The 113,313-nt window shown below is 69.1% G+C and carries 103 protein-coding genes, 1 tRNA gene, 3 rRNA genes, 3 pseudogenes and 1 riboswitch (2 of these 111 running past the window's edge); of the genes and pseudogenes, 63 read left to right on the plus strand and 47 right to left on the minus strand.

What is annotated here, in order from left to right; translation table 11 throughout:
• From metE to HUN08_RS05885, 6 genes are all read right to left on the minus strand, one after another.
• Window positions 1-1,483, minus strand: the 5' portion of a protein-coding gene (metE, locus tag HUN08_RS05860) for a 5-methyltetrahydropteroyltriglutamate--homocysteine S-methyltransferase (protein ID WP_124248006.1). It extends 839 nt beyond the left edge of the window; 1,483 of the gene's 2,322 nt are visible here — the first part of the coding sequence; the start codon lies at window positions 1,481-1,483; its stop codon lies off the left edge, out of view.
• Between the two features lie 161 nt (window positions 1,484-1,644).
• Window positions 1,645-1,845, minus strand: a riboswitch (cobalamin riboswitch).
• Between the two features lie 170 nt (window positions 1,846-2,015).
• A complete protein-coding gene (locus HUN08_RS05865) occupies window positions 2,016-2,804 on the minus strand; it encodes an ABC transporter permease (protein WP_124248021.1) in 789 nt (262 codons plus the stop codon).
• Complete coding sequence (locus HUN08_RS05870; RefSeq protein ID WP_124248005.1) at window positions 2,804-3,808, minus strand: ATP-binding cassette domain-containing protein; 1,005 nt, start codon at window positions 3,806-3,808, stop codon at window positions 2,804-2,806. The genes HUN08_RS05865 and HUN08_RS05870 overlap by 1 nt, the downstream gene beginning before the upstream one ends.
• A gap of 150 nt (window positions 3,809-3,958) precedes the next feature.
• Window positions 3,959-4,879, minus strand: a complete 921-nt coding sequence (locus HUN08_RS05875) for a hypothetical protein (protein WP_124248004.1) — start codon at window positions 4,877-4,879, stop codon at window positions 3,959-3,961.
• A complete protein-coding gene (locus HUN08_RS05880; RefSeq protein ID WP_301546912.1) occupies window positions 4,869-5,255 on the minus strand; it encodes a PadR family transcriptional regulator in 387 nt (128 codons plus the stop codon). The genes HUN08_RS05875 and HUN08_RS05880 overlap by 11 nt, the downstream gene beginning before the upstream one ends.
• Window positions 5,256-5,285: 30 nt before the next feature.
• The gene (locus tag HUN08_RS05885; RefSeq protein WP_301546913.1) at window positions 5,286-6,653 is read right to left on the minus strand and encodes an acyltransferase; all 1,368 of its coding nucleotides are present in this window, start codon (window positions 6,651-6,653) and stop codon (window positions 5,286-5,288) included.
• A gap of 101 nt (window positions 6,654-6,754) precedes the next feature.
• On the opposite strand from HUN08_RS05885, the gene HUN08_RS05890 reads away from it, so the two are divergent.
• Window positions 6,755-7,759: a type IV toxin-antitoxin system AbiEi family antitoxin domain-containing protein gene (locus HUN08_RS05890; protein WP_124248003.1), complete on the plus strand. Its 1,005-nt coding sequence runs from the start codon at window positions 6,755-6,757 to the stop codon at window positions 7,757-7,759.
• Here HUN08_RS05890 and HUN08_RS05895 read toward each other — a convergent pair.
• The 8 genes from HUN08_RS05895 to HUN08_RS05930 form a co-directional block, all read right to left on the minus strand.
• Window positions 7,699-8,010, minus strand: coding sequence for a hypothetical protein (locus HUN08_RS05895; protein ID WP_124248002.1), 312 nt, complete (start codon window positions 8,008-8,010; stop codon window positions 7,699-7,701). The genes HUN08_RS05890 and HUN08_RS05895 overlap by 61 nt on opposite strands.
• A gap of 34 nt (window positions 8,011-8,044) precedes the next feature.
• Window positions 8,045-9,829 carry an acetyl/propionyl/methylcrotonyl-CoA carboxylase subunit alpha gene (locus HUN08_RS05900; protein WP_124248001.1) on the minus strand — a complete coding sequence of 595 codons (1,785 nt, stop codon included), beginning with the start codon at window positions 9,827-9,829 and terminating at the stop codon, window positions 8,045-8,047.
• A gap of 67 nt (window positions 9,830-9,896) precedes the next feature.
• Window positions 9,897-11,465, minus strand: coding sequence for a condensation protein (locus tag HUN08_RS05905; protein WP_124248000.1), 1,569 nt, complete (start codon window positions 11,463-11,465; stop codon window positions 9,897-9,899).
• Window positions 11,466-11,888: a SufE family protein gene (locus HUN08_RS05910; RefSeq protein ID WP_124247999.1), complete on the minus strand. Its 423-nt coding sequence runs from the start codon at window positions 11,886-11,888 to the stop codon at window positions 11,466-11,468.
• Entirely contained in the window at window positions 11,885-12,784 is a 900-nt protein-coding gene (locus HUN08_RS05915; RefSeq protein WP_124247998.1) for a sulfurtransferase, read from the minus strand. The genes HUN08_RS05910 and HUN08_RS05915 overlap by 4 nt, the downstream gene beginning before the upstream one ends.
• Window positions 12,785-12,821: 37 nt before the next feature.
• Complete coding sequence (locus tag HUN08_RS05920; protein ID WP_124247997.1) at window positions 12,822-13,457, minus strand: nucleoside triphosphate pyrophosphatase; 636 nt, start codon at window positions 13,455-13,457, stop codon at window positions 12,822-12,824.
• A complete protein-coding gene (locus tag HUN08_RS05925) occupies window positions 13,454-13,702 on the minus strand; it encodes an acyl-CoA carboxylase epsilon subunit (RefSeq protein ID WP_124247996.1) in 249 nt (82 codons plus the stop codon). Before HUN08_RS05925 ends, HUN08_RS05920 begins: the two co-directional genes overlap by 4 nt.
• Window positions 13,699-15,321 (minus strand): acyl-CoA carboxylase subunit beta, encoded by a 1,623-nt coding sequence (locus tag HUN08_RS05930; RefSeq protein ID WP_124247995.1) that lies wholly within the window; start codon window positions 15,319-15,321, stop codon window positions 13,699-13,701. The genes HUN08_RS05925 and HUN08_RS05930 overlap by 4 nt, the downstream gene beginning before the upstream one ends.
• A gap of 77 nt (window positions 15,322-15,398) precedes the next feature.
• Here HUN08_RS05930 and HUN08_RS05935 point away from each other — a divergent pair, with 77 nt between their 5' ends.
• Window positions 15,399-16,172, plus strand: coding sequence for a biotin--[acetyl-CoA-carboxylase] ligase (locus HUN08_RS05935; protein ID WP_124247994.1), 774 nt, complete (start codon window positions 15,399-15,401; stop codon window positions 16,170-16,172).
• Window positions 16,173-16,187: 15 nt separating this feature from the next.
• Here the strand turns inward: HUN08_RS05935 and HUN08_RS05940 are convergent, their stop codons facing one another.
• A complete protein-coding gene (locus HUN08_RS05940; RefSeq protein ID WP_124247993.1) occupies window positions 16,188-16,742 on the minus strand; it encodes a DUF6069 family protein in 555 nt (184 codons plus the stop codon).
• A gap of 34 nt (window positions 16,743-16,776) precedes the next feature.
• On the opposite strand from HUN08_RS05940, the gene HUN08_RS05945 reads away from it, so the two are divergent.
• The 3 genes from HUN08_RS05945 to HUN08_RS05955 are packed head-to-tail and all read left to right on the plus strand — an operon-like array spanning window position 16,777 to window position 19,360.
• A complete protein-coding gene (locus tag HUN08_RS05945; protein WP_124247992.1) occupies window positions 16,777-17,310 on the plus strand; it encodes a PH domain-containing protein in 534 nt (177 codons plus the stop codon).
• A 13-nt stretch (window positions 17,311-17,323) separates the two neighbouring features.
• Window positions 17,324-18,001 (plus strand): response regulator transcription factor, encoded by a 678-nt coding sequence (locus HUN08_RS05950; RefSeq protein WP_124247991.1) that lies wholly within the window; start codon window positions 17,324-17,326, stop codon window positions 17,999-18,001.
• 12 nt (window positions 18,002-18,013) lie between these two features.
• On the plus strand, window positions 18,014-19,360 hold the full coding sequence (locus HUN08_RS05955) for a sensor histidine kinase KdpD (protein ID WP_124247990.1): 1,347 nt from the start codon (window positions 18,014-18,016) through the stop codon (window positions 19,358-19,360).
• Here HUN08_RS05955 and HUN08_RS05960 read toward each other — a convergent pair.
• Window positions 19,332-19,892: a GtrA family protein gene (locus tag HUN08_RS05960; RefSeq protein ID WP_301546914.1), complete on the minus strand. Its 561-nt coding sequence runs from the start codon at window positions 19,890-19,892 to the stop codon at window positions 19,332-19,334. The two genes, HUN08_RS05955 and HUN08_RS05960, sit on opposite strands and share 29 nt — an antisense overlap.
• A gap of 57 nt (window positions 19,893-19,949) precedes the next feature.
• Between HUN08_RS05960 and HUN08_RS05965 the strand changes: the two genes are divergently transcribed.
• From HUN08_RS05965 to HUN08_RS05985, 5 genes are read left to right on the plus strand one after another with little or no spacing between them, the layout of a single operon-like run.
• Window positions 19,950-21,167: a 5-(carboxyamino)imidazole ribonucleotide synthase gene (locus HUN08_RS05965; RefSeq protein WP_301546915.1), complete on the plus strand. Its 1,218-nt coding sequence runs from the start codon at window positions 19,950-19,952 to the stop codon at window positions 21,165-21,167.
• Complete coding sequence (gene purE, locus HUN08_RS05970) at window positions 21,160-21,672, plus strand: 5-(carboxyamino)imidazole ribonucleotide mutase (RefSeq protein WP_301546916.1); 513 nt, start codon at window positions 21,160-21,162, stop codon at window positions 21,670-21,672. Before HUN08_RS05965 ends, purE begins: the two co-directional genes overlap by 8 nt.
• 11 nt (window positions 21,673-21,683) lie before the next feature.
• The gene (locus HUN08_RS05975; protein WP_301546917.1) at window positions 21,684-22,604 is read left to right on the plus strand and encodes an SMP-30/gluconolactonase/LRE family protein; all 921 of its coding nucleotides are present in this window, start codon (window positions 21,684-21,686) and stop codon (window positions 22,602-22,604) included.
• Window positions 22,605-22,658: 54 nt separating this feature from the next.
• A complete protein-coding gene (locus tag HUN08_RS05980; RefSeq protein ID WP_301546918.1) occupies window positions 22,659-23,219 on the plus strand; it encodes a TM2 domain-containing protein in 561 nt (186 codons plus the stop codon).
• Between the two features lie 10 nt (window positions 23,220-23,229).
• On the plus strand, window positions 23,230-23,901 hold the full coding sequence (locus HUN08_RS05985; protein ID WP_124247984.1) for a pyridoxal 5'-phosphate synthase: 672 nt from the start codon (window positions 23,230-23,232) through the stop codon (window positions 23,899-23,901).
• Between the two features lie 16 nt (window positions 23,902-23,917).
• On the opposite strand, the gene HUN08_RS05990 is transcribed toward HUN08_RS05985, so the two are convergent.
• The 3 genes from HUN08_RS05990 to HUN08_RS06000 are packed head-to-tail and all read right to left on the minus strand — an operon-like array spanning window position 23,918 to window position 25,874.
• Complete coding sequence (locus HUN08_RS05990) at window positions 23,918-24,625, minus strand: GNAT family N-acetyltransferase (RefSeq protein ID WP_124247983.1); 708 nt, start codon at window positions 24,623-24,625, stop codon at window positions 23,918-23,920.
• Window positions 24,626-24,669: 44 nt separating this feature from the next.
• Window positions 24,670-25,497: a dienelactone hydrolase family protein gene (locus HUN08_RS05995; protein WP_124247982.1), complete on the minus strand. Its 828-nt coding sequence runs from the start codon at window positions 25,495-25,497 to the stop codon at window positions 24,670-24,672.
• A complete protein-coding gene (locus HUN08_RS06000; RefSeq protein ID WP_124247981.1) occupies window positions 25,494-25,874 on the minus strand; it encodes a nitroreductase family deazaflavin-dependent oxidoreductase in 381 nt (126 codons plus the stop codon). The genes HUN08_RS05995 and HUN08_RS06000 overlap by 4 nt, the downstream gene beginning before the upstream one ends.
• Before the next feature lie 97 nt (window positions 25,875-25,971).
• On the opposite strand from HUN08_RS06000, the gene HUN08_RS06005 reads away from it, so the two are divergent.
• Together HUN08_RS06005 and HUN08_RS06010 are read left to right on the plus strand one after the other, a co-directional pair.
• The gene (locus HUN08_RS06005) at window positions 25,972-26,559 is read left to right on the plus strand and encodes a TetR/AcrR family transcriptional regulator (protein ID WP_174900883.1); all 588 of its coding nucleotides are present in this window, start codon (window positions 25,972-25,974) and stop codon (window positions 26,557-26,559) included.
• A 169-nt stretch (window positions 26,560-26,728) separates the two neighbouring features.
• On the plus strand, window positions 26,729-27,892 hold the full coding sequence (locus HUN08_RS06010; protein WP_124247980.1) for an acyl-CoA dehydrogenase: 1,164 nt from the start codon (window positions 26,729-26,731) through the stop codon (window positions 27,890-27,892).
• Between the two features lie 115 nt (window positions 27,893-28,007).
• Here the strand turns inward: HUN08_RS06010 and HUN08_RS06015 are convergent, their stop codons facing one another.
• Window positions 28,008-28,694: a YdcF family protein gene (locus HUN08_RS06015; protein ID WP_124247979.1), complete on the minus strand. Its 687-nt coding sequence runs from the start codon at window positions 28,692-28,694 to the stop codon at window positions 28,008-28,010.
• A gap of 107 nt (window positions 28,695-28,801) precedes the next feature.
• Between HUN08_RS06015 and HUN08_RS06020 the strand changes: the two genes are divergently transcribed.
• The gene (locus HUN08_RS06020; protein ID WP_165353431.1) at window positions 28,802-29,371 is read left to right on the plus strand and encodes a GNAT family N-acetyltransferase; all 570 of its coding nucleotides are present in this window, start codon (window positions 28,802-28,804) and stop codon (window positions 29,369-29,371) included.
• Here HUN08_RS06020 and HUN08_RS06025 read toward each other — a convergent pair.
• Window positions 29,358-30,059 carry a TIGR03089 family protein gene (locus HUN08_RS06025; protein ID WP_124247977.1) on the minus strand — a complete coding sequence of 234 codons (702 nt, stop codon included), beginning with the start codon at window positions 30,057-30,059 and terminating at the stop codon, window positions 29,358-29,360. The genes HUN08_RS06020 and HUN08_RS06025 overlap by 14 nt on opposite strands.
• A 19-nt stretch (window positions 30,060-30,078) precedes the next feature.
• Window positions 30,079-32,016, minus strand: a complete 1,938-nt coding sequence (locus HUN08_RS06030; protein ID WP_301546919.1) for an LCP family protein — start codon at window positions 32,014-32,016, stop codon at window positions 30,079-30,081.
• 142 nt (window positions 32,017-32,158) lie between these two features.
• On the opposite strand from HUN08_RS06030, the gene rfbD reads away from it, so the two are divergent.
• From rfbD to HUN08_RS06045, 3 genes are read left to right on the plus strand one after another with little or no spacing between them, the layout of a single operon-like run.
• Window positions 32,159-33,034: a dTDP-4-dehydrorhamnose reductase gene (gene rfbD / locus HUN08_RS06035; protein WP_301546920.1), complete on the plus strand. Its 876-nt coding sequence runs from the start codon at window positions 32,159-32,161 to the stop codon at window positions 33,032-33,034.
• A 10-nt stretch (window positions 33,035-33,044) separates the two neighbouring features.
• Entirely contained in the window at window positions 33,045-33,938 is an 894-nt protein-coding gene (locus HUN08_RS06040; protein WP_165353430.1) for a glycosyltransferase family 2 protein, read from the plus strand.
• Complete coding sequence (locus tag HUN08_RS06045; protein ID WP_301546921.1) at window positions 33,935-35,011, plus strand: NDP-sugar synthase; 1,077 nt, start codon at window positions 33,935-33,937, stop codon at window positions 35,009-35,011. Before HUN08_RS06040 ends, HUN08_RS06045 begins: the two co-directional genes overlap by 4 nt.
• A 47-nt stretch (window positions 35,012-35,058) precedes the next feature.
• Here HUN08_RS06045 and HUN08_RS06050 read toward each other — a convergent pair whose 3' ends face one another.
• Window positions 35,059-35,667: an O-methyltransferase gene (locus HUN08_RS06050; RefSeq protein ID WP_301546922.1), complete on the minus strand. Its 609-nt coding sequence runs from the start codon at window positions 35,665-35,667 to the stop codon at window positions 35,059-35,061.
• A 177-nt stretch (window positions 35,668-35,844) separates the two neighbouring features.
• Between HUN08_RS06050 and sigE the strand changes: the two genes are divergently transcribed.
• From sigE to tatB, 4 genes and pseudogenes are all read left to right on the plus strand, one after another.
• On the plus strand, window positions 35,845-36,462 hold the full coding sequence (gene sigE, locus HUN08_RS06055) for an RNA polymerase sigma factor SigE (protein ID WP_124247972.1): 618 nt from the start codon (window positions 35,845-35,847) through the stop codon (window positions 36,460-36,462).
• Between the two features lie 197 nt (window positions 36,463-36,659).
• A pseudogene (locus tag HUN08_RS06060) lies at window positions 36,660-36,941 on the plus strand (zf-HC2 domain-containing protein); the annotation flags it as partial.
• Between the two features lie 65 nt (window positions 36,942-37,006).
• Entirely contained in the window at window positions 37,007-38,494 is a 1,488-nt protein-coding gene (locus tag HUN08_RS06065) for a S1C family serine protease (protein WP_124247970.1), read from the plus strand.
• 10 nt (window positions 38,495-38,504) lie between these two features.
• Window positions 38,505-38,921: a Sec-independent protein translocase protein TatB gene (tatB, locus tag HUN08_RS06070; protein ID WP_124247969.1), complete on the plus strand. Its 417-nt coding sequence runs from the start codon at window positions 38,505-38,507 to the stop codon at window positions 38,919-38,921.
• A 15-nt stretch (window positions 38,922-38,936) separates the two neighbouring features.
• Here the strand turns inward: tatB and HUN08_RS06075 are convergent, their stop codons facing one another.
• The 4 genes from HUN08_RS06075 to HUN08_RS06090 all read right to left on the minus strand — a co-directional run bounded on the left by HUN08_RS06075 (window position 38,937) and on the right by HUN08_RS06090 (window position 43,221).
• Window positions 38,937-40,079 carry an Mrp/NBP35 family ATP-binding protein gene (locus HUN08_RS06075; protein ID WP_124247968.1) on the minus strand — a complete coding sequence of 381 codons (1,143 nt, stop codon included), beginning with the start codon at window positions 40,077-40,079 and terminating at the stop codon, window positions 38,937-38,939.
• Window positions 40,080-40,123: 44 nt separating this feature from the next.
• The gene (locus HUN08_RS06080; RefSeq protein WP_124247967.1) at window positions 40,124-41,278 is read right to left on the minus strand and encodes a lytic transglycosylase domain-containing protein; all 1,155 of its coding nucleotides are present in this window, start codon (window positions 41,276-41,278) and stop codon (window positions 40,124-40,126) included.
• Between the two features lie 120 nt (window positions 41,279-41,398).
• Window positions 41,399-41,920, minus strand: coding sequence for a DUF1003 domain-containing protein (locus HUN08_RS06085; RefSeq protein ID WP_124247966.1), 522 nt, complete (start codon window positions 41,918-41,920; stop codon window positions 41,399-41,401).
• A complete protein-coding gene (locus HUN08_RS06090) occupies window positions 41,917-43,221 on the minus strand; it encodes a CBS domain-containing protein (protein WP_124247965.1) in 1,305 nt (434 codons plus the stop codon). Before HUN08_RS06090 ends, HUN08_RS06085 begins: the two co-directional genes overlap by 4 nt.
• Before the next feature lie 59 nt (window positions 43,222-43,280).
• Here HUN08_RS06090 and HUN08_RS06095 point away from each other — a divergent pair, with 59 nt between their 5' ends.
• The 6 genes from HUN08_RS06095 to HUN08_RS06120 are packed head-to-tail and all read left to right on the plus strand — an operon-like array spanning window position 43,281 to window position 48,676.
• Window positions 43,281-43,766, plus strand: coding sequence for a general stress protein (locus HUN08_RS06095; protein ID WP_124247964.1), 486 nt, complete (start codon window positions 43,281-43,283; stop codon window positions 43,764-43,766).
• 27 nt (window positions 43,767-43,793) lie between these two features.
• On the plus strand, window positions 43,794-45,257 hold the full coding sequence (locus HUN08_RS06100) for an extracellular solute-binding protein (RefSeq protein WP_124247963.1): 1,464 nt from the start codon (window positions 43,794-43,796) through the stop codon (window positions 45,255-45,257).
• Entirely contained in the window at window positions 45,254-46,135 is an 882-nt protein-coding gene (locus HUN08_RS06105; protein ID WP_174900884.1) for a carbohydrate ABC transporter permease, read from the plus strand. Before HUN08_RS06100 ends, HUN08_RS06105 begins: the two co-directional genes overlap by 4 nt.
• Before the next feature lie 4 nt (window positions 46,136-46,139).
• Window positions 46,140-46,955 carry a carbohydrate ABC transporter permease gene (locus HUN08_RS06110; RefSeq protein ID WP_124247962.1) on the plus strand — a complete coding sequence of 272 codons (816 nt, stop codon included), beginning with the start codon at window positions 46,140-46,142 and terminating at the stop codon, window positions 46,953-46,955.
• A gap of 3 nt (window positions 46,956-46,958) precedes the next feature.
• On the plus strand, window positions 46,959-48,071 hold the full coding sequence (locus HUN08_RS06115; protein ID WP_124247961.1) for an ABC transporter ATP-binding protein: 1,113 nt from the start codon (window positions 46,959-46,961) through the stop codon (window positions 48,069-48,071).
• Window positions 48,068-48,676 (plus strand): suppressor of fused domain protein, encoded by a 609-nt coding sequence (locus tag HUN08_RS06120; protein ID WP_124247960.1) that lies wholly within the window; start codon window positions 48,068-48,070, stop codon window positions 48,674-48,676. The genes HUN08_RS06115 and HUN08_RS06120 overlap by 4 nt, the downstream gene beginning before the upstream one ends.
• Before the next feature lie 31 nt (window positions 48,677-48,707).
• Here HUN08_RS06120 and HUN08_RS06125 read toward each other — a convergent pair whose 3' ends face one another.
• The 4 genes from HUN08_RS06125 to HUN08_RS06140 are packed head-to-tail and all read right to left on the minus strand — an operon-like array spanning window position 48,708 to window position 51,159.
• Complete coding sequence (locus HUN08_RS06125) at window positions 48,708-49,406, minus strand: cation transporter (protein ID WP_124247959.1); 699 nt, start codon at window positions 49,404-49,406, stop codon at window positions 48,708-48,710.
• Window positions 49,403-49,765, minus strand: coding sequence for a helix-turn-helix transcriptional regulator (locus tag HUN08_RS06130; RefSeq protein WP_124247958.1), 363 nt, complete (start codon window positions 49,763-49,765; stop codon window positions 49,403-49,405). Before HUN08_RS06130 ends, HUN08_RS06125 begins: the two co-directional genes overlap by 4 nt.
• Window positions 49,766-49,825: 60 nt before the next feature.
• On the minus strand, window positions 49,826-50,170 hold the full coding sequence (locus tag HUN08_RS06135) for a gamma-glutamylcyclotransferase family protein (protein WP_124247957.1): 345 nt from the start codon (window positions 50,168-50,170) through the stop codon (window positions 49,826-49,828).
• Window positions 50,161-51,159, minus strand: coding sequence for a magnesium and cobalt transport protein CorA (locus HUN08_RS06140; RefSeq protein ID WP_367649938.1), 999 nt, complete (start codon window positions 51,157-51,159; stop codon window positions 50,161-50,163). Before HUN08_RS06140 ends, HUN08_RS06135 begins: the two co-directional genes overlap by 10 nt.
• A 35-nt stretch (window positions 51,160-51,194) precedes the next feature.
• Here HUN08_RS06140 and HUN08_RS06145 point away from each other — a divergent pair, with 35 nt between their 5' ends.
• Entirely contained in the window at window positions 51,195-51,764 is a 570-nt protein-coding gene (locus tag HUN08_RS06145) for a hypothetical protein (RefSeq protein ID WP_124247955.1), read from the plus strand.
• A 13-nt stretch (window positions 51,765-51,777) separates the two neighbouring features.
• On the opposite strand, the gene HUN08_RS06150 is transcribed toward HUN08_RS06145, so the two are convergent.
• Window positions 51,778-52,614: an SDR family oxidoreductase gene (locus tag HUN08_RS06150; RefSeq protein ID WP_124247954.1), complete on the minus strand. Its 837-nt coding sequence runs from the start codon at window positions 52,612-52,614 to the stop codon at window positions 51,778-51,780.
• Between the two features lie 78 nt (window positions 52,615-52,692).
• On the opposite strand from HUN08_RS06150, the gene HUN08_RS06155 reads away from it, so the two are divergent.
• Window positions 52,693-53,331 (plus strand): TetR/AcrR family transcriptional regulator, encoded by a 639-nt coding sequence (locus HUN08_RS06155; RefSeq protein WP_301546923.1) that lies wholly within the window; start codon window positions 52,693-52,695, stop codon window positions 53,329-53,331.
• On the opposite strand, the pseudogene HUN08_RS06160 reads toward HUN08_RS06155, so the two are convergent.
• From HUN08_RS06160 to HUN08_RS06175, 5 genes and pseudogenes are all read right to left on the minus strand, one after another.
• Window positions 53,328-57,076: pseudogene (locus HUN08_RS06160) on the minus strand (multifunctional oxoglutarate decarboxylase/oxoglutarate dehydrogenase thiamine pyrophosphate-binding subunit/dihydrolipoyllysine-residue succinyltransferase subunit). The gene HUN08_RS06155 and the pseudogene HUN08_RS06160 overlap by 4 nt on opposite strands.
• Window positions 57,077-57,257: 181 nt before the next feature.
• Window positions 57,258-58,898, minus strand: coding sequence for an ABC transporter ATP-binding protein (locus HUN08_RS18515; RefSeq protein ID WP_367649939.1), 1,641 nt, complete (start codon window positions 58,896-58,898; stop codon window positions 57,258-57,260).
• A 665-nt stretch (window positions 58,899-59,563) separates the two neighbouring features.
• A pseudogene (locus HUN08_RS18520) lies at window positions 59,564-61,042 on the minus strand (ABC transporter ATP-binding protein); the annotation flags it as partial.
• Entirely contained in the window at window positions 61,039-61,842 is an 804-nt protein-coding gene (locus HUN08_RS06170) for a hypothetical protein (RefSeq protein ID WP_174900885.1), read from the minus strand. The pseudogene HUN08_RS18520 and the gene HUN08_RS06170, both read right to left, overlap by 4 nt.
• Window positions 61,835-62,881: a glutathione S-transferase family protein gene (locus HUN08_RS06175; protein WP_124247951.1), complete on the minus strand. Its 1,047-nt coding sequence runs from the start codon at window positions 62,879-62,881 to the stop codon at window positions 61,835-61,837. Before HUN08_RS06175 ends, HUN08_RS06170 begins: the two co-directional genes overlap by 8 nt.
• 242 nt (window positions 62,882-63,123) lie before the next feature.
• Here HUN08_RS06175 and HUN08_RS06180 point away from each other — a divergent pair, with 242 nt between their 5' ends.
• The 5 genes from HUN08_RS06180 to HUN08_RS06200 all read left to right on the plus strand — a co-directional run bounded on the left by HUN08_RS06180 (window position 63,124) and on the right by HUN08_RS06200 (window position 69,380).
• Window positions 63,124-63,762: a PadR family transcriptional regulator gene (locus tag HUN08_RS06180; protein ID WP_124247950.1), complete on the plus strand. Its 639-nt coding sequence runs from the start codon at window positions 63,124-63,126 to the stop codon at window positions 63,760-63,762.
• Between the two features lie 73 nt (window positions 63,763-63,835).
• Window positions 63,836-65,278 (plus strand): MFS transporter, encoded by a 1,443-nt coding sequence (locus HUN08_RS06185; protein WP_301546970.1) that lies wholly within the window; start codon window positions 63,836-63,838, stop codon window positions 65,276-65,278.
• A gap of 93 nt (window positions 65,279-65,371) precedes the next feature.
• A complete protein-coding gene (locus HUN08_RS06190) occupies window positions 65,372-66,625 on the plus strand; it encodes a metallophosphoesterase (protein WP_124247948.1) in 1,254 nt (417 codons plus the stop codon).
• Window positions 66,622-69,234: an ATP-binding protein gene (locus tag HUN08_RS06195; RefSeq protein ID WP_165353429.1), complete on the plus strand. Its 2,613-nt coding sequence runs from the start codon at window positions 66,622-66,624 to the stop codon at window positions 69,232-69,234. The genes HUN08_RS06190 and HUN08_RS06195 overlap by 4 nt, the downstream gene beginning before the upstream one ends.
• A 73-nt stretch (window positions 69,235-69,307) precedes the next feature.
• Window positions 69,308-69,380, plus strand: a tRNA-Arg gene (locus tag HUN08_RS06200).
• 97 nt (window positions 69,381-69,477) lie between these two features.
• On the opposite strand, the gene HUN08_RS06205 is transcribed toward HUN08_RS06200, so the two are convergent.
• Window positions 69,478-69,939 (minus strand): SMI1/KNR4 family protein, encoded by a 462-nt coding sequence (locus HUN08_RS06205; RefSeq protein ID WP_124247946.1) that lies wholly within the window; start codon window positions 69,937-69,939, stop codon window positions 69,478-69,480.
• Between the two features lie 225 nt (window positions 69,940-70,164).
• Between HUN08_RS06205 and HUN08_RS06210 the strand changes: the two genes are divergently transcribed.
• On the plus strand, window positions 70,165-71,352 hold the full coding sequence (locus HUN08_RS06210; protein WP_124247945.1) for an MFS transporter: 1,188 nt from the start codon (window positions 70,165-70,167) through the stop codon (window positions 71,350-71,352).
• A gap of 219 nt (window positions 71,353-71,571) precedes the next feature.
• Here the strand turns inward: HUN08_RS06210 and HUN08_RS06215 are convergent, their stop codons facing one another.
• From HUN08_RS06215 to HUN08_RS06225, 3 genes are all read right to left on the minus strand, one after another.
• The gene (locus HUN08_RS06215) at window positions 71,572-72,399 is read right to left on the minus strand and encodes an alpha/beta fold hydrolase (RefSeq protein WP_124248013.1); all 828 of its coding nucleotides are present in this window, start codon (window positions 72,397-72,399) and stop codon (window positions 71,572-71,574) included.
• A 10-nt stretch (window positions 72,400-72,409) separates the two neighbouring features.
• Complete coding sequence (locus HUN08_RS06220) at window positions 72,410-74,110, minus strand: alpha/beta hydrolase (protein ID WP_124247944.1); 1,701 nt, start codon at window positions 74,108-74,110, stop codon at window positions 72,410-72,412.
• Window positions 74,111-74,292: 182 nt separating this feature from the next.
• Window positions 74,293-75,144: a DUF305 domain-containing protein gene (locus tag HUN08_RS06225; RefSeq protein WP_124247943.1), complete on the minus strand. Its 852-nt coding sequence runs from the start codon at window positions 75,142-75,144 to the stop codon at window positions 74,293-74,295.
• A gap of 45 nt (window positions 75,145-75,189) precedes the next feature.
• Between HUN08_RS06225 and argS the strand changes: the two genes are divergently transcribed.
• From argS to rho, 6 genes are all read left to right on the plus strand, one after another.
• On the plus strand, window positions 75,190-76,842 hold the full coding sequence (gene argS, locus HUN08_RS06230) for an arginine--tRNA ligase (protein ID WP_124247942.1): 1,653 nt from the start codon (window positions 75,190-75,192) through the stop codon (window positions 76,840-76,842).
• Between the two features lie 2 nt (window positions 76,843-76,844).
• On the plus strand, window positions 76,845-78,200 hold the full coding sequence (gene lysA, locus HUN08_RS06235; RefSeq protein ID WP_124247941.1) for a diaminopimelate decarboxylase: 1,356 nt from the start codon (window positions 76,845-76,847) through the stop codon (window positions 78,198-78,200).
• Entirely contained in the window at window positions 78,197-79,528 is a 1,332-nt protein-coding gene (locus HUN08_RS06240; RefSeq protein WP_124247940.1) for a homoserine dehydrogenase, read from the plus strand. Before lysA ends, HUN08_RS06240 begins: the two co-directional genes overlap by 4 nt.
• Entirely contained in the window at window positions 79,521-80,603 is a 1,083-nt protein-coding gene (gene thrC / locus HUN08_RS06245; RefSeq protein WP_124247939.1) for a threonine synthase, read from the plus strand. Before HUN08_RS06240 ends, thrC begins: the two co-directional genes overlap by 8 nt.
• A 16-nt stretch (window positions 80,604-80,619) precedes the next feature.
• Window positions 80,620-81,579, plus strand: a complete 960-nt coding sequence (gene thrB, locus HUN08_RS06250) for a homoserine kinase (protein WP_124247938.1) — start codon at window positions 80,620-80,622, stop codon at window positions 81,577-81,579.
• 335 nt (window positions 81,580-81,914) lie between these two features.
• Window positions 81,915-83,675 (plus strand): transcription termination factor Rho, encoded by a 1,761-nt coding sequence (gene rho, locus HUN08_RS06255; protein ID WP_124248012.1) that lies wholly within the window; start codon window positions 81,915-81,917, stop codon window positions 83,673-83,675.
• Window positions 83,676-83,707: 32 nt separating this feature from the next.
• Here rho and HUN08_RS06260 read toward each other — a convergent pair whose 3' ends face one another.
• The gene (locus HUN08_RS06260) at window positions 83,708-84,682 is read right to left on the minus strand and encodes a ChuX/HutX family heme-like substrate-binding protein (protein WP_165353428.1); all 975 of its coding nucleotides are present in this window, start codon (window positions 84,680-84,682) and stop codon (window positions 83,708-83,710) included.
• 411 nt (window positions 84,683-85,093) lie between these two features.
• Window positions 85,094-86,839 carry a sulfite reductase flavoprotein subunit alpha gene (locus HUN08_RS06265; RefSeq protein WP_124248011.1) on the minus strand — a complete coding sequence of 582 codons (1,746 nt, stop codon included), beginning with the start codon at window positions 86,837-86,839 and terminating at the stop codon, window positions 85,094-85,096.
• A gap of 261 nt (window positions 86,840-87,100) precedes the next feature.
• On the opposite strand from HUN08_RS06265, the gene rpmE reads away from it, so the two are divergent.
• From rpmE to HUN08_RS06345, 16 genes are all read left to right on the plus strand, one after another.
• A complete protein-coding gene (gene rpmE / locus HUN08_RS06270; RefSeq protein ID WP_124247936.1) occupies window positions 87,101-87,331 on the plus strand; it encodes a 50S ribosomal protein L31 in 231 nt (76 codons plus the stop codon).
• 103 nt (window positions 87,332-87,434) lie between these two features.
• Window positions 87,435-88,511: a peptide chain release factor 1 gene (prfA, locus tag HUN08_RS06275; protein ID WP_124247935.1), complete on the plus strand. Its 1,077-nt coding sequence runs from the start codon at window positions 87,435-87,437 to the stop codon at window positions 88,509-88,511.
• Between the two features lie 16 nt (window positions 88,512-88,527).
• A complete protein-coding gene (locus HUN08_RS06280; protein WP_124247934.1) occupies window positions 88,528-89,445 on the plus strand; it encodes a HemK/PrmC family methyltransferase in 918 nt (305 codons plus the stop codon).
• A 4-nt stretch (window positions 89,446-89,449) separates the two neighbouring features.
• Window positions 89,450-90,109: an L-threonylcarbamoyladenylate synthase gene (locus tag HUN08_RS06285; protein ID WP_124247933.1), complete on the plus strand. Its 660-nt coding sequence runs from the start codon at window positions 89,450-89,452 to the stop codon at window positions 90,107-90,109.
• Window positions 90,106-91,296: a serine hydroxymethyltransferase gene (glyA, locus tag HUN08_RS06290; protein ID WP_124247932.1), complete on the plus strand. Its 1,191-nt coding sequence runs from the start codon at window positions 90,106-90,108 to the stop codon at window positions 91,294-91,296. Before HUN08_RS06285 ends, glyA begins: the two co-directional genes overlap by 4 nt.
• A 68-nt stretch (window positions 91,297-91,364) precedes the next feature.
• On the plus strand, window positions 91,365-92,474 hold the full coding sequence (locus HUN08_RS06295; RefSeq protein WP_301546971.1) for a glycosyltransferase family 4 protein: 1,110 nt from the start codon (window positions 91,365-91,367) through the stop codon (window positions 92,472-92,474).
• Window positions 92,475-92,504: 30 nt separating this feature from the next.
• On the plus strand, window positions 92,505-92,951 hold the full coding sequence (locus HUN08_RS06300; RefSeq protein WP_124247931.1) for a hypothetical protein: 447 nt from the start codon (window positions 92,505-92,507) through the stop codon (window positions 92,949-92,951).
• A gap of 281 nt (window positions 92,952-93,232) precedes the next feature.
• Entirely contained in the window at window positions 93,233-94,033 is an 801-nt protein-coding gene (gene atpB, locus HUN08_RS06305; protein WP_301546972.1) for a F0F1 ATP synthase subunit A, read from the plus strand.
• A 77-nt stretch (window positions 94,034-94,110) separates the two neighbouring features.
• Window positions 94,111-94,374 carry an ATP synthase F0 subunit C gene (locus HUN08_RS06310; protein WP_124247930.1) on the plus strand — a complete coding sequence of 88 codons (264 nt, stop codon included), beginning with the start codon at window positions 94,111-94,113 and terminating at the stop codon, window positions 94,372-94,374.
• A gap of 13 nt (window positions 94,375-94,387) precedes the next feature.
• Window positions 94,388-94,936: a F0F1 ATP synthase subunit B gene (locus HUN08_RS06315; protein WP_124247929.1), complete on the plus strand. Its 549-nt coding sequence runs from the start codon at window positions 94,388-94,390 to the stop codon at window positions 94,934-94,936.
• Between the two features lie 34 nt (window positions 94,937-94,970).
• Window positions 94,971-95,780, plus strand: a complete 810-nt coding sequence (locus tag HUN08_RS06320) for a F0F1 ATP synthase subunit delta (RefSeq protein ID WP_124247928.1) — start codon at window positions 94,971-94,973, stop codon at window positions 95,778-95,780.
• Between the two features lie 62 nt (window positions 95,781-95,842).
• Window positions 95,843-97,480: a F0F1 ATP synthase subunit alpha gene (gene atpA / locus HUN08_RS06325; protein WP_124247927.1), complete on the plus strand. Its 1,638-nt coding sequence runs from the start codon at window positions 95,843-95,845 to the stop codon at window positions 97,478-97,480.
• Between the two features lie 3 nt (window positions 97,481-97,483).
• Window positions 97,484-98,434 (plus strand): F0F1 ATP synthase subunit gamma, encoded by a 951-nt coding sequence (locus tag HUN08_RS06330; RefSeq protein WP_124247926.1) that lies wholly within the window; start codon window positions 97,484-97,486, stop codon window positions 98,432-98,434.
• A gap of 32 nt (window positions 98,435-98,466) precedes the next feature.
• Window positions 98,467-99,912: a F0F1 ATP synthase subunit beta gene (gene atpD / locus HUN08_RS06335; RefSeq protein ID WP_124247925.1), complete on the plus strand. Its 1,446-nt coding sequence runs from the start codon at window positions 98,467-98,469 to the stop codon at window positions 99,910-99,912.
• A 9-nt stretch (window positions 99,913-99,921) separates the two neighbouring features.
• Window positions 99,922-100,302: a F0F1 ATP synthase subunit epsilon gene (locus tag HUN08_RS06340; protein WP_124247924.1), complete on the plus strand. Its 381-nt coding sequence runs from the start codon at window positions 99,922-99,924 to the stop codon at window positions 100,300-100,302.
• A gap of 80 nt (window positions 100,303-100,382) precedes the next feature.
• Entirely contained in the window at window positions 100,383-100,820 is a 438-nt protein-coding gene (locus HUN08_RS06345; protein ID WP_124247923.1) for a DUF2550 domain-containing protein, read from the plus strand.
• A 6-nt stretch (window positions 100,821-100,826) separates the two neighbouring features.
• Here HUN08_RS06345 and HUN08_RS06350 read toward each other — a convergent pair whose 3' ends face one another.
• The gene (locus HUN08_RS06350; protein WP_124247922.1) at window positions 100,827-101,459 is read right to left on the minus strand and encodes a cob(I)yrinic acid a,c-diamide adenosyltransferase; all 633 of its coding nucleotides are present in this window, start codon (window positions 101,457-101,459) and stop codon (window positions 100,827-100,829) included.
• A gap of 29 nt (window positions 101,460-101,488) precedes the next feature.
• Between HUN08_RS06350 and murA the strand changes: the two genes are divergently transcribed.
• From murA to rrf, 4 genes are all read left to right on the plus strand, one after another.
• A complete protein-coding gene (gene murA, locus HUN08_RS06355) occupies window positions 101,489-102,745 on the plus strand; it encodes a UDP-N-acetylglucosamine 1-carboxyvinyltransferase (RefSeq protein ID WP_124247921.1) in 1,257 nt (418 codons plus the stop codon).
• 533 nt (window positions 102,746-103,278) lie between these two features.
• A 16S ribosomal RNA gene (locus HUN08_RS06360) occupies window positions 103,279-104,799 on the plus strand.
• A gap of 482 nt (window positions 104,800-105,281) precedes the next feature.
• Window positions 105,282-108,412, plus strand: a 23S ribosomal RNA gene (locus tag HUN08_RS06365).
• 120 nt (window positions 108,413-108,532) lie between these two features.
• A 5S ribosomal RNA gene (gene rrf / locus HUN08_RS06370) occupies window positions 108,533-108,649 on the plus strand.
• Together the 16S, 23S and 5S rRNA genes form the textbook arrangement of a ribosomal RNA operon.
• An 89-nt stretch (window positions 108,650-108,738) precedes the next feature.
• On the opposite strand, the gene HUN08_RS06375 is transcribed toward rrf, so the two are convergent.
• Window positions 108,739-109,593: a universal stress protein gene (locus HUN08_RS06375; protein WP_124248347.1), complete on the minus strand. Its 855-nt coding sequence runs from the start codon at window positions 109,591-109,593 to the stop codon at window positions 108,739-108,741.
• Window positions 109,594-109,611: 18 nt separating this feature from the next.
• Between HUN08_RS06375 and nucS the strand changes: the two genes are divergently transcribed.
• Window positions 109,612-110,295: an endonuclease NucS gene (gene nucS, locus HUN08_RS06380; protein ID WP_124248348.1), complete on the plus strand. Its 684-nt coding sequence runs from the start codon at window positions 109,612-109,614 to the stop codon at window positions 110,293-110,295.
• Between the two features lie 57 nt (window positions 110,296-110,352).
• On the opposite strand, the gene HUN08_RS06385 is transcribed toward nucS, so the two are convergent.
• Entirely contained in the window at window positions 110,353-111,483 is a 1,131-nt protein-coding gene (locus tag HUN08_RS06385; protein WP_124248349.1) for a hypothetical protein, read from the minus strand.
• Between the two features lie 9 nt (window positions 111,484-111,492).
• The gene (mce, locus tag HUN08_RS06390; protein WP_124248350.1) at window positions 111,493-111,951 is read right to left on the minus strand and encodes a methylmalonyl-CoA epimerase; all 459 of its coding nucleotides are present in this window, start codon (window positions 111,949-111,951) and stop codon (window positions 111,493-111,495) included.
• Between the two features lie 73 nt (window positions 111,952-112,024).
• Between mce and HUN08_RS06395 the strand changes: the two genes are divergently transcribed.
• Complete coding sequence (locus tag HUN08_RS06395) at window positions 112,025-113,230, plus strand: acetyl-CoA C-acetyltransferase (protein ID WP_124248351.1); 1,206 nt, start codon at window positions 112,025-112,027, stop codon at window positions 113,228-113,230.
• 27 nt (window positions 113,231-113,257) lie between these two features.
• Window positions 113,258-113,313, plus strand: partial view of a DUF3817 domain-containing protein gene (locus HUN08_RS06400; protein WP_124248352.1) — the start only. It continues 334 nt past the right edge of the window; 56 of the gene's 390 nt are visible here — the first part of the coding sequence; its start codon is at window positions 113,258-113,260; the stop codon falls past the right edge of the window.

Below are 113,313 nucleotides of genomic sequence, written 5' to 3' on the forward strand. Positions count from 1 at the left end.
CCAGACCCAACTGCTCCTGCAGCTCGATCACGCCGTCGATCTCGGCCTTCATGCGACGGGTGTACTCCGCGTCGTCGATCTCGCCGGTGCGCAGGGCGGCACGGGCCTTGCGGATCTCACCGGTCTGCGGGTACGAACCGATCGTCGTCGTCGGCAGCAGCGGCAGGTTCAGCCGCTCCTGCTGGGCGGCCAGCCGGGCCGAGCTCTCGCCACGGGCGAGTTCGTCCTCGGTGACTGCGGTCAGGCGGTCCCGGACGGCGGCGACCTTCACCCGGGGATCGGTGGCGCGGATGGCCAATGCGGCCGCGCTCGCTTCGAAGCGGTCGGCGACGGCGTCGCGGCCGCGGTTCAACGCGGTCGCGAGTGTCGCGACCTCGACGAACTTCTCCGCGGCGAAGGCGAGCCAGCCGCGCAGGTTGTCGTCGAGCTCGGTCTCCGGCTCCAGCGAATACGGCACGTGCAACGTCGAGCACGACGTCGAGACGGCCACCGCGCGCGCCGAGCCCAGCAGCGTGCCGAGGGTGGCCAGCGCCGCGTCGAGGTCGGTGCGCCAGATGTTGCGGCCGTTGACGACGCCGGCGACCAGCAGCTTCGACGACAGTGCGGGCACCGCTGCGACGGTGTCGGCGCTGCCGTACACCAGGTCGACGCCGATGGCCTCGACGTCGGTGTGCGCGAGTGCGGACAGCACCTGTGCGCCCGGATCGCCGAAGTAGGTGTTCACGAAGATCGCGGGACGGTTCGAGACGCCGGAGAGACGCTGGTAGACCGATCCGGCGACCTCGGCGGCGGTCGCCACGCCGTCGGCGTTGTCGACGATGTCGGTGCACAGCACCGGCTCGTCGATCTGCACCCACTTGACGCCCGCTGCGGCAAGTTCGCCCAGCAGCTGTTCGTAGACCTCGACGACCTCGTCGATGCGGTCGAACGGCGCGGTCTCGTCAGTCGACTTCGCCAGACCAAGGAAGGTGATCGGACCGATGACGACCGGACGCGCGTCGACGCCCAGGTTGGCGGCCTCGGACCATTCGGCGAGCACCTTCGACGCGTCGAGGCGGTAGGTCGTCTGCGCCGACAGCTCCGGGACCAGGTAGTGGTAGTTCGTGTCGAACCACTTGGTCATCTCCAGCGGCGTCAGCTCGGCGGTGCCGCGCGCGGCCGCGAAATAGCGGTTCAGATCGTCGTCGACCGACGCGAAGCGCGGCGCGAGGGCGCCCAGCATGATCGCGGTGTCGAGCATCTGGTCGTAGTAGGAGAAGGTGTTGACCGGGATCGAGTCGAATCCGGCGTCGCGCAGCGAACGGGCGGTGTCGCCGCGCAGCGAGGCGGCGACCGCTTCGAGCGACGCGCGGTCGGTGTTGCCCTTCCAATAGCCTTCGATGGCCCGCTTCAGCTCACGGTTCGGGCCGATGCGGGCGGTGCCGCCGACGGTGGCGGTGAAATCGGGTGCCCGGTTGGTGGTGGGGGTGGTGTCCGAGGACATGTCTCGTGCTGCTCCTGATGTGGTTCCAACGGTTCACCACCCGCAGGGCGCAAAAGGGCGACGGCGCGGCGGCGGCGCCCACAGAATTCAGGAGCCGGTACTTCCGCGCGTTTCGTCGACCCGTGCGCCCAGATCCTCGAGGCGATGAGCCACCCGGGCACGGCGTGCCCGGGACAATTGGCAGGTCTTCGGACTCATCGGCGCGCGGCGCGTAGCGCCACACCTAGTGACTGTCGCTTCCCAGGCCGGGGCCCAGTGCGTTGACAGTGGTCGTTCCGATATACCGCTGCGGGGTCAGTTCCGGATTCCCACCGGATTCCCTCTCGTCGCCGGGCGGACACGCCGATTCAGGCGCGTGCGAAGGGCGACTCGGCAGACGACTCGCGGGCCAGGGGCTCCTCATACCCGCGGGTCGTCGGGACCAATTGCACCCCCATCTTATCCTGCACCGATCGATGCGACGGTCGGCACGTCGTCGAGCCAAGGCAAAGCCGCGGTCGTGGGCGCATACCCGTCCACGACCGCGGCCCCGTCACACCGAGCGCCGGTACACGCGGAAGGCGAGTGTCGCCAGGCAGGCCATAACCACCGACAGCCCGGCCAGCAGCCCGAGATGGCTCCAGATCGAAGCCCAGTCCGGTGTTGCCTGCACGGCCTCCCGACCTGAGCGCACCGCCCATTCGAACGGATTGAACCGGGCGATGTCGGACACCCAGCGCGGGGCTAGACGGGTATCCATGATTGCCGAACTCAAGAACATCAGCGGGAACGCGAGAATCTGCGAGATGCCGATCAGTGCCGTCTGCTCCCGAGTGAGCAGTGCAACGGCATCGGAGAACGCGCCGAACACGAAGGTCAACAGGACTGCGGCGAGTACCAGCACGGTGAGGCCGACGATGCCTCCGGCAAAGCGCGCTCCGGCCAACCAGGCGACGCCGACCACCACCAACGTCTGCACGACCGTGAGGACCGCCTGATAGAGCAGGGTGGCGACGATCAGTGCCCCGCGACTGGTGGGCGAAGTCAGGAAGCGGTCCATCACGCCGCGGCTCATGTCGTCGATATACGAGGTGCCGGTCCAGGCGCTGCCGAAGAGCGCCATCATCATCACGATGCCGGGCGTCAGGAACACCAGGTAGTCGTCGCCGCCGCTGAATCCTGGGATGTCCACGACGGATTTGAACAACTGTCCGAAGAGCAACAGCCAGATGATCGGCTGGACCAGATTCATCACGAGATAGACGGGCATCCGGACGAAGGCGCGCAGTTGTCGCTCGGCGAGCAGCAGGGTGTGGCTGATCGCGGTTGACGGCCCGGTCATCACAGCGCTCCTTCGGCGGCGGCGAAGCTCCGGCCGGTGTGCCACAGATAGACGTCGTCAAGGCTCGGGCGGGCCACGGTCGCCGACGCGACGGGGATGCCGGTCTCGTCGAAGGCGGTGAGTACCCGTGGCAGAGCCCGGGCGCCCGCATCGGCGCGGCCACGCAGCACCAGGCCCTCACGGGTGACTCCAGTGATCCCGTCGAGATCGGCCATGACGGCGAGGGCTCTGGAGATTCCGGCGGGCTCGACTTGCGCGTCCAGCTCCACGGTTACCGAATCGCCGTGCAGGCCGCTCTTGAGTGATTCGGGCGTGCCCTCGGCGACGACGCGGCCGTGGTCGATGATTGCCAGCCGTGAGGCCAGACGATCTGCCTCCTCCAGGTAGTGGGTCGTCAACAGCACCGTCATCTGTTCGATGTGCGCCATCGCTTCCAACTCGGCCCACATTTCGGCCCGCGCCTCGGGATCGAGTCCGGTCGTCGGCTCGTCGAGAAACAACACCTGGGGACGGTGCACGAGTCCGATCGCGACGTCGAGCTTGCGGGCCATCCCGCCGGAATATCCTTTCACCAGGCGATCGGCGGCGTCGGCGAGCGAGAACCGCTGCAGCAGTTCGTTTGCACGATCTCTGGCGTCGGTCCTGCCCATTCCCTGTAGACGAGCGGCGAGTACGAGGTTCTCGCGTCCGGTCGCCATCGGATCGGCGACCGCCTTCTGTGCGACCAGGCCGATGGCGCGTCGCACCCGCTCGGGATGGCGACCCACGTCGATCCCGGCTACTTCGGCGTGGCCCGAGTCGGCTTGGGACAGCGTCGCGAGGATCTTCACCGTGGTGGACTTGCCCGCGCCGTTGGGGCCGAGCAGACCGAAGATCGTTCCTGCCTGCACGCGCAGGCTCAGTCCGTCGAGCGCGGTCAGTCGTGGTGCGCCGCGGGCGCCGGGATAGGTCTTGCTCAGGTCGTCGGCTCGGATGCCGAGGCGATCGGGGGCGATGGTGACCATCGTGGTACTCCTTCGGTTGAGGAGCATCCCGGTGGAGCTGCACGATACGATCGGTGTGGGCCTTGATCGCTGCTCACGCAGCCCCGCTTGCGGGAGACTCAGGGTTGTCGGCGGTCCGGGTGTTGGCGCATCCGGGCCGCCGCTTACTACTCAGGGCACGGGCCCCGACGACCCGTCGCCGCCCGGAAAGTTCATCCGGGCCAGCAATAGGAAGAATGTGGCGACGGTTGCGACGATGGCCAGCCATGACCAGCGGAAGCCGACTCCGAGGCTCAGTGCGACGAAGGCCGCGATCCCGACGGTCACCAGGGTCATCGTGTAGATGCCGAACCGGGCTGCGGCGGCGGGGTCCTGGGTGAACCGATCGGTGCCGGCGACGTCACGGCTCGCCTCGAGGACCCACGCCTTGCTGCGGTTGGTCTGGGTGAGGCCGCACCACGCCAGGCCGGCGACTCCGGCGATCAGCAACACGCCGGCGACGATTGCGAGGGCGAGGACGTCGCGGTGGAACGCGTAGGTTGCGGCGAGTGCGCATCCAGCCGCAGCCAAGCCGCTGGCGACACCCCACGCGATCGCGCGATCGCGCGGCGCGGGGTAGTGGATCGTCGTCTCCTGGCGCAACGCGTCGGCGGTGGCCGCGGCGACGACGGCTCCGAGCATCACGGCGGCGGCGATCATCGGCCACAGCGCGGTCCCGGTCACCCGCATGGCGCCCAGCACCAGGACCACGAGGGCCACGCCCCCGGCAATGCAGAGCAGAGCCGTCCGGAGGATGTACCGCTGATCCGGTCGAACCCGTTGACGTGCCCAGGTCGACGCGGCGCGCGACCCCGGGTTATCTGCTCCGCGATCGTCGGCGACGACCGTGTCGATCAGCGCCGGGATGTCGCCGAGTTCGTCGAAGGCCATCTGCGCGGCAGCCGATGCCTCGGCGCCCCCGGACTCCAGTTCGGCGCTGCGAGCGATCAGACTGGCCCGCAACTCCTCCTTGAGGTCCTGCAGGTCGGGGGTCATCGCAGTATCGGCAAAGGCGCGGTCCAACAACACGTGGATGGTCGGCTCAATGGTCATCGTCGCTCCTAGGGGAGGGGAGGTCGAGAAGGGTGTTGATGATGCGCTCGGTGACCTGCCAGGCTGTGACGTTGCGCTGGTAGACCGCACGGCCGGCATCGGTGATCCGGTAGTACTTGCGACGCCCGCCCTGGCTCTCTTCACCCCAGTAGGCCTCGACCAGGCCGTCGCGCACGAGGCGGCGGAAGGTCGCGTACAACGTGGCCTCTTTGATCTCGGCGGCACCGCCGGCGGCGTCGCGAATCGTCTTGTGGATTTCGAAGCCGTAGCGATCGGTGGTGCGCAGGACGCCGAGCACGATCGTGTCGGTGTGCCCGCGCAGCAGATCGGCGGCGAACGCGTCGCCGCCGATCTCGGGTGTCCGATTGCCGCTCACCCATATTACTGTATCAGATCTAGTAATAGATCAGGAACAGTGCGCCGAACCCAGAACCCGGGCGACGACGAGCGCGCCGACGAAGCCGAGCAACGCGCACCAGCCGGCCGGGGTGCCCAGGCTCATCTTGGCCATCACCAGGATCGAGATGCCGGCCAGGCAGACCAGGACGCCCATCGCCGTCGACCGGGCACCCGTGGCGCGCACGCCCTCGTCCCACCACGGCAGCCGACGGTGCTCGGCGGGCAGCAGCAGCACGAACAGCAGTGACATCACACCGGCGAACAGCCCGGCGCGCACGGCCATCAGCAGCCAGAAGTCGTGCTGCCCGTAGGGCGAGTAGGCGTCGAGGCCGACGACGTGCAGCGCGAGGATGGTCGCGACGATGGCCGGGATATGCCACAGGTACAGCGTCATCGCGCCGCCGTTGCCGATCGCGGTCCACCGCCACACCCGCGGGCGCTGAGCCCACCGTCGGATGGACCCGGCGGCCGCGACGAAGAGCAGGCTCATCCACACGCAGTGCAAGCCGAGGACCAGTGTGGGCGGGGTGACGTTGGAGAGCTTCTCGTCACCGGTGACCACGAGGGACACCTCGTACGGGCCGACGACGACGAGGAGGGCGTTCACCGCGAGGGCGGCGGCGGCAATGCCCAGCGCCCATGTCGTGGTGATGGCGCGACGCGCGTAGCCGACGCCGATCACCGCCGGGATCAGCCACACGGCAAGGAAGTTCGGCAGGCCGTAGGCGATGACGCCGTAGTGGATGCGCGCGGCGTCGCACACCGCGGCAACCGTCAGCAGGGCGACGACGAGACCGGCGTAGGCACCGGGACGCGTCAGACGCGTCACGGCCGGCACGCAGGCGAGGATCACGAGGTACACGCCGATGAACCACAGCAGGGCGACGCACTGCTCACCGAGCCGGGCGGCCGTCGTCGGTCCGGCGATCAGGGCGGTGGCGCCGAGTGCCGCACTCCACGCGGCGAGGTACCAGAACACCGGCCGGGCCAGGCGTTGCGACCGGGAGAACAACCAGGCTCCCCACGGCTGGTCGGCGCCGGGGCGGTCGAGGCCATAGGCGGCCGAGGCGGCGCCGGCGAGGAAGAACAGCGGCATGATCTGCAGCACCCACGTCAACGGCTGTAGGGCGGGCATGGTGCCGAGGAGATTGCCGACCTGCAGGTGCGAAGCCGTGATGGTCGCCAGGACGAAGGTGCAGTGACCGAACATGACCACGAGCAAGCTGACGATGCGGGCCACGTCGACTGCGCGATCGCGTTCGGCTGGAGTGCCGGCGGCGACACGGTCGGCAGAGGGGAACATGCGGCGCAGCAGCGGTGCCGCGCCGCGCGCGGGACGGTCGGAGACGGACGGGGGGAGATTATCGAGGCTCATGGATATTGATCCTGCTGGTAGCGGGCGTTCCGGCGATGTGTGGATCTACTCAATTCCGGTAGGGGTTGCAACCGTTCGCGGCCCGCGTGCGTCCAATAGGTATGACGACGATTCCGATCGATGCCGACGGCGCGGTGCGGCGACAGACCGTTCTGGCACACGGGCTCAGCGCCACCGTCCTGTACCGCGCCGTGGAGGCCGGCGACTTGCGCCGCATCGGGTCGGGGCTCTACGTCCCGGCCGGCGGTGTGCCGCCGGACGTGGCGCACCGGCTCATGCTCGGGCAGGTGGAGACCTCCGACGACGTGGTGATCAGCCACGCGTCGGCGGCGATCATGCACGGCCTGCCGATGCTCAAGCCCGATCTGCGCGACGTCCACCTGACGGTCTGCGCGCCGTCGGTCCGCGCGCCGTCCGAATTCCGGCGTGTCCACGTCGGGCTGCTGTTGTCCGACGAGGTGGTCGAGCTCGGCGGGCAGCGGGTGACCACGGTGGAGCGCACCGCCGTCGACGTGGCCGCCTCCTCGTCGATGGGGTTCGCCGGGGCACTGGCCGTGTTCGACGCGGCACTGCGGCGCGGGGCCGACCCAGCGGCGATGGCGCGCCTCGTCGGCCGGAGGAATTCCCGTGTCCTGCGCGCGGCCCTGAAATTCGGATCCGCCCGCGCCGACGGGGTGGGGGAGTCCTGGTGTCGCGCCCAGCTCCTGGCCGCGGGGTTGCCCGCCCCGGCGCTCAAGCGCGCGGTGTTCGACGTGGGCGGATCACGTCTCGCCGTGCCGGATATGCAATGGGAGGACGTGTTGCTCGCCGAGTTCGACGGGGTCGCGCGCTACGAGCGGGTGCGCGTCAGCGGGGACACGCGGCTGGGTGCGGCCTGGCGGGCGGTCGCGCGCGACGAGGGGCTGCGCCGCCGCGGGATCCGGGTGCTGCGCTGGACGTGGACCGACTTGGAGCGCAGAGACATCGCGCTGTCCTGCGGCCATTGGCTGCGCCGACTCGGGGCCGGCCGATCGCGGCGTGTCGGGGAGGCGGTCCGCGCGGTGGATCAGAGCGACTGCAGGAAGCGCTCGACAACGGGCAGCGCGTCGTCGAGGCTGCGCTGCTGACCGCTGCGGAACTGGCCCACCGGTGGCCCACCGGCGTCGGCGGTGATCAACGACAGCAACTCGCCGGTCGTCGGTTCGCAGACCGCCCAGGTGAAGCGGGTCTCGCTCGCCCAGCCCGCATCCGCGCCGGCCACGAACGCGGCCGGGTCGTCGATGCCGAGGTCGGCGAGTGCGGGTACGTCGCTGACCCGGTCGTCGTCGCGCAGGGCGCGCAGGTACCACGCCCCGGCGTTGATCTCGACGGCTTCCATCGGGCGGTTGCGGTTGCGTGCTCCGGTGCCGGGGCTACTTGATCTCGAGCAGCACGGTGCCCTGGGTGACGGCATCGCCGGCGGCGACGGCCAGTCCGGTGATCGTGCCGGACTTGTGCGCGTTCACCGGGTTCTCCATCTTCATGGCCTCGAGGACGACGACGAGATCACCCTCGGCGACCTCCTGGCCTTCGTCCACGGCCACCTTGACCACGGTGCCCTGCATCGGTGCGGCGATCGCGTCGCCCGAAGCGGCGGCGCCACCGCCCTTGGTGCGGGTGCGCGCCTTCGGCTTGCGGCGCACGGCGCCGTTCCCGCCGCCGCCGTTTCCGCCGATCGCGAGGTCACCGGGCAGCGAAACCTCCACACGGCGGCCGTCGATCTCGACGACGACGTTCTGGCGCGGCAGAGACTCGTCGCCGTCGATCGCGGCGGCGGCGCCGTAGGCCTCGATCGGGTTGTCCCAGTCGGTCTCGATCCACTTGGTGTAGACGTCGAACTTCTCGCCGTCGCCGATGAAGGCCGGGTTGCTCACGATGTGGCGGTGGAACGGGATGACCGTCGCCAATCCGTCGACCTCGAACTCGTCGAGGGCGCGGCGCGCCCGCTCCAGGGCCTGCTGGCGGTTCTCGCCGGTCACGATCAGCTTGGCGAGCATCGAGTCGAACTGGCCCCCGATGACGTCGCCCTGACGCACACCGGAATCGACGCGCACACCCGGGCCGGAGGGCTCGCGGTAGACGGTGATCGGCCCGGGGGCGGGCAGGAAGCCGCGGCCGGCGTCCTCGCCGTTGATGCGGAACTCGAAGGAGTGACCGCGCGGGGTCGGGTCCTCGGTGATGGAGAGCTTCTGGCCCTCGGCGATACGGAACTGCTGGCGCACCAGGTCGATGCCCGCGGTCTCCTCGGTGACCGGGTGCTCGACCTGGAGTCGCGTGTTGACCTCGAGGAACGAGACGGTGTCGCCCTGCACCAGGTACTCGACGGTGCCGGCGCCGTAGTAACCGGCTTCCTTGCAGATGGCCTTGGCCGACGAGTGGATGCGGGCGCGCTGGTCGTCGGTCAGGAACGGCGCGGGCGCCTCCTCGACGAGCTTCTGGAAGCGGCGCTGCAGCGAACAGTCGCGGGTGCCGGCGACGACGACGTTGCCGTGCTGGTCGGCGATGACCTGCGCCTCGACGTGGCGCGCCTTGTCCAGGTACTGCTCGACGAAGCATTCGCCGCGGCCGAAGGCGGCGACCGCCTCGCGGGTGGCCGACTCGAACAGCTCGGGGATCTCCTCGACGGTGTGGGCGACCTTCATGCCGCGCCCGCCGCCGCCGAAGGCGGCCTTGATCGCGACCGGGACGCCGTACTCCTTGGCGAAGGCCACGACCTCGTCGGCGTCCTTGACCGGGTCCTTGGTGCCCGCGGCCATCGGCGCCTTGGCGCGCTCGGCGATGTGGCGGGCGGTCACCTTGTCGCCGAGGTCGCGGATGGACTGCGGCGACGGGCCGATCCAGATCAGCCCGGCGTCGATGACCGCCTGGGCGAAGTCGGCGTTCTCGGAGAGGAAGCCGTAGCCGGGGTGTACCGCGTTCGCGCCCGACTTGCGCGCCGCGTCGAGGAGCTTGTCGAAAACCAGGTACGACTCGGCCGAGGTCTGCCCGCCGAGGGCGAACGCCTCGTCGGCGAGTTGGACGAACAACGCGTCGGCATCCGGCTCGGCATAGACCGCGACGCTGGTGATTCCGGCGTCGCGGGCGGCACGGATGACGCGGACTGCGATCTCGCCGCGGTTGGCGATGAGGACCTTGGTGATCGTGGCGTTTTGGGGCACGGATTCTCCTGTGGCTGCGGACGCGGGTATGCGCTCATCGGATTCTAGAGGTCGTGGGTATCGCAACTCACACTAGACCCCGGGCGTGCCACGAACTGGTCTCGGCGACCTGGGCGATGAGCGCGGTGACGTCGGCGACGTAGGTGTGGACGTCCTCGTCGAGTCGACGCGGATACCGCGCCGACAACCGCAATCCGGAGGGGGTGCGGTTGATCCAGAGGTACACCTCGTCGTCGGCGTAGCGATGGCTGCGCAAGACCCGCGCGCCGCCGGAGTCGTCATGCGGTGCGCCCGGCGCGGACCGCGTGTCGAGGAAGGACACGACGAATTGCGGCGCGCCGCTGGTACCGAGGAGCTGTGCGACGCGCAGCAGGGGCTGGGTGGCGGCGGCCCGCCCGCGCCGCAGTTCGGCGGAGGCGCGGACGGCGAGTTCGGTGAACGACTCCGCCCCGGACACCTCGAGATCGAAGGGGGACAGCGTGACGAACCAGCCGACCGCGGCCAGCCACCGCGGTTCGTGGCGGGTGTGGCGGGGCAGGATGGCGCGGAATCGCCGCACCCCCGTCCGTCGGTGGGCCGCATACGCCAAGGAGGCCATGACGCCGGCGAACAGCGTGGCCCCCGCGCCGGAGCAGACGGCGGTGAACTCGTTGGCGGTGTCGTCGTCGGCGAGCAGCGCGTAATAGGAGATCTGGGGTGTCGCGTCGGCGGCCGCCTCGGACCCCTCCGCGTAGCCGCCGACGGCGAATCCGCGCGGCTGCTCGGCACGCCGGTCGTTCTCCCGGGCGGTGGGGTGGCCGGCGGCGGCGGACGCGGTTGGGCTGGCCGCGGCCGATCCGGCCACGGTCGGGTAGCGGGGCATCCCGTCGGCGAGGAACTCCGCCCAGGTGTCCACGGCGGGGTCGGTGGCGCGGGACTGTTCGGCGGCGGCGCGCTCGGCGGCGCTGAAATCGACGTAGCTGCCGATGCTCTCGGCGGGGAGCAGCGGCGGCGCATGACCGCGTGCCGGTCGGCCGGCCGCGACGACGGCTTGACGGTACAGGGCGCGCAGTTCCGGCACCGCGGCGATGAGGGAGTAGCCGTCGAGCAGGGAGTGGTCGCCGGCGAACAACAGGGTGAAGGAGTCCTCGCGGCCGACGGTCGCGAAGCAGTAGGCGGGCCAGCGCACCGGCGCGGTGCTGCGGTCGAACCAGCCGGCGATCTGGTCGAGCAGCAGCGTCGGGTCGTGGTACCAGCCGACGCGGCTCATCTTGACCGACACGGCCCCGGGCTCGGCCGAGAACCGGCGGAACCGCTGCGCGCCGACTTCGGGTGCGGCGCCGGCGTCGGAGTCGTCGGCCTCCACGACATGCGTGCGCAGCACCTCGTGCCGGTCGATCCAGGCGGTCAGCGCCGCGCGGATCGCCGGGATCGACAACGGCTCGTCGAACTCGATCGACAGGCCCAACCAGGATTCGCGGCCACCGGTGTGGCCCGTCTGCGCCTGGTAGGCCAGGGCGTCGGAGAGGTGCTGCTCATGATTGAACGACGTGGGTCGCGGGTCCAGGCGCAACCCTTTTCGACCGTCGAGCACCGGGGTCCACTCGACCAGTCCGCCCGGCTCGATGGGCAGGTCGAGGATCTGGAGGAAGTCCATCTACCCGCTTCGCGCGATGGCCGCCTTGATCCGGGCCAGCATGCCGGCCAGGCCGCGCAGCCGCAGCGGTGACACCACCGAGTCGAGTCCGAGTTCGTGGCCGAAGTCGGCGGGGACCGCGGCGATGACCTCGGCGGGCTGCCCGTCGAGTCCCTGGTGCAGGATCGCGGCGAATCCGCGGGTCGTCGGGGCCTCGCGCGGCGCGCTGAAGTACAGCCGCACCGCCGCGCGGTCCGACGCGTCCACGGACAGGAAGATGGGCGACTGGCACTCCGGCACCGGCTCCATCGACTCCGGTTCCAGCTGGGCGGGCAGCGGCGGCAACTCGTCGGCGAACTCGAGCAGCAGCGTCGTCTTGTCGGCGTCGGACAGCGCGGCGAAATCGTCGACGATCTCGGCCAGCGGGGCGGGCAGTCCGGTCACGGCCGGTCGCCCGGCGCGCTCCCGGGCTCGTCGCCGACGATGATCGGCACTCGCACCCGGTTGCCCCACTCGGTCCAGGAGCCGTCGTAGTTGCGCACCTTGTCGAAGCCGAGGAGATGGGTCAGGACGAACCACGTGTGGCTGGAGCGCTCACCGATCCGGCAGTACGCGATGGTCGGGGAGGTGGGGCTGAACCCGGCGTAGATCTCCTCGAGTTCGGCGCGCGAGCGGAAGCGGCCGTCCGGGGCGGCGGCCTTGGCCCACGGGATCGACACCGCGGTGGGGATGTGGCCGCCGCGCAGGGCGCCCTCCTCCGGGTAGTCGGGCATGTGGGTGCGCTCGCCGGTATACTCCTGCGGCGACCGCACGTCGATCAGCGGCTCGTGGCCCAGCGCCGCGACGACCTGGTCGGCGTAGGCGCGGATCTTGGTGTCGTCTCGCGGCACCACCGGGTAGTCGCTGCGCGGGTAATCCGGTACGTCGAACGAGGAGTCGCGGTCCTCGGCGAACCACGCGTCCCGCCCGCCGTCGAGCAGGCGGACGTCGGGGTGGCCGAACAGGGTGAACACCCACAGGGCGTAGGCGGCCCACCAGTTGCTCTTGTCGCCGTAGATGACGACGGTGTCGTCGCGGCTGATGCCCTTGGACCGCATCAGCTCGGCGAAGGCCTCGCCGTCGATGTAATCGCGCGTGACCGGATCGTTGAGGTGCAGGTGCCAGTCGATCTTCTGGGCCGTCGGGATGTGGCCGATGTCATAGAGCAGGACGTCCTCGTCGGACTCGACGACCTTGAGACCCGGCGTGCCGAGGTGGGAGGCCAGCCACGCGGTGCTCACGAGCCGTTCCGGGTGCGCGTAGTCGGCAAACGCCGGATTCGGATCGAGTTCAACGCCCATGGTGGGACCCTTTCGTCGCAGGGGGATGCTGCCGAGACTACCGCGCCTGCGCGGACCACAGCGTGGTGACATCCACGTCGACTCGTGCCAGGAGGCGGCGCGTCAGCGGCAGGCTGATACCGATGACCGACGAGGGGTCGCCGTCGATGCCGTCGACGAACCATCCGCCGAGACCGTCGAGGGTGAACGCCCCCGCGACGGCGAGCGGTTCGCCGGTCGCGACGTAGGCGTCGACGGCCGCCGCGTCGACGGTGGCGAACCGGATCTCGGTGGCGGCGCTGTCGGTGGCCCGCGCGATCGGTTCGCCGCGGCGGATGCGCGTGACGCAGTGACCGGTGAGGAGCATCGCGGACTGCCCGGACATCCGGGTCCAGCGCTGCCGCGCCACCTCCGGGGTGTGGGGTTTGCCGACCAGTTCGCCGCCGATGTGCAGCATCGAATCGCAGGTCACCAGGACGACGTCGTCGCCGTCGCCGACGCGGGGCACCAGTGCGTCGGCCTTGGCGACCGCCAGCCGCGTCACGATGTCCGCGGGCGGGGAGGCGGCCAGCTCGGCGACGAGGCCGTCCTCGTCGACGTCGGCGACCAGGACCCGTGGGTCAATACCGGCCTGTTGCAGGACGCGCAGGCGCGCGGGTGACGCCGACCCGAGGACGAAGTCGGTGCTGGTCACCAGAGTTGTTTGTAGAAGCCGGTCGGGCTGCCCCAGTGCGGGCGCATGCGGTCGACCGGGCGGCCCCACTCGTTGCCCGGCTCGGCGGCGGTCTCGCCACCCGATTCGGCGGCCTTGGCGACGACCACCGCGGTGATCGCGGCCACCTGTGCCGGAGTGGGGTTGCCCTTCACGACGCGGAGCAGGGGGGCCTTGGTGGCATCCGCCCCGGTGCCCTTCTCGGCGTCGCCGTCGCGCCCGGTCACAGCGGGATGTTCCCGTGCTTGCGGGGCGGGGTGACGACCATCTTGCGCTGCAGCAGTCGCAGCGCGGAGGCGATCTGACCGCGGGTGTGGCTCGGCGGGATGACCGCGTCGACGTAGCCGCGCTCGGCGGCGACGTACGGGTTGACGAGGGTGTCCTCGTACTCCTCCTGCAGCTTCAGCATCAGGGCGTCGACGTCGTCGCCGTTCTCCTGCGCCGCCTTGATCTCCTTGCGGTAGACGAAGCCGACGGCCCCGGAGGCGCCCATCACGGCGATCTGCGCGGTGGGCCACGCCAGGTTCACGTCGGCACCCATGTGCTTGGAGCCCATGACGTCGTAGGCGCCGCCGTAGGCCTTGCGCGTGATGACGGTGATTTTGCCGACCGTCGCCTCGCCGTAGGCGTAGAGCAGCTTCGCGCCGCGGCGGATGATGCCGTTGTATTCCTGGTCGGTGCCGGGCAGGAAGCCGGGGACGTCGACGAGGGTGATGATCGGCACGTTGAAGGCGTCGCAGGTGCGCACGAACCGGGCGGCCTTCTCCGACGCGTCGATGTCGAGGCAGCCGGCGAACTGGGTCGGCTGGTTGGCGACGATGCCGACGCTCATCCCGTCGACGCGGCCGAAGCCGATGACGACGTTCATCGCCCGCTCGGCCTGGACCTCGAGGAATTCGTCGTCGTCGAGGATGCGGCGGATGACCTCGTGCATGTCGTAGGGCTGGTTGGCAGAGTCGGGGATCAGGGTGTCCAGTTCGAGGTCCTCGGGGGTGAGGTTCTCCTCGATGGACCCGCTGGCCACGTCGACGGGCAGCCGCGGCGGCTCGGCGCGGTTGTTGCTCGGCAGGTAGGACAGCAGTTCCTTGACGTACTCGAGCGCGTCCTCCTCGTCGGGGGCCACGTAGTGCGCGACGCCGGAGCGGACCATATGCGTGTGGGCGCCGCCGAGGTCCTCCATCGTGACGTCCTCGCCGGTGACGGTCTTGATGACGTCGGGGCCGGTGACGAACATCTGGCTGGTCTTGTCGACCATGACGACGAAGTCGGTGAGCGCGGGGGAGTAGACGTGCCCGCCGGCCGCGGCGCCCATGATGACCGAGATCTGCGGGATGACGCCGGAACTGCGGACGTTGCGGTGGAAGATCTCCGCGTAGAGGGCGAGTGAGACGACGCCCTCCTGGATGCGGGCGCCGGCGCCGTCGTTGATGCCGATCAGCGGGCGGCCCGTCTTGAGGGCCAGGTCCATGACCTTGCAGATCTTCTCCCCGTACACCTCGCCGAGGCTGCCGCCGAAGACGGTGAAGTCCTGCGAGAAGACGCAGACCTCGCGGCCGTCGATGGTGCCGTACCCGGTCACGACTCCGTCGCCGAGCGGCCGGTTCTCGCCGAGCCCGAAGTTCGTGGAGCGGTGCCGCGCCAAGGCGTCGATCTCGACGAAGGATCCCTCGTCGAGCAGATGGGTGATGCGCTCGCGGGCGGTCAGCTTGTTCTTGGCGTGGACCTTCTCGATCGCCGCCTCGCCGACCGGGTGCTTGGCCTCGTCGAGTCGATTTCGCAGATCGGCGAGCTTGCCGGCCGTGGTGTGGATGTCGAGTTCCGACGAGTCCTTCGATGCGGAGGTCATGGGGATTGATGCTAACCAGGGGCGGCTCCCCGGCGCTACCGGCCCCCGCGGCGGGTCGGCGGAACTATTGTGGCGGCATGACACTCGAGGCCCACCTAGCCGGGACCCGCTGGAGCCGGATCGACGTCGTGGAGGCGACCGGATCGACGAATGCCGACCTCGTCGCCGCCGGTGCGCGCGAGGACATCGACGGCCGGGTACTGGTGGCCCGGAACCAGACCGCGGGCCGCGGGCGCCACGACCGGCAGTGGACCACCGGCCCCTCCGGCGCGCTGACCTTCTCGGTGGGCGTGCGCGTCGGCGAGGCGACCAGCGCGATGGGGTGGTTGTCCCTGCTGGCCGGGGTCGCGGTGGCGGACGCGCTGGCGCGCTCCATCATGTTCGACGCCGCGCCGGGGGTGAAGTGGCCCAACGACGTGCTGATCGGGAATCGGAAGGTGGCCGGGGTGCTCTCCGAGTTCGCCGTGGGTGCGGCGGGCGGGCAGGCCGTCATCGGGATCGGCGTCAACACGTCGATGACGGCCGACCAGCTGCCGGTGCCGACCGCGACGTCGGTGTTCGTCGAGACGGCCCGCGCGATCGACGACGACGAGCTGCTCGTGGGGATTCTGCGCGAACTCGACGTCGAACTCGCCATGTGGCCGGACCGACTCGACGAGCTGGCACAGGAATACCGGCACAAATGCCTCACCCTCGGGCAGCGCGTGAAATTGGCCCTGCCCGGCGATCGGGAGTTGATCGGTACCGCGGTCGACGTGGATACCGCGGGTCGGCTGCTGGTCGCCGCGGACGGCGGTGCACAGACGGCGGTCGCCGCCGGCGACGTCACCCATCTGCGGCCGCTGCCGTAGCCGCGGCGAAATCGGTCAGCGGCGCTGCGACTGCGAGCCGACCATCGGGACGAGGGCCAGGATCGGCAGGCCGATCACCAGGTGCAGCGCGGCCGTCGCGATCCCGGTCGCCAGATTGGTGCTCACCAACAGCGGGATCAGCACGGCGGCGATGACCAGCAGCCCGGCGATCCAGGCGAAGAAGCTGCCCGGCGCCGGGGTGATGAGTTGCAGGACGTACCACAGCGCGGCCGCGACGAGGGCCGTCACGAAACCGATGATCGCGTAGGTGGTCACCGCGTCGGACCCGAGCGCGATCCCGATTCCGGTGCGATCGGTCAGGGTCGTGATGACCCAGGCCACCAGACCGACGGCCAGCGCCACGACGACGCCGGTCATGAGTACCCCGCCCACGAACAGGACCGGGTTGACGCGCGGTGCGGTCACCAGCGGCTGGCGGTGCGGCTGATCGGAGCCGGGGACCGGGGCATGGTCGTACCGCTGTTCGGCCTGCGTCTCGTATGCCGGGGTGACGGGCCGCGTGTAGGCATGGGTGCCGGGGAACTGATCGCGCGGGTCCTGGTAGGTCATGCGCCACAGTCTAGGCGCGACATATGCTCTCGGCATGGGATACCCGCGGCGACACCTGGCCCCGGGCGAGGCCGTCGCCTTGCACCGGCACCCGCATTGGCGGGTGCTGGTGGCGCCGCTGGCGGGGTTCGCCGTCGTGACGCTGGTCGTCGGGATCCTCGGCGGCATCGTCGGCGGTTCCACCCTGCACGGGTGGATGCGCACGGCGGCGTTCGCCGCCGTCGGAGTGCTCTGGGCGCTGGCCCTGCTGTGGTGCGTGCTGCGCCCGCTGACGTCCTGGGCATCCACCCACTTCGTCGTCACCGACCGTCGGGTCGTCTACCGCAACGGTCTCCTGCGCCGCTCGGGGCTGGACATCCCGCTGTCGCGGATCAACACCGTCGAGTTCCATCGCGGCATGCTGGACCGGATGCTGGGCAGCGGGACGCTGGTCGTCGAATCGGCCTCCGACGACCCGCTGGTCTTCCGCAACGTCCCCGACGTCGAGCGGGCGCATGCGCTGCTGTACCAGGAGGTCCTCGACGAGCGGGACCCCGCCGATGCCGGGCTGTCGAGGGAGCTGCGATGACGGGGGAGGCCCGATGACCGACGTCCTGCTGGCCGAGGACGACACGGCGATCGCCGAGCCGCTGGCGCGCGCGTTGGCGCGCGAGGGGTACGGGGTCGTCGTCGTGGACGACGGGGTGGCCGCACTCGAGCAGGCCGTCGACCCCCGTTTCGAGCTGCTGGTCCTGGATCTGGGGCTGCCGAAGATGGACGGCCTGGAGGTGTGTCGCGAGCTGCGGGCGGTGCGCCCCGACCTGCCGGTGCTCATGCTGACCGCGCGCACCGACGAGGTGGACTTCGTCGTCGGCCTCGACGCCGGCGCCGACGACTACGTCGGCAAGCCGTTTCGCCTCGCCGAGCTGATGGCCCGGGTGCGCGCCCTGCTGCGCCGCCGCCCCGCCGTCGCGGAGGACGTCCTCGTCGGTGGCGCCATCGTCCTCGACACCCGGGCGCGCCGCGTCCTGGTCGACGGGGAGGACGTGGTGCTGGCCAACCGCGAGTTCGACCTGCTGCAGTTCCTGATGGAGCGCCCCGGGCAGGTCGTCAGCCGCGAGGAGCTGGTGTCGGAGGTGTGGGGATCGGCCGATCTGCGCTCGTCCAAGACGCTGGACATGCACGTCTCCTGGCTGCGCCGCAAGATCGGCGACGACCGGACCGACCGGCCCCGCCACATCGTCACCGTGCGCGGCATGGGATTCCGCTTCGATGCGTGAGCGCGGGATCTGATGCGCAGGCGGATTCGCTCCTCGATGATCGGCATGGTCCTCATCGTCGGACTGCTCCTCGGCGCGCCGCTGTCGGTCATCGCCTGGTGGTGGGTCGCCGACAACGCGCATCAGGATCTCGACAGCCGGCTCAAGCACATCGCCGGCGAGCTGATCCAGATGGAGGGCCCCGGCGGCGAGATCGACGTCGACGTCCTCACCAACGCGCGGCTGGGCGTACTCATCCCCGAGGAGGGGCAGCTGCGCGTGACCCACCACGTCGCCGGTTCCACGACCTCGACCGATGATCGGACCGGCCCGAAGGAACTGGTGACGACGACGCTGGGCCGCCGGATCGACGGCAACGCGTTCACCGACTCGATCGCCCTCGGTGACGCGGGCACCGTCGAGTTGGCCATCCCGACGAGGCAGGTCCGCCGGGACCAATGGGCGGCGGTCGCGATCGTGGGCGTCGTCGTCCTGGCCTCGGTGGGCGCGGGGGTGGTGGTCGCCACCGTGACCGCGCGTCGCCTGGCCGATCCGTTGACGCGGGTCGCCGACCGCGCGTCGGCGATGGCCATGGGCGATTTCCGTTCCGAGTGGCCCGCGTACGGGATCGAGGAGCTCGACGAGGTGTCGCGGGCGCTCGGCGCCGCGAACACCGAGATCGCCATGCGCCTCGACCGCGAGGGCGGGATCGTCGGGGAGGTCTCGCATCAGCTCCGCAGTCGGCTCACCGCGATTCAGCTGCGCCTCGACGAGCTGGCGCTGCATCCCGACAGCAACGTCGTGGCCGAGGCGGAGGCCGCCGCGAGCCAGGTGGATCGACTCACCCGGGAACTCGACGAGATGGTCGTCGCCTCCCGTATCAACGAGGACGCGCCGGCCGCCGCCGTCGGCGTCGACGGGATGATCGCCACGCTGATCGCCGACTTCGAGCCGGCCTTCACCGCGGTACACAGGTCCGTGGTCGCCGTGGTGCGCTCCGGACCCGCCGTGGCGTGGACGGCGCAGCCGAGTCGGCTGCGCGAGGCGTTGGCGGTGCTGCTGGACAACGCGCTGCACCACGGGCGCGGGACGTGCACGGTATCGGTCGACGCCCTGCAGTCGGCGGGCATGTTGCGCGTCCAGGTCACCGACGAGGGGATCGGCGTGCCCGACGACCTCGTCGACAAGATCTTCCGCCGCGGGTTCACCGGGGGCGTGTCCACCGGCACCGGTGTCGGGCTGTCATTGGCCCGCGCCCTGGTGGAGGCCGACGGCGGCCGGCTGGAACTCACGACGCGGCGCCCGCCGGTGTTCACCATCGTGGTTCCCGCCGCGGCGCCCGCCGAACCCGTCAGGCGTGACCGAGTTCCTCATCGGTGAGTTCGGCGAGATTGCCCGTCGGCTCCGTCGACCCGCCCTCGCCGCCGCGCGGCATCTCCTCCGGGAACGCGAATCGGCGCAACGCCCAGAACCGGAATGCCATCTGCAGGAAGTTGCCGATGATGTAGGCGAGGAAGAAGTCGAGGATCGCCAGCTTCAGGCCCTCCGGGGCCGCGCGCAGGCTGAACAGGTTGTTCGCGATCCACAGCGGCGCGGCGGCCAGCAGCACGCCGATCCCGCTGATCACGAAGAACAGCAGGGCCTCGTGGTGGCGCTCGCGCCCGCCGCGGTCCTTGAACGCCCATTCGCGATTGAGGATGTAGGAGAGAATCGTGGCGATCACGCCGGAGATGATCTTGGCGATGGTCGGTTTGGAAGCCAGGATCGTGTAGGCCAGCGGGTAGAAGATCGCCATGTCGACGATGAACGTGGTCCCGCCGACGATCGCGAATTTGATCAGCTCGCGGTGCTTGAGCGCGATCCGGTGAAGCGGAGCGGGCAGCGCGTTGATCACGTCGTTGACAAAGGACACAAGGGGCAAGTCTACGGGCTGATTTGCGATGACCTTGCACGTGACAGGATGGGACGCGTGCAACAACGCTCCACGACGATGCCGGTGGTCGCCATGATCGGCGGCGGACAACTCGCCCGGATGACCCATCAGGCCGCCATTGCGCTGGGACAATGCCTGCGCGTGCTGGCCGCGGGTCCCGGCGACCCCGCCGCGGCGGTGAGCGCCGACACGGTCATCGGTTCACATGACAGTCTGGCCGACCTGCGCCGGGTCGCGGCCGGTGCGAACGCCCTCACCTTCGACCACGAGGGGGTACCCCTCGAACATCTCGTCGCGCTCGAGGCCGACGGGGTGGCGGTGCGCCCGCCGTCGACGGCCCTGCACTACGCGCAGGACAAGTTGGCGATGCGTCTGCGGCTGCGCGAACTGGGACTGCCGGTGCCCGACTTCGCCGACCTGTCCGGCGACCGCGCCGCGGCACGGCGCGCGCTGCAGGAATTCGGCGCGCGCCACGGCTGGCAGATCGTGCTCAAGGCGGTGCGCGGCGGCTACGACGGGCGCGGCGTGTGGCTGCTCGACGACGAGCAGGCGGCCCTGGAGGTCTTCGACCGCGCCGACGCCGACACGCAGTTGATGGCGGAGGCGAAGGTGGCGATGAACCGGGAACTGTCCGCGCTCATCGCCCGCTCGCCGTTCGGGCAGGGGGCGGCGTGGCCGGTCGTGCAGACCGTGCAGCGCAACGGGCAGTGCGCCGTCGTCCTCGCCCCCGTCCCCGGCCTCGTGCCCGAGGTCGCCGAGCAGGCGCAACAGATGGCGCTGCGCCTGGCCGACGAACTCGGCGTCGTCGGGGTGATGGCAATGGAGCTGTTCGAGACCGTCGACGGGGAACTCGTCGTCAACGAATTGGCGATGCGACCGCACAACAGCGGCCACTGGACGATGGACGGCGCGGTGACCTCGCAGTTCGAGCAGCACCTGCGCGCCGTCCTCGACTACCCGCTGGGGACGACCGACCCCGTCGCCGGGCCGGTCGTCATGGCGAACGTGCTCGGTGCGGCGCAGGCCCCGGCGATGGCGATGGACGAGCGGGTCCACCACCTGATGGCGCGCATGCCGGAGGCCAAGATCCACCTCTACGGCAAGGGCGAGCGGCCCGACCGGAAGATCGGGCATGTCAATATCGTTGGTGGGCCGGGAGCCGACGTCGACGACGTGCGCGAGCGCGCCGAACGGGCGGCCACCTGGCTCTCGACCGCGACCTGGACCGATGGATGGGATGTGCACGGTGAGTGAGCAGACGGGGCCGCGGGTCGGCCTGATCATGGGCAGCGACTCGGATTGGCCGACGATGTCGGCCGCGGCGGAGGCGCTCGCCGAATTCGACATCCCCTTCGAAGTGGGCGTGGTGTCGGCGCACCGCACGCCGCAGGGCATGCTCGACTACGCGAAGGGGGCGGCCGACCGCGGGATCCGTGTCATCATCGCGGGCGCAGGCGGTGCTGCCCACCTACCCGGGATGGTCGCCTCGGCCACCCCGTTGCCGGTGATCGGCGTCCCGGTCCCGCTCAAGTACCTCGACGGGATGGATTCCCTCCTATCGATCGTGCAGATGCCGGCCGGCGTCCCCGTGGCGACCGTTTCCGTCGGCGGGGCGCGCAACGCCGGCCTGCTCGCGGTCCGCATCCTTTCGGTCGCGGAACCGGCGCTGAGGGATCGGATGGAGAAGTTCCAGGTGGATCTGGCGGATATGGTCGCGGAAAAGGATTCGGCATTGCGACGGAAGCTGATGGGGGAATAACGATGGCCGCTGTGGATGTACGCCCGGTCCGGGTGATCGAGGTCGGCGGAAAGGGCCCCGAGGACGTCGTCGTGGCCGAGGATGGCACCGTCTACACCGGGCTCGAGGACGGTCGACTGCTCGCCATCCGGCCCGGCGACGACGCGGTCACCCGGGTCGGTGACACCGGCGGGCGGCCGCTGGGGATCGAATTCCTCGCCGACGGGCGTCTGCTCGTCGCGGATGCGCATCGCGGCCTGCTGGCCGTCGACCCCGCCGACGGCGCCGTCGAGCCGCTGGTCACCACGATCGACGGGACGCCGATGGTGTTCTGCAACAACGCCGCCGTCGCGTCGAACGGCGACATCTGGTTCAGCGATTCGTCGACGCTGCACCCGATCGAGCGGTGGAAGAACGATCTGGTGGAGGACACCCGCACCGGGCGCCTGATGCGCCGCGGCGCGGACGGATCGGTGACGGTCGTGCTCGGCGGCCTCGGGTTCGCCAACGGTGTCGCGCTGGCCGCCGACGAGTCGTACGTGTGTGTGGCCGAGACGGCCGCGCGCACGGTCGTGCGCTGGTGGCTGACCGGGCCGAAGGCGGGGAGCCGTGACTACCTGGTCACCGATCTGCCCGGCTACCCCGACAACATCGCCCGCGGCAGCGACGGTCTGATCTGGGTGACGATCGCCTCGCCGACCGACCCGGTGGTGGCCGGGTTGCAGCGCGGGCCGATGTTCCTGCGCCGGATGGCGACCAAGGTGCCCGAGGTGTTGCAGCCGAAGCCGAAGCACACCGTGCGCGTGCAGGCCTTCGACGACGAGGGGAACCTGCGCCACGACGTCCACGGCGATGCGAGCCGGTTCCACATGGTCACCGGGGTCCGCGAGCACGGCGGTCAGGTCTGGCTGGGCAGCCTCGAGACCGACGTGGTCGGCGTCATCGACCTCTGACGGAGTTCGCTCACGCGGATGCGTCACCGTGCGGTGCCATATACAGTGGCGGCCGTGACTTCGCCGGACCATGAGAACAACCCGCTCGAAAAGGGCGGCACCTATCCGCAGCAGCCGGAGGGCCCCGCGCCGACCCCCGGCGCACAGGCCGGCCAGCCGGTCGACCCCCTCGGTGCGCCGGGGTACGGACAACCCGTCGATCCGGCCTACGGCCAGCCCGGACCGTACGGCCAGCCAGGGGGATACGGGCAACCTGGCGCATACGGCCAGCCCGGCTATGACCAACCGGGATACGGCCAGCCCGGTTACCCGCAGCCCGGCTACGCCCAGCCCGGCTACGCACCCCCGGGTTACCCGCAGCCCGGCTATCCGATGTACGACAGCTTCGGCAACCCGCTCTCGGACAAGAGCAAGCTGGTCGCCGGTCTGCTGCAGATCTTCATCGGCTCGTTCGGCGTCGGGCGGTTCTACCTCGGCGACCCCGGCATCGCGATCGCCCAGATCGCCGTCACGTGGCTGACCTGCGGTATCGGCGCCATCTGGCCGCTCATCGACGGAATCATGATCCTCATGGGCAACGTGAAGGATTCACAGGGCCGCACGCTGCGCGACTGAGTGCGGCGACATGACGGGTAGCTGGTCTGACGACGGCGGGCGGGAGTTGTTGCGCTCGCTGCCCGTCCTGCGCGGCGAGGCGCCCGGATTCGACCCCGACGACGTGCCCGCCGACCCGGTCTCGCTCTTCGCTCAGTGGCTGTGCGCGGCCGTCGACGCGGGAGTGCCCGAACCGCATGCGATGACGCTGTCCACCGTCGGGCCCGACGGCGAGCCCCACGCCCGGGTTCTGATCGTGAAGGCGGTCGACGACGAGGGCTGGCATTTCGCCGTCAACGCGAAGAGCCAGAAGGGCGTCGACCTGGCCGGGGACCCGCGGGCCGCATTGACCTTCTACTGGCCGGAGCTGGTGCGGCAGGTACGGGTTCTGGGGCGGGCGACGGACCGGGGTGCCGCGGCGAGTGCCGCCGACTTCCTCGCGCGACCCTCGTCGTCGCGCTCGATGGCGATCACGGCGCGACAGAGCCAACCCTTCGACGATCCGGCCGAACTCGACTTGGCGATCGCCGAAGCCAGTGACCGGGTCGCCGCGGATCCCGACTTCGTGTTCGCCGACTGGGTCTCCTACGCGCTGCGTCCGGATTCGGTCGAGTTCTGGGAGGGCGCACCCGACCGTCGGCACGTGCGCTTGCTGTACCGACGCGCGGGGGACGGCTGGGACCGGTCGCGACTGTGGCCGTGAGCGAGCGCCCCCGGTTTCAGGGGGCAGTGTCGACGGGTGCCTCCGGCACCGCGACGATCTCCAGCGGCACCTCGTCGACGAGGGTGAAACCCATCCGCTCGTAGAGCGCGCGGGCCGGATTGTCGTCGGTGGTGTGCAGGAACGGGATGTCGCCGCGCTGACGGATGTGGTCGCCGACGGCCCGGATGAGGCGGTCGGCATATCCGCGCCCGCGCGCCCGCTCTGCCGTCGCCACCGCGCTGATCTCGCCCCAGCCGGGTGGGCGCATCCGTTCACCGGCCATCGCGACGAGTTCCCCGTCGTCGTCGCGCAGACCGAGATAGCGGCCGAGTTCGACGGTCCGCCGTGCGAACGGCCCCGGCCGCGCCTGCGCGACGAGGGCGAGCATGTCGTCGACGTCTCCGGGACCCAGGACGACCGCCTCGTCGTCGGGTCGCGTCGTCACGCTCTCACCGGAGTAGACCAGCAGCGTGAAGGTGCGTTGCCACGTCCAGCCGTCGGGAAGCGGCGACCGCCGGCCGCGCAGGCCCACCGTCGACCCCGGTCCGGCGAGTTCGCGCAGATCGGACCAATCCTCCTCGCTCAGGTGCGGCGGATGGGCGTAGAAGATCGATACCGCGGGGTCGTATCGGCTGATCCGGCCGCGGCGCACCGCGTGTCGGGCATGCGCGCCGCGCAGGGATTCGCCCACCGGATCGGCGAGGACGCCGAGTTCTGAACGCATCAGTCGAGGATTTCACCACCCGCGGCGGGAGGGGAATCCGGGGGTCAGGCCGCCGGCACTCCCAGTTTCTCCCGGAAGAATCCCAGCACGCGGTCCAATGCCTCACGCGTCGGTTCGCCCGGCTCGTCGATGAGGTGCTCGGTGACCACCGAGTGGGGGATGGGCAAGACGGCATCGGGGTTCGCCGCTGAATCCGGGAGCTCGATTCCGATGAAGGCGTCGCCGAGTTGGTCGCGCAGGAACGCGAAACGGTCGGCGGGGACCATCGGGTCGCCCTCGAACCGCATCCCCATGACCTGCAGCCCGGCCGCGCACCGCGTCTTCACCCGCGCCAGGTCGTCCTCGGAGATGTCGATGTTGCGGGCGTTGCCGATCGGTCGCAGCGGCAGCGACGGCTGGGACAGGACCGGGGCGAGGATCGTCTCGTCGACGGCCATGGCCAGGGCGAAGCCGCCGGTCAGACACATGCCGATGGCTCCGACACCCGGGCCGCCGCAGCGGTCGTGGGCATGGCGAGCCAGCGCGCGCAGCCAGGCGACGACCGGGGAGGAGCGCCCGGTGGCGAGGATGGTGAACTCGCGGCTGACGCACACCTTGCGCACCAGGTTGCCCGCCATGCGGGCGCCGTTGGTCACGGTCGCGAGCCCGTCCGGCCTGGGGTCCAGGCCGTCGATCCCGAACAGCGACGGCAGGTACACCGTGCATCCCGCGTCCGCGACGCGGCGCGCGAAATCGGCGACCAGCGGGGTGACCCCGGGGATCTCGGACATCACGATGACGGCCGGACCGCCGCCCTTCACGTAGACCCGACGCGTCGTGCCGTCAGCGCTGAACTCTTCGACGCGGAAGTCGTCGAGGGAGTCCCGGCTCATCGTTTCTCGTCGAGGACGGTCCCGTTGAGGACGTAGTCGAAGGCGCGCGCCGGGATCCGGGCCCCCTTGGCGACGTCGGGTGAGTCGGAGGGGACCACGCGCGGGCCGACGACGGTGTACCGCTTGTTCTTGCGGATGATCTCGAAGCGGCCGGCGGCCTGGATGTTGCGCACCCAGTCGGTGTCGCGACCATAGGTGAGCACGATCGACAGGCGGTCGCCCTCCACCCAGGCCAGGACCGGAATCGAATAGCGCGTACCCGACTTCCGGCCCACGTGCTCGACCATCGCGAAGGGTGCGAGGTGTGGCGCCCACTGGCGCTGGATCGGGTTGGTCACCACTTTGTTGAACCGGGCGACGGCGTGGGGGATTTTCATGGTCCCCAGTGTGACCGATCGCCGTCGAAATGTTGCGGTAAGCGGTCGGCGCGGGTGTCGCCGTCCGGGGCGGGACCGATGCGCGATACTGGTCGACATGACCGTGACCGAGTCGGAATCGCAGACCGACGACGGTGCCGCCTTCCGGATGCACGTCGTCGCCGCGTCGATCCGCCTGTTCAGCGAGAAGGGCTACGACGCGACAACGGTCGACGACGTGGCCGCCGCCGCCGGGACGTCGCGGCGCACCCTGTTCCGGCAGTTCCGCTCCAAAGAGGATTTGATCTTCGTCGATCACGAGTCGTTGTTGACGCAGGTGCGCGCCTTCCTCGAGTCGGCGGCGGGGGACCCGTGGACGGCGGTGTGCGGGGGGGCGAAGCTCGTCTTCTCCCACTACGAGACGCACCGCGACCTGGCCGTCGCGCGGTACGCGATCGTGTCGCAGACCCCGGTGCTGCGCGATCGGGAACTGGTGACCACCTATCGCTACCAGCGACTTTTCGAGGAGTTCCTGCGCGCGCGGTTCCCGGAGCTGCCGCGGGAACGGATCGTCGCGTTCTCGTCGGCGGTCACCGGCGTCCACAACTACCTGCTGCGCTCCCTGCTGCGGGGCGAGGCGGCGGCGACCCCGGCCCACCTCGACGCCGAGCTGCGCCGCCTGGTGGAGTTGCTCGCGCAGCGCTGACCGGTCTCGCGCAGGGCGGCTCTGGAATCGCGCCGAGCGCGCCCGAATAGTGCTGGCGCGGGGGAGACTGGAGGTCGAGTATCCGCGAATCCGTTGACCTGGCACTGCGTGCCATGATGAACTGTTCCGAACACCGGTTGGCACGCAGTGCCAGTAGAAGGAGTAGATAATGGGCTACGGGAACCCCGACTTTGATTTGTTCCAGCTCCCCGAGGAGCATCAGGCGCTGCGCGAGGCGATCCGCGCCCTGGCCGAGAAGGAGATCGCGCCCTACGCCAAGGACGTCGACGAGAACGCCCGGTTCCCCGAGGAGGCGCGCAAGGCCCTCGTCGCCAACGGGTTCAACGCGATCCACGTCCCGGAGCAGTTCGACGGCCAGGGCGGTGACTCCATCGCCGCGTGCATCGTGATCGAGGAGGTCGCCCGCGTCGACGTCTCCGCCTCGCTCATCCCGGCCGTCAACAAGCTCGGCACGATGGGGCTCATCCTGTCCGGCGACGACGCGCTCAAGTCGAAGGTGCTGCCGTCGATCGCCTCCGGTGAGGCGATGGCCTCCTACGCCCTGTCTGAGCGCGAGGCCGGTTCGGATGCCGCGTCGATGAAGACGCGCGCCCGCAAGGACGGCAACAACTGGGTCATCAACGGCAGCAAGTGCTGGATCACCAACGGCGGCCAGTCCACCTGGTACACCGTCATGGCCGTCACCGACCCGGAGAAGGGTGCCAACGGCATCTCCGCCTTCATGGTCCACAAGGACGATCCCGGGTTCACCGTCGGCCCGTTGGAGCACAAGCTCGGCATCAAGGGCAGCCCGACCGCCGAACTGTACTTCGAGGAGTGCACGATCCCCGAGGACCGCATCATCGGCGACGAGGGCAGCGGCTTCAAGACCGCGCTCGCGACGCTCGACCACACCCGCCCGACGATCGGTGCGCAGGCCGTCGGCGTCGCGCAGGGCGCCCTCGACCAGGCGATCGCCTACGTCAAGGACCGCAAGCAGTTCGGCAAGACGATCAGCTCCTTCCAGGGCGTCGAGTTCATGATCGCCGACATGGCGATGAAGGTGGAGGCCGCGCGCCTCATGGTCTACACCGCCGCCGCCCGCGCCGAGCGCGGCGAGAAGAACCTCGGGTTCATCAGCTCCGCGTCGAAATGCCTGGCCTCCGACGTCGCGATGGAGGTGACCACCGACGCCGTCCAGCTGTTCGGCGGCGCCGGCTACACCACCGACTTCCCGGTGGAGCGCATGATGCGCGACGCGAAGATCACCCAGATCTACGAGGGCACCAACCAGATCCAGCGAGTCGTCATGAGCCGCGCGCTGCTGCGCTGATCCGGGGCGGCTCAGGCTCCCGCACGCGGGGCTCGGCCCAGCGGAACCGACAACGGCCGTCGCGAATGATTCGCGGCGGCCGTTGTCTGCTCGAGTCGAACTGTGTGCTGAAGCGCTAACTCGAGCCCATCGAACCGAGTCCGCCAGAACTCGATCCACTGCCGTTGCCCGGTCCGGGGATGACCCCGGCGACCGGCATCGCCCCGTTGACGGCGGAGCGGAAGTTGATCATCGCGCGGCGCAGGTGGTTATAGCTGGTGACCACGACCACGCCGGTCGCATGGCCGGCGAACAGTATCGGCGCGACGAACTTGGCGTTCTCCGCCGTCGAGCGCGACCGGTTCTCGGTGGCGATCCGATTGGCCGGGATGCCGTGCGCGATTAGCCAGCTCTTCATGGCCTGCGCCTCGGTCTTACGCGCCCGGGGATTCGTCTTCCCGCCGGTGGTGATGATCCCGGCGCTCGGGAAGCCGCGGGCCAGCGACAGCGCCGCCTGCAGGCGCGGGATGAGCACGCCGGGCAGTGACCCGTTGTTGTTCAGCCGCGCGCCGAGCACGACGAGGCGGGTGCCAACGGGGTTGACGTTCAAGATGACCGGCGCCCGCGGGGAGAGGACCTCCAGCTGGGAGCAGGTCTTGATGACCTGGTAGTTGGGGATCTGGCAGCCCGTCGTGGAGAGCAGTCCGTTGTAGAGCACCGGCCCGTCGGCCTCGGCATGCGGAGCGGTCGTCACGGTCGCGGTCGTCGCAGCGGCGGCGACGACGGCGAGCGCCGTGGCGCCGAGCTTCATTTTGGCCAACACCCGTCCCAACCTAGCCACGCGCCGGAGGTCCCGCCAACGGTGTTTGCCAACCGATGCGGCCGCGTAATCCGTTTGTGAGCCGCACAAACACCTGCCACGCTGGGGCGATGACGACGACGCTCCGCACCGCGCGCCTGATTCTGCGAGTTCCCTGTGTGCAGCCGGAGGCCGGGACGGATCGCAGCGACGTCGACGCGATCTTCCAGGCTTGCCAGGACCGCGACATCCAACGGTTCACCCTCGTGCCCGTTCCGTACACGCGGGCCGACGCGGAGCACTTCGTCACGGTGGTCGCGCCCTCGCCGGGCTCGGTGACACGCGTGATGATCACCCCCGACGGGGAGTTGGCCGGGTGCATCGGCATCGACCTGCGTGACGATCCCGACGGACTGCCGACGGTCGGTTCGGTGGGCTACTGGACCGCCCCTGGCTTCCGCGGCCGCGGCTACATGACCGAGGCGCTGCGGGCCGTCGTCGACGACGCGTTCACCGATCTCGGGCTGCGGAAACTGCGCTGGTCCGCACTAGCCGAGAACCAGGCATCGGCACGGGTGGCCGCGCGCGCCGGGTTCCGCTTCACCGGGCCGGCCGTCGAGCGAGGGGAGCAGATCCTGACTGCGGAGCTGGACGTCGACGACGATCGCGCGCCCCGACGCTGGCCGGCTAGCGGAGGATGAGCACGGCCCGCTCGGATTCGGCCCGAGCGGCCAGCTTCGCCTCGTCGGCGTGGGCGACGACGACGAGTCCGGCGCCCGTGACCAACGGTGCCAGGAGGTTCGCAACGATGGCTTCGCCGTCCCGCCATGCCCGGGTACTCAGGACGCGCGAACCCGCCGTGACTCCGTCGGCGGCAGCGGCGGAGCGGCCGGCGTCGAGCACATCCGACGTGGATCTCGTGCCGAGCGCGGTGGCGCCGACCGGACCGGGGGTGAACGCATCGCCGTGGATGCGCACCGCCGGGCCGAAGTCGGTCACCCCGAGGGGCAGGCCGGGCACGCCCATCCCGAACGCGTCGAGGGAGGCGACGACGACCTCGTCGGCGTCGGGGTGATCGTCGAGCCGGTCGGCCGAGGTGACCACGACCGCGGCGCCGCCGGTATCCGCGGTCGCCACCGTCGCACCGGCCCACCAGGCGCCGAGGAGGATGGCGACGGTCTGCCAGTGTTCGGGCAGGTCGACGACGACCGTATCGCCCGGGGCGACGCCCATCTCGTCGCGGAAGAAGTTGGCGGTCTTGGCCGCCCAGTTGCCCAGCGTCACCCCGGACAGTTCCGTTCGCTCACCCGTCGCGTCGTCGTAGAAGGTGAGCATCGGCCGGGTCGGATCGGGGGTCGCGGCGAGTACCGCGTCGGTTATCGAAGCCACGGTTGCAGGCTAGTCCGCGTCAGTTCACGCACATCGGGCCGTTGGTGGCGGCGGTGATCGGCGCGCGAGCCGAACCCGCGCGATCGGCGGCGCGCCGCTTGGCGGCGGCCACCTTCTGCGCGTCGGGCTGCGGACTGGTGTCCATGATCGATCCCGGCCCGTAGTAGGTGTTGGTCAGCACGACGCGGGCGTGGCGCGCGGGCATCGTCGGATCGGACCGGATGGCCACCCCGCCGAGGGTCTCCGAGAGTTGCTTGGCGATGTCGTCGTCGGCCGACCGGGTGAAGATGATCGAGTCGCGCTCGTTCATCGGCTTGGTCGAGGTCTGGCCCGGGCCGAAGCCCTTCGCGGTGAGGATGTTGGAAACGTTCGACGCCAAGCCGTCGATGGTGCCGGCATTGACCACGTCGACCGCGTAGCCGTCCTTGCCCGCCTTCTGCTTCTTCGTGGACTTGTCCTCGAGGAGATCGTTGGTGAAGGCGTGGACGGCCTTCGGGTCGACCTGGACGATCGACTGGCCCTCCTCGTTCCACCCCTCCTCGGTGACGATCGGGATGGTCGCGAACCGGACCTTGCCGCCGGAGAGGTCGCGCAGCTTCTCGGCGAAGGAGAGGATGTCCCACCCGTCGTCGATGACCACCGACCGGGACACGGCGGTCTGCAGCTTCTTCATGGTCGCGGAGTCGGTGAGGACCTTGGCGGACAGCATTTTCTGCGCCAGCGAGGCCATGAAGACCTGCTGGCGGGTGATGCGGTCGAGGTCGCCGCGCGGCAACCCGTGGCGCTGGCGCACGAAGCTCAGCGCCTTGGGGCCGTTGAGGGTCTGCCGGCCCTGGCGGAACTTGGCGCCCGAGTAGACGTCGCGCACGGGGGCTTTGAGGCAGACGTCGACACCGCCGACGGCATTGGTGAGCAGCGCGAATCCGAGGAGGCCGACTTCGGCGTAGTGGTCGACCTTCACTCCGGTCAGGTCGTCGACCGCGCCGATCAGCGCTTTGCGCCCGGCCTGCGTGCCGTCGCGCTCGGCCTTGTCGGGGTTGCCGCCGTGCTCGACCTCGGTGCGCCGCACCTTCTCCTTCGTGGCGCCGTAGGCGGCGTTGATCTTGCTCTTGCCGAGTCCGGGAACGTCGACGTAGGCGTCGCGGGGGATCGAGATCGCCGTCGCCGACGCCCCGTTGTTCGGCACGCGGATCAGCAGGATGGTGTCGGTATTCGTCGAGATGTCGTCGCCGGCGCGCAGCCAGCGCAGCTCGCGCGAGGTCAGGGGCACTCCCTTGGCGTCGGTGCGCGAGTCGGTGCCGACGAGCAGGATGTCGACGGCGCCGTCTTGGGCGCCGCCGAGGTCCAGGCCGCCGAGCTGGGTGATGGCGGCAGTGACGTCGGTGGTCGACTTCCACGAGTACCCGGCGATCGCCAGCGTCGCGACCGACAGGAGTGCGACGACCAGCTGACCGGCCTGGTGTACCCGCCTGCGTCCGCCGCCGCTCGAGAAGAACCCGCGACGCGGGGTGGGCGGCTCGGTCGGCGGTGTGCCGGAGTCGCCGGAGGGTTTGGGCTTGACGGGTTTGGCCTTGGCAGCTTCGGGCTGGGCGGTCTTGGCCGCGGCCTTGGGCTTGCGCGCGCGTTTGGGCTCGCCCGGGCGCTTGGGCCCGCCGACCGTTTCCGCGGTGCGAGGCTTGGCCGGACGGGGGCGGGGTTGGCCGCTTCCGTCGGGGCGGGGCCGCTGACCGGGAGGCGCGGGGCGGCGGCCCTCCTGTGGCGCGCGGGCGGGGGCGTCGGCGCGTGTCTGTCGTTTGGTGGGGCGGGCCGCCGGTTGGGGTTCGCGGGTGTGGATTTCGCCCGAGGAGGTGCGCGTGGGCCGACCGCGGCCGCCGGGGATCTGCTGCGGAGCCGGGCGACGACCGTTGCGCTGCTGGGGCGCCGGTCGCGCGCCGCGCGTCGGAATGGGTCTATCCACGCTGCCCGTTCCCCCTTGTTTCTCCAGCGACGAATGATGCCAGTGTTCCTAAAACACTCTACTGATGCTGATGGGATAGGAGGGGAGCGCAACGCCGGGGACCTGGAATCGGCCGCGACGCGGATCGGCCATGATGAGAGGCATGCGTGTTTTCGTCACCGGCGGCGACGGCCAACTCGGCACCGCGTTGCGCGACACCTGCCCCGAACCCGGCGCCCTCGTCTCGCTCACGTCCGCGGACCTCGACATCACCGACGCCGACCGCGTCGCCGACTGGGGTGCCTCGCTGCGCCCCGACGACCTGATCCTGAACTGCGCCGCCTACACCCGCGTCGACGACGCGGAGGCGAACATCGACGCCGCCACCGCGGTGAACGCGGTCGGGCCGGCGAATCTGGCCCGGGCGACCGCGGGTTCGGGAGCCCGGCTGATCCACCTCTCGACCGACTACGTCTTCGACGGCCCCGCCGCCCCCGAGCCGTCCGGACGCACCACCCCGTACGAGCCGACGGACACCGGCGGCGAGCCGCCCAGCGTCTACGGGCGGACCAAACTCGCCGGTGAGCGCGCTGTGCGCGCCGCCGACCCGCGCGCGACGATCATCCGCACCGCCTGGGTCTACACCGGTGCGCCGGAGAGCAACGACTTCGTGGCCACGATGCGCCGACTCGCCGGTGAGCGCGAGCGGCTCACCGTCGTCGACGACCAGCGCGGGTCGCCCACCTATGCCCACGACCTCGCCGATGGCCTGTGGGAGGTGATCGGCCGCGACGCCGGTCGGGGTGCGATCCTGCACGCCACCAACGCGGGGGAGACCACCTGGTACGGGCTGGCGCGGGAGGTCTTCGCGGTCACCGGACTCGATCCGGACCGGGTGGGCGCCTGCGGCACCGCGGATTTCCCCCGCCCCGCACCGCGTCCGGCGTACTCCGTGCTCTCCTCGCGGTCCTGGACCGAGGCCGGACTCACGCCGCTGCGCGACTGGCGCGATGCCGTGGCAGCGGCGCTCGTTGGTTAGGCTGTCCCGCGTGACTGATCAGCTCGCCGTGGTGACGGTGACCTATTCGTCGGGGGACTACGTCAAGGCGTTCCTCGACACCCTCGCGCACGCGACCACCCTCGATCCCCGCGTCGTCATCGCGGACAACGGTTCGCACGACGGTGCGCCGGAGGCCGCCGAGCGCGACTACGAGCGGGTCACCCTGGTACACACCGGCGCCAATCTCGGATACGGCGGGGCGATCAACCGCGCCGTCGCCGAGATCGACCCGGAGGTCGAATACATCGTCGTCGCCAACCCCGACGTCGCCTGGGGGCCGGGATCGCTCGACGAGCTGCTGGCGGCCGCGCAGCGATGGCCGAAGGCGGGATCGCTGGGACCGCTGATCCACGAGCCGGACGGCAGCGTCTACCCGTCGGCGCGGCGGGTGCCCAAACTCGTCTCCGGTACCGGGCACGCGCTGCTCGGCGCGGTGTGGAAGAACAACCCCTTCACCCGCTCCTACCTCGACGAGGAGAACGCGCAGACCGAGCGCCCTGTCGGCTGGTTGTCCGGCTCCTGCCTGCTGGTCCGCCGAGAGGCGTTCGACGCTATCGACGGCTTCGACTCGCGGTACTTCATGTATATGGAGGACGTCGATCTCGGCGACCGGCTCGGCAAGGCCGGTTGGCTGAACGTATTCGTCCCCAGCGCCGAGATCCTGCACACCAAGGGCCACTCGGCCGGGAAGAACCCCGAGTTGATGCTGCCCGCACACCACGCCAGCGCCTATCGGTTCCAGGCCGACCGCAACCCCGGCGTCCTGCGGGCGCCGCTGCGGTGGGGGCTGCGGGCCGGGCTGGCGATACGATCGCGGGTCGCCGTGCGGTCGGCGCGACGCGCCCTCGACCGCGAGGCCGCCCGATCGGGAGGAGAACAGTGAGCACACCCGACGTCCAGGCCGTCGTCCTCGTCGGCGGCAAGGGCACCCGCCTGCGCCCGCTGACGCTGTCGGCGCCCAAGCCGATGCTTCCCACGGCCGGCGAACCGTTCCTCACCCATTTGCTCTCGCGGATCAAGGCGGCCGGGATCGACGACGTGGTGCTCGGCACCTCCTTCAAGGCCGAGGTGTTCGAGGAGTACTACGGCGACGGCGAATCCCTCGGGATGAACCTGCGCTATGTCACCGAGGCCGAGCCGCTGGGCACCGGCGGCGGTATCCGCAACGTGCTGCCGGAGCTGACCGCGCCGGACATCCTCGTGTTCAACGGCGACGTCCTCGGCGGAACCGACGTCGGCGAGGTGCTGGCCACCCATCGACGCTCCGGCGCCGACGTGACCCTGCACCTGGTCCGCGTCGGCGACCCGCGCGCCTTCGGATGCGTGCCCACCGACGAAGCCGGTCGGGTGACGGCGTTCCTGGAGAAGACCCAGGACCCGCCGACCGACCAGATCAACGCCGGCACCTACGTGTTCAAGCGCGAGGTCATCGAGGCGATCCCGGCGGGCCGCCCGGTTTCGGTGGAGCGCGAGGTGTTCCCCGAGCTGCTGGCCCGCGGCCGCCTCGTCCAGGGCCACGTCGACCAGTCCTATTGGCGCGACATGGGCACGCCGGAGGACTTCGTGCGCGGCTCGGCCGACCTGGTGCGCGGAATCGCGCCGTCGCCCGCGCTGGGCGATCGGCGCGGCGAGTTCCTCGTCCAGGAGGGCGCCTCGGTGGATCCGGCCGCGGTCCTCATCGGCGGCACGGTCGTCGGCGCCGGGGCCACCGTGGGGCGGCGGGCCCGACTCGACGGGGCGGTCGTGTTCAACGACGCGGTGATCGACGAGGGAGCCGTGGTGGAACGCAGCATCATCGGCCGCGGTGCGCGCATCGGTCGTCGGGCCCTGGTCCGCGACACCGTCATCGGGGACGGGGCATCGGTGGGCGCCGCCTGCGAACTGCTGCGCGGCGCCCGCGTGTGGCCGGGGGTCGAGATCCCCGACGGCGGCATCCGCTTCTCCACCGACGTCTGAGGTCTCACGCCCGACGTCCCGACCGCCTGATCGCGGTCAACGAGCGTTCAGCGCGCCTTCGCGGCGGCCAACAGCCCGGCGCCGAGCGGGATCAGCACCGGCAGGAAGCGATCGTCGTCGGCGACCGCGAGCGCGGTCGCGCGGACGGCGTCGGCCACCGGACCGCTTTGCGCGGGATCCATCGCCTCCGCGTGGTGGCAGACCACCACGCCGCCCGGACGCAGGATCCGGACCGCCTCGCCGATGAACCGCGGGTGGTCGAGCACCTCGCCGTCGAGGAAGACCAGTTCATAACTGGCGTCGGCCAGGCGCGGCAGCACCTCGACGGGTGAGCCGTTGATGAGTCGGGTGCGCCCGATCGGGATCTCGGCGGCGGCGAAAGCCTCGCGCGCGGCCTGTTGATACTCCGACTCAGGATCGATCGTGGTGAGCACGCCGTCGTCGGCCATCCCGGCGAGCAGCCAGAGGCCCGCTACCCCGACGCCGGTCCCCACGTCCACGACCGACTTCGCGCCGGTCGCACGGGCCAACAGGGCCAGCAGCGCGCCGACCGCGGGGGAGATCGTGGGCGCGCCCAGTTCTTCGGCGCGGAGGCGGGCGGCGACCAGGGCATCGTCCTCGACGATGGCCGACTCGACATAGGAGTTGTCCGTCACGCCCATCAGGGTAGGCGACCGCTTCCCGGCTCGGATCCTTAGACAACATTCAGGCCGCTCATACGGCCGCCACAATCGCCTCGGCCAAGGTTAAGGGCGGAACAACGGCACTGTCGTCGCTGTTGTCAGCAATGAGTCGGCCGCCGGCCGACAACCGAGAAGGGGACGACCATCGAGATGATCGGGGCCACCGCGCAGCCCATCGCCGAGGGCGACGAGTTCGACGCCGACGCGCCCGTCGGCACGGCCGGTTTCGACGCCACCGGAGACGCGTCCATGATGCCGTCCTGGGAAGAACTCGTGGCCGAGCACGCCGACCGGGTCTACCGTCTCGCATACCGGCTCTCCGGCAATCAGCACGACGCCGAGGACCTGACGCAGGAGACGTTCATCCGCGTCTTCCGCTCGCTGTCCCACTACAAGCCGGGGACCTTCGAAGGCTGGCTGCACCGCATCACCACCAACCTGTTCCTCGACATGGTCCGCCGCCGCGGCAAGATCCGCATGGAGGCGCTGCCCGAGGACTACGAACGCGTCCCCGCCGCCACCCCGGACCCGCAGCAGGCCTACGCCGAGGCGAATCTCGACCCGGTGCTGCAGGCGGCGCTTGACCAATTGGCGCCGGAGTTCCGCGCCGCCGTCGTCCTCTGTGACATCGAGGGCCTCTCGTACGAGGAGATCGCCGCCACCCTCGACGTGAAGATGGGCACCGTCCGCAGCCGGATCCACCGCGGTCGGCAGAGCATCCGCGACTATCTCGCCGCCAATCAGGAGGAATGGGCCCGGTCGCGCTGACCGGTGTCGGTCATTCGCCCGGCCGGGAACCGCGGCGGGCGCCGGATCGTTGATAAGTTCGGATAAGCTGGCCCAGAGCTTTCGGGCAGTGGAGATCCGCGCAGGCGGGTATCCGGCAGGCAACGGTGAGACAGGCAGGAGCGGCGGTGAGCATTCTGGACCCGGGTCGATGGACCCCGACGTCGCCGTCGCTGCGGCCGAACACCGACTACCGCCGGCCCGGCACGCCCGGCGGACGCCCATTCGCCTCCACCGAGCACCTTTCCCCCGAGGCCGTCGCCGCTTTCGTCGACGGTGAGCTGGCGGGCGCGGCGATCGGCCGCGCCGAGGCCCACCTCGCGCTGTGCCCGTCGTGCGCAGCCGCCGTCGAGGGGCAGCGGGCCGCCCGCGCCGCATTGCGCGCACAGGGTGGGGCGATCACCGCGCCCCTGAACCTGCTCGGGCAGCTCTCGCAGATCCCGACCCGCGAGATCGATGTCAACCAGGTCGCGGCGCGCGTCGAGCAATCGTCGCGCCCGCGCGGATTCTTTCGACGAGGCCGTTAGTGACCAACGAAGAGTGGGCCGACAAGGGCGCCATCATCCCCCCGCGTACACCGGCCCGCCCGAACCCGCGCACGCACGCACCCATCTCCCCGCAGACGACGGCGGTCTTCGGCCGCCCCGACGGCGTCGAGGGCTCGTTCGCGTCGAGTGCCGTCGCGACGCAGAAGCGGCCGCAACCGACCGTCGCTGCGCCGGACCCGGTGCTGGCCGAGGCATTCGGTCGCCCGGCCGGCGCCACCGACACGCTCGAGCGCGACCCGGATTCGCGGTACGGCGAGGAGCCCGAACCCGAGGTCGACGCCGACCCGTGGCGCGACCCGGACAGTCCGGCCCGCCTGTCCGACCCGGCCAAGACCCGCCCGGAGGCGGTCGACCCGGTGGAACCGGGCCGCAAGCTCGGCGTCCACGAAGTCCTCTTCGGCGGGCGCATCCACTGGCAGGCACTGCTGGCCCTGGGGGCCGCGGCCCTGGTCATCGGTTTGGTCGGCAGCCTCGTCGGCGCCTATCTCGCCGGCGGCGGTTCGTCGTCGACCGGGGAGACCGTGACGCTGCCGGCGAACACCGGCAAGGGCGGCGACGAGCCGCGGTCACAGGTGTCGCGCGTGGTCGCCGCGGTCGAGAAGGCCGTCGTCGAGATCGACGTGCGCACGTCGGGGTCGGCGAGCACCGGCTCGGGTGTGATCATCGACAAGGCCGGGTACATCGTCACCAACAACCACGTCGTCGCTTCGGCCGCCGACGACAAGTCGGCCACCACCGAGGTGGTCTTCTATGACCGCACCCGCGTCCCGGCGACCATCGTCGGACGGGACCCGAAGAGCGACCTCGCCGTGGTGAAGGTCGACAACGTCAAGAACCTCACCGTCGCGAACCTGGGTGACTCGGACAAGGTGCAGATCGGCGAGAACGTCGTCGCGTTCGGCTCCCCGCTCGGCCTGGACCGGACCGTCACCTCCGGCATCGTCAGCGCCACGCACCGGGCCATCGCCGAGCCGCCCGGCGAGGACGGCGACGACGCGGTGATCGACGCCATCCAGACCGACGCGGCGATCAACCCGGGTAACTCCGGCGGCCCGCTCGTGGACTGGCAGGGCCACGTGATCGGCATCAACACGATGATCCAGTCGACCAGCGGCGGCTCGATGGGCCTGGGCTTCGCGATCCCGGTCAACGTCGTGCGGCCGACCGCGCAGACCCTGATCAACCGGGGCAAGATCGTGCATCCGACGATCGGGCTGAATGCCGCATCCGTGCGCAACCAGAAGGTGCTCGGTGCCGAGGTGAAGAACGTCGTCGCCGACAGCCCGGCCGCGAAGGCGGGGCTGCGCGAGAAGGATGTCATCACCAAGTTCAACGGCCGCACCATCGAATCCTCCGACGAGCTGGCCGTCGCGATCCGCACGACGCAGGTCGGGCAGAAGGTCGACTTCACGTATTGGCGCGATGGTCGGACCTTCGACGGTTCGATCGTCCCCGCCGGCGAATAGGGAGTCCGCCGTGTTCGCGAATCTCGGTTGGGGCGAGGTGCTGGTGCTCATCGCGGCGGGGTTGATCATCCTCGGTCCCGAACGCCTGCCGGGTGCGATCAGCTCGGGATTCGCGTGGCTGCGCAAGGCGCGCGAATACGTCAGCGGCGCCACGGCCGACCTGCGCGACGAGATGGGCACGGACTTCGACGAGTTCCGCGAGCCGCTGCGGCAACTGGGCGAACTCCGGTCCACCAACCCCCGCACCCTGGTCACCAAGCACCTGCTGGGCGGTGACGATTCGCTGCTGGACCCCCGGACCTACACCGACCAGGACTTCGGGCCGTCGGAGGGCGCGGCTGGTCGTCGGAGCCGGAAATCCGCGGCGGAGGACGGCGCGGCCGGGTCGGCCGCGCGCCACGACATCACAGACTGGGACGCCACCTAGCGGCTCCCGTCGTCGTCAGCCGCGTCGTGCGGTGTCGATACCCAGGCTCATGCCGGCCAATCCGCGGCGCTGCACGGCCAGCTTCTCGGCGACCGCACGCAGCGCGGAGCCGGCCGGCGAGTCGGGGGCCGACAGCACGACGGGCACACCCGCGTCCCCGCCCTCGCGCACCGAGGTCTCCAGCGGGATCTGGCCCAGCAACTGGACGGGCGCGCCGATCACCTGGGTGAGGCGCTGCGCGACCTGCTCGCCGCCGCCTTCGCCGAAGGGATGCATCCGGGAACCGTCGGGCAACTCGAGCCAGGACATGTTCTCCACGACGCCGAGGACCTTCTGCCGCGTCTGCAGCGCGATCGACCCGGCCCGCTCGGCCACCTCCGCGGCGGCCTGCTGCGGCGTGGTGACGACCAGGATCTCGGCACCCGGGATGAGCTGGGCGATGGAGATCGCGACGTCGCCGGTGCCGGGCGGCAGGTCGAGGAGCAGGATGTCCAGATCGCCCCAGTAGACGTCGGCGAGGAACTGCTGCAGCGCGCGGTGCAGCATCGGCCCGCGCCACGTGACCGGGGTGTTGCCGTCGGTGAACTGGCCGATCGAGATGAACTTCACGCCGTGGGCGATCGGCGGCATGATCATCTGCTCCACCTGCGTCGGCTTCGCGTCGTTGCCGAGCATCCGGGGGACCGAGTGGCCGTAGATGTCGGCGTCGAGCACGCCGACCGAGAGCCCGCGCTGTGCCAGCGCGGCGGCCAGGTTGACCGTGACGCTGGACTTGCCGACGCCGCCCTTGCCGGAGGCCACCGCGTAGACCCGGGTCAGCGAGCCGGGTTGGGCGAAGGGGATGACCGGCTCGGCCTTGTCGCCGCGCAACTTCTTGCGCAGTTCGGTGCGCTGCTCGTCGTCCATGACGTCGAGGGCGACGTCGATGGCGCCGACGCCGGGGACGTCGGCCACCGCGGTCCGCACGCGGTCGCTGATCTCGGTGCGCATCGGACAGCCGGAGGTGGTCAGGTAGACGACGACGTCGACGGCGCCGTCGTCGCCGACGGTGATCGACTTGACCATGCCGAGGTCGGTGATGGGCTTGCCGATCTCGGGGTCGTTGACTTTGCTCAACGCCGCGCGAACGGCGGCTTCGGAGGGGGCTGCGCTACTCATGTCGCCCTCTAGCTTAGACGCGCCCGCGGGCGCGGGATCGGCGGCTAGTTGGTGATGGCGCCGGGCAGCGGGACGAGCGGTGCCTGCCGGTTCGGCTGGTTGCTGCGCCCGTCGGGACGGTTCTGCGGCGCAGCCGGGTTCTGGCGCGGGCCGGGGGCGGGGCGCGGCGCCTGCTGCGGGCCGCCGAGTTCGGGCGGCAGGCAGACGATGAAGCAGTCCGGCTTCTTCGCCTTCTGCTTCTTCGGAGTCGTCTCGGGGGCCGTGCCGTCCGGATCGGCGTCGCGCGGATCGGCCGGATCCGCGGGATCGCCCGGCTTGCGGGGCTTGTCGCCGGGCTTCTCGGGCTTCACCGGCTTGTCGACGGGGGTGGCGTGCATATCCGGGATGCCCTGGGTCGGCATGACCCCGGTGGAGTAGGCCGCGGCCCACGCCAGCACATTGGTCACGTAGGCCATCGAGTGGTTGTAGCGGAACACCGCGTTGACGGAGTTGTTGCCGGCCATGATGTCGTTGACCCCGGCGCACAGGTAGCGGCCCGCGGAGTAGGTCGCGTCGAAGATGTTGTTCGGGTCGGCCTTGCCGTCGCCGTTGCCGTCCGATCCCCACGCCGCCCAGGTGCTGGGGATGAACTGCATCGGTCCCATCGCCCGCGCCGCCTGGCCGTTGGAGTCGTGGATCACCTCGTTGCCGGCCAAGGTGCCGTCGAGAGCGGGGCCGAGGATCGACGTCCGGGTGTTGCCGTATTCGTCGACGTTGCCGTTACCGGCATGGCCCGACTCGATGCGCCCGATCCCGGCCAGCAGGAACCACGGCAGCTTGCAGGCGGGGCCCTCCGAGGCCATCCGCGTGGCGGCGAGTTTGTACGCCTGCAGCACGACGCCCGGGATGCCGAGCGGGCCGGGCGGAATGCCCGCGGCCAGCCGGAACTGGGGGGAGACCATCGGGTTGCCGGTGACCTTCGGCGGGGCGAAGGCCGCCGCCGCGTTGAAGTCCAACGGGGCTATCCCGGCGACCTGGGTGACGCTCGCGGCCTCGTCGGCGGTCGGCACCAGGTGGGTGCCGCCGGCCGAGCTGGAGGTGGCCGCGCCGATCACCATGGCGCCGAGCACGGACGTGCCGAAACCGGCGACCAGGATCCGACGACCCGCACGCGGGCGCGTGGGCCCCTGTGCGCGACGCCAGAACGCGATCCCTGTCATTTCAAACCACCCCGTTGTGACTGGTCCACCCCGGACAACCAGTGTTGTCCAATTTAACGAATAGTGTAACCAGGCTGGAAAAGCGGGCGCAGCCAACCGCGGAATTAGCCGACCGGAGAATTAATCGCGCTCGGCGTCGGAGACGGGATTCTCCTCGGCCGGCTTCGGCGTCTGCAGGCGGGCCACGAGTTCGTCGAGCAGGTCGTCGAGTTCCTTGCGGAGATAGTCGCGGGTCACGGTGTCGCCGACGGCGAGGCGTACCGAGGCCAGCTCGCGGGCGAGGAATTCGGTGTCGGCCTTGGTCTCCGCGGCCCGGACGCGATCCTCCTCGAGCGACACCCGGTCGCGGTTCTCCTGCCGGTTCTGCGCCAGCAGGATGAGCGGGGCGGCGTAGGCGGCCTGGGTGGAGAAGGCCAGGTTCAGCAGGATGAACGGGTACGGGTCCCAGTGGTGGAAGAAGCTGACCAGGTTGAGGACGATCCAGACGACGACGATCACCGTCTGGATGGCCAGGTAGCGGCCGGTGCCGAGGAAGCGCGCCAGGCGTTCGCTGTAGACGCCGATGACGTCGGAATCGAGGGTGAACAGGCTCGGGCGGCGCCGGTCGCTCGGCTGGTCCAGCCGCCGGTCCCGGCCGCTCATCGGCGGTCCCCGGCCGCGAGGTGCAGCGGTTCGCCGGATTCGGAGTCCGTCTCCCGCCAGTCGTCGGGCAGGATCTCGTCGAGCAGGTCGTCGACGCTGACGGCGCCGAGCAGGTGGCTGTCCTCGTCGACGACCGGCCCGCAGACGAGGTTGTAGGTGGCGAAGTAGCGGGTCACGGATTCCACCGAGTCCTCCGGGCTCAGATGTCCCAGGTCGGTGTCGAGCAGGTCGCCGACGAGGGTGGCGGGCGGGTTGCGCAGCAAGACCTGCAGGTGGACGCATCCCAGGTACTTGCCGGTCGGGGTCTGGGTCGGCGGGCGCACGACGAAGACGATGCTCGCCGCGGCCGGGGTGATCTCCGGGTCGCGGGCGCGGGCCAGCGCCTCGGAGACCGTCGTCGCGGCGGTGACGATGAGCGGTTCGGGCGTCATCATGCCGCCCGCGGTGTCGGGGGAGTGGATCAGCAGTCGGCGGACCGGTTCGGATTCCTCGGGGTCCATCAGCGACAGCATCCGCTCGGCCTCGCTCGGCGGCAGCTCGCCGACGAGGTCGGCCACGTCGTCGGGCTCCATCGCGCCGAGGACGTTGCGGGCGCGGCCGGTGGCCATCACCGAGATCAACGACTGTGCGTCGTCGCTCGGCATCTCCTGCAGGATGTCGGCGAGGCGCTCCTCGTCCAGCGCGGCGGCGATCTCCTCGCGGCGCTTGAGCGGCAGCTCGCGCAGGACGTTCGCCGCGTCGGCCGGGCGCATCCCGTCCAGCTGCAGCAGGATCGCCGCCACCCCCTGGCCGGGGAGGTTGAGGGCGGTCTGGGTGAGTCCCTTGACGTGGGACCACTCGACGACGTGGATCTCCCCGCGCCGGGCCAGCCGGATCCGCCCGGCGCGCACGGCCACGCGCGTCACCAGCCAGTCGCGGGTCCGACCGCGCTCGATGCCCAGGTCGATGACGGTCATCTCCGCCTCGCCCGACTCGACGAGGTCGGGATCGGTGACGCGCACCCGCGAGTCGAGTACCTGCCCGACCGCCAGCGCCTCGCCCGGGCGCAGGTGCAGTCGGCGCATGCTCACGGTTCCGGTGTTCAGCGTGACCTTGTGCGGGTCGATCCCGGTGACCCGCAGGATCGGCACGAAAATCCTTCTGCGGTTGGTCATTTCGACGGCCAGGCCGAGTACCCGCGGGGGGAGCCCGGACAGCCGGATGGAGATGACGACGTCGCGGACCCGGCCGATTGACTCGCCGTCGGGTCCCAAGACGGCCAGCCCGACTAATCTGGCCACGAAGACCTTGCTCACCGACATGGCTCTCAGCCTAGTTCCCCGGTGGTCGAAGTCAGGACAGGGCAACGAAAGGATTCCCAATGCAACCGCAACAACCGGGCCGTGGGTCGATGCCGGGCCTGCCGACGCCGCCGTCGGGGTGGCCGATCGGCTCGTACACGACCTATGCCCAGGCGCAGAAGGCCGTCGACCACCTCTCCGACGAGGGGTTCCCGGTCCAGAACGTGACCATCGTCGGCGTCGACCTGATGCAGGTCGAACGCGTGACCGGTCGGCTGACCTGGGGGCGGGTCCTGATGCAGGGGTTGGCCGGCGGCGCGATGCTGGGCCTGTTCATCGGCCTGATGGCCTCCTTCTTCATCCAGCCGGCGACCTCGGCGTTGTTCGTCGGCGTGCTCGGCGGCATCATCTTTGGTGTTGTGTCCTCGGCGATTCCGTATGCGATGATGCGCGGACAACGCGATTTCGCGTCGACCATGCAGTTGGTCGCCGGGCGTTACGACGTGCTGTGTGATCCGACCACCGCCGAACGGGGTCGGGATATGCTGGCGCGACTGTCCATCTGAGCAAGGCCGCCCCGAGGAGGAGCCACGGTGAGTCCGCGCCGCACCGTACTCGCGACCGTGATCGCCCTGACCGTCCCCCTCGCGGCGGCGTGCGCCGGGAAGGTGTCGCCGCAGACGGTGACCGCGTACGTGCCGGGTAACGACGCGGCCGCGATCGAAGCGGTGGCCGCCGGGTGCACCGATGGCTACCGCATCTCGGTGGTGCGCCTGCCCAAGGACGCCGACGGACAGCGCCTGCAATTGGCGCGGAGGCTGGCCGGGGACGACTCCTCGGTCGACATCTTCACCATGGACGTCACCTGGACCGCGGAATTCGCCGACGCGGGCTGGGCGCGACCCGTGCCCGACGAGGTGGCGGCCCCGCTGCAGAAGTCGACGCTGGGAGGCCCCCTGCGGACCGCGCAGTGGCGCACCGCCGCGGATTCCGCGCCGCGCCTCTACGGCGTCCCGACCTGGACCAACACCCAACTGCTCTGGTACCGCACCGACCTCCTGCGGCGCTACGTCAAGCGGCCGAACCCGCCGCGCACCTGGGATCAGCTCCTCGCCGACAACGAGACGGTGCGCACCGCGGTGCTGGCGGAGAACGCCAAGCTGCCGCCGGCGCAGCGCAAGCCGGTGCCCAGCTACATCATGGTGCAGGGCGCGCAGTACGAGGGCCTCGTCGTCTGGTTCAACTCGGTCCTGGCCAGCGCGGGCGGATCGGTGCTCGATCCGGCCGACCCGACCCGGGTCACGCTCACGGACACCCCGGCGCACCGCGCCGCGACGGTGCGGGCGCTCTCGATTCTCAAAGCGGTCGCCACCGCGCCGGGGGCCGATCCGTCGTTGTCGAACAACACCGAGGACCCGGCGCGCCTGGGGATGGAGCGCGGCAAGGCGACCTTCGAGTTGAACTGGCCCTACGTCTACTCGTCGATGCGCTCGAACGCCGCGACCGGCACCGACGCCAACCAGCAGGTCCCGTTCTTCCCGGAGATGCGCCGGTTCTCCGGTCTGTTCGCCGACGGCGCGCCGACGCCCGGCGCCGCCGAGCTGGCCGCGGCGAACAAGGTGCTGGCCAAGCGGTTCGCCTACACGGCCTATCCCGGCGTCACCGCCGGTGTCCCGGCCCGGTCGACGCTGGGCGGGATGAACCTGGCCGTTTCGACGCGGTCGCACAAGGCTGATCTCGCATGGCGCGCGGTGCGCTGCCTGACCTCCATCGATGCCCAGCGCTCCTACGCGTTGAAGGCGTCGCAGGCGCCGACGATCGCGGCACTGTACGACGAACGGGAGCTGCGCGCGGCCTTCCCGATGGCCCGGTTGCTGCGGCTGCAACTCGGCGACCGGCATGCCGCGCCCCGCCCGGCGACTCCCGCCTACTCGACGCTCTCGACGATGCTCGCCGCGAAACTGCACCCGGTGGGCGCATGGGATCCGGCGAAGCTCGCCGACGAATTGGCCGACGCGGCGCGCAAGGCGCTGGCCGGAGAGGGGTTGGTCCCGTGAGCGGGTCCTCGGTGGCCGACCGGCGGTTGGCCTACCTGTTCATCGCCCCCGCCGCGATCCTGATGGCGTTGGTGACCGCCTATCCCATCGGATACGCCGTGTGGCTCTCGCTGAACAAGGTCTCCCTGACGCAGCCGGGTAAGCGCGAATTCGTCGGGCTGGGCAACTATTCGACGGTGCTGACCGACGGCTACTGGTGGACCTCGCTGGGCGTGACGCTGGCGATCACGGTGGTGTCCGTGGCGATCGAACTGGTCCTGGGCCTGGCCATCGCCATGGTCATGCACCGGACCATCGTCGGCAAGGGCACGGTCCGCACGATGGTGCTGCTGCCCTACGGCGTCGTCACCGTCGTCGCGGCGATGTCCTGGTACTACGCGTGGACGCCGGGTACCGGATATCTGGCGAACCTGTTGCCCGACGGCTCGGCGCCGCTGACGCAGCAATGGCCGTCGCTGGCGATCATCGTGCTCGCCGAGGTGTGGAAGACGACGCCGTTCATGGCACTGCTCCTGCTGGCCGGGCTGGCGTTGGTCCCCGACGATCTGCTGCGGGCCGCGCAGGTGGACGGGGCCGGTGCGTGGACGCGGCTGTGGCAGATCACCTTGCCGCTGATGAAGCCGGCGATCCTGGTGGCGCTGCTGTTCCGCACGCTGGACGCCTTCCGCATCTTCGACAACATCTACGTGCTCACCAAAGGGGCCAACGGGACCGGGTCGGTCTCGATCCTCGGCTACGACAACCTGTTCAAGGCCTTCAACCTGGGCACCGGATCGGCGATCAGCGTCCTCGTCTTCCTCTGCGTCGCGGTGATCGCCGCGCTGTTCATCAAGGGTTTCGGGACCTCGGCGCCCGGCGCGGCGGAAGCGGGGAGGTGACGGCATGGGTGCGAGCAAGCTGAAGTGGTCGCTGATCAACCTCGTCGTGGTGCTGTACGCGCTGATCCCGCTGTTGTGGATCCTGAGTCTCTCGTTCAAGTCCGACCCGACCGACGGGCGGCTGATCCCGGCCGACCCGACGCTCGCCAACTATCGGGACGCCTTCGCCTACCGCGGGTTCACCAGCGCGCTGGTGAACTCCGTCGGGATCGGACTCATCACCACGGTCATCGCGGTGGTGATCGGCACCCTGGCCGCCTACGCGATCGCGCGCCTGGACTTCCGGGGCAAGAAGCTCCTCGTCGGCGCGACCTTGCTCATCGCGATGTTCCCGCAGATCTCGTTGGTCACGCCGCTGTTCAACATCGAGCGGCGCCTGGGCCTGTTCGACACCTGGCCGGGCCTGATCCTGCCGTACATCACCTTCGCGCTGCCGCTGGCGATCTACACGCTCTCGGCCTTCTTCCGCGAGATCCCGTGGGATCTGGAGAAGGCGGCCAAGCTCGACGGCGCCACCAGCGCCCAGGCCTTCCGACGGGTCGTCGTGCCGCTGGCCGCGCCCGGGGTCGTCACGGCCGCCATCCTCGTGTTCATCTTCTCCTGGAACGAACTGCTGCTGGCGTTGTCGCTGACGTCGAGCGAGCGGGCCGTCACCGCGCCGGTCGCGATCACCAACTTCTCCGGGGTGTCCGAGTTCACCGAGCCGACCGGCCAGATCGCCGCCGCGGCGGTCGTGATCACCATCCCGATCATCGTGTTCGTACTCATCTTCCAACGTCGTATCGTCGCCGGCCTCACCTCCGGCGCGGTGAAGGGTTAACCAATGGCCGAAATCGTCGCCGACGGCATCAGCAAGACCTATCCCGACGGGTCGGTGGCCGTCGCCGAACTCGACCTGACGATCGCCGACGGCGAATTCGTCATCCTCGTCGGGCCGTCGGGCTGCGGCAAGTCGACGACCCTCAACATGATCGCGGGCCTGGAGGACATCAGCGCGGGCGAACTGCGCATCGACGGCGAGCGCGTCAACGAGAAGGCGCCGCGCGACCGCGACATCGCCATGGTGTTCCAGAACTACGCCCTGTACCCGCACATGACGGTGCGGCAGAACATCGAGTTCCCGTTGACGCTGGCCCGCCCGAAGCCGGACAAGGCGGCGATCGCCGAGCAGGTGGCCCAGGTGTCGACGATCCTGGGGCTCGACGAGTACCTCGACCGCAAACCGGCCCAACTGTCCGGCGGTCAGCGCCAGCGCGTCGCGATGGGCCGTGCCATCGTGCGTTCGCCCAAGGCCTTCCTGATGGACGAGCCGCTGTCCAACCTCGACGCCAAGCTGCGCGGCGCGATGCGCGTCGAGATCGCCCGGCTGCAGGCGCGCTTGGGGACGACGACCGTCTACGTCACCCACGACCAGACCGAGGCGATGACGCTGGGCGACCGGGTCGTCGTGATGCGCGACGGATTCGTCCAGCAGATCGGCACCCCCGACGAGCTGTACCGGAGTCCGGCGAACCTGTTCGTCGCCGGGTTCATCGGGTCGCCGGCCATGAATCTGCTGTCGGGGCGCCTGACCCCGGAGGCGGTCGAGACCGACTTGGGGTCCATCCCGCTCGTCGACCCCGGACACGTCGCCTCGGCCGCGCTGCGCGCGCACAGCGACGGCACGGTGGTCGTCGGGATCCGGCCCGAGCACCTGCACGACACCGCGCTCACCCGGGAGGTCCTGCGGACCCCGCTCGAGTTCATCGCCGACGTCGACGTGCTGGAGTCGCTCGGTTCGGACAACTACGCGCATCTGCAGGTGCCAGGCAGCGAGGTCATCGCCCGGTTGTCGCCGCAGTCGCAGATCCGGCGCGGCAGCCGTGCATCGCTGGTGTTCGACGCCGCCGACGTCATCGTCTTCGACGCCAAGTCCGGCACCAACCTGTCGCGGTGAGCGCCGCGCGGTGGTCGACCGATCTGATCGCCGGTCACGTCGGGGCCGCGCTGGGCGGACAGCCCCAGCGGGCCTCGGTCACCTTCCTGGGGGCCGAGCCGATCGACGTGCTGCGCTTCGCGACCGACTCCGACGGTGCTCCGATGCTGGTCTTCGTGACGGCGGGGGCGTCGCGTCATCCGATGGCCGACCCCGCGGACCTCAATCCCGATCCGGTGCGCGGTCCGCGCGCCGAACTGGTCGTCCGGCTGCGCGTGAGCGGCCCCGACCTGGCGCTGCCCAACCTGCACCGCGCGGTGGCGATGGTGGCGGCGACGCCGGTGGTCGAGGGGCTGGTACTGGACGCCGACGCCCTCGTCGACCTCGGCGCGCCGCTGTGGGACGGTTCCCCGTTCACCGCGGTCCTGCTCGACGAGGACGAGTTGGCGCCGCTGAGTCTGGCCGCCCCCGCGGATCCGGTCCGCTTCCTGCGCGCGGTGCCGGTGACGGCCAACGAGGCCGCCTGGGTGCGCCTCAAGGGCGCACCGGCACTCCGTGAGGCCTGGACCGAAGCCGGGATCGATCCGGCCGACCCGCGCCGGGTGGCCGCGACGCTGGGTGGCTAGCCGCTCGGGTGGTCCCGATGCCAGACGCGGGCTAACGAGTTCGCCCGATCGAGCAGCAGTCATCCGCGCAGCAGTGCTCTGCCTCCCCTTCCCCGGAGAGGACGGCGACGGGGGTGGCGCAGCAGGCGTCGCCCTTCCATGCCTCGACACCCTCACGAACGGCGAACGCCGCGACGACGAGCGCGGCGACCGAGTCGGCCCATGCCCAACCGAGAAGACTGTTGAGCAGCAATCCCATCAACAGCGCTGCCGACAGGTAGCTGCAGATCAGGGTCTGTTTGGAGTCAACGACGGCCGAGGTGGAGCCGAGTTCACGGCCCGTGCGGCGTTCGAACCAGCTGACCAAAGGCATCACCACGAGGCTGAGTGCCGCCAGCACGATGCCTACGGGGGAGTGCTCCGGCTCGCGCAGCCCGGCCAGCGACAGCACGGCGTCCACCGACACATACGCGGCGAGGCCGAAGAACGACACCGCGATCACCCGTAGTGCCGTTTCCTCGCGCTTGTCCGGGTCGGGGGCGGCGAATTGCCAGGCAACCGCCGCGGCGGAAAGTACCTCGACGACGGAGTCGAGCCCGAATCCGACCAGGGCAGCGGAGGACGCGATGCGGCCGGCGATCAGGGCCACGACTGCCTCGACGACATTCCAGCTGATGGTGAGTGCGACGACGATTCGGATCCGTCGCTGCAGCACAGCCGTGCGCGCCGGGGTTAGCGCCGCGGAGGTCACCGCGCCACGTCGGAGTCCGCGCAGCAGCCGGGCACCGTGCAAGACGGGTCAGTACAGGGCTCGCTCTCATCGACGGCCAGGGTCACCTCCACAAGCGCCGACAAGGCCCGCGCCAGGTGGGGGTCGGCGATCTCATACCTAGTCATGCGACCTTCCGGCGCCGCGATGACTATCCCGCACCCGCGCAGGCATGCCAGGTGGTTGGACACGTTTGTGCGTGTCAGCTCCAGCGTCTCGGCGAGTCTGGCTGGGTAGCCCGGCTCGTCCAGCAGGGCGAGCAGGATGCGCGACCGGGTCGGATCGGCCATGGCGCGGCCAATCCGGTTCATGACGTCCACCCGGGAAGCAATAGTCAGCATGTGCTGACTATACAGCAGTTACTGACCTATTGTGAGACCTCGGGCGGGTGCCCGACGAGATCAGGTGGCCAGCACGTAGACCCAGCCGCGGCCACCAGAGCGCAGCGGCACCTCGACGCGGGCGTAGTCGTCGACCTCGTATTCGTCGGCGGCGGCCAACTCGTCGTCGTCGACGCGGAAGGCCGTTCCCTCCACGGCGTCGTCGGCGGAACCGGGCACCAGGATCGGGTGCCGGTCGGTGCCGCTGCGCGCGATGACCATCGGGTCGGTGATGGTCAGCATCTCGCTGCGGTAGCCGACGATCGCGTCGGCGACGCCGGGCAGCAGGCGGCCGAAGGTGGCGCGCTGCACCTCGGGGAGTTGCAGCGTGCCGTAGGAGAACAGGGTGTGGACCGTCATAGCCATCCGTGCTTGCGGAAGTTGCGCCACAGCAGGGCGCAGATGGCGACCATGATGCCGAGGATGACGAAATAGCCGTAGTGCCAATCCAACTCGGGCATGTGCTTGAAGTTCATCCCGTAGATCCCGGCGATCATGGTCGGCGCCGCCGCCATCGCCGCCCACGCGGTGATCTTGCGCATGTCGGTGTTCTGCTGGATGCCGACCTTCGCGGCGGCCGAGTCGAGCATCGACGAGAGCAGGTTGTCGTAGTCCATGACGCGGTCGTTGACCGTGGTGAGGTGGTCGGAGACGTCGCGGAAGTAGGTGCGCACCTCGTCGGGCAGCCACGGGTTCGGCATGGTCAGCCGCTGCAGCGGGATGGTCAGCGGCGTGCAGGCGCGGCGGAACTCGATCACCTCGCGGCGCAGCAGGTAGACCGGGTCGATGTCGACGACCGCGCCGCCGAACACGGCCTGTTCGATCTCGACGACGTCGGTGTCGAGTTCCTCGGCCACCACCAGGTAGGCGTCGACGACCCGGTCGGCGACCGCGTGCAGCACCACCGAGGGCCCGATCGCCAGCGCGGTCGGATTCTCCTCGAGGCGGTGGCGCATCGACGCCAGTTCGGTCTGTTCGCCGTGGCGGACGGTGATGACGTAGTCCTCGCCGAGGAACACCATGATCTCGCCGGTGGAGACGACCTCCGCGGTGGAGGCGAGCGAGTCGTGGTCGACGTAGGCGACGGTGCGCAGCACCATGAACAGCGTCTCGCCGTACATCTCGAGCTTGGGGCGCTGGTGGGCGACGACGGCATCCTCGACGGCGAGTTCGTGCAGCCCGAACACCGAGGCGATGTCGGTCATCTGCAGGGTGTCGGGGGCGTGCACGCCCAACCAGACGAAGCCCTCGCCGGTCTCGCGCACCTTCGCCAAGGCGTCGGCGTAGCCGTATGCCTGGGGATCGCGCACCCCGTCGACGTAGATCGCGCAGTCAACAACAGGATCGGCGGTCACGACTGTTGATAGTAGGCGATTGCTACGGTGTGGGCATGGCGCGATGGGTGATGCTGTTCGGGGTGGTGGTCGCAGTGCTGACCGGGTGTGCGGCGCAACCCGCGCCGGCGCCGCTGCGCATCGGCGCGTCGTCGGATCCGCAGATGCAGATGGTCGCCGCGCTGTACCGCGGCGCCCTGCGGGTCCAGCGCATCGCGGTGGAGGAGCCGATCCGCATCGCGAACGACCGGGCCCAGCTCGACGCGATGGGCGGTGACGAGGTCGACCTCTTCCCGACGACGGTCCCGCTGCTGTTGGCGGTGGTGCTCCCGGCCGGTCGGCCCGGTGCCTCGGGAGCCGAGGCGACCGAGTTCGGGGACGCCGACTACACGCTGGTCAGCCGCTCACTGCCGACCGGCGTCGCGGTCGGCGACCCGGTGGCGGGACAGCAACTGGTGCCGGTGTACCGCGCCACGCGGTTCGAGCGTGACGACGTGAAGGCGCTCAACAAGGTCGCCGGTGAGTTGACGATGCCCGACCTGGCGGCGCTCACGGCGCAATGGCAGGCGGGGAAGGACCAGACCGTGCTGGTGGGCGACTGGCTCAGCCAGCACGGTTTGGCCTAGCTTCCGGCTGCTCCTACTTGGAGAAACGCTTGATCGCCGCGCCGGTGAGGCGGGCGGCGATTCCCTGGTAGCCCGACGCGACGAGGCGGACCCACAGGTCGAGCAGCTTCGCGTCGTTGCCGACGAGGACGCGGGCGCGCCCCTTCTCGACCGCGCGCAGGATGATGTCGGCGGCCTTCTCCGGGCTCATCCGCAGCAGGTACTTGTCGAAGGCGTCGGCGAGCTTCGAGTTGTTCTCGTCGTCGCCGGAGAAGGTCGCGTTCTTCGCGATCGCGGTCTTGACGCCGCCGGGGTGGACACAGGTGACCTTGACCGGGTGCTTGGCCAGGATCATCTCCTGGTTGAGCGACTCGGTGAAGCCGCGCACGGCGAACTTCGCCGAGTTGTAGGCCGACTGGCCGGGCTCGGAGAGGAGGCCGAACAGCGACGAGGTGTTGACGATGTGGCCGTCGCCCGAGGCGATGATGTGGGGGAGGAAGGCCTTGGTCCCGTTGACGACGCCCCAGAAGTCGACGTCCATCACGCGGTCGATGTCCTTGAACTCCATGTGCTCGACCTCGCCGTGGTGGGCGATGCCGGCGTTGTTGAAGATCGCGTTGACCTTGCCGAAATGATCGGCGACGGTCTGGGCGTACTCTAGGACGGCCTCGCGCTCGGCGACGTTGAGGAGTTGGCTGTGGACCTCGGTGCCGGTCGCCTTCACCAGGCGCTCGGTCTCGGCCAGACCGTTGGGATCGACGTCGCTGATGGCGACCTTGGCGCCGCGCTTGCCGAGCTTGACGGCCAGCTCGCGGCCCATGCCCGACGCGGCTCCGGTGACAACGACGACCTTGTTGCGGAAATCATCCATGCCGCTCACGCTATCCGATTTATTGACGCATCGTCAATAGCCTATTGGACGGTTGGTCAATAGTGTTACGGTGGCGGTGTGGCACGTGGTGACGAGGGTAAGAAGCGGACGCGGATGAGTCCGGCGGCGCGGCGCGAGCAGTTCATCGCCTTGGGTCGTGACCTGGTCAAACGCGTCTCTGCGGAGAAGGTCTCGATCGAATCGGTGGCGCAGGCGGCGGGGGTCTCGCGCGCGCTGGTGTTCCACTACTTCGCGTCGAAACAGGAGTTCCACGTCGCCCTCGCGCAGGCGCAGGCCGACGAGCTGTTGTCGGTCGTGCAACCCGACCCCGCCATCGCCGAGCCGGTCGAAGTGCTCCGGGCCTCGATGAACGCCTACCTCGACTTCGTCACCGAGAACCGGCATGCCTACACGGCCTTCCTGCGCGGCACGGCGGCGGCCGATCCGCAGATGCGGCGGATCGTCGACACCACCCGGTCGCGGATCGCCGCGATGATCCAGGAGCGCACCGTCGTCTTCGCGGACTGGACCCCCACCGCGGAACTCGCCGTGCGCGGCTGGTTCGCCTTCGTCGACGAGATCGCGCTGATCTGGCTGGACGGATCGCGACTCACGCGCGCCGAGGTCCTCGACCTGGCGGTGGAATCGCTGCTCGCCCTCGCGCCGGTGACCGGCGCCGTCGACGACGTCCGAACCGCCGACGGCGCTCCCCGCTAGCTCGACGGCGCCGGGGCGATCTCCTTGGGGCCGAAGGCGCTGTCGAGGATCTCCTGCTGCTCCACCGCGTGCACCTTGCTCGACCCCGACGACGGCGCCGACATCTGGCGGCGCGAGATGCGGCGCAGGCGGCCGGTGAAGATGTCCGGCAGGTACTCGGGCAGCCAGAGGCCGAGGAAGGGCCACGGGCCCTGGTTCGCCGGCTCCTCCTGGACCCACACGAAGTCCTCGGCGTTGGGGTACAGCTCCAAGGTCATGCGCATGCGGCGGTAGGGGACCGGGTACAGCTGCTCGATCCGGACGATCGCGATGTCCTCGCGGCCCTCCTTCTCGCGGCGGGCGGCCAACTCGTAGTAGAGCTTGCCGCTGACCAGCAGCACCCGGGTCACCTTCGAGCGGTCCTTCGACCCATCGGCGAACGCCGGGTCGTCGAGCACCGAGAGGAACTTCGAATCGGTGAAGTCCGAGACCGGGCTGACCGCGGCCTTGTTGCGCAGCATCGACTTCGGCGTGAAGACGACCAGCGGGCGCTCGATGCCGTCGAGGGCGTGGCGGCGCAGCAGGTGGAAGTAGCTGGCCGGCGTCGACGGCAGGGCCACCGTCATCGATCCCTCGGCGCACAGCTGCAGGAAGCGCTCGATGCGGCCCGACGTGTGGTCGGGGCCCTGGCCCTCGTGGCCGTGCGGCAGCAGCATCACGACGCCGGAGGTCTGGCCCCACTTGGCCTCGCCGGAGCTGATGAACTCGTCGATGATCGACTGGGCGCCGTTGACGAAGTCGCCGAACTGGCCCTCCCACAGCACCATCGCGGTCGGGTCGCCCACCGAATAGCCGTACTCGAAGCCGACGACGGCGAACTCGGACAGGGGCGAGTCGTACACGAGGAAGCGGCCGGCGTGGTCGGGATCCTCGCCCGGGATGTGGTTGAGCGGGGTGTATTCCGACCCGTTGTGCCGATCGATCAGCACCGAGTGCCGCTGGGTGAAGGTGCCGCGGCGCGAGTCCTGGCCGGACAGGCGCACGGTGCGGCCCTCCAGGACGAGGGAGCCGAAGGCCAGCAACTCGGCGAAGGCCCAGTCGATGCCGCCCTCCCGGGACTCCTGCTGACGGCGCTTGAGCACCGGCAGCACGCGCGGGTGCGCGCTGAAGCCGTCGGGCAGCGTCATGAAGGCGTCGCCGATCCGGGCCAGGGTGTCCGGGGACACCGCGGTGACCAGTTTCGACGGCAGGGACTGCTCGGCCTCGATGGTCGGGCTGGGCTCGGCGGTGTACCGCTCGAGCTCCTTGACCTCGTTGAAGACCCGCTCCAACTGGCCCTGGTAGTCGCGCAGCGCGTCCTCGGCCTCCTTCGTGGAGATGTCGCCACGGCCGATGAGGGCTTCGGTGTAGGACTTGCGGACACCGCGCATGGTGTCGATCACGTCGTACATGGCCGGCTGGGTCATCGACGGGTCGTCGCCCTCGTTGTGGCCGCGGCGGCGGTAGCAGACGAGGTCGATGACGACATCCTTCGCGAATGCCTCGCGGTAGTCGACGGCCAGCTTGGCCGCCCAGACGCAGGCCTCCGGGTCGTCGCCGTTGACGTGGAAGATCGGCGCGCCGATCATCTTCGCCACGTCGGTGCAGTACTCGGTGGAGCGGGAGTACTCCGGCGCGGTGGTGAAGCCGACCTGGTTGTTGACCACGATGTGGACGGTGCCGCCGACGCGGTAGCCCGGCAGCATGGCGAGGTTCAGGGTCTCGGCCACGACGCCCTGCCCGGCGAAGGCTGCGTCGCCGTGGAGCATGAGCGGCAGGACCGGGAAGTCGCCGGCGGTGTCGCCGAGAAGATCCTGCTTGGCGCGGACGATGCCCTCGAGTACCGGGTCGACGGCCTCCAGGTGCGACGGGTTGGCGGTCAGCGAGACGGTGATCTCGTTGTCGCCGAACATCTGGTAGTACTTGCCCTCGGCGCCGAGGTGGTACTTCACGTCGCCGGAGCCGTGCGACTGCGACGGGTCCTGGTTGCCCTCGAACTCGGTGAAGATCTTCGAGTACGGCTTGCCGACGATATTGGCCAGCACGTTGAGGCGGCCGCGGTGCGGCATGCCGATGACGACCTCGTTCAAATCGTGCTCGGCGCTCTGGTCGATCACGGCGTCCATCATCGGGATCACCGACTCGGCGCCCTCGAGGGAGAAGCGCTTCTGGCCGACGTACTTGGTGGCCAGGAAGGTCTCGAAGGCCTCGGCGGCGTTCAGCTTGCTGACGATGTACTTCTGCTCCGCCACCGGCGGCTTCACGTGCTTGATCTCCACCCGCTCCTGGAGCCACCGCTGCTGCTCGGGCTCGAGGATGTGGGTGTACTCCACGCCGACGTGTCGGCAGTAGGCGTCGCGCAGCACCGACAGGACGTCGCGCAGCTTCATCCGCTCCTTGCCGTGGAATCCGCCGACGCGGAACGTGCGGTCGAGATCCCACAGGGTCAGGCCGTAGGTCTCGATGCGCAGGTCGGGGTGGGCGCGCCGCGCGTCGCTGTCCATCATCAGCGGATCGATGTCGGCCATGAGGTGGCCGCGGCTGCGGTAGGCGGCGATCAGTTCCAGCACGCGCGTCGACTTGTCGACGAGGCCGGGCGGAACGTCCTGGCGCCAGCGGATCGGCTCGTAGGGGATGTGCAGCGCGGTGAAGATGGAGTCCCAGAAGTCGTCTTCGAGGAGCAGGTGGTGCACCTTGCGCAGGAAGTCGCCCGACTCCGCGCCCTGGATGATGCGGTGGTCGTAGGTCGAGGTCAGCGTCATCAGCTTGCCGACGCCGAGCTCGGCGATCTGCTCCTCGGAGGCACCCTGGAATTCGGCCGGGTACTCCATGGCGCCCGCACCGATGATGGCGCCCTGACCGGGCATGAGGCGCGGCACCGAGTGCACGGTGCCGATCGTGCCTGGGTTGGTCAGCGAGATGGTGACCCCGGCGAAGTCCTCGGCCGTCAGCGCGCCCTCGCGGGCCCGGCGGATGACGTCCTCGTAGGCCGCCCAGAATTCGCCGAAGGACTTGGACTCGCATTCCTTGATGGCCGCGACCACCAGCGAGCGGTTGCCGTCCTTGCCGGGCAGGTCGATGGCCAGGCCCAGGTTGGTGTGGGCGGGCGACACCGAGTTCGGCTTGCCGTCGATCTCGGCGAAGTGGTTGTTCATGTTGGGGAAGGACTTGATCGCCTGGACGAGCGCGTACCCCAGCAGGTGGGTGAAGGAGACCTTGCCGCCCCGGGTGCGGGCGAGGTGGTTGTTGATGACGATGCGGTTGTCGATCATCGCCTTGACCGGGATGGCGCGCACGCTGGTGGCGGTCGGCAGGGCCAGCGAGGCGGTCATGTTGCGCACGACGGCGGCCGAGGCGCCGCGCAGCACCTTCGAGGTCTCGGCGGCCTCGTCCGGCGCGGGGGCCGGCTTGGCCGGTGCCGGGGCCGGCGCGGTGGGGCGGGGGCCGGGACAGATTCGCGGCCCGAGCCGTCGCGGCCGGTGGTGCCGACGCCGGAGGCGGCCTTCGTGGCAGGGGCCTCGGTGGCCGGCGCGGGTGCGGAGACGGGCTTGGCCGGCTCCTCGTCGAGCGTCAGCGGTTGGTTGGCGGCGCCGGACGGTGCGGCGGTCGCGGGCGGGGCCGGCGCGGCGGCGGGTGCGGATCCATTCGACGCCGGCTTGTAGTCCGCGAGCACCTCCCGCCAACTCGGGTCGACCGAGTTCGGATCCACCAGATACTTCTGGTACATCTCCTCGACCAACCAGGTGTTCTGCCCGTAATCGGATGCGGGGGTGTTCACGCGGTCCTTCGCCTCAATTCCCTCTTCAGCTGGGCGGCCGGAATGGGTGGGGGTCGCCCATGATTCATTTCAGGTCTGCGCGAGAGTGCGCGCCGGCACGGTGGTGCGGGCCGCATCCTCGTTGGTGATGCTACGCGGGCGCATCGGCTCGTGCCGCACTAGTCTGCGCACTCGACTCCCAGAGTTCGCGATACCGACCGGTAGCTTCCAACAGATCCTCGTGGGTGCCCCGCTGGACCACGCGACCGTCCTCGATCACGGCGATCGAATCCGCTTGTGCCGCAGTCGCCAATCGGTGCGCGACGATGACACTCGTGCGCCGCGCGGCGGTGGCGCCGAAGGCGGCCAGCACCCGCGCCTCGGTCTGTTGGTCCAGCGTCGCGGTCGCCTCGTCGAGCAGCACCAGGTCCGGCTCGACGAGTTCGGCGCGGGCCAGGGCGACGAGTTGGCGCTGACCCGAGGAGAGCCCGCGTCCGCGTTCGCCCACCGGGTGGTTCATCGCACCGGGCAGCCCCGCGATCACGTCGAGCGCGCCGACCGCGGCAGCGGCGGCCTCGATCTCGGCGCGAGTGGCCTCGGGCCGGCCGAAGGCGATGTTCTGCGCGACGGTGCCGGCGAACAGGTGGGGCTCCTGCGGTACGACGGCGAGGCGCCCGCGATAGGCCCGCAGCGGCATGGCGCGCAGGTCCTCGTCGTCGGCGGTGATCGCCCCGGAGGTGGGGTCGTAGAAGCGGGCCAGCAGTTTGACGATGGTGGACTTGCCCGCCCCCGTCGAGCCGACCAGGGCCAAGGAGGTGCCGGCCGGGACGTCCAGGTCGACCTCGCGCAGTGCGGGTGCGGGGGAGTCGGGGTAGGTGAACCCGACGTCGTCGGCGACCATGTGCGCCGGGCGCGGGGTGCGGCGCGCGGGGGCGGCCTCGTCGTCGAGGTGGGATTCCAGCGACGACCGCGTCGAGAGGAGTTGCCCGATCCGGTTCAGGCCCACCCGGGCCTGCTGGTAGCCGTCGAAGACCTGGGTGAGTTGCTGGACCGGCCCGAACAGCATGCCGAGGTAGAGGACGAAGGCGATGAGCGCGCCGGCCGAGAGCGTCCCACCGGCGATCCGGTGCGCCCCGAGGACCAGGACGGTGGCGGTGGCGAGATCCGACACCAACACGATGAACGGGAAGTACAGCGCGATCGCGCGTTGGGTCACCATGCGGGCGCGGTACCAGTCGTCGGAGTAGCGGCCGAATCGGTGCAGCGCAGCCTCGCCGTGCCGGTATCCCTGCGTCGTCTTGAGGCCGGCGAGGTTCTCCTGCAGGTCGGCGTTGACGACGCTCACCAGTTCGCGCGAGCGGAGGTAGGCGCGGGAGCTGATACGACGGAAGACGACGGTCGCGATCGCGAGGATCGGGATGACCGGCGTGAGCGCGACGGCCAGCCCGGGCTGGGTGACGCCGAGTGCGGCCGCGACGCCGATCAGCGTCAGACCGGCGACCCCGGCCGCGGTCAGGCCGGTCTGCACGAAGGTCGACAGGGCGTCGATGTCGGTGGTCATGCGCGTCATGATCCGCCCGGACAGCTCCCGCTCGTAGTAGTCGAGTCCGAGGCGCTGCAGGTGGGCGAAGCTGCGCACCCGCAGGCCGAAGAGCACGCGCTCCCCGGCGCGGGTGGAGAAGGCCAGCGTGCCGACGGCGACGGCCCAGCCGGCCACGACGAGCAGCAGGCCGAGAAGCGAGGCGCGGTAGATCGCCGACGCCTGGCCGTGGCCGGCGGCGTCGATGGACACTCGCGCCAGCGACGGGAAGACCAGTCCGATGCCGGTGTCGGCCGCGACGCACAGTGCGGTCGCGGCCAGCAGCCAGCCCACCGGCGCGAGGGCCTGGCGCAGGCGGAAGACGGGGGTCTCGCGGCGCAACTCGTCGACGTCGGCGTGCGGGTCAGCGGCGGCCGGCGGCAAGGCGTCGACGTCGGCCAGGAGTTCGTCGGTGGCCGCCGCCGCGCCCAGCGCGCCGGACACGGCCATCCCGCCGCCGCCCCGGCCCCGCCCAGACCCGCGCCCGCGCCACCGGGCCGAGCGGGTGCCGCACCCGAGCGCCACGTCCTGCCGTCGGTCCCGATCTCGGGCCACAGGTCGTCGCGCGGCGGGGTGGACGGGCTGGTCGCGTCGGGTGTCGTCGGCGCCGCCGCAGTGGCGGACATCAGCGCGGCGAAGCGGGTACTGGTCGCGGCGAGTTCGTCGAGGGTCCCGGTCTCGGCGATCACCCCGCCGTCGAGGATCGCGACGCGATCGGCGATGTGCAGGGTGGACATGCGGTGGGCCAGGACCAGCATGGTGGCACGCGATTCCCGCAGCAGTTCCAGGATTCGGGCCTCGGTGACGGCGTCGACCGCCGAGGTCGCGTCGTCGAGGATCAACACCCGCGGCCGGGCGTAGAGCGCCCTGGCCAGCGCTATCCGCTGGCGCTGCCCGCCCGAGAGCGTCAGCCCGCGCTCGCCGACGACACTGTCGACGCCGGCGGGCAGCGCGGCGACGAACCCGGCGGCGTCGGCCCGTTCGAGCGCGTCGGCAAGACGGCGGCGCTGCTGCTCGTCGAGTGCGTCGGACCGCGCCATCGCGACGTTGGCCGCGATGGTGTCGGAGTAGAGGAAGGGGTCGTCGGGGACGACGGCGACCGCGCCGTGCAGGTCGTCGGCGGACAGCTCGTCGACGTCGACGGGCCCGTCTGCGCCGACGAGCGACACCGAGCCGGACTGCGGGCGCTGGAAGCGGACCGCGAGATCGGCGAGCGTGGACTTCCCGGAGCCGGGGCCGCCGATGACGGCGACGCATTCGCCGGGCGCGATGTCGAGGTCCACGCCGCCGAGCACGGGGGTCGCCGGGGCGTCGGGGAAGGCGAAACCGACGTCGCGCAACCGCAGGCCGAGTTCGCCGTCGGGCAGTGGGTGCGGATCGTCGGGATCCTCGTCGCGCGGGTGGTCGATGACGTCGAAGACGCGTTGGGCCGAGGCGTGGGCGAGTTGGGCGGTCACCACGACGTTGGAGAGCATCCTGGTGACGGCCATGAGCGTGGTGACGTAGGCCGCGAAGGCGAGGAAGGTGCCCGCGGTGATCTCGCCGTGCAGGGCGAGGAGTGCGCCGACCCCGATCACCCCGATCGTCGCCAGCTGCGGCAACGCCGAGATCAGCGGGGCGAAGCGGGCCTCGACCCGGGCGGCCCGCACCCGTCGCGCATAGAGCGTGCGGCCGAGGTCGACGAGCCGATCGGTCATCCGGTGCTCCTGACCGAAGCCCTTGACCACGCGCACCCCGGTCACCGTCTCCTCGACGTGGGTCGCGACGTCGGCGGCCGACTGCTGCGCCGACCACGTCGCCGCGAACAACCGCCGCCTGCTGCGGTACGCCGTCCAGGCGAGCAGGGGGACGACGAGCAGCGCCACCGCGGTGAGCAGCGGGGAGAGGAAGGCCATGATCGCGAAGGCGCCGACCGCTTGGATGGCACCGCCGACGGCCATCGGCGTCATCGACATGAGGCCTTGGACCACCTGCAGGTCGGAGATCGAGCGCGAGACCACCTGGCCGGTGCGGATGGTGTGCTGCGCCGGACCGTCCAGGCGCAGCACGGTGGCCAGGATCGCGACCCGCAGATCGCGCTGCACCCCGATGGCCAGGGCGCCCGCCGCCCACCGTCGGCCGAGGGTGGACAGATAGCGGAGCAGGGCCACCGCGATCATCACCGCGATCACGGTCGACAGCGCCCAGCCCGCCTTGGCGGCCCCGGTCGCGTGGTCGAGCGCGGCCCGGGACAGGAGCGGGAAGGCCAGGTCGGCACCCACCCCGATCGCGACGGCGAGGACGGTGGCGATCAGGAAGCCGCGCCGGGCCGCCGCCAGGCGTACCAGGCGGGGCAACCAACCATCGCGGGTTCTCACCGAGGGATGAACACCTGCCCGGGGGCGCCGGGGAGCGCCGGCTCGTCGGCGAGGCTGCCGTCGATGACCAGTTCCGCGGGCCAGCGGTTCGGCGGCGGGCCGAAGGAGGCGCGCGCGTTGGCGATGATCTTCTTGCCGAGTGCGCGGTTGCCGACCGCCCCGATCCCCGCGCCGATACCGGCGGGAAGCAGTTTGCCCAGGATCATCGGGGCCCGCTTGACGGTGAACTTGCGGAGCACCTTGTTCAGCATCTTCTGGTTGAAGGCGGACAGGTTCGCCCCGGGGATGGCCGTGGACGAGAGCTGCTTGATCGCCGTCGACCGCGTGCTGCCGACGAGTCGGCTCAGCGCGGACATACCCTCCTCGCCGAGCGCGACGGAGAGCACGAGCGATTCGCGCCGCTTCTGGTCGGCCGGCTCGATGCCGTGGACCTCGGCGATGGCCAGGGCGAGCAGCGCCGAGGCCTCCAGGAAGAACAGCGACTCGCCCGCGACGGCCGAGAGCGCGGCGATGGTGCCGACGCCGGGGAACGCCGCGGTGGCGCCGACCGCCCCGCCGGTCCCGGTGACGGCCACGAGGTACTGCTTCTCCAGCCGTTCGATGATCTGCTGCGGCGACTCGTCGGGATGCGACGCGCGGATTTTGTTGACGTACTTCGCCACCGCCGGCGCCTGGAGGCGCTGCGCCGAGCGGAGCAACTTGTCGGCCGCGCCCACCGCGTGTGCCGGCGGCTCGGGATGGGCGAAGCCGTCCGCGCCGGGAGCGGCGGGCAGGGAGTTGTTCGGAACCTTCTTAGCCATCGCTGGGTACCCCATTCGTTGTCGGGACGGTTTCGTCTGGTCGTGGAGGCGGCGGCGGGGTGCCGTCGCCGAACGGTCGGCCGCCCAGTTGGGCGCGGTGGTGCGGGGTCAGCCAACCCCGCAGATCAGGTCCGTCGGGCACGATGCCCGTCGGGTTGATGTCGCGGTGCACCAGGTAGTAGTGCTGCTTGATCTGCGTGAAGTCGACGGTGTCGCCGAAGCCCGGGGTTTGGAACAGGTCGCGGGCGTAGGCCCACAGCGCGGGCATCTGGGCGAGCAGGTTGCGGTTGGTCTTGAAGTGCCCGTGGTAGACGGGATCGAATCGGACCAGGGTGGTGAACAGCCGGACGTCGGCCTCGGTGATGGTGTCCCCGACGAGGTAGCGCTGGCGGGTCAACCGCTGCTCGAGTACGTCGAGCTGGGTGAACAGCCGCGCGAACGCGCGGTCGTAGGCCTCTTGGCTGCCGGCGAAGCCGCAGCGGTAGACGCCGTTGTTGACCTCGGTGAACACGACCGCGTTGATCTCGTCGATCTGCTCGCGCAAATGCTCGGGGTAGAGGGCGGGCGCGCCGTCGCGGTGGAACTCGGTCCACTGCGTGGAGAAGTCGAGCGTTATCTGGGCGTAGTCGTTGGTGACCACGGCGCCGTCGCGCTCGTCGACGATCGCGGGCACCGTGATGCCCTTGGGATAGCCGGGGAAGCGCTTCTCGTAGGCGTCCTTGAGGCGGGGGATGCCCAGCACGGGGTCGACGCCGCCCGGGTCGAGGTCGAAGGTCCACGAGTCCGCGTCGTGGGTGGGGCCGCACAGGCCGAGCGACAACGCGTCTTCGAGACCGAGGAGGCGGCGCACGATGAGGGTGCGATTCGCCCACGGGCAGGCGCGGGCGGCGACCAGGCGGTAGCGCCCGGCCTCCACCGGGTAGCCGTCGCGGCCGTCGGCGGTGATGCGGGTGGAGATGTATGCGGTGTCGCGGACGAACTCTTGTCCGGGGGTCACGTAGACGCCCTGTTCCTGCTCGCCCTGCTCGTGCTCGACCACCGTGACCTCCTGCTCTCGCCGTCCCGATCTCGCCGTCGGAGTGCGCGGCGGCGTGCGCGCAACATCGGTTCAACGTCGCACGGTCGGCGGAGATTCCCGGCCACGTCGGATTCGCGGCTGTGACCACCGACACGCTTCGAGCATATCCGCGTGCTGTTGACAACCCGTTCGCGCCGATCCTACTATTCCGTTCGGAATATTCGACGCGGAGTAATTCGGACATATCGTCGGGGAGGTGAGTCATGACCGGGATCGGCAAGAGCGGGCAGAAGCCGCTCGACCTGCTGGTGCTGAGCTTGCTCGTCGAACGGCCGATGCATCCGTACGAGATGGCCCAATTGGCGGTCAAACGGCATTTCGACCGTCTCGTCAAACTCCGGACGACCTCGATCTACCACGTCGTGGAACGGCTGCACGCTCAAGGGCTGCTGCGGGTACACGACGTGGTGCGGGAGGGGAACCGGCCCGAGCGCACGGTCTACGCGCTCACCGACGAGGGCCGGGCCGCGCATCGGGCCACTCTCGAGCACCTGCTCGCCGAGCGACCCGTCGAATTTCCGCAGCTCTACCTGGCGTTGGCCCAAGCGCACGAACTCCCGCGTGAAGACGCGTCGCGGTTGCTGCGTCAACGCCGGGCGGAAATGGCCGATGAGTTGACACAGGTCGTCGACCTGGTCGAGTCGACCTCCGCCAGCGGCGTGCCGGAGGTGTTCCGCCTCGACGGCGGGATGCGCATCGCGACGCTGCGCGCGCAGATCGACTGGCTCGACGTCCTGCTCGACCGGATGGACAACCACGAGATCGCCTGGCTCGACGACGTGCTCGGCGATGTCACCTGTACCAACAACGAAACGGATGGACTCGGATATGACCTCCTCTGACACCGTCGCGCCCCCGCGCGGCGCGGCCCGCGGGCCGGGAACCGAGGGCGAGGGGAAGAACCCCTGGCTCGCCATGCTGTCCATGTGCGTCGGCTTCTTCATGATCTTGGTCGACATGACCATCGTCGCCGTGGCGCAGCCGAAGATCCAGGAGGCGTTGCACGCCGACCTGAACGCGATCGTCTGGGTCACCAGCGCCTATCTGCTGACCTACGCGGTGCCGCTGCTCGTCGCCGGGCGCCTGGGCGACAAGTACGGGCCGAAACTGATCTTCCAGATCGGCCTCGTCGTCTTCACCGCGGCCAGCGTGTGGTGTGCCTTCTCCACGACGATCGGCATGCTGATCGCGGCCCGCGCGGTGCAGGGCATCGGCGCGGCGCTGATCACCCCGCAGACGATGGCGATCGTCACGCGCATCTTCCCGCCGCACAAGCGCGGCGCGGCCATGGGTGTGTGGGGCATCGTCGCCGGTGTCGCGACGATGGTCGGCCCGCTGCTCGGCGGTGTCCTGACCGACAACTTCGGTTGGAAGTGGATCTTCCTGATCAACCTGCCGGTCGGCATCATCGGCCTCGTCCTCGCGCAGATCTTCGTGCCGAACGTCGAGACGCATGACCACAAGTTCGACTGGGTCGGCGTCATCCTCTCCGGCATCGGTCTGGCCGCACTGGTCTTCGGTATCCAGGACGGCGAGAAGAACGACTGGGCCGGATGGATCTGGGGCATGATCGCCGTCGGCGTGCTGTACCTGATCCTCTTCGTGCTCTGGGAGGCGACGTATCGCCGCGAGCCGTTGGTGCCGCTCTCGTTGTTCTCCGACCGCAACTACTGGGTGTCCAACGTCGGCATCTTCGCTCAGGGCTTCGCGATCACCGGAATCATGATCCCGGTCATGTTCTTCCTGCAGCTCGTCGGCGGTATGTCGCCCACGCGCTCGGCGCTGATGCTGGTGCCGATGGCGTTGGTCAGCGGCGGTCTCGCCCCGGTGATCGGCCGCCTGGCCGACCGGGTGCACCCGCGCCTGATCATCTCCACGGCGATGTTCCTCAACGGTGTCGCGCTCGTCATCATGGCGATCATCAACCGCCCGGCCACCCCGGTCTGGCAGCTGCTGATCCCGACGATCCTGATGGGTGTCGCCGGTGCCGGTATCTGGGCTCCGCTGGGCGCCACCGCGACGCGCAACCTGCCGTGGCACCAGGCCGGTGCCGGTGCCGGTGTCTACAACACCACCCGTGTCGTCGGGTCGGTGCTGGGCAGTGCCGGGGTCGGCGCGCTGATGCAGGCGCTGCTGCGACACGAGTTCCCGCACTTCAACATGAGTTCGGCGATGGGGCACGCCTCCGCGGCAGGTGCGCGCCTGCCGGAGGTGGCCAAGGAGCCGTTCTCGGTCGCGATGGGGCACTCGATCTTCCTGGGTGCCGGCGTGGTCTTCGCGGCCGCCGCCGTCGCGCTGCTGCTGGTCCCGTTGAAGCCGGTGGAGGCGCCCGCCGCGCCTGCCGCCGAGACGGCATAGCAACGGCCGACGGTTCGACGCGGGAGGCGGGTTCGGGCGATGCCCGGCCCGCCTCCCGTGCTTTGTCGGGGGTCCCTCTTACGATGCAGGGAGATGGGAGGACCAACTGTGACCGCAGCCGCATTTGACGACGAGGCGTTCCACGGCGACACGCTGTTCGACGTGGAGTCGGTCTCGTCGGCGGGTGCCACGGCCCCCGAGCGGACGGTCACCTTCGTCCACACCGCCGACTGGCAGTTGGGTATGACCAGGCATTTCCTCGGTCCCGACGCCCAGGTCCAGTTCACCGCGGATCGGCTCGCGGCCATCGACCGCATCGGGGCCCTGGCCGAGACGTCGGCGGCCCAGTTCGTCGCCGTCTGCGGCGACGTGTTCGAAGACCACCGCGTCTCGGCCAAGATCGTCACGCAGGCACTCGACCGGCTGGCCGGGTTCGCCGTGCCGGTGTACCTGCTGCCCGGCAACCACGATCCGTACAACGCGGCCAGCGTGTACCGCTCCGACGTGTTCGCCAAGCGTCGTCCGGCCAACGTCGTCGTCCTGGCGGCGCCCGGCGTGCACGAGGTGGCCGACGGGGTGGACCTGGTCGTCGCGCCGTGGCCGACGAAGGCGCCGACCAGTGATCTCGTCGGCGACCAGGTGGGTCGATTGCGCGCCGATGACCGGATCCGCATCGTCGTCGGACACGGCGGGATCGACGAGTTGTCGCCGAGTTCGGATCCGTCGATCGTCGCTCTCGCCCCGCTGGAGCGGGCCGCGGCGGCCGAGGTGATCGACTACGTCGCGCTCGGCGACCGGCACTCGGTCACCGAGCTGGGCGCCACTGGGCGGGTGTGGTACTCGGGCGCCCCGGAGGCCACCGACTTCGACAACGTCGAAACCGGCTCCGGCGATGCGCTGGTGGTGACGCTGACCCGCGGCACCCGGCGCGACGCGCAGGTGCGGGCCCACCGCGTCGGTCGATGGCGGTTCCGCTCGATCGAGGCCGACGTGAACACCGCCGCCGACGTCGAGGCGTTGGCGACGCGGCTCGACGAGATCGCCGACAAGCCGACCACGGTCGTGCGGCTGGGCCTGGTGGGGACCCTGTCCATCGCGGATCACGGCGAACTCGAGGAATTGCTCGACCGCTCCGCCGATCGGTTTGCCGCCGTGACGAGGTGGCCGTCCCGCGACGACCTGCGCGTCGTCGCCGACCCGGCAGACGTCGATGCGCTCGGGTTGCGCGGATATGCCGCCCAGGCTGCCGCTTCCCTGGTCGAGCAGGCCAACTCCGACGCCGCCGACGCGCCGGCGGCCCGGGATGCGCTGGGGTTGCTCGGCCGGCTGTCCGGAGGAGTGCGGTGAAGCTGCACCGCCTACGGCTGCGCGACTTCCGCGGCATCGATGCCCGCGACTGCGAATTCCCGTCGACGGGGGTCACCGTCGTCTCTGGCCCCAACGAAGCCGGTAAGTCGTCGATGGTGGAGGCGCTCGACCTGCTGCTCGAGGTGCCGTCGGCGTCCAAGAGCAAGCGGGTGACCGCGGTCCAACCCGTCGGCTGCGACGTCGCGACGCAGATCGAGGCCGAGATCAGTTGTGGCCCCTGGCGGTTCACCTATGCGAAGACCTACAACAAGGGGCAGTCGACGACCCTCGTCGTCCACGAACCGCAGCCCGAGCAGCTGACCGGCAAGGCGGCCCACGAGCGGGTACTCGCGATTCTCGACACGACCGTCGACCGCGCACTGTTGCACGCCTCGCGGGTAATGCAGGACGGCGCGGTCGGTACGTCGCCGGCCGTGTCCGACAGCGCATCGGTCACTCGCGCACTCGACCGCGCCGTCACCGATCACGGGCAGACGGACGACGCCGGCGGCGACGACGACACCGACCTGCTCGCCGCCGTCGAGAACGAATACGCGCGGTACTACACGGTCGGGCGCGGCCAGCCCACCGGGGAACTGCTGGCGGCACGGCAACGCGAAGCGCGGGCCCAGACCGAGCTCACGGGATTGGAGGCCGCGCTCGAGGCGCTCGACCAGGACATGGCCACCGTCGAACGGTTGACCGCGCAGCGCAAACTCATCGGCTCCGCCATCGAGCAACTCGACGTGGAGATCGACGGGGCGCAGCGCGCGGCGCAGCAGGCGCACGAGGTGCGGGACCGCCACGCCAAGGCGCAGGCCGAGGCGCAGACCGCCCGGATGCGCCACGAGAAGGTCGTCGGACAACGCGACGCCCGTATCCGTGTCGTCGAGAAGATTGCCGAATACGGCGAACGGCGGATCGGTGCGGAGAGGGCATTCGCGGAGGCCACCGCCGTCGCGCAGGGGGCGGCCGAGCAGGAGCGGGAGCTGCTCGGGAAGCGCACCGCGACCGAGGCGGCGTTGGCCGCCGCCCGAGGGGCCGTCGAGGCCGGCGAAGCCCGCGAACGGGCCGCTCGGCTGCGCGCCGAACTCGCGGCTGCCCGTGCCCGGTTGCACGACGCGCAGACGGCGACCACGACTCTGGCCGGCTGCGAGGCCGAACTCGCGGCCAACACCGTCGACCTCAGCGTCATGGCACAGGCCCGTGCGCTCCGTGATGAGCTGACGACGACCACGTCGCAGTTGAGTGCCGCTTCGACGATGATGCAGATCGTGCCGCTGGGCACCGAATCGGTCCTCGTCGACGGGGAGGCCGTCCGCACCGCCGAACCGGTGCCCGTGGAGCGGGAGACCATTGTCGAGGTGCCCGGGGTGGTGCGCGTCGAACTCTTGCCGCCCGCCGATGCCGCCGACCTGGCACGACAGCGGGAGGAGCTGTCGCGGCGCATCGCCGAACTGTGCGATGCGCACGGCGCAGGCGGCGTGGATGAGCTGGCCGAGCTGGGGGAGAAGCGTCTGGCCATCGTGCCACGGGTGGAGGCCGCCCGAGCGGAGGTGCGGCGGGTCTGCGCCGGCGCGGACCTCGACGAGCTGCGCCTGCTCGTCGACAACTTGAGCGCCCAGGCGGGCCCCGACTCTGACGAGGCAGCCGAGGAAACCGGATCCGACCTGGCCGAATTGCGGGAAGCCGAGCGGAGTGCGGCCCGTGCGCATCTCACCGCCGAACGCGCCGTCGCCGATCACGTCCGGCACGCCGCCGAGGTGGCGGCCACCGCGCGGCGCGCACAGGAGCATCTCGCGCGGACGCGGGAGCGGCTCGCGGAGTTGGAGCAAGGACTCGATGAGTCCCGCCGGGAGCAGTCCGACGCGGAACTCGACGCCGAAGTGGATCGGCATACGGCTACCTCGGCGCGGGCCGATGCCGCCCAGCGACAGTTGCGGGCGCAACTCGACGCGGCGGACCTCGCCGAGGCCGATCAGCGGGTCGAGCGACTGGAGGCGCAGATGTCCGCGCAGGTCCGCGCCCGCGCCGAGGTGGATCAGGACCTGGCACACGCCAAGGCTCGAATCGACGTGAGCCGGGAGGACGCACGAGCCGACCGTCGCGACGAGGCGGCGGCGGCCCATGCCGCCGCCCAGGCGGAACTCGACCGGGTGCAGGCGCGGGCGAGCGCCGCGCAACTGCTCCGCACGACGCTGAACGAGCATCGTCGCGAGGCGCACGCGCGGTTCAGCGACCCGCTTCGCCGCCGACTCGAAGACCTCGCGGCTCCGTTGTTCGGCGCGGATGTGCGCTTCACGGTCGACGAGAGCCTCGGCATCACCGCCCGCACCCTCGACGACCGCACCGTGCCTTTCGGCGAGCTCTCGGTCGGAACGCGCGAACAGATCGGCATCATCGCGCGCTTGGCCTGCGCGATGCTGGTCGACGAGGCCGACGGCGTCCCGGTGATCATCGACGACGCCCTGGGCCACTCCGATTCGCAGCGGCTCGCGCAGATGGCGCAGGTGCTCACCAGGGCGGGGGAACACGCACAGGTCATCGTTCTCACCTGTGCCCCGGAGCGCTACCGCGACGTCGAGACGGCCGGTCTGGTCACGCTGTAGCGGGCGAAACGCCGCGTGTTCCACGTGCTTTGGAACAGCGCACCGCGGTGGGATAGGCTTTGCTGCGTCCCGAGCCCCCGTAGCTCAGGGGATAGAGCGTCTGCCTCCGGAGCAGAAGGCCGCAGGTTCGATTCCTGCCGGGGGCACTCCCACATCCCTGTCGGCTTCCGGCCGGTGTGCGCCTACTGTGTTTGAAAGAGTTTCATGCAGGCGCGCTGCGCCGAGGAGCCGGGTCGTCATTCCCTACACGAGTTGCCAGCCGTTGATCGCTGCGATCAACTCGGTCCACGAGCCCGCGATCGGCTTCATGATCGACTCGGACGACTCTCCCCCGTCGAGCGTCTCCTCGGCGAGGTCGAAGTCGGCCCAGCAGACCTTGCCCCGTACGTCGCCTTTCAGGCCGACGCAGAGGTTGCCCCCGCTCCCGGCGACGACCGGCAGGTAGCGGGTGGGCACCCACTCGAAGTACCCAGACTCCGCCTCGCGCATCCCGTCGATGCGCTCGCGCGAGTAAATCTCCCGGACGACGCCGTTGTCATTGGTGCCGGGGACGACGCGTTCGAAGATCGGCCCGGATCCGGTGGTCAGGATGTACTCGCGATAGTCGGGCGGGAGGTCGACTCCGAGCTGTGTTTCGAGGTCGGTTACGTCCGTTGTGCTCCACGGCACCGGTTGTCCGTCGAACAGGAACGTCGCACTCGCCATTCGCGTAGGTTACTCAGTCGCTGCGATCGGAAATCGGAACTCCGATTCGCCGCAGCACGATTCGGGCGATTGACGAGGAATGGCGCGGACCCTGGTCGCAGGGCTTCCCGAGCCGATGGGTAAGTTCCAAAGGGCTCCGGGGAAGGGCGCCGTCGCATCCCCGCCGGCATCGTCCGGTTGGCGCCACCGAGTGTGAATAGAGATCGATCTAGGCAGGCGCACGGTATGAAGCCCCGCATTCCCGGCCCGGTGTGGGTGCTGGTCTCCGCCGCATTCGTCATCGCCCTCGGCTATGGGCTCGTCGCCCCGGTGTTACCCGGCTTCGCACGCAGCTTCCATGTGTCGATCACCGCCGCGACGATGGTGGTCTCCGCGTTCGCCCTGATGCGCCTGGCCTTCGCCCCGGCGACGGCACCGCTGCTGCGGCGGATGGGGGAACGACCGGTCTATCTCGCCGGCCTGCTGATCGTCGCCGCGTCGACCTTCGCCTGTGCCTTCGCCCAGGGCTATTGGCAACTGCTGGTGCTGCGCGCGCTCGGCGGCATCGGGTCGGTCATGTTCACCGTGTCGGCGATGAGCCTGCTCATCCGGATCTCGCCGCCGCCCATCCGAGGCCGGGTCTCCGGGTTGTACTCCTCGAGTTTCGTGCTCGGCAACATCGTCGGTCCGCTTGTCGGCGGCGGCCTCGTCGGCCTCGGTATGCGCGTGCCCTTCGTTGTCTACGCGGTGGCGCTGGTCATCGCCACGGGTGTCGTGTGGGCGGCGTTGAGACGTTCTCCGCTCGCGGAACCCGCCGTCGACGAGGCGACCGGGCCGAGCCTGTCCACCGCGTGGCGCGTCGGTGCCTACCGTGCGGTGATCCTCACCGCCGTCGTATTCGGCTGGGTGTTCGCCATGCGGGTGTCGCTGCTGCCGCTGTACTTCACGGAGGTGCTGCACCAGAGACTCGCGATGGGCGGCTTCGCGCTCGCCGCCTACGCGGTCGGCGACGTCCTGGTGATGATCCCGGCCGGACGCGCCTCCGACCGGTTTGGCCGACGGCCGTTCCTCGTCGTCGGGATGATCGTGCTGGCCGGCGCCACCGCGCTGCTGCCGCTGGTCGGTTCGGTGTTCGGCGCCCTCGCCGTGACCGTGGTCGCCGGAATGGGCACCGGACTGGTCGCACCCGTCATCCAGGCGACGCTGGCCGACGTTCTCTACGGCGGCCGCGGCGGGACGGCGCTCTCGACCTACCAGATGGCGCAGGACTCGGGGACGATCGCCGGCCCGGTCATCGCCGGTTTCGTGGCCGATCGATTCGGCTTCGGGCCGGCGTTCGCGCTGACCGGAGTCCTGTGTGCCGTCGTCGCCGCGGTGTGGATCGGCACCCGCGAGACCCGCGGAGCGCTGGGAGTGGCCCGGCAGGGTGATTGAGGTGCCCAGTCGGCGGGGTTGAGGTGCCCAGTCGGCGTCGTTGAGGTGCCCAGTCGGCGGGGTTGGGGTGCCCAGTGGGCGTCGTTGGGGTGCCCAGTCGGCGGGGTTGGGGTGCCCAGTGGGCGCGCATGAGGTGCCCAGTCGGCGGGGTTGGGGTGGGTCTCGATACGGTTCCTCGCCTATCGGCTCGGATCCACTCGACCACCGGCGCTGAGGTTGCTAGGAGCTGAGGAAGGCGTCGATCCGATGGGCGAAGGGGGCTGGCACGATGATCGGGTCGACGTGGCCGCCGGGATGGCGGTAGACCGTGGCGTTGGGCAGCAGCCTCTGCATGATCCGTGCGTTGACCAACGGGATGATGGGATCGTCCTCGCCGGCGATGACCAGCGTCGGCTGTCGCAGGAACGGCAAGCCGTGCAGCGAGGTCCAGATCGATCCGGCGGCCAGCTGGTGGACATAGCCGCGCCTCGAATTGTTGTGCATGGCGTGACCGATCACGTCGGCGACCGCGCCGCCCTTGCCGCGCACCGCGCCGCCGTACAGGTCACCGGCGATCTGCGCCGCATAGTCCGGGTCGCGGTAGCGGCGCGGGGTGAGCATCTTGCGCAGGACCATCGGGCTGCCGGGCACCATCAGCGCGCCGGTGCCGGTGGCCATCAGGACCAGGCGCCGACACCGCTTGGGGTTCTGGAAGGCGAACTGCTGGGCCAGGGCGCCACCCCACGAGTAGCCGAGGACGTCGACCGTGTCGATGTCGAGTTTGTCGAGCAGCTTGCCGAGTACCCAGGCCAGGTAGGGGAATCCGTAGGGCAGCGGTGACACCGACGACTCGCCCACACCGGGCGCGTCGAATCGGACCAGCGGTCGTGTCGGGTCGAACTCGGCGACCAGCGGGTCGAAGGTCTCCAATGCGGCGCCGATCCCGTTGCACAGGACCAGCGGCACGCCCTGCCCGCGTCGAAACCGCACGCGCAAGCGCTGGCCGCCGACGGTGACGAAGCGCTCCTGCTCGGCATATGCCGCCGGGTCATGGCTCGGTTCGGACATCGTGGCCGCGCTACTTCTCATGGACGTATTCTCCCGGGGCGGGGCCGAGAGGCTCCAACCCGGGTCCGCCGCCGAGGTGGTCGGCTGCCGCCCGTCGCCCGCCGGAGCGCTCGCCCAGCCATTCGATGTGGTCCGTCCACCAGGTGCCCGTGACCGTCTCGTGCGCGGCCAGCCATTCCTCCGGGGTGTCCTGCGGTGTGACCGGTGCGACGCGATACGTCGACTTCTTGTTGCCGGGCGGATTGACCAGCGAAGCGATGTGCCCGCTGGAGGAGAGGACGTACCGGATGTCGTCGCCGCCGAGGAGTTGCGCGCTGCGGAAGGTCGACTGCCACGGGCAGATGTGGTCGGCGATCCCGCCGATCACATAGGCGGGTTGGGTGACCTTCTTCAGATCGATCTTGGTTCCGAGCATTTCGGCCTCGCCCGCGGTGGCCAACGAGTTCTTCAAGCCGATCTGCACCAGGTCGCGGTGCAGGTTGGCCGCCATCCGAATGGCGTCGGCGTTCCAGTACAGGATGTCGAAGGCGGCCGGTCTGCGGCCCTGGATGTAGTTGTTCACCCAGTAGCGCCAGACCAGGTCGGTCGGCCGCAACCAGGCGAACACCTCGGCGAGTGAGGCACCGTCGAGGTACCCCTTCTTCTGCGACGCCTTGATCGCCCGTTCCGCGGTCTGCTGGTCGGTGAGGGCGGGCGCCGTGCCCGCGTGCCACTGGTCCAACACGGTTACCGCGAGCGAGAGCGAGGTGACCTCGTCGGCGCGGCCCAGGTCGGCCAGATGCGCCAACGCCATCGACGTCAGCATCCCACCCGAGCAACTGGCCAGGATGTTGGCGTGCTTCTGGCCGGTGATCGCTCGAACCGCGTCGATCGCCTCGATGATCGCTGCGCCGTACTCGTCGACGCCCCAATCGCGGTGCCGCGCCGAGGGGTTGCGCCAGGAGACGGCGAAGAGCTGGAAGCCGTTTTGCAGGTAGAACTCGAACAGGCTGCGACCGGGGGCCAGGTCCAGGACGTAGTACCGGTTGATCACGGGCGGGAAGACCAGCAGTGGGACCTCGTAGACCTTCTCGGTCTGCGGTGAGTATTGGATCAGCTCGAACATCCGGGTCCGCAGCACCACCGAGCCGCGGGTGTTGGCGATGTTGTCGCCGACCGCGAAGGCGCTGGTGTCCACCATCTCCGGGATGCGCGGAGCTGAGCGCATGTCGGAGAGGAAGTGCTTGGCACCCCGCAGCGCCGAGAGGCCGCCGGTATCGATGATGGCCTTGTAGGTGAGTGGGGAGAGAAAGGGAATATTCGACGGGGAGAGGCCCTCGATGATGTTGTCGAAGGCGAAGCGCACCTTCTCCTCGTCGGACCAATCGAGATCCGCGTCGTCGACGAGCCGCAACGCGAACTCGGCGACCGCCAGGTAGGACTGCTGCACCCGTTGCAGGACGGGGTTCTCATTCCAGGCCGGATCCTTGAAGCGGAAGTCGCTGCGGGGCGCCGTCCGCTCCGAGTTGCCCGCGATGATGTCCACGATCTCACCCGCCAGGCCCTTGGTCCGGTCGGCGACGACACCCGGTTTCGAGGCCAGCGATTTGGCCAGCTTCGCCCAACTCCCGTTGGGGGCGATGCGGCTGATAAACGGCTTCGCCGAACTCGTCAGGAGCATGTCCATCGGAGCGGCGATATCGGCGTCGACCTTCGGTGCGTTGGTGGACATGCGACGGACTCCTCACCTCGGCCGAGGGCTGCGCGTGTCTGACGGGCCCGAGCCGGTGCGATCGCCCGGCTCCGTCACGCCGACGCAAAATGTGACGACCGACACACCAACACTATCAGCGGCACCACCGCCCGTCGGCCGGACTAGAGGTGGTCATCGGCCGGGTGGAGCGCCGTGACGGATCAGCCGAGCGGTTTGGCGTTGCGCTGGGCGAGCAGTTGGGTCATCGTCGCCTCCTCGGCGGTCTGCGCCCGGTTCATCTTCTCCGCCAGTGCGCGAACATAGGTCGGCGCGCCGTTGGCCGGATCGAGCACCATCGCCATCATGTGGTGACCGCCCTGGTGGTGGCGCAGCATCAACTGCAGGAAGTAGGTATCGGCGGCGGGACCGGTCAGGCTGCGCAGGCGGTCCATCTCGGCGGGCGTCGCCATGCCTTCCATCAGCGGCTGCCCGGCCGCCTGCGCCCCGCCGGGCGTCGTGGGCTGCGCACCGGACCCCACACCGCCGTGGCCCATGTCCCCGTGGTCCATGTCGCCGTGTCCGTGCTCGTGTTCGCCGGACTCGTCTTCGGGCTTGGCCGGGCAGTGTTCGTCGACGTGGCCGTCGGCGCAATGGTCGTCGCCCCCGTGGTTCATCCACGACATCGGCGCGCCGGGATTGGTCAGGGGAGCACCCCAGGACTGCAGCCACCCGGTCATCTGGCCGATCTCTTTGTTCTGGTCGCTGAGCATGCCCACCGCCAGGTCGCGGACCTTCGGGTCGGCGCCGCGCTCGATGACGATCTTCGTCATCTCGACCGCCTGGGCGTGGTGGGTGATCATGTCCTGGGAGAAGCCGACGGCGGTCCGGCTCGCCGTCGGCTGATGGTGATCGTCGTCGGCTCCCTTTTTCGCATGGCCGATGGCCAGCCCGGCGCCGATGCCGATCAGCAGTGTCGCGATCCCGACGAGCGCGGTGGTCAGCCAGCGCGGCCGTCCGGGACCGGAAACGGCGGTCGAATCGGTGGTGTCAGCGGCGGCGTCGTCGTTCGGCATGGGTCACCACGCTAGTCGATCGCCGGTTCCATAGAATGGTGACTCGTGACTCCCGCCGACCTCGCCGCGCTGCTGCGCGGCCTGACGCAGACCGTTCTCACCGAGCACGGGCTCGACGCCGCCGCGCTCCCCGCGACGGTGACGGTCGAGCGCCCCCGCAACCCCGAGCACGGCGACTACTCGACCAATATCGCGCTGCAGATCGGCAAGAAGCTCGGCGTCGCGCCGCGCGAGTTGGCGCAGTGGCTGGCCGATGCCTATGCGGCCGACGAGGGGATCGCCGACGCGCAGATCGCGGGACCCGGATTCGTCAACCTCCGGCTGGCGGCGGCCGCGCAGAACAGCGTGATCGGCGCGGTGCTCGAGCAGGGCGCCGACTACGGCCGCGGAACCGATCTCGTCGGGTCGACGGTGAACCTCGAGTTCGTCTCGGCCAACCCGACCGGGCCGATCCACCTGGGCGGAACCCGCTGGGCGGCGGTCGGCGATGCACTGGGCCGGGTGCTGTCGGCGCAGGGCGCCGCGGTCACCCGCGAGTACTACTTCAACGACCACGGCGGCCAGATCGACCGTTTCGCGCGCTCCCTCGACGCCGCCGCGCAGGGCAAGCCGACCCCCGAGGACGGGTACGCGGGCGAATACATCGACGACATCGCCAAGCGCGTCGTCGCCGACGTGCCCGGCATCCTCGACCTGCCCGACGACGAGCGGATCGAGGCCTTCCGCGCCCGCGGCGTCGACCTGATGTTTGCCCACATCAAGGAATCGCTGCACGAGTTCGGCACCGACTTCGACGTCTACACGCACGAGAACTCGATGTTCGAGCGCGGTCTCGTCGACGAGTCCATCGCCGAGTTGAAGGCCAACGGCAACCTCTACGAGTCCGACGGAGCCTGGTGGTTGCGCTCCACCGACTACGGCGACGACAAGGACCGCGTCGTCCTCAAGAGCGACGGCGACGCGGCGTACATCGCCGGCGACATCGCCTATCTCAAGGACAAGTTCGGCCGCGGGTTCAACCACCTCATCTACATGCTCGGCGCCGACCACCACGGCTACGTGGTCCGCCTGAAGGCGGCCGCGGCCGCGCTGGGCTACGACCCGGCGTCGGTGGAGGTGCTCATCGGCCAGATGGTCAACCTCGTCAAGGACGGCGAGCCGGTGCGGATGAGCAAGCGGGCGGGCACCGTCGTCACCCTCGACGACCTCGTCGAGATGGTCGGGGTCGACGCGGCGCGCTACTCGCTGATCCGCTCGTCGGTGGACGTGAACATCGACATCGACCTGGACCTGCTGCGCAAGCAGTCCAACGAGAACCCGGTCTATTACGTGCAGTACGCGCACGCCCGCCTCGCGGCGCTGGCCCGCAACGCCGCCGACCTCGGATTGACCGCCGATCCGTCGGCGGTGGCATTGCTGACCGAAGCGGCCGAAGGGGAGTTGATCCGCACGCTCGGGGATTTCCCCGACGTCGTCGCGACGGCCGCCGAACTGCGCGAACCGCACCGGGTCTGCCGCTACCTGGAGACGCTGGCCGGCTCCTACCACCGCTTCTACACCCAGTGCCGCGTGCTGCCGATCGGCGACGAGGAGGCCACCGACGTGAACCGCGCCCGCCTGGCGCTCTGCGCCGCCGCTCGCCAGGTATTGGCCAACGGACTCGCCCTGGTCGGCGTCGGCGCGCCGGAACGGATGTAGTGATGTCGCCCAACAGCGCGGGAGCCCAGATCCCCGCGAACGTCTACCCGGCCGGCACCAGCCGCGACGGCGACGGCATGCTCACCATCGCCGGGGTCCGCGCCGACGACCTCGCGCAGCGCCACGGCACGCCGCTGTTCGTCTTCGACGAGGCCGATTTCCGGGCGCGCTGCACCGCCATGCGCGAGGCATTCAATCGCTACGGCAAGGTCCACTACGCGTCGAAGGCCTTTCTGAGCGTCGAGATCGCCAAGTGGGTCGAGCAGGAGGGGCTGAACCTCGACGTCTGCTCGGGCGGTGAGCTGGCCGTCGCGCTGCACGCGGGATTCCCGGCTGAGCGCATCGCGCTGCACGGCAACAACAAGGCGGTCGACGAGCTCGACGACGCGGTCGCCGCCGGGGTCGGCCACATCGTCCTCGACTCGTTGATCGAGATCGAGCGCCTTGAGCAGATCGCCGCGCGCCGCGGCGCGATCGCCGATGTGCTGATCCGCGTCACCCCCGGCGTCAACGCCCACACCCACGAGTTCATCTCCACCGCGCACGAGGACCAGAAGTTCGGCTTCTCGATCAGCGGCGGCAACGCGATGACCGCGATCCGGGCCGTCTTCGCGTCGGAGCATCTGCGGCTGGTGGGCCTGCACAGCCACATCGGTTCGCAGATCTTCGAACTCGACGGTTTCGAACTCGCCGCGCAGCGCGTGATCGGCCTGCTCGGCGACGTGCTCGCCGAGTTCGGCCGCGAACGAGCCGAACAGCTGTCGATCATCGACCTGGGCGGCGGGCTGGGCATCTCGTATCTCCCGGTCGACGACCCGCTTCCGGTGACGAGGCTGGCCGATTCCCTGGCGCAGGTCGTCGCGCGCGAGGCGGCGGCGCTCGGCCTGCCGACGCCGACGCTGGCCGTCGAGCCGGGCCGGGCCATCGCCGGGCCGCCCGGTGTCACCCTCTACCGCGTCGGGACCTGCAAGGATGTCGAACTCGACGGGGGAGCGGTGCGCCGCTACGTGTCGGTCGACGGCGGGATGAGCGACAACATCCGCGGACCGCTGTACGGGGCCGAATACGACGTCCGGTTGGCGTCGCGGGTGTCCGATGCGCCGGCGGCACAGACGCGAGTGGTGGGCAAGCACTGCGAGACGGGCGATATCGTCATCCGTGACTGCCTGTTGCCCGAGGACCTCGTCCCGGGCGATCTGCTGGTCGTGGGCGCCACCGGCGCCTACTGCTATCCGATGTCCTCGCGCTACAACATGGCGCTGCGACCGGCGGTCGTCGCAGTGCGCGATGGCGCGTCGCGAGAGATCCTGCGACGGGAGACCGTCGCCGACCTGCTGTCTTTGGAGGTACCGCAGTGACCGTCACCGCTTCGACGGCGGACGAGCAACGCCCGCGCGAACTCGGCGTCGCCGTGCTCGGCTTGGGCAACGTCGGTGCCGAGGTCGTCCGGATCATCACCGAGAACGCCGACGACCTACGTGCGCGCATCGGCGCGTCGCTGGTCATCCGCGGTATCGCCGTGCGCGACACCTCCCGCGACCGGGGGGTGCCCGCCGAGCTGCTGACCGACGATCCGGCCAGTCTGGTCGTGCGCGACGATGTGGACATCGTCATCGAGGTGGTCGGCGGCATCGAACCGCCGCGCACGCTGATCCGCGCCGCGTTGGACAACGGCAAGTCGGTGGTCACCGCGAACAAGGCGTTGCTGGCCGACTACACCGGAGAGCTCGCCGACGCGGCGGCCAAGGCCCGCGCCGACCTGTACTTCGAGGCGGCGGTCGCCGGTGCCATCCCGGTGGTGCGGCCGCTGATGCAGTCGCTGGCCGGCGATACCGTCGAACGGGTCGCCGGAATCGTGAACGGCACCACCAACTTCATCCTGTCGGCGATGGCCGAGACCGGCGCCGACTACGGTGCCACGCTCGCCGAGGCCGGCCGCCTCGGCTATGCCGAGGCGGACCCGACCGCCGACGTCGAGGGCTATGACGCCGCCGCGAAGGCCGCGATCCTGGCGTCGATCGCCTTCCACAGCCGGGTCACCGCCGCCGACGTGTACCGCGAGGGGATCACCAAGATCACCTCGGCCGACCTGGCGAGCGCCGCCAAGTTCGACTGCACCATCAAGCTGCTCTCGATCTGCGAGCGGATCCGCGACGCCGACGGCACCGAGCGGATCTCGGCCCGGGTGTACCCGGCCCTGATCCCGCTGTCGCATCCGCTGGCCACGGTCAGCGGCGCATACAACGCCGTCGTCGTCGAGGCGGCCAACGCCGGGCGCTTGATGTTCTACGGCCAGGGCGCGGGCGGGGCACCCACCGCGTCGGCCGTGATGGGCGACGTCGTGATGGCGGCCCGCAACAAGGTGTACTCCGGGCGCGGCCCGTTGGAGTCGACCTACGCCTCGCTGCCCGTGGCGCCGATCGCGCAGGTCCCGACGCGCTACTACGTCGCGATGAAGGTGGTGGACCGACCCGGCGTGCTGGAAGGCGTCGCGGGCGAGTTCGCCAAGCACGATGTCAGCATCGCCGCTGTCCGCCAGGAGGGCGACGACGAGGAGACGCGACTGGTGGTCATCACCCACCGCGCCCCCGACGGCGCGCTGGCGACGACCGTCGCCGCCCTGGAGAAGATGGAAGCGGTGACCGCGGTGACCTCGGTGCTGCGGATGGAGGGAACCGATGAGTAAACACGCTGCCCCGGTGCACCGTGCCTGGCCGGGCCTGATCGAGGCGTACCGCGACCGGATGCCGGTGGAGGACGACTGGACGATCGTCACCCTGTTGGAGGGGGCGACGCCGCTGATCCGGGCCAACCACCTCTCGACGGTCACCGACTGTGACGTCTACCTGAAGGTCGAGGGCCTCAACCCGACCGGTTCCTTCAAGGACCGCGGCATGACGATGGCCGTCACCACCGCCCTCAACCACGGCAAGCGCGCGGTCCTCTGCGCCTCCACGGGCAACACCTCGGCGTCGGCGGCGGCCTATGCGACGCGGGCCGGGATGACCTGTGCGGTGCTGATCCCGGAGGGCAAGATCGCCATGGGCAAGCTGGCCCAGGCCGTGATGCACGGGGCCACCATCATCCAGGTGCAGGGCAACTTCGACGACTGTCTGGAGCTGGCCCGCAAGGTCACCGCGGACTTCCCGGAGATCGAGCTGGTCAACTCGGTGAATCCTGCGCGCATCGAGGGGCAGAAAACCGCCGCGTTCGAGATCGTCGACGTCCTCGGGCGCGCCCCCGACGTGCACGCGCTGCCGGTCGGGAACGCCGGCAACATCACCGCGTACTGGAAGGGATATACCGAGTACCGCGCCGACGGGGTCAGCGATTCCGTGCCGCGCATGCTCGGCGTCCAGGCCGCCGGTGCCGCCCCGCTGGTCAACGGTGCGCCGGTGAAGGACCCGGAGACCATCGCCACCGCCATCCGCATCGGCTCGCCGGCCAGCTGGAACCAGGCGATCGCGGCCCGCGACGAGTCGAACGGGATGTTCCGCGCGGCCACCGACGAGAAGCTGCTGGAGGCCTACCGGCTGGTGGCCGGACGCGACGGCGTGTTCGTCGAGCCGGCGTCGGCGGCGTCGGTCGCCGGGCTGTTGGCCGCACGGGCAGACGGGTGGATCGAGGCCGGTTCGACGGTGGTCTGCACCGTGACCGGCAACGGTCTCAAGGATCCCGACACGGCATTGCTCGGCATGCCCGAGGTCAGCGCCATCCCGGTCGATCCGGGGGCCGTCGCGCAGGCGCTCGGAGTCGGCTGAGCCGGTGTCGCGAGTCATGACCACCATCCTTCCCGCGGGGCTCGGCGTCTCCGTGCGCGTCCCGGCCTCGAGTGCGAATCTCGGGCCCGGCTTCGACTGTCTCGGCCTGGCGCTCGGCATCTACGACGACGTGACCGTCGTGACGGTCGCCGAGCCCGGCGTCGTCCTGACCGTCACCGGCGAGGGCGCCGCGACGGTGCCGCTCGACGAGACCCACCTCGTCGCCCGCGCGGTCCGACGCGGCTTGGCGCATGCCGGCGCCGAGGCGATCGGGCTGCGCATCGAGTGCGTCAACGCGATCCCGCATTCGCGCGGGGTCGGCTCCTCGGCGTCGGCGGTGGTCTCCGGACTCGTCGCGGCGTCCGCGCTGCTGGCCGCCGCACCGGAAGACCTTGGGGTACAAGCACTTTCGGATGCCGACCTGGTGCAGCTCTCATCCGAGTTCGAAGGCCACCCGGACAACGCCGCGGCCAGTGTGCTGGGCGGCGCGGTGGTCACGTGGACCGACGACGGGCCGGACGGCCCGCGCTACGCGGCGCGGGCGCTGACCGTCGATCCGCGGATCCGGGCCACCGCGTTCATCGCGCACACCGAATCGTCGACCTCCCACACGCGGGGACTGCTGCCCGACGCGGTGCCGCGCTGCGATGCCGTGTTCAACCTCAGTCGCACGGCGGTCGCCGTCGTGGCGCTGACCCGGGAACCCGAATTGCTGCTGACCGCCACCGAGGACCGCCTGCACCAGGGCTATCGCGCCGATGCGATGCGCCCGTCGGCGGAGCTGGTCGCGCGGCTGCGCGGCGCCGGTTTCGCTGCCACGGTCTCCGGCGCGGGTCCCACCGTGTTGGTCCTGCACACCGCCGACATCCCGTCCGAGCTGTGCGACGACCCGGGCTTCACGATGGTCGAGACGTCGATCAGCGACGGGCCGAGCGTCGTCGACGCGCGGCCGGCGGATGCGGCGAACGGCGGGTGACGCGGACGTCGCCGGGGCCGGGTTGTTGCCCGCGTCATGGTGGCGGGGTACGATTGTCACGTCTTGCTGAGCGATCGTGAATCGCCGTTTGCGGACGTCCCCCCGAATTTCCGGCGCAACTCCGAAATCTTGCGGAGCCTTCCGGGCCGGGGCTTGCGACTTCCGCCGCCAGCAGACCAGCTGATTTCCCGCCGAAGGGAAACTCATCCACCTTCGCGCGCGCCGCGCGTCGAGGGAACGAAAGGACTTCCGTGACTGATACGGATCTCACCGCCCCGGCCGATATCGCGACCGGTGCGGACAACTCCACCGAACTCAAGCGCGGCCTCTCGGCCATGGTGTTGCCCGAGCTGCGCTCGCTGGCCGGCGGCCTGGGCATCAAGGGTGCCTCCGGAATGCGCAAGGGCGACCTGATCAGCGCGATCAAGGAGCGCCAGGGCGGTGGATCGGCGGCGCCGCAGGCCGATACCGCTGCTGCGCCCCAGGCCGATGCGCCCAAGGCCGATGCACCCAAGAATGACGCGCCGCAGGGCGACGCGCCCACGAGTGAGGCGCCGGCGACCGACGCGCAGCCCGCTGCTGCCGCACCCGCTGCCGAGTCGGCGGGCGCACCGGCCGGTGAAAATCAGGGCGACCGGGGCGACGGCCAGGGCAACAACCGCAATCGCAACCGGAACCGCAACCGCGAGGGCGGTGAGCAGGGCGGCCAGAACGGCCAGAACCGCAACCAGGGGCAGAACCAGTCCGGCAAGGACAAAGAGGGCGGCCAGAACCAGGGCGGCCAGGGCGGTCAGAACCGCAACAACAACAACAACGACGACGACGAGCAGGGTGGCAATCGCAACCGGCGCAACCGTCGTTTCCGTGAGCGCAACCGTCGCGGCGGTCGTGACCGCGACGGCGAGGTGCAGCTGACCGAGGACGACGTCGTCGCACCGGTCGCAGGCATCCTCGACGTGCTCGACAACTACGCGTTCGTGCGGACCTCGGGCTACCTGGCCGGGCCGAACGACGTGTACGTGTCGATGAACCTCGTCCGCCGCCACGGCCTGCGCCGCGGCGATGCCATCACCGGTGCCGTGAAGGTGCCGCGTGAGGGCGAGCAGCAGCAACAGGGTGGCGGCCAGGGCAACAACCGGCAGAAGTTCAACCCGCTGGTGCGCCTGGACACGGTCAACGGAACCGACCCCGAGTCGGCCCGCAAGCGCCCCGACTTCAACAAGCTCACCCCGCTCTACCCCAACGAGCGGCTGCGCCTGGAGACGACGACCGAGCGCCTCGACACCCGCGTGATCGATCTGATCATGCCGATCGGCAAGGGGCAGCGCGCCCTGATCGTCTCGCCGCCCAAGGCCGGTAAGACGACGATCCTGCAGGACATCGCCAACGCGATCGCCACGAACAACCCCGAGTGCCATCTGATGGTCGTCCTCGTCGACGAGCGGCCGGAAGAGGTCACCGACATGCAGCGCAGCGTGAAGGGCGAGGTCATCGCCTCGACCTTCGACCGTCCGCCCTCAGACCACACCAGCGTCTCCGAGCTGGCGATCGAGCGCGCCAAGCGCCTCGTCGAGCAGGGCAAGGACGTCGTCGTGCTGCTGGACTCGATCACCCGTCTGGGCCGCGCCTACAACAACGCGTCGCCCGCCTCGGGCCGCATCCTCTCCGGTGGTGTCGACTCGACGGCGCTGTACCCGCCCAAGCGTTTCCTGGGCGCCGCGCGCAACATCGAGCACGGCGGTTCGCTGACCATCATCGCCTCGGCGCTGGTGGAGACCGGCTCGACCGGTGACACGGTCATCTTCGAGGAGTTCAAGGGCACCGGCAACGCCGAGCTCAAACTCGACCGGAAGATCGCCGAGCGCCGCGTGTTCCCGGCCGTCGACGTCAACCTGTCGAGCACCCGCAAGGACGAGCTGCTGCTCTCCCCGGAGGAGTTCAAGATCGTCCACAAGCTGCGCCGCGTGTTGTCGGGACTCGACAGCCACCAGGCCATCGACCTGCTCATCAGCCAGCTGAAGAAGACGAAGAACAACGTCGAATTCCTCATGCAGGTGCAGTCGAACACCCCGGGGACGATGAACGACGACGATTAGTCGCCGTCGTGTAGTCGCCGTTGTGTGGCGGTCTAGATCCGGGTGTCCGACAGATCGCCGAGCAGCGTTTCCCACGCGTCGAAGGTCGACTCGGAGACCAGACCGGTCTGCGTCGCGATGAAGCAGCACCGACCGCGCTGGTCGTAGAGTTCGACGGCCGCGGTGGGCCCCCAGGGGCCGGCGACGGTGGTGACCCAGCACTGCCCGATCAGGTTGAAGTCGATCATCGTGCGAGCCGGTCCCGACGTCAGCACCATCGATCCCAGGTGCTCGCGCGCGTGATGGATCGCGCCGTGACGGATCTGGAGACAGCCCGGGCCGGTCGCGCCCATCGTGATCGGCAACGTCAGTCGTGCCGCGTGTTTCAGCGTCGCGATGACCGCGCGCGAATTCACCTGGATGGCCTCGTCGTGGACCAGCGACCCTCGTCGCGCCCGTCCGCCGTCGGCGAGAATCGAGTCGAACAGCTCTACCTGGTCGACGGGTGACGGCTCGTCGTCGGGGTCCGGCCGGTACGCGGTGGCGGAGTCGGTTTCGGTGGCCTGCGACGCGTCGTCCGCGTCGGGACGATCGCGTAGGTCGATGTCGGCCGACAACGAGAGCCGCAACGCCTCGAAGGCCAGTCGGTCGGATTCCTCGAGCAGGTAGGTGACGTGCGCCGCCTTGCCGTCGCGGTCGAACACCCGAACCGTCGGCGGTGTCCGGGGCGTCGGATCGGTGATCAGCACCGTGTCCGTGAGGTCCGGGCTGATCCGCAGACCGATGCCCGACGTCGGGATGCGCAGCGGGTCGCCGCGGTGCGCCGGGCGGTGGTGGGCTCCGACGTCGTTGACGATGACGGCACCGGCGACGGTCACCCCGACCACCTGCTGCAACCGGGGGAGTTCGGCGAGAACCTCCGACGCAGGCCGGTCGATGACCGTCGCGGTGAGGTCTGGCGTCGCCAGCAGACGGTCGAGGTCGGAGAGTGCTCCGGCGTGGCAGCACCGGTGGTGGGATTCAGACATGGCCTCAATATTAGTCATGCCTAAGTAAACTAAGTCGACCCTGACCCGCCGAGTGGGCACCCAATCCCTGCCGAGTGGGCACCCCAACCCTGCCGAGTGGGCACCCAATCCCTGTCGAGTGGGCACCTCAACCTTGTCGAGTGGGCACCCAATCCCTGTCGAGTGGGCACCTCAACCTTGTCGAGTGGGCACCTCAACCTTGTCGAGTGGGCACCCAATCCCTGTCGAGTGGGCACCCCAACCCCGCCGAGTGGGCACTCAATCCCTGTCGAGTGGGGGCGGCGCGGGACTGTGCGCGGCCTAGCACGTCGACCGTCGGGTAGAGGGTGCCCACTCGGCGGTCAAATGGTGCCCACTCGGCGTATTTGGGGTGCCCACTCGGCGGTCAAAGGGTGCCCAGTCGGGGAGCGGTCAGTAGACGTCGCGGAGGTAGCGCTTCGAGGTTCGGAGCTCGTCGACGTAGTGGGCGGCACCGTCCTCGTCGAGGCCGCCGTGTTCGGCGACGATCTCGTGGATCGCCTCGTCGACGTCGTGGGCCATCCGCGTCGCGTCGCCGCAGACGTAGATCTGTGCGCCGCGTTCGAGCCAGGCGAAGAAGTCGGCGCCGTTCTCGGACATCCGGTGTTGGACATAGTCCTTGTGGCCCTGGTCGCGGGAGAAGGCGAGGTCGAGGCGGGTGAGCAGGCCGTCGGCGTGGAACTTCTCGATCTCCTCGGCGTAGGCGAAGTCGACGGCACGCTTCTGGTCGCCGAAGAACAGCCAGTTGTCGCCGGTGGCGCCGCGCATGGCCCGCTCGTGCAGGAAGGAGCGGAAGGGGGCGATCCCGGTGCCGGGGCCGATCATGATGATCGGCACGTCGTCGGCCGGCAGTCGGAAGGAGCGGTTCGGGGTGATGAAGACGCCGACCTCGTCGCCCTCCCCGCGCCGGTCGGCGAGATAGGTCGTGGCGGCCCCGCCGTGGTCGCGGTCGAACGAGCGGTAGCGGACCGTCCCCATCGTGACGTGCACGGTGTCGCCGTGCGCCGCGGGAGAGGAGGCGATCGAGTAGGCGCGCGGCGCCAGCGGGCGCAACTCGCCGAGCAGTTCCTCCGGCGTGATCGTCAGAGTCGGGTCGACGTTGAGCACGTCGAGCACGTCGCGCCCCCACAGCCAGGCCTCGAGCGCCTCGCGGTCGCCGGTTTCGGACAGGTGGGTCAACTCGGCGTCGCCACTGCGCGACGCGACGTAGTCGATGAGGTACTTCGACGCGGTGGAGATCTCGTAGTGGCTGGTCAGCGTCTCGCGCAGGGTCCGTTCGCTGCGCCGATCGGTGATCACCTCGTCGCCGGTGGCACCGAGGCGGGCGAGGAGGAGGTCGACGACGACGGGGTCGTTGACGGGCAGGACCGACAGTCCGTCGCCCGGCTCGTAGGTGATGCCGCTGTCGCCGAGGGAGATCTCGATGTGGCGCACCTCCTTCGCCGACCCGGGCCCGGAGAGGACCGTGTTCGCGACGATCGTCGCCGGGTACGGGTTGCGCCGGCTCCACGCGGGCTTGCGCGCCGGCTTCGCCTCGGCGGGGGGCGCGGCGGGCGTCGGCGCGGGGACCGTCTCGATCCCGGCCAGTGCGTCCAGGGCGCGCGGCAGCCACTCGTCGGCGGTCTGTTGGAACTTCGCGTCGCACTCGGCCCGGTCGATGACGCGGCGGGCGCCGAGTTCGGCGAAGCGGCCGTCGATGTTGATGGCGGTCTGGCAGAAGCCGTCGTAGCCCGAGTCGCCGAGGCCGCACACGGCGAATTCGACGCCGTCGAACCGCGGTGCCTCGCTGCTCGCGACGGACTGCCAGAGCGCGGCGGCATCGTCGGGCATGTCGCCCTCGCCGTAGGTGGAGACGACGACGAGGATCTTGCGCGCCTGCGCGAGATCGGCGATGCCGACTTCGGTCATCTCGGCGACCCGGCTGACCAGGCCGCGCGCGGCGGCGAGGCGCTGCGCCTGCACGGCCACCCATTCCGAGTTGCCCGACTGCGTGCCGTAGATGATGAGCAGCTGCTCGCCACCGCCCGGCGCCGTCACATCCGGCCGCGCCTTCAACCCGGCCAGGTATCCCTCCAACCAGGCCTTCTGCTCGCCGGTGAGAGGGGAGTCGGGTGTCGGGGGAGAGGCGAGCAGGTCCATCATCGGCGGTAAGGCCCCAATCTTCTCGGTGGGTCGCTGGTGCGGGTGCCGACGGATGACGGACGGCGAAACGCCGTTCCAATGTATCGGTCGGGAATAGGGCGGCAACAGACACAGTTGTTTCCAGATGCGGGCCGACGCCCACGATTTCGGGAGTAGTGCCCGGTCGTGGCATACTGGGCCGTCGAATCAACGTCCGGTTCCGGTTCACACCCGATACGCCAAACGCGTGGGTGACCCGGCGACCATGAAAGGGACACCATGAAGAAGGACATCCATCCGGAGTACGTGGCCACCACGGTCGTGTGCGGTTGCGGCAACACGTTCGAGACCCGCAGCACCAAGTCCGACGGCCGGATCAACGTCGAAGTCTGCTCGCAGTGCCACCCGTTCTACACGGGCAAGCAGAAGATCCTCGACACGGGCGGCCGCGTCGCGCGCTTCGAGAAGCGCTACGGCAAGCGCGAGAAGAAGGCCACCGCCGACAGCTAGCTTTCCCCACGGCGCCCGGCGTGCGAATGCACGCCCGGGCGCCGTTGGTGTTTCACGGGGAAGCGGCGTCCACGACGGGCGCGGACGAACGAGGGAGGACGGCATGGCTGCCGAGCAACCGTCGGCGATCGACGACATCCTGGCCGAGTACGCCGGGTTGGAGGCGCAGCTCTCCGACCCGTCGCTGCACGACGACGCCGCGAACGCGCGCCGCGTCGCCAAGCGCTTCGCCGAACTCGGCCCGGTGATGTCCACGCACACCAAGCTCGTCGCGGCCCGCGACGACCTCGCCGCCGCCACCGAATTGGCCGCCGACGACCCGTCCTTCGCCGAGGAGATCCCGGCGCTGACGCAGCAGGTCGCCGACCTCGACGCGGCGCTGACCGATCTGCTCGCCCCGCGCGACCCGCACGACGCCGACGACGTGGTGCTCGAGGTGCGCCCCGGCGCCGGCGGCGAGGAATCGGCCCTGTTCGCCGCCGACCTCGTGCGGATGTACCTCAAATACTGCGAGCGCCACGGCTGGAAGGCCCAGGTTCTCGGCGTCACCGAGTCCGATCTCGGTGGCTACAAGGAGGCCACCCTCTCGATCCGCGCCCCGCAGGCCACCCGCGACGGCGTCTGGTCGCGGCTCAAGTTCGAGGGCGGAGTCCACCGCGTGCAGCGCGTGCCGGTCACCGAGTCGCAGGGACGCATCCATACCTCGGCCGCCGGTGTGCTGGTCTACCCCGAGCCCGACGAGGTCGAGGCGGTCGTCATCGACGACAAGGATCTGCGCGTCGACGTGTACCGCAGCTCCGGCAAGGGCGGCCAGGGAGTCAACACCACCGACTCGGCGGTGCGCCTGACCCACCTCCCGACCGGGATCGTCGTGACCTGTCAGAACGAGCGCTCCCAGTTGCAGAACAAGGCGCGCGCGATGCAGGTCCTCGCCGCCCGGCTGCAGGCCCAGGCCGAGGAGGAGGCGGCGGCCACCGCCGCCGAGGGCCGCGCCGCGCAGATCCGCACGGTGGACCGCTCGGAACGGATCCGCACCTACAACTTCCCGGAGAACCGGATCGCCGACCACCGCATCGGCTACAAGGCCAACAACCTCGACACGGTGCTCGGCGGCGACATGGACGCGCTGCTCGACGCGCTCGTCGAGGCCGACAAGCAGGCCCGCCTCGCCGCCGAGTGAGTGTGGCGGAGTGAGTGTGAGTGACCCCTCGCCGTCGGTGCTGATCGCGGACGCGGTCGCCCGCCTGAGCGCCGCCGGGGTGGAGTCGCCCCGGGCGGATGCCGACTGGTTGCTCGCCCACGCCCTGCGGGTCGACCGCGGCCGACTGCTCCTCGTCGACGACGTGCCGCCGCGCGCCGCCGCCGAGTTCGAGCAGATGCTCCGTCGGCGCGAGGCCCGCGAGCCGTTGCAGCACGTGATCGGCCGCGTCGCATTCGGGTTGCCCGACGGTGCGGCGGTGGACCTGCGCGTCGGACCGGGCGTGTTCATCCCGCGCCCGGAGACCGAACTGCTCCTGCAGTGGGCGGTGTCGACGGCCCCGGCCGACGCGGTGGTCGCGGACTTCTGTTCCGGCAGCGGCGCGCTGGCCATCGGATTGGCCGCCGCCTGCACCGACCTCCGCGTCCTCGCCGTCGAACGCTCCGCCGCCGCATTGACCTGGCTGCGCCGCAACATCGCCGCCCAGCCGCTGCCGATCGCGCAGCGGATCGTGGTCCTTGCCGCCGACGTCACCGATCCCGACGGCATGCGCCGTGCCCTCGCCGAGCAGGCCGAACCGCTGGGATGGCCGGTCGACGAGCCGCTCGACCTCGTCGTGGCCAACCCGCCCTATGTCCCGACGATGCAGGACGGCGTGCCGACGCGGGTGTCCCCGGAGGTGCGCGCGGATCCGGCGGAGGCGGTCTTCGCCGGCCCGGACGGCATGGCCGTCATCGTGCCGATGCTCGACGCGGTGCGCGGGCTGGGCCGATCGGGGACGGCGCTGGGCGTCGAGCACGACGACGCGACCGGCACCGCCGTCGCCGCCGCTCTCGAGGCGGCCGGATTCACCGGAATCACCGCGCGATCCGACCTCGCCGGTGCGCCGAGGCTGCATACCGCTGTGCAAGGATGAAACGGTGAGCACTGTCTACGACTGCACGGATCCGCAAGCCCGTCCGGCGGGCATCTCGGCCGCGGTCGCCGCGGCCAAATCGTCGCGGCTCGTCGTGCTCCCCACCGACACCCTGTACGGCATCGGCTGCGACGCCTTCGACGGCGAGGCGGTGGCCGACCTGCTGGCCGCCAAGGGTCGCGGTCGCGACATGCCCGTCCCGGTGCTCGTCGGCTCGTGGCACACCATCGACGGACTCGTGCTGTCGGTGCCGCTGGCCGCGCGGGAACTGACCCGCGCCTTCTGGCCCGGCGGCCTGTCCCTCGTCGTCCAGCAGGCCCCGTCGCTGGCCTGGGACCTGGGCGACACCGACGGGACCGTGATGTTGCGCATGCCGTTGCACCCGGTGGCGATCGAGTTGCTGCGCGAGGTCGGCCCGATGGCCGTCTCCAGCGCCAACGTCTCCGGGCAGGCGCCGGCGACGACGGTGGGCGCCGCCCGCGAACAGCTGGGCGACTCGGTGTCGGTCTACCTCGACGGCGGGCCGTCGGCCGCGGCGGTGGCCTCCACGATCGTCGACGTCACCGGCGAGACGCCGCGCATCCTGCGCGAGGGGGCGATCAGCGCCGAGCGGATCGGCGAGGTGCTGGACCTCGACGCGGCCGAACTGAGGGCCGTCTCGTGAGCACCGGGAAGACCGAGAGCGACGGGGAGCGGTTGCGGGCGGCCGATCCGCAGATCGCCGACCTGGTCGACGCGGAGAATGCCCGCCGCGACGGCGCGGTGTCGCTCGTCGCCAGCGAGTCGGTCTCCACCCCCGCGGTCCGCGCGGCGCTGGGCAGCGTATTCGGCGACAAGTACGCCGAGGGATACCCCGGGCACCGCTATCACGGCGGCTGCGAGGTGGCCGACGAGGTCGAGCGGCTGGCGGTGGCACGCGCACGGGGGTTGTTCGGCGCCGACTACGTCAACGTGCAGCCGGTCTCGGGGTCGACGGCGAACCAGGCGGTGTACGCCGCCTTCGCCCAGCCCGGAGACGGCCTGCTCTCCCTCTCGCTGCGCCACGGCGGCCATCAGTCGCACGGATCGAGCGCGAACTTCTCCGGTCGCTGGTTCAGCCCCGAGTTCTACGAGCTCGACATGGCCACCGAACGGATCGACTACGACCGCGTGCGGGAGGCCGCGCTCTACTACAAGCCGCGACTGCTCGTCGCGGGCGCCTCCAGCTATTCGCGCCACATCGATTTCGCCGCGATGCGCTCGATCGCCGACGAGTGCGGCGCCATCCTGTGGGTCGACGCCGCGCATATCGCCGGGTTGTCGATCGCCGGCATCGGACCAGACCCGGTCGCCTACGCCGACGTGGTGACCGTCGCGACCCAGAAGATCATGCGCGGTCCGCGCGGGGGAGTGATCCTGGCGCGCGCCGAACACGGCGAGGCGCTGAGCCGGGCGGTCTACCCGTTCCTGCAGGGCGGGCCGTTCGTCGCGGCGATCGCCGCCAAGGCCGTCACCTTCGCCGAGTCGGCCACCGACGACTACCGGGCCTACGCGCGGCGGGTCGTCGAGAATTCCGCCGCGCTGGCCGACCGGCTCACCGACGGCGGTCTGCGGGTGGTGTCCGGCGGGACCGAGAACCACCTGGCCGTGGTCGACGTGTCCGCGCTGCGCCTGACCGGGCGCGCCGCCGCCGACGCGCTCTCGACAGCAGGCATCGTCGTCGACAAGGCGGTGCTCCCCTTCGACCCGGAACCCGTCAACCAGGGGTCCGCGATCCGCGTCGGCACCCCGACGGTGACTGCCGGCGGGGCTACCGCGGCGGACATGGTCGCCATCGGCGACCGGATCCTCGACGTATTGGCGAGCGCGTGATCGTCGAGCTGATCGCGGCCAAGCAGAGTTCCGGCTCCTCCGGGGCCGGTGTACCGCTGCGCGAGTTGATGCTGGTCGGTGCGACGGCGACCGCGGTGACCTTCCTGGTGACCTCGCTGGTGCGGGTCTTCGCGATCCGGGTCGGCGCGGTCGCGGTGCCCCGCGCGCGCGACGTCCACGTCATCCCGACACCCCGCCTCGGCGGGGTGGGCATGTTCATCGGGGCGGTCGCCGCCATCGCGCTGGCCGCGCAACTGCCCGCGCTCAACCGCGGTTTCGCCTACACCCCGGACATGCTGGCGGTGATCGTCTCCGGATTGGTGATCGTGCTGGTCGGCGTCGTCGACGACCGGTGGGGCCTGGACGCGCTGACCAAGTTCGTCGGGCAGCTGACCGCGGCCGGTGTGCTCGTCATCATGGGCGTCAGCTGGTACGTGTTCAACGTGCCGGTGGGCAACATCGGGACCCTCGTGCTCGACCCGCTGCAGGCGGGGCTGCTGACCGTCGTGATCACGGTCGCGACGATCAACGCGATCAACTTCGTCGACGGCCTCGACGGTCTGGCCGCCGGTCTCGGGCTCATCGCGGCATTGGCGATCTGCCTGTTCTCCCTGGGCCAGCTGCGCGACCTCGGCGGCGACTCCAGCTACTACCCGCCCGCGCTGATTACGGTCGCGCTGGCCGGCGCCTGCCTGGGATTCCTACCGCACAACTTCAGTCCGGCCCGGATCTTCATGGGGGACTCGGGCGCGATGCTGATCGGCTTGATGCTGGCCGCGGCGTCGACCAGTGCGTCGGGCCGGATCTCGCCCAACGCCTACGGTACGGCGGATGTCTTCACCCTGCTCTCGCCGCTGATCTTGGTCGCGGCCATCATGTTCATCCCGATGCTGGACATGCTGATGGCGGTGGTGCGCCGCACGCGCGCCGGCGTCGGCTTCTACACGCCGGACAAGATGCACCTGCACCACCGTCTGCTGCAGCTCGGTCACTCGCAGTCGCGCGTGGCGCTGCTGATCTACCTGTGGGTCGGCGTATTGGCCCTCTCGGTGTCGGCGAGCACGGTCGCGCCGCTGCGGGTCGTCGGCCCGGTCTTCTGCGTCGGGTTGTTCGTGGCCCTGACCTTCACGTTCCTGCCCCGCATCATCCGGTTCTTCCGCCCCGCCCCGTCTGCGTGATCGCGGCGGCGGCGCCCTAAACTGTCTGGCATGGCTGAAGACACCCCCGACATCGTCCGCGCGTTCACCGATCCGTTGGGCGCGCTGAAGGTCGGGCTGCGCTACGGGGTGATCGGCCTGGTGCTGCTCATCGTGATCGGCCTGGCCGTCTGGTGGCCGTTGCGGGGGACACCGGGACTGTGGGGAGTGCTGATCGGCGCCTCCGTCGGCGGCGCGTTCATCCTGATCACCCTCGTCGTCGTGCTGGTGACCTCGAATTTGCCGCCGTTCACCTCGATGTACGTCATCTTGGGCTCGTGGTTCCTCAAGATGCTGGCCGCGATCGTGGTGATGGCGATCCTCAAGAACATGACGTTCTACGACAAGGGTGCGCTGGTCAGCATGCTCATCGGGACGATCGTCGTGGTGCTCGGCGCCGAGTTCTACGGGGTGTTGCGCACCCGTGTGCCCTACGTCGACGAGGTATCGCCCGAATAGTCCGACGACACCCAATCCTGCGCTATGGTGCGATTGGCGTGGTCGGGAGTCAACTACTACAATGAGTCGTAGAGCATTTCCGCAGGGAAACCGACCCCGGTGACCGTGCACCTGAGCGGAACTTGATAAAGTTCTGATCACACCGAAACAAGAAAAGGTTGCGCTCGGGATCATTCACCCGACGGCGCCATCCTGACTTGTGTCCCGCGCACCTTGGCGGGGCTGTCCGATCGAACCCGCGTCGTCACGACGACAGTCGGGCCCGACCATGGGAGTGAACGCTGATCACCGTCTTCACGGCCGAATCTGGCTCCGGATTCCACGCGCCCACACTGGACGACTTCTTCCCGCCGCAGGTGTTGTTCGAGGGTACGTGGTTCGCCCTCGACCGGCTGATGATCATCCGGCTCGGCGTCGTGGTTCTGCTGGCGCTGTTTTTCTTCTTCGCGATGCGCGGCCGCAAGCTCATCCCGACCGGCGTCCAGAACGTGGCCGAGAGCATGCTCGACTTCGTCCGCGTGCAGATCGCCGAGGAGATCCTGGGCAAGGAGAATGGTCGCAAGTACCTCGCGATCATCGCGACGATCTTCTTCGCGACGATCTTCCTGAACCTGACGTCGATCATCCCGTTCCTGAACATCTCGTCGAACGCGCGGATCGGGTTCCCGATGACGATGGCCGCGGTCGCCTACGTCACCTACCTCTGGGTGGGCTTCCGCAAATACGGCTTCTTCGGATTCATCAAGGCGTCGACGGTGTTGCCGGACGTGCCGCTGCCGATCCACTTCCTGTTGATCCCGATCGAGTTCATCTCGACCTTCATCCTGCGGCCGTTCACGCTGACCGTCCGTCTCATGGCCAACATGCTCGCCGGCCACATCATGCTGGTGCTGTTCTTCGCGGCCACCCAGTTCTTCTTCTTCGAGGCGAAGAACTGGATGATCGTCTTCGGACCGTTCGCCCTGCTCGTCGGTGTCGCCTTCACGTTCTTCGAACTGCTGGTGATCGCCCTGCAGGCCTACATCTTCGCGCTGCTGACCGCGGTCTACATCGACCAGTCGATCCACGCCGACTCACACTGACCACCTACTGACAACAACAAGAGAACCTGACTGCTCATCCATCCGGATGGGGAGCCATTTAGAAAGGGAATAGCAAGATGAGCTACATCGCCCAGACCCTCGCCGACTCCGCGACGCTGGCCGCCGACAACAACGTCACCGGCAAAGGCTTCGGCGCCATCGGCTACGGCCTCGCCGCCATCGGCCCCGGCATCGGCGTCGGCATCGTGGCCGGCAAGGCCATCGAAGGCATGGCCCGTCAGCCCGAGCTGTCCGGCCAGATCCGGACCACCATGTTCCTCGGTATCGCACTTTCCGAGGCCCTGGCGCTGATCGGTATCGTCGCCGGCTTCATTTTCTGATCTGAGCCCAGACATGATCAACGCAACCAAACTGACTCTGCTTCTGGCAGAGGATGGCGAGAAGCCGCCCAACCCGCTGCTTCCGCACACCTACGACATCGTCTGGTCGCTGGTCGCGTTTGCCGTCGTCTTCTTCGTGTTCTGGAAGTTCGTCCTCCCGGCGTACCAGAAGGTGCTCGACGAGCGCCGTGACGCGATCGAGGGCGGCATCGAGCGCGCCGAGGCGGCACAGGCCCAGGCCAACGCCGAATTGGCGGCCTACCGCGAGAAGCTCTCGGGCGCCCGCGAAGAGGCCAACGCCATCCGCGAAGAGGCACGCGCCCAGGGGCAGCAGATCGTCGCGGACGCGACGACCGCCGCCCAGGAGGAGAGCGACCGCATCGTGGCGGCGGGCAACCAGCAGCTGGAGGCTTCCCGCCAGCAGGTGGTCTCCGAGCTGCGCGGCGACGTCGGCAAGATGTCGATCGACCTGGCCGAGAAGCTGGTCGGGGAGTCGCTCGGCGATCCCGGCAAGCAGTCGGCGACCGTCGACCGCTTCCTCGCCGAACTCGACGCCAAGTAGCCGGCCCGGATTACGAGACAGGACGAAAAGGTAGATGTACGCAGCATCCTCACGTGAGGCCCTTGCCGGGGCCCGCGCCGTGCTGGAATCAGCCACGGGCTCCGCGCAGACCGCCGCCACCACCGGCGACGAGCTGCTGGAGGTGTCCCGTCTCCTCGGCGACAACCGAGAGCTGCTGACCGCGCTGACCGAGGCGGCGGTTCCGCCGGCCGAGCGGGGCGCGGTGGCCAAGGCCGTGCTCGCGGGCAAGGTCGGCGACCCCACCCGCGACGTGGTCGCGGCGGCCGCCGGCGGTCAGTGGTCTACCTCGTCCGACCTCGTCTCCGGCGTCCACGACCTCGGTGTGCTGGCGCTGCTGCGCTCGGCGGACGCGGCGGGCGACGGCGACGCGGTCGAGGACGAGCTGTTCCGGCTGGGTCGGATCATCGCGGCCAACCCGGAGCTCGAGCAGGCGTTGTCGGACCGCAGCCGCGGCACGGCCGAGCGGGCCGGTCTGATCCGGTCGCTGGTCGCCAAGAAGGTGAATCCGGTGACCGAGAAGCTGGCCGTCGATGCGATCGAGCGGGCCCAGCAGTTCCCGGCCGACGCACTCGCGGCGCTCGCCGACCAGGCGGCCGGCATCAGCGGCCGCCGGGTCGCACACGTCCGCTCCGCGGCCGCACTGTCCGACAAGCAGCGCGAGCAGCTGGCCGACAAGCTCGAGGCCGACCTCGGCTCGCCGGTCACCCTCCACGTCGACGTCGACCCCGCCCTCCTCGGTGGAGTGGTGGTCCGTGTCGGCAACGAGCAGATCGACGGAAGCGTCGCCGGCAAGTTCGCCGCCGTCCGACGCGGCCTGCGGTAGCCCCCAAACCCCAAACGACCACTTGATCGACACCACGATCACCAAGCCAGGAGAGTAAGCACATGGCGGAGTTGACCATCTCCTCCGATGAGATTCGGAGCGCGCTCAGTACGTACACCAAGGAGGTGGACACGAGTGCCACCCGCGAAGAGGTCGGCACCGTCGTGGACACCGGCGACGGCATCGCCCACGTCAGCGGCCTGCCGGGCGCCATGGCCAACGAGCTGCTGGAGTTCCCCGGCGGCATCCGCGGCGTGGCCCTGAACCTCGACCTCGACGCCGTCGGCGCGGTCATCCTCGGTGACTACGAGAACATCGAGGAGGGCCAGGAGGTCAAGCGGACCGGCAACGTGCTCTCGGTGCCCGTCGGCGACGACTTCCTGGGTCGCGTGATCGATCCCCTCGGCGCCCCGATCGACGGCCTCGGCCCGATCAAGGCGGAGGAGGAGCGCGTCCTCGAACTGCAGGCCGCATCGGTGCTGGAGCGCCAGCCCGTCGAGGAGAGCCTGGCCACCGGCATCAAGGCGATCGACGCCATGACCGCCATCGGCCGCGGACAGCGCCAGCTCGTCATCGGCGACCGCAAGACCGGCAAGACCGCGGTCTGCATCGACGCCATCCTGAACCAGAAGGACAACTGGAAGACCGGCGACCCGGACAAGCAGGTCCGCTGCATCTACGTCGCCATCGGCCAGAAGGGCTCCACCATCGCGGGCGTCAAGACCGCGCTGGAAGAGGCCGGCGCCATGGAGTACACGACCATCGTCGCGGCTCCCGCCTCCGACTCGGCCGGCTTCAAGTGGCTCGCCCCCTACACCGGCTCGGCCCTCGGCCAGCACTGGATGTACGCGGGCAAGCACGTCCTGATCGTGTTCGACGACCTCTCCAAGCAGGCCGAGGCCTACCGCGCCATCTCGCTGCTGCTGCGCCGCCCGCCGGGCCGCGAGGCCTACCCGGGTGACGTCTTCTACTTGCACTCGCGTCTGCTGGAGCGTTGCGCGAAGCTGTCCGACGAGATGGGCGGCGGCTCGATGACCGGTCTGCCGATCATCGAGACCAAGGCGAACGACGTCTCGGCGTTCATCCCGACCAACGTCATCTCGATCACCGACGGCCAGGTCTTCCTCGAGTCGGACCTCTTCAACAAGGGTGTCCGCCCGGCCATCAACGTCGGCATCTCGGTGTCGCGCGTCGGCGGCGCGGCGCAGACCAAGGGCCTCAAGAAGGTCTCGGGTTCGCTGCGCCTGGAGCTCGCCCAGTTCCGCGAGCTGGAGGCCTTCTCGGCCTTCGCCTCCGACCTCGACGCCGCGTCCAAGGCGCAGCTCGAGCGCGGCGCCCGCTGGGTGGAGCTGCTCAAGCAGGACCAGTACTCGCCGGTCTCGGTCGAGGACCAGATCGTCTCGCTGTACCTCTGCGGTGAGGGCTTCATGGACTCGGTCCCGGTCGACGACATCCGTCGATTCGAATCCGAGCTCCTCGCCGACCTGCACCACAGCGCGGCCGGCGTCTACAGCAACATCGCCGGCGGCGGTGCGCTGTCCGACGACGACATCGCGGCCCTGACCACGGCGACGAACAACTTCAAGGAGGGCTTCGTCGCCAGCGACGGCAGCCGAGTCGTCAACGAACCCGAGGCTCCGGCCCTCGACGCCGATGACGTCGAGCCCGAGACCATCCGGGTGACCAAGAAGAAGAAGTAGGCGATGGCAACCATTCGGGAGCTGCGCTCGCGGATCCGGTCGATCCAATCGACCAAGAAGATCACCAAGGCGCAGGAACTCATCGCGACCTCGCGGATCACCAAGGCGCAAGCCCGGGTGGCCGCGGCGCGGCCCTACGCGCAGGAGATCACCAAGGTGGTCACCACGCTGGCCAACGCCTCGGTGTCGCTGGACTCCCCGCTGCTCACGGCGCGGGAGAACCCGCGTCGCGTGGCGATCCTGGTGGTCACCTCCGACAGCGGACAGTGCGGCGGTTACAACTCCAACGTGCTCAAGGAGACCGAGGAGCTCGTCACGCTGCTGCGCTCGCAGGGCAAGGAGCCGGTCCTCTACGTGATGGGCCGCAAGGGCGTCGGCTACTACAGCTTCCGCGACCGCCCGATCGTCGCCAGCTGGACCGGGTTCTCCCAGCAGCCGGTGTTCGCCGACATCAACGGGGCGATCAAGCACCTCGTCGACGCCTTCCTGGCCGGCTCGGATGAGAAGGTCGAACTCGACGGTCACGACATCGACGGGTACGACGAGCTGCACGTGGTCTACACGCGGTTCATCTCGATGCTGACCCAGCGTCCGACGGTTCGCCGGATGGCGCCGATCGACGTCGAGCTGGAGGTCGAGCACCTCAACATGGGTGAGGACATGCTCGACACCACCAACGGTGCGGATGTGGGCCCGGAGATCGATTTCGAGCCCGAGCCCAAGGAGCTGTTGGACGCCCTGTTGCCGCGTTACGTGGCGTCGCGGATCTTCGCGGCCCTGCTGGAGTCGGCGGCCTCGGAGAACGCGGCGCGCCGTACCGCCATGAAGGCGGCCACCGACAACGCGACCGAGCTGGAGAAGACCCTGTCCCGCCAGGCCAACCAGGCCCGTCAGGCACAGATCACGCAGGAGATCAGCGAGATCGTCGGCGGCGTCGAAGCGCTCTCGCACTAGCCAAAAGACATATCGAGGAAAGAGAAGAAACCATGACTGCAGCAGTCACCGACAAGACCAAGGGCGGCGCCTCGGCCACCGCCGGTCGCGTCGCCCGCGTGATCGGCCCCGTCGTCGACGTGGAGTTCCCGCGCGGCGCGATCCCCGACCTGTTCAACGCCCTGCACACGGAGATCACCCTGCCGGCGGTCGCCAAGACGCTGACCCTCGAGGTCGCCCAGCACCTCGGCGACAACGTGGTGCGCGCCGTGTCGATGCAGCCCACCGACGGCCTGGTCCGCGGTGCGGCGGTCGTCGACACCGGCAAGCCCATCTCGGTTCCCGTCGGCGACGTCGTCAAGGGCCACGTCTTCAATGCACTGGGCGACTGCCTGGACGCTCCGGGCACCGGCCGCGACGGCGAGCAGTGGGGCATCCACCGCAAGCCCCCGGCCTTCGACCAGCTCGAGGGCAAGACCGAGATCCTCGAGACCGGTATCAAGGTCATCGACCTGCTCACCCCGTACGTCAAGGGCGGCAAGATCGGTCTGTTCGGTGGTGCCGGTGTCGGCAAGACCGTTCTGATCCAGGAGATGATCACCCGTATCGCCCGCGAGTTCTCCGGCACCTCGGTGTTCGCCGGCGTCGGCGAGCGCACCCGTGAGGGCACCGACCTCAAGCTGGAGATGGAGGAGATGGGCGTCCTCCAGGACACCGCCCTCGTCTTCGGCCAGATGGACGAGCCGCCGGGGACGCGTATGCGCGTCGCCCTCTCGGCCCTCACCATGGCCGAGTACTTCCGCGACGTGCAGCACCAGGACGTGCTGCTGTTCATCGACAACATCTTCCGCTTCACGCAGGCCGGCTCCGAGGTCTCCACGCTGCTCGGCCGTATGCCGTCGGCCGTCGGGTACCAGCCGACGCTGGCCGACGAGATGGGTGAGCTGCAGGAGCGCATCACGTCGACCAAGGGCCGCTCGATCACCTCGCTGCAGGCGATCTACGTCCCCGCCGACGACTACACCGACCCGGCTCCGGCGACCACCTTCGCCCACCTGGACGCGACGACCGAGCTTTCCCGCCCGATCTCGCAGCTCGGTATCTACCCGGCCGTCGACCCGCTGACCTCCACGTCGCGAATCCTCGAGGCCTCGATCGTCGGCGACGAGCACTTCCGCGTCGCCAACGAGGTCAAGCGAATCCTGCAGAAGTACAAGGAGCTGCAGGACATCATCGCGATCCTCGGTATGGACGAGCTGTCCGAAGAGGACAAGGTCACCGTCGCCCGCGCCCGCCGCCTGCAGCGCTTCCTCGGCCAGAACTTCCTCGTCGCCGAGAAGTTCACCGGCCAGGTCGGCTCGGTCGTCCCGCTGGCCGACACGATCGACGCCTTCGACCGTGTCTGCAAGGGCGAGTTCGACCACCTGCCCGAGCAGGCCTTCAACAGCTGTGGTGGTCTCGACGACGTCGAGGCCGCAGCCGCGAAGCTCGCGAAGTAGGTCGCCGTCATGGCCGACAACAGTTTTCGAGTCGAGGTGGTCTCGGCCGACGAGCGCCTGTACTCGGGCGACGCGACCACGCTGGTGGCGCAGACGACCGACGGTGAGTTGGGCATCCTGGCCGGCCACGCGCCGCTGCTGGGCCAGCTGACCGACGGCGGCTACGTCGCGGTCACCGAGGCGGACGGCACGCGCCGCGTCGCAGCGGTGACCGGCGGATTCCTCTCGGTGTCGACCGACGTGGTGACCGTGCTCGCCGAGACCGCCGAGTGGGTCGAATCGGTCGACGTCGCCGCGGAGACGGCGGCGCTGGAATCAGCCGAGGCCGGAACCGCGGCACACCTGCTCGCCAAGTCCCGTCTCGCGGCATCCGCGGCCCTGTCCCGGTAGTCCGTGCAGTTCACGCCAAGCGCCCGACCCGGTGTTCGTCACCAGTCGGGCGTTTGGCGTCTCGCGCCGGGGGTGGCGCGATGATCGCGCTGCTCGTCGTGCTCGCCGTGGCGTTGACCATCGCGGTTCTCGTCGTCGCGGTCGCGCTCTACCGACTCGTCGAGATGCGCCGGATGGGGGTGCCGATCCTGCTGCGCCCGATACCCGCGGCGGAGGACGCGGGCTGGCGCCACGGCTCGGCCCACTACGGTGACGACACCCTGGTCTACTACCGGCTCGTCACATTCCGCCTGGGTCCGACGGTGACCCTCGTCCGCAGCGCCATGTCCATCGTCGGCCGGCGCGATCCGCGCGGCACCGAGCGGGAGATCCTCGACGGGATGGTCGTCATCGAACTCGCACCGGGGGCCGACGGCGCGGGTGGCGCGTACGAGCTGGGGATGACCCCGGAGGCGCTGACCGCGTTGCAGGCGTGGCTGGAGTCGTCGCCGCCCCGGCGCGCCCGCCGCGGACGCTGAGCAGCGCTACTGCGCGTCCGGCCGGTGCTCGGCGTCGGCGGGACCCGCTGCCGCCTCCGGGCGCGTGCGATTGCCCCCGGGCACCCACTTGACGTCGCCGGCCGGCCCGGCCGCGACCCGCGCCAGGATGAACAGCAGATCCGAGAGTCGGTTCAGGTATTTCGCCGGCAACACTGAGGTGTCGTCCGGATGGGCGTCGATGGCGGCCCAGGCCGAGCGTTCGGCTCGTCGCACCACGGTGCGGGCGTGGTGGAGCAGCGCGGCGCCTGGCGTGCCGCCCGGGAGGATGAACGAGTCCAGGGCGGGAAGGTCGGCCCCGAAGGAGTCACACCAGCGTTCCAGGGCGTCGATATAGGACTGCTCGATGCGCAGGGGCGGGTACTTCGGGTCCGCGACGACCGGGGTGGACAGGTCGGCCCCGGCGTCGAAGAGGTCGTTCTGCACGGTGGCCACGACGGCGGCCACCTCCGACGGCAATCCGCCGAGGGTGAGGGCCATACCCAGCGCCGCGTTGGCCTCGTCGCAGTCCGCATAGGCCGCGACCCGCAGGTCGTTCTTGGTGACCCGGGAGAAGTCGGAGAGCCCGGTCGTCCCGTCGTCGCCGGTCCGGGTGTAGATGCGTGTGAGGTGTACGGCCATGGCATCACGGTAGTGGATAAGCTACGGGGGTGAGTGATCGCTTTCTGGTGTCGGGTGGAGCCCGGCTGACCGGTGAAGTCCAGGTGACCGGCGCCAAGAACAGCGTGCTGAAGCTGATGGCGGCAGCGCTGCTGGCCGAGGGGACCACGGTCCTGACCAACGCCCCGGACATCGCCGACGTGCCGTTGATGGCCGAGGTGCTGCGCGGGCTCGGTGCCGACGTGACGATTGACGGCGACGAGGTGAGCATCGTGTCGCCGGCCGAGCCCAGCTATCACGCCGACTTCGACGCGGTGAAACAGTTCCGCGCGTCGGTGTGCGTACTCGGCCCGCTGATGGCCCGGTGTCGCCGGGCGGTCGTCGCACTGCCCGGCGGAGATGCGATCGGGTCGCGCCCGCTCGACATGCACCAGGCCGGGCTCCGGGCGATGGGGGCGGAGAGCTCCATCGAGCACGGCTGCGTGGTGGCCTCCGCCGAGAGACTGGTCGGCGCGCCGATCGCGCTGGAGTTCCCGTCGGTGGGTGCCACCGAGAACATTCTGATGGCCGCGGTGCTCGCCGACGGCGTGACGACGGTCGACAACGCGGCCCGCGAGCCCGAGATCGTCGACCTGTGCGAGATGCTCAGCCAGATGGGTGCGCAGATCGAGGGCGCCGGGACGTCGACGTTGACGGTGACCGGCGTGCCCGGATTGTCGCCGACGACGCACCGCGTGGTGGGCGACCGGATCGTCGGTGCGACGTGGGGGATCGCTGCGGCGATGACCCGGGGCGACGTGACGGTGCGCGGAGTCCTGCCCGAGCACCTCTCGTTGGTGCTCAACAAGCTCGTCGACGCCGGTGCGACCGTCGACCGGTTCGACGACGGGTTCCGGGTGCGCCAGGAGGGCCGACCCGAGGCGATCAATGTCTCCACGCTCCCGTACCCGGGTTTCCCGACCGACCTGCAGCCGATGGTGATCGGGCTGGCCGCGGTCGCCGACGGCATGTCGGTGGTGACCGAGAACGTCTTCGAGGCGCGGTTCCGGTTCGTCGAGGAGATGGTCCGGCTGGGCGCCGATGCGCGCACCGACGGACATCACGCGGTCATCCGCGGCGTCGAGCAGCTCTCCAGCGCGCCGGTGTGGTCGTCGGACATCCGCGCCGGCGCGGGACTCGTGCTGGCGGGTCTGTGCGCCGACGGGGTGACCGAGGTCCACGACGTGGAACACATCGATCGGGGGTATCCGGACTTCGTCGAACTGCTCCGTTCGCTGGGGGGCAAGATCGAGCGCGTCTCGGAGTGAGCACGCGGTCCGACGAGGGCCGCGCGGCGCCCCGACCTGCACGGATGGGCGATCGGACGTGCTGTGGTCGAGGTCACTCGGCGCTAAGTTGACCTCTCGGACACTTCCGCGTAACTTCTTTCAAGTCAGCGCGCCACGGCGCCGCCGGCCAAGCCCGAGAGGGTCGGCCGGAATAAGGAAACCGGGTTCCGCGTTGACTCCCCGAACAGCCCGATCTCGACCAGGTAGACGCATGTTTGCCAAGTCTGACCGAGTCTGTTAGGATGGGAGAGTTGCCCCAAATGAGGGTCAACGCCCAACAAAACTCAGCTTGCTGGAGAGCGTCCACGATGTGGATGGCGCCGGTGGGTGTGTGTTCTTTGAGAACTCGATAGTGTGTGACAAATTTTGTTGTTTGATGCCATATTTTTTGTGGTGTCATTGTTTTTTGATGCCAGTTTGTTTTTTGGATTGTTTTTGCTGGGGTTTTTGCCTCTGTGAGGATTGTTCTGAGGATGGCTGACTCTTTTTGGGTTGGTTGTTTTCTTTGTTTTTTCATGGAGAGTTTGATCCTGGCTCAGGACGAACGCTGGCGGCGTGCTTAACACATGCAAGTCGAACGGAAAGGCCCCACTTGTGGGGTACTCGAGTGGCGAACGGGTGAGTAACACGTGGGTGATCTGCCCCAAACTTTGGGATAAGCCTGGGAAACTGGGTCTAATACCGGATATGACCTTCTCCTGCATGGGGGTTGGTGGAAAGCTTTTGCGGTTTGGGATGGGCCCGCGGCCTATCAGCTTGTTGGTGGGGTAATGGCCTACCAAGGCGACGACGGGTAGCCGACCTGAGAGGGTGATCGGCCACACTGGGACTGAGACACGGCCCAGACTCCTACGGGAGGCAGCAGTGGGGAATATTGCACAATGGGCGCAAGCCTGATGCAGCGACGCCGCGTGAGGGATGACGGCCTTCGGGTTGTAAACCTCTTTCGCCAGGGACGAAGCGTAAGTGACGGTACCTGGAGAAGAAGCACCGGCCAACTACGTGCCAGCAGCCGCGGTAATACGTAGGGTGCGAGCGTTGTCCGGAATTACTGGGCGTAAAGAGCTCGTAGGCGGTTTGTCGCGTCGTCTGTGAAATTCTGCAACTCAATTGTAGGCGTGCAGGCGATACGGGCAGACTTGAGTACTACAGGGGAGACTGGAATTCCTGGTGTAGCGGTGAAATGCGCAGATATCAGGAGGAACACCGGTGGCGAAGGCGGGTCTCTGGGTAGTTACTGACGCTGAGGAGCGAAAGCGTGGGGAGCGAACAGGATTAGATACCCTGGTAGTCCACGCCGTAAACGGTGGGTACTAGGTGTGGGTTCCATTTCACGGGATCCGTGCCGTAGCTAACGCATTAAGTACCCCGCCTGGGGAGTACGGCCGCAAGGCTAAAACTCAAAGGAATTGACGGGGGCCCGCACAAGCGGCGGAGCATGTGGATTAATTCGATGCAACGCGAAGAACCTTACCTGGGTTTGACATACACCAGACGACGGTAGAGATATCGTTTCCCTTGTGGTTGGTGTACAGGTGGTGCATGGCTGTCGTCAGCTCGTGTCGTGAGATGTTGGGTTAAGTCCCGCAACGAGCGCAACCCTTGTCCTGTATTGCCAGCGGGTTATGCCGGGGACTTGCAGGAGACTGCCGGGGTCAACTCGGAGGAAGGTGGGGATGACGTCAAGTCATCATGCCCCTTATGTCCAGGGCTTCACACATGCTACAATGGCGCGTACAGAGGGCTGCGATACCGTGAGGTGGAGCGAATCCCTTAAAGCGCGTCTCAGTTCGGATTGGGGTCTGCAACTCGACCCCATGAAGTCGGAGTCGCTAGTAATCGCAGATCAGCAACGCTGCGGTGAATACGTTCCCGGGCCTTGTACACACCGCCCGTCACGTCATGAAAGTCGGTAACACCCGAAGCCGGTGGCCTAACCCTTGTGGAGGGAGCTGTCGAAGGTGGGATCGGCGATTGGGACGAAGTCGTAACAAGGTAGCCGTACCGGAAGGTGCGGCTGGATCACCTCCTTTCTAAGGAGCTATCAACATGTCCTGTTTCGGGCCCGAGTGTGGTTCGGCGGGGTTGATGTTCATGGGTGAAACGTCGAACAACGGCCGTGATGGATGGGTCTGCCCTAGGTGGTGGGTTCGTCTGGTTTCCTGTCTCCCACAGTCGTGGGGGGTGGGGGTTTGTTGCACACTATCGGGGTTCTGAGGGAACACACGGATGTGTGTTGGTCTCGGATGCCGGCCGACTACCGCCCGTGAAGGCATGGTCCTTGTGGATTGTGTGGGTGTTGGGGTGGGTGGGTGTGTGTTGTTTGAGAATTGCATAGTGGATGCGAGCATCCGAAGCAGTCCCTGTGTGGGGTTGTTTTGTGTGCTGCAATTTCTAATGGTTTTTGTAAGCATTGTGTGTTCCGCGCCCTGTGGGTGTGGGCACAGTTTTGTGCACTGTTGCGATGGTTACATTCGTGTCCCAGCTTCATGTTGGGGTGTGGGTGTAGGTGTTGTTGTAAGTGTGTAAGGGCGTTCGGTGGATGCCTTGGTACCAGGAGCCGATGAAGGACGTGGGAGGCTGCGATAAGCCTCGGGGAGCTGTCAACCGAGCTGTGATCCGAGGGTGTCCGAATGGGGAAACCCAGCACGAGTGATGTCGTGTTACCCACCGTTGAATGTATAGGCGGTGTGGAGGGAACGTGGGGAAGTGAAACATCTCAGTACCCATAGGAAGAGAAAACAATTGTGATTCCGTGAGTAGTGGCGAGCGAAAGCGGAGGAGGCTAAACCATGCGCATGTGATACTCGGCAGGGGTTGTGTGTGTGGGGTTGTGGGGTCGTGTTGTCCGGTGCTGCCGTGCTGGAGGCGAGTGAGAAAACTGCATGTTAGGCGAAGTGGCCTGGAATGGTCCGCCGTAGACGGTGAGAGTCCGGTAGCTGAAAGTGTGTGGTCTCGTTTGACGCGTGTCCCCAAGTAGCAGCGGGCCCGTGAAATCTGCTGTGAATCTGCCGGGACCACCCGGTAAGCCTGAATACTTCCTGGTGACCGATAGCGGACTAGTACCGTGAGGGAAAGGTGAAAAGTACCCCGGGAGGGGAGTGAAATAGTACCTGAAACCGGACGCTTACAATCCGTCAGAGCCTGCGCCCTTGTGGGTGGGTGATGGCGTGCCTTTTGAAGAATGAGCCTGCGAGTCAGTGCTCAGTGGCAAGGTTAACCCGTGTGGGGTAGCCGTAGCGAAAGCGAGTCTGAATAGGGCGATTTGAGTCGCTGGGTCTGGACCCGAAGCGGAGTGATCTACCCATGGCCAGGGTGAAGCGACGGTAAGACGTCGTGGAGGCCCGAACCCACTTCAGTTGAAAATGGAGGGGATGAGCTGTGGGTAGGGGTGAAAGGCCAATCAAACTCCGTGATAGCTGGTTCTCCCCGAAATGCATTTAGGTGCAGCGTCCCGTGTTTCTTGCCGGAGGTAGAGCTACTGGATGGCCGATGGGCCCTACTAGGTTACTGACGTCAGCCAAACTCCGAATGCCGGTAAGTGAGAGCGGGGCAGTGAGACTGCGGGCGATAAGGTTCGTAGTCGAGAGGGAAACAGCCCAGATCGCCGGCTAAGGCCCCTAAGCGTGTACTAAGTGGAAAAGGATGTGGGATCGCGAAGACAACCAGGAGGTTGGCTTAGAAGCAGCCACCCTTGAAAGAGTGCGTAATAGCTCACTGGTCAAGTGGTCCTGCGCCGACAATGTAGCGGGGCTCAAGTACACCGCCGAAGCCGCGGCACTCACACAAGACATCGGCATCGTTCTACGGGATGGTGTCTAGTGGTGTGGGTGGGTAGGGGAGCGTCCTGCATCCGTGGAAGCAGCGGAGTGATCCAGTTGTGGAGGGTGTGGGAGTGAGAATGCAGGCATGAGTAGCGAAAGCAGAGTGAGAAACTCTGCCGCCGAATGACCAAGGGTTCCTGGGCCAGGTTAATCCGCCCAGGGTGAGTCGGGACCTAAGGCGAGGCCGACAGGCGTAGTCGATGGACAACGGGTTGATATTCCCGTACCCGTGTATCCGCGCCCAGTGGCGAATCAATTGTACTAACCATCCAAATCCCTATGGACCGCCTTCGGGTGGCCGGCGGGTGCTGCATGGGACCTCGGTTGTAGTAGTCAAGCGATGGGGTGACGCAGGAAGGTAGTGGGGCCAGTCGATGGTAGTGCTGGTGTAAGCCTGTAGGGAGGAACATAGGCAAATCCGTGTTCCATATATCCTGAGAGGTGATGCGTAGCCGTTGAGGCGAAATCCATGATCCTATGCTGCCGAGAAAAGCCTCTAGCGAGCTGGTACACGGCCCGTACCCCAAACCGACACAGGTGGTCAGGTAGAGAATACTAAGGCGATCGAGAGAACTGTGGTTAAGGAACTCGGCAAAATGCCCCCGTAACTTCGGGAGAAGGGGGACCAGCCCTGGTGACCGGCTTTACGCTGTGAGCTGGGGGTGGTCGCAGAGACCAGAGAGAAGCGACTGTTTACTAAAAACACAGGTCCGTGCGAAGTCGTAAGACGATGTATACGGACTGACGCCTGCCCGGTGCTGGAAGGTTAAGAGGACCGGTTAGCCACTTTGGTGGCGAAGCTGAGAATTTAAGCCCCAGTAAACGGCGGTGGTAACTATAACCATCCTAAGGTAGCGAAATTCCTTGTCGGGTAAGTTCCGACCTGCACGAATGGCGTAACGACTTCTCTGCTGTCTCAACCACAGACTCGGCGAAATTGCAGTACGAGTAAAGATGCTCGTTACGCGCGGCAGGACGAAAAGACCCCGGGACCTTCACTATAGCTTGGTATTGGTGTTCGGTTCGGTTTGTGTAGGATAGGTGGGAGACTGTGAAACTCGCACGCCAGTGTGGGTGGAGTCATTGTTGAAATACCACTCTGACCGTATTGGACCTCTAACCTCGGACCATGATCTGGTTCAGGGACAGTGCCTGGTGGGTAGTTTAACTGGGGCGGTTGCCTCCCAAAAAGTAACGGAGGCGCCCAAAGGTTCCCTCAGCCTGGTTGGCAATCAGGTGTTGAGTGTAAGTGCACAAGGGAGCTTGACTGTGAGACGTACATGTCGAGCAGGGACGAAAGTCGGGACTAGTGATCCGGCACCGGCAAGTGGAAGCGGTGTCGCTCAACGGATAAAAGGTACCCCGGGGATAACAGGCTGATCTTCCCCAAGAGTCCATATCGACGGGATGGTTTGGCACCTCGATGTCGGCTCGTCGCATCCTGGGGCTGGAGTAGGTCCCAAGGGTTGGGCTGTTCGCCCATTAAAGCGGCACGCGAGCTGGGTTTAGAACGTCGTGAGACAGTTCGGTCTCTATCCGCCGCGCGCGTAAGAAACTTGAGGAAACCTGTCCCTAGTACGAGAGGACCGGGACGGACGAACCTCTGGTGTGCCAGTTGTTCCACCAGGAGCACCGCTGGTTAGCTACGTTCGGAAGGGATAACCGCTGAAAGCATCTAAGCGGGAAGCCTGTTCCAAGATGAGGTTTCTCACCACCTACGCGTGGGTAAGGCCCCCCACAGACCATGGGGTTGATAGGCCAGAACTGTAAGCACAGCAATGTGTTCAGGTGACTGGTACTAATCGGCCGAGGACTTACAACAACACTTCACCACTATTGGTGACTCCAACAAGTGTTGAACAGCATCAACCAACAAGAAAACAACGCATCCACTATGCAACTCTGAAACAACACACCCTGCGGTGTGCTAATTTCACAGAGTTACGGCGGCTATAGCGGAGGGGAAACGCCCGGCCCCATTCCGAACCCGGAAGCTAAGCCCTCCAGCGCCAATGGTACTGCACCCTAACCAGTGTGGGAGAGTAGGACACCGCCGAACACAATTTACAAAGCACCCCCGGACTTCGGTCCGGGGGTGCTTTGCTATTTGCGCTCTTCGCGGCTTTCTGCACGTGAAAGTCGCGCGTATCAGTTGCTCTCCGGCTGGGACGGCAGGATGACAACCGGCTCGGAGATCACTCGGAGCATCTTGGCCGCGGTCGCGCCGAGGAAGATCCGCTGCGGCGCGGCGAGTCGGCTCGAGCCCACCATCAGCAGATCTCCGTCATGCCAGTCCAGTTTCGCCACGGCCTCCTCGACGGTGGAGCCGTGCGCGGCGTCGACGGTGATCTCGATGTCGGGCGGCAGGACCTCGCGTGCCTTCGCCAACGCCTCGTGGGCGTGCTCGACGGCCCGTTCGGGAGCCGTCGGGTCGGCGCCCCCGCCGGGTAGCTGATCGAGTGCCACCAGAGAGATGAGCCGCAGGGGCACCGCGGCGCGTCGGGCGGCCTCGACCGCGAATCCGAGGAGCCCGGCCGAGCCGGCGCGTCGACCGAGCGCACAGGTGACGCGCGTCGTCCGCTCGACGGGCGAGTTCCGCGTCCCGCGCGGGGCGAGGGCGACGGCGAGCGGGGAGGCGCGCAGGAGGTCGTTGACGACGCTGCCCAGCGAATGGCTGCCGACTATCCCGCCGCCGGAGGCGCCGACGACGATCAGGACTGCCCCGACTCGGGTGGCCTCGGCGATGATGCCCGCGGCGATCGAGTCGTGAAAGGCGACGTGGGCCTCCGACTCGACGTCGGGGACCAGGGCCCGCGCCTGCTCGAGCCAATCCGCCGCTTGCTCGCTGACCACGTCGAGCAATGCGGGATCGGCGCCCGGTTGGTGTGCCGGGGCGATGAGCCCGATGTCGAGTTCGGCGCCGACCGATCGGGCGAGCCGGCCCGCTAGCACAACCGCGTCCGCGCCCCCATCGTTGGCCAGGTAGGCGACGAAGATTCTCATGTGTCTAAGCTAGCCGGTGTGCGTCTGGTCGTAGCGGAATGTCAGGTCGACTATGCGGGTCGGTTGACGGCCCATCTCCCGATGGCGCGGCGGCTGCTGCTGATCAAGTCGGACGGCTCGGTGAGCGTCCACGCCGACGACCGGGCCTATAAGCCCCTCAACTGGATGAGCCCGCCCTGCTGGCTCACCGAGGAGGATGTACCCGCGGACAGCGCCGCCGAGGCCGTCTGGGTCGTGGAGAACAAGGCGGGGGAGCAGCTGCGCATCACCATCGCCGAGATCGAGCACGATTCCAGCCACGAACTCGGCGTCGACCCCGGATTGGTCAAGGACGGCGTCGAGGCGCACCTGCAGGAACTGCTCGCCGAGCACGTCGAGAAGCTGGGGACCGGCTATACGCTGGTTCGCCGGGAGTACCCGACGGCCATCGGCCCGGTCGACCTGCTGTGCCGCGACGCCGACGGTGCGACGGTGGCCGTGGAGATCAAGCGGCGCGGCGAGATCGACGGCGTCGAACAGCTGACCCGCTATCTCGAACTGCTGAACCGCGACACCAGCATCGCCCCCGTCGCCGGGGTGTTCGCCGCACAGCAGATCAAGCCCCAGGCCCGGACCCTCGCGACTGACCGCGGGATCCGGTGCCTGATCTTGGATTACGACGAGCTGCGCGGCATGGAGAGTCCGGAGTTCCGCCTCTTCTGACGGCGCGCTTCACCCGCAGGGGGTTTCGGTCCGATCAGCCCGAGTGACCGCCCCCGGTCACGACCGGTCCGTCGAGGCGCTCGTCGATCCGCCCCGGTGGGTGACCGAACGCCGGCGACCGGCGACGGCCGACTTCGTGACCGAGCGGCTGACCACCGCCGCGCGCTGCGAGAGCAAGGCGGCGTCGGTGTCGTCGTCGAGTTCGGCGATCTCGTCGAGTTCGGCGGTCGACAACTCCGGTGCCAGCGCCAGGTGGTCGGCCAGGTCGGCGAGGCGGGCCAGCGTCTCGTGGTGCGCCGCCCTGGTCTTCGCGGCCAGGTCGCGGGCCTGCTGCAGGCGTTCGGCCGCCATCTCGTCGGCGGCCAGACGCGTGCGTTCGGCCAGGTCCTGGGCGTCGGCGAGGGCCTTTTCGGCGTCGGCCTTGGTCTCGGCGGCATGCTTCTCCGCGTCGGAGGTCAACTCGTCCGCATGCTTCTTCGCGTCGGCGGTGAGTTCGTCGGCCTGCTTCTTCGCCGACGAGGACACCGCATCGGCGTCGGCGCGCGTCGTCGCCAACAGCTGTTCGGCCTCGGCGCGGGCCTCGGAGGTGAGTCGTTCCGCCTCGGCCTCCGCTTCGGCGGCGAGTCGTTCGGCCTCGGACTGCGCGGACTCCAGGGTGTTGCGCGACTGGCTGCGTGCGTCACCGCGGAGTTTCTCCGCCTCGGCGGCGGCCAAGGCCAGCAGTTCGTCGCGCGACTTCTCCGCGGCGACGACGTCGGCCTCGAGCTGGGCCTTGCGCTTCTCGAGTTCCGCGCTCGTCTCGCGATGGGTCTCCATCGCCTTCTCGTGGGCTGCCTGGGCGTCCTGCTCGGCGACCGAGCGGATCTCGTCGGCCTCGGCCCGTGCGTTCGCACGGATCTCGGAGGCCTCGTCGGAAGCCAGTTGGAGCATCCGGGACAGCCGCTCACTCATCCCGGCGGCCGTCGTCGGCGGGACGGAGAGCTTGTCCACCTCCCGTCGCAGATTCTCGATCTCCTCGCGGGCCTGCTCGAGATGGGCGGCCAACTCGCCGGCATGGGCGACGGCGGCGTCGCGATCGGTGGAGAGGAGATGGAGCTCGGAGTTGAGGACGCCGAGTTGCTGTTCGACGGTGTCGGGGTCGTAACCGCGCCGGACCAGCGGGAATCGGGTTTGACGTGTATCGGCCATGGGTACAGCCTAGTGTTCGCCGTGAGCTGGTTCGACGAGTTCAAGGAGCACTCCGCCCGCGTCACGCGGGTGTACGAAGTTGATCCTCGAATCCGCGGTGCCGCGCTTGGCCTGCGGGTAGAGGACCCGCACGCCGGCCGCGGTCAGTCGTTCCACCACCTCGTCGACGTTGGTGACGCGGACCGCGAGTTGCTGCAGGCCCGGACCGCTCCGGTCGAGGAACTTGGCGATCGTCGACTCGTCGTTCAGCGGTGCAAGGAGCTGGATGACCGCGCCGTCACCGCCGTCCTTCGGGCCGATCATGGCCTCGCGGACACCTTGCTCGTCGTTCACCTCCTCGTGGAGGGTCGTGAAGCCGAGATGGTCTGCGTACCAGGCCTTGGCGACATCGAGATCGGGGACCGCGATGCCGACGTGATCGACGCCGACGACGAGGTCGTTGATGAGGGTGGTGGGTGAGTCGCTCATGCCTTAAAGGTAGCGTTATGGTGCGGCGATCCGCCAAAGCGGGTCGCGAAATACTTTGTCACAGGAGTCGTCCATGTCCAGTTCCGGATCCGCTTCTTCCACCGTGATCGTCGCCGGGGCCCGCACGCCCTTCGGCCGGCTCCTCGGCTCGCTGAAGGACTTCAGTGCCGTCGACCTGGGCGCCATCGCGATCAAGGGGGCATTGGAGCGGGCCAAGGTGCCCGCCTCTGCCGTCGACTACGTGATCATGGGGCAGGTCCTCACCGCCGGCGCCGGTCAGATCCCGGCGCGCCAGGCCGCGGTCAAGGCCGGGATCGGCTGGGATGTTCCGGCGCTGACGATCAACAAGGTCTGCCTCTCCGGCATCGACGCCATCGCGCTGGCCGATCAGCTCATCCGCGCGGGTGAGGTCGAGGTCGTCGTCGCGGGCGGCCAGGAGTCGATGACTCAGGCACCGCATCTGCTCCCGGGCAGCCGCAGCGGGTTCAAGTACGGGCCCGCCGAACTCGTCGACCACATGGCCCACGACGGACTCCACGACGCGTTCACCGATCAGGCGATGGGTCTGCTCACCGAGTCGGCCAACGACACCGACGGTTTCACCCGCGAGCAGCAGGACGAGGTCTCGGCGCGCAGCCACCGCCTGGCCGCCAAGGCCGCGGAGGACGGGGTGTTCGACGACGAGATCGTCCCGGTGCCGATCCCGCAGCGCAAGGGCGATCCCGTCGAGTTCCGCGTCGACGAGGGCGTGCGCGCCGACACGACCGCCGAGAGCCTCGCCAAACTGCGCCCGGCGTTCCGCAAAGACGGCACCATCACCGCGGGCAGCGCGTCGCAGATCTCCGACGGGGCATGTGCCGTCGTCGTCATGAGCAAGGCGAAGGCACAGGAACTCGGGCTGGACTGGTTGGCCGAGATCGGGCCGCACGGCATCGTCGCCGGCCCGGATTCGTCGCTGCAGGAGCAGCCGGCGAATGCCATCGCCAAGGCTTGTGACCGCGCCGGCATCAAGCCGACCGACCTCGACCTCGTGGAGATCAACGAGGCCTTCGCCGTCGTCGGCCTGGCGTCGGCGAAGAAGCTGGGCATCGATCCGGAACGGGTCAACGTCAACGGTGGCGCCATCGCCCTCGGCCACCCGATCGGAACCTCCGGCGCCCGCCTCGTGCTGCATCTCGCCCTGGAGCTCAAGCGCCGCGGTGGCGGCGTCGGCGCGGCCGCGCTGTGCGGCGGCGGCGGGCAGGGTGACGCCCTCATCATCTCCGTTCCCAAAGCCTGAACCCCCCGGGCACAGCAAAGGATCATCGTGAAGACTGTTTTCGATTTGTCGACTCCCGCCAAACGGTTCCGCTTCGTCGCGGT

The sequence above is a fragment of the Gordonia sp. X0973 genome (assembly GCF_013348785.1).
GTDB lineage: Bacteria > Actinomycetota > Actinomycetes > Mycobacteriales > Mycobacteriaceae > Gordonia.

Excerpts from the sequence above, each read along its gene's own strand:
- HUN08_RS05865 (WP_124248021.1), bottom strand. The coding sequence starts at position 2,804 with ATGACCGGGCCGTCAACCGCGATCAGCCACACCCTGCTGCTCGCCGAG.
- HUN08_RS05870 (WP_124248005.1), bottom strand. The coding sequence starts at position 3,808 with ATGGTCACCATCGCCCCCGATCGCCTCGGCATCCGAGCCGACGACCTG.
- HUN08_RS05875 (WP_124248004.1), bottom strand. The coding sequence starts at position 4,879 with ATGACCATTGAGCCGACCATCCACGTGTTGTTGGACCGCGCCTTTGCC.
- HUN08_RS05885 (WP_301546913.1), bottom strand. The coding sequence starts at position 6,653 with ATGAGCCTCGATAATCTCCCCCCGTCCGTCTCCGACCGTCCCGCGCGC.
- HUN08_RS05890 (WP_124248003.1), top strand. The coding sequence starts at position 6,755 with ATGACGACGATTCCGATCGATGCCGACGGCGCGGTGCGGCGACAGACC.
- HUN08_RS05895 (WP_124248002.1), bottom strand. The coding sequence starts at position 8,010 with ATGGAAGCCGTCGAGATCAACGCCGGGGCGTGGTACCTGCGCGCCCTG.
- HUN08_RS05905 (WP_124248000.1), bottom strand. The coding sequence starts at position 11,465 with ATGGACTTCCTCCAGATCCTCGACCTGCCCATCGAGCCGGGCGGACTG.
- HUN08_RS05915 (WP_124247998.1), bottom strand. The coding sequence starts at position 12,784 with ATGGGCGTTGAACTCGATCCGAATCCGGCGTTTGCCGACTACGCGCAC.
- HUN08_RS05930 (WP_124247995.1), bottom strand. The coding sequence starts at position 15,321 with ATGACCTCCGCATCGAAGGACTCGTCGGAACTCGACATCCACACCACG.
- HUN08_RS05935 (WP_124247994.1), top strand. The coding sequence starts at position 15,399 with ATGACACTCGAGGCCCACCTAGCCGGGACCCGCTGGAGCCGGATCGAC.
- HUN08_RS05940 (WP_124247993.1), bottom strand. The coding sequence starts at position 16,742 with ATGACCTACCAGGACCCGCGCGATCAGTTCCCCGGCACCCATGCCTAC.
- HUN08_RS05945 (WP_124247992.1), top strand. The coding sequence starts at position 16,777 with ATGGGATACCCGCGGCGACACCTGGCCCCGGGCGAGGCCGTCGCCTTG.
- HUN08_RS05950 (WP_124247991.1), top strand. The coding sequence starts at position 17,324 with ATGACCGACGTCCTGCTGGCCGAGGACGACACGGCGATCGCCGAGCCG.
- HUN08_RS05955 (WP_124247990.1), top strand. The coding sequence starts at position 18,014 with ATGCGCAGGCGGATTCGCTCCTCGATGATCGGCATGGTCCTCATCGTC.
- HUN08_RS05985 (WP_124247984.1), top strand. The coding sequence starts at position 23,230 with ATGACGGGTAGCTGGTCTGACGACGGCGGGCGGGAGTTGTTGCGCTCG.
- HUN08_RS05990 (WP_124247983.1), bottom strand. The coding sequence starts at position 24,625 with ATGCGTTCAGAACTCGGCGTCCTCGCCGATCCGGTGGGCGAATCCCTG.
- HUN08_RS05995 (WP_124247982.1), bottom strand. The coding sequence starts at position 25,497 with ATGAGCCGGGACTCCCTCGACGACTTCCGCGTCGAAGAGTTCAGCGCT.
- HUN08_RS06000 (WP_124247981.1), bottom strand. The coding sequence starts at position 25,874 with ATGAAAATCCCCCACGCCGTCGCCCGGTTCAACAAAGTGGTGACCAAC.
- HUN08_RS06005 (WP_174900883.1), top strand. The coding sequence starts at position 25,972 with ATGACCGTGACCGAGTCGGAATCGCAGACCGACGACGGTGCCGCCTTC.
- HUN08_RS06010 (WP_124247980.1), top strand. The coding sequence starts at position 26,729 with ATGGGCTACGGGAACCCCGACTTTGATTTGTTCCAGCTCCCCGAGGAG.
- HUN08_RS06020 (WP_165353431.1), top strand. The coding sequence starts at position 28,802 with ATGACGACGACGCTCCGCACCGCGCGCCTGATTCTGCGAGTTCCCTGT.
- rfbD (WP_301546920.1), top strand. The coding sequence starts at position 32,159 with ATGCGTGTTTTCGTCACCGGCGGCGACGGCCAACTCGGCACCGCGTTG.
- sigE (WP_124247972.1), top strand. The coding sequence starts at position 35,845 with ATGATCGGGGCCACCGCGCAGCCCATCGCCGAGGGCGACGAGTTCGAC.
- HUN08_RS06075 (WP_124247968.1), bottom strand. The coding sequence starts at position 40,079 with ATGAGTAGCGCAGCCCCCTCCGAAGCCGCCGTTCGCGCGGCGTTGAGC.
- HUN08_RS06080 (WP_124247967.1), bottom strand. The coding sequence starts at position 41,278 with ATGACAGGGATCGCGTTCTGGCGTCGCGCACAGGGGCCCACGCGCCCG.
- HUN08_RS06085 (WP_124247966.1), bottom strand. The coding sequence starts at position 41,920 with ATGAGCGGCCGGGACCGGCGGCTGGACCAGCCGAGCGACCGGCGCCGC.
- HUN08_RS06090 (WP_124247965.1), bottom strand. The coding sequence starts at position 43,221 with ATGTCGGTGAGCAAGGTCTTCGTGGCCAGATTAGTCGGGCTGGCCGTC.
- HUN08_RS06095 (WP_124247964.1), top strand. The coding sequence starts at position 43,281 with ATGCAACCGCAACAACCGGGCCGTGGGTCGATGCCGGGCCTGCCGACG.
- HUN08_RS06110 (WP_124247962.1), top strand. The coding sequence starts at position 46,140 with ATGGGTGCGAGCAAGCTGAAGTGGTCGCTGATCAACCTCGTCGTGGTG.
- HUN08_RS06115 (WP_124247961.1), top strand. The coding sequence starts at position 46,959 with ATGGCCGAAATCGTCGCCGACGGCATCAGCAAGACCTATCCCGACGGG.
- HUN08_RS06130 (WP_124247958.1), bottom strand. The coding sequence starts at position 49,765 with ATGCTGACTATTGCTTCCCGGGTGGACGTCATGAACCGGATTGGCCGC.
- HUN08_RS06135 (WP_124247957.1), bottom strand. The coding sequence starts at position 50,170 with ATGGCTATGACGGTCCACACCCTGTTCTCCTACGGCACGCTGCAACTC.
- HUN08_RS06145 (WP_124247955.1), top strand. The coding sequence starts at position 51,195 with ATGGCGCGATGGGTGATGCTGTTCGGGGTGGTGGTCGCAGTGCTGACC.
- HUN08_RS06150 (WP_124247954.1), bottom strand. The coding sequence starts at position 52,614 with ATGGATGATTTCCGCAACAAGGTCGTCGTTGTCACCGGAGCCGCGTCG.
- HUN08_RS06170 (WP_174900885.1), bottom strand. The coding sequence starts at position 61,842 with ATGGCTAAGAAGGTTCCGAACAACTCCCTGCCCGCCGCTCCCGGCGCG.
- HUN08_RS06180 (WP_124247950.1), top strand. The coding sequence starts at position 63,124 with ATGACCGGGATCGGCAAGAGCGGGCAGAAGCCGCTCGACCTGCTGGTG.
- HUN08_RS06185 (WP_301546970.1), top strand. The coding sequence starts at position 63,836 with ATGCTGTCCATGTGCGTCGGCTTCTTCATGATCTTGGTCGACATGACC.
- HUN08_RS06190 (WP_124247948.1), top strand. The coding sequence starts at position 65,372 with ATGGGAGGACCAACTGTGACCGCAGCCGCATTTGACGACGAGGCGTTC.
- HUN08_RS06205 (WP_124247946.1), bottom strand. The coding sequence starts at position 69,939 with ATGGCGAGTGCGACGTTCCTGTTCGACGGACAACCGGTGCCGTGGAGC.
- HUN08_RS06210 (WP_124247945.1), top strand. The coding sequence starts at position 70,165 with ATGAAGCCCCGCATTCCCGGCCCGGTGTGGGTGCTGGTCTCCGCCGCA.
- HUN08_RS06215 (WP_124248013.1), bottom strand. The coding sequence starts at position 72,399 with ATGTCCGAACCGAGCCATGACCCGGCGGCATATGCCGAGCAGGAGCGC.
- HUN08_RS06220 (WP_124247944.1), bottom strand. The coding sequence starts at position 74,110 with ATGTCCACCAACGCACCGAAGGTCGACGCCGATATCGCCGCTCCGATG.
- HUN08_RS06225 (WP_124247943.1), bottom strand. The coding sequence starts at position 75,144 with ATGCCGAACGACGACGCCGCCGCTGACACCACCGATTCGACCGCCGTT.
- lysA (WP_124247941.1), top strand. The coding sequence starts at position 76,845 with ATGTCGCCCAACAGCGCGGGAGCCCAGATCCCCGCGAACGTCTACCCG.
- thrC (WP_124247939.1), top strand. The coding sequence starts at position 79,521 with ATGAGTAAACACGCTGCCCCGGTGCACCGTGCCTGGCCGGGCCTGATC.
- thrB (WP_124247938.1), top strand. The coding sequence starts at position 80,620 with ATGACCACCATCCTTCCCGCGGGGCTCGGCGTCTCCGTGCGCGTCCCG.
- rho (WP_124248012.1), top strand. The coding sequence starts at position 81,915 with ATGGTGTTGCCCGAGCTGCGCTCGCTGGCCGGCGGCCTGGGCATCAAG.
- HUN08_RS06260 (WP_165353428.1), bottom strand. The coding sequence starts at position 84,682 with ATGTCTGAATCCCACCACCGGTGCTGCCACGCCGGAGCACTCTCCGAC.
- HUN08_RS06265 (WP_124248011.1), bottom strand. The coding sequence starts at position 86,839 with ATGGACCTGCTCGCCTCTCCCCCGACACCCGACTCCCCTCTCACCGGC.
- rpmE (WP_124247936.1), top strand. The coding sequence starts at position 87,101 with ATGAAGAAGGACATCCATCCGGAGTACGTGGCCACCACGGTCGTGTGC.
- prfA (WP_124247935.1), top strand. The coding sequence starts at position 87,435 with ATGGCTGCCGAGCAACCGTCGGCGATCGACGACATCCTGGCCGAGTAC.
- HUN08_RS06295 (WP_301546971.1), top strand. The coding sequence starts at position 91,365 with ATGCTGGTCGGTGCGACGGCGACCGCGGTGACCTTCCTGGTGACCTCG.
- HUN08_RS06300 (WP_124247931.1), top strand. The coding sequence starts at position 92,505 with ATGGCTGAAGACACCCCCGACATCGTCCGCGCGTTCACCGATCCGTTG.
- HUN08_RS06310 (WP_124247930.1), top strand. The coding sequence starts at position 94,111 with ATGAGCTACATCGCCCAGACCCTCGCCGACTCCGCGACGCTGGCCGCC.
- HUN08_RS06315 (WP_124247929.1), top strand. The coding sequence starts at position 94,388 with ATGATCAACGCAACCAAACTGACTCTGCTTCTGGCAGAGGATGGCGAG.
- HUN08_RS06320 (WP_124247928.1), top strand. The coding sequence starts at position 94,971 with ATGTACGCAGCATCCTCACGTGAGGCCCTTGCCGGGGCCCGCGCCGTG.
- atpA (WP_124247927.1), top strand. The coding sequence starts at position 95,843 with ATGGCGGAGTTGACCATCTCCTCCGATGAGATTCGGAGCGCGCTCAGT.
- HUN08_RS06330 (WP_124247926.1), top strand. The coding sequence starts at position 97,484 with ATGGCAACCATTCGGGAGCTGCGCTCGCGGATCCGGTCGATCCAATCG.
- atpD (WP_124247925.1), top strand. The coding sequence starts at position 98,467 with ATGACTGCAGCAGTCACCGACAAGACCAAGGGCGGCGCCTCGGCCACC.
- HUN08_RS06340 (WP_124247924.1), top strand. The coding sequence starts at position 99,922 with ATGGCCGACAACAGTTTTCGAGTCGAGGTGGTCTCGGCCGACGAGCGC.
- HUN08_RS06345 (WP_124247923.1), top strand. The coding sequence starts at position 100,383 with ATGATCGCGCTGCTCGTCGTGCTCGCCGTGGCGTTGACCATCGCGGTT.
- HUN08_RS06350 (WP_124247922.1), bottom strand. The coding sequence starts at position 101,459 with ATGGCCGTACACCTCACACGCATCTACACCCGGACCGGCGACGACGGG.
- HUN08_RS06375 (WP_124248347.1), bottom strand. The coding sequence starts at position 109,593 with ATGAGAATCTTCGTCGCCTACCTGGCCAACGATGGGGGCGCGGACGCG.
- HUN08_RS06385 (WP_124248349.1), bottom strand. The coding sequence starts at position 111,483 with ATGGCCGATACACGTCAAACCCGATTCCCGCTGGTCCGGCGCGGTTAC.
- mce (WP_124248350.1), bottom strand. The coding sequence starts at position 111,951 with ATGAGCGACTCACCCACCACCCTCATCAACGACCTCGTCGTCGGCGTC.
- HUN08_RS06395 (WP_124248351.1), top strand. The coding sequence starts at position 112,025 with ATGTCCAGTTCCGGATCCGCTTCTTCCACCGTGATCGTCGCCGGGGCC.